Below are 115,343 nucleotides of genomic sequence, written 5' to 3' on the forward strand. Positions count from 1 at the left end.
CCGCCGTCTTGACCCACTGCTGCGCTGCGGTGCCGTTGCAGTCGTAGAGCTGCACCTTCGTGCCGTTGGCCGTGGCCGCCCCCGCCACGTCGAGGCACTTGCCGAGGCCGCGGATCGTGCCGTCGCTGCTCACGGTCCAGGTCTGCGCGGTGGTGCCGTTGCAGGTCCAGAGCTGGATCTTGGTGCCGTTGGCGGTGGCACCGGCGTTGATGTCGACGCACTTGCCGCCGTATCCGGTGATCGCCCCGGTGCCGCCGGTCGGCGGGGTGCCGGTGCCGGCCCAGGTGAAGGTGGCGGAGGTCTTGGTCGGGATCGTGTAGGTGAACGACTGCCCGCCCCAGTTGACCTTCAGCGACTGCGACGAACCCGTCGTGTTGTACGCGATGAGCGCCTTGCTGCCGTCGGGGTTGCGCCACGCCACGTTCTTGACGCTGCCGTTGGCGGTGGAGTCGATGCGGACCGCACCCGGCTTCACGAACTTGGTCAGGTGGCCCATCGTGTAGTACTCGATGGTCTTGTCGACCTGCCCGGCCCGGCTGCCGCCACGCTGCACGGTGACGAGCCCGGTGCAGGTGTTGCACCCCGCGCCGACGTAGGGCAGGTGGTTCTGGTCCAGCGCCAGCCCCCACTTGACCCAGGACTTGTCCCAGTTGCGGGTGTAGTCGATGAGGTTGTTCATGTCCTCGGTCTGCTGGTTGGCGATCCAGGTGCCGCCCGAGTGCTCGGTCATGTAGGCGTTGACCGACGGGTACTGGTTGTGGATCGTCGTCTGCAGGGCCACGTCGCCGCCGTAACCGTGCCAGGCGATGCCGCCGAAGAGCGGGTCGGCGCGCAGCGCGGCGTCGGCGAGCGGGACCGAGCCGAGGTCGGTGTAGTTGCCCCAGTTGTAGTCGAGCACCATCACCTTGGTGGTGATGCCCGCCGCCCGGAACGCCGGGAAGAGGTGGTTCTTGGTGAAGTTGAGCAGACCGGCGCCGTTCCAGTTCATCGATGCGTAACCGGTGGTGTCGGTGCCGCAGCAGGTCGGCTCGTTCTGCACGGTCACGTAGTCGACGCGCAGCCCGTTGGCCTGGTTCTGCTGGATGTACTTGACGAAGTACTGGGCGTACATCGGGTAGTACTCGGCCTTGAGCCAGCCGCGGTGGACGAAGTCGTTGTTGTCCTTCATCCAGGCGGGCGCGCTCCACGGCGAACCCATCACCTTGACGGCCGGGTTGAGGGCCCGGGCCTGCTTGGTGAGCGGGACGATGTCGGTGAGGTCGTGCGCGATGGAGAAGTTGTTGAGGTCGCAGCACGTGTCGTCGTAGCTGTAGTTGAAGCGGGCGAGGTCGGAGGCGCCCATCGGGTTGCGGACGAAGGCGAGCCCGATGCCGTTGACCGGGTCGAAGAGGTCGCGCATCACCTGGTCGCGAGTGGCCGCCGAGATGACTCCGCCGCTGTTGAGCAGCCAGGCCGAGCTGTCGGCGAAGGAGGCGCCGCCGCCCTCCCAGGTCTGGTAGGTGGTGCCCTCGTTGACGCTGATCGTCTGGTTGGCGGCGGCGCTGTTGGCGACGAAGTTGATCGGCGCCTGCTGCTGCAGGCCCCGGGTGACGGTCCGGCCACCGGCGTCGCTGGTGGTCGTGAGGTAGATGTTGACCTGCTCTCCGGCCGCGAAGGCGGCCGGGGTGGGACCGGCGATGAGCCCGGCTCCGGCGAGCACGAGTGCCGCCACAGCCGTTCTGGTCCTACCGTTGCGCATAGTGGATCTCCCTGCGTTGGGGGACAGCGGGCACTGACCGTCGTGTGGCCCTGCCCGGCAACGCATCGACGTCAGGGATTTGTTAACACGGTTTCCTGAAGCATGTCAACAGGTCGATTGCTGAAACGATCTTGAAACATGTCGCTAACTGCCCCTTGACAAGCAGCTCAGCCGATACTTAAATCACAGCACAAATTAAGTAGCAAAATCTTGCCCACGGAGGGTGGAGTTAATGCTCGGAAACGTGCACAAGATCGGCGCAACCGTGCTCGCGGCTGCGTTGGCCTTTGGCCTGGTCGCGTGCGGCGATGGTGATGACACGGCGACAGGTGGAAAGACCAAGGTCGTCATCGGTACGTTCGGTGAGTTCGGGTACCAGCCGCTCTACAAGGAGTACATGGCTGCGCACCCCAACATCGAAATCGTCGAGCGCATCACCAAGACCGAGGACCATCACAAGAACCTCGCGGCGCACCTCGCCACGAACACCGGCTCGGCCGACATCGAGGCGATCGAGGAGGGCTGGCTCGGCCAGTTCAAGTCGCAGCCCGACAAGTTCAACAACCTGCTCGACCTCGGCGCCAAGGACATCCAGGGCCAGTGGCCGGCCTGGAAGTGGCAGGCGTCGGTCGGCAAGAACGGCTCCCAGATCGGTCTCGGCACCGACGTCGGCGGCATGGCGATGTGCTACCGCACCGACCTCTTCGCCAAGGCCGGCCTGCCGACCAACCGCGACGAGGTCTCGGCGCTGTGGTCGAACTGGGACGGCTACATCACCGCGGGCAAGAAGTACGCCGCCGCGAAGATCAAGGACTCGTCCTTCACCGACGGCCCGGCCGTCATGTACCGCGCGATCCTCGGCCAGGCGGACGTCGGCCTCTACGACACCTCCGACAACATCGTGGTCGACTCCAACCCCGCTGTGCGCGCCGCCTTCGACAAGACGATCGAGGCGCTCAACGCCGGCCTCTCCGCGAAGATCGCCGCCTGGTCCCCGGACTGGAACGCCGGTTTCCAGAAGGGCCGCTTCGCCACGATCGCCTGCCCGTCGTGGATGATGGCCTACATCCAGACCCAGGCCGCGGATGCCGCGGGCAAGTGGGACATCGCCAAGATCCCCGGTGGTACGGGCAACTGGGGTGGCTCGTTCCTGACGATCCCCAAGCAGTCCAAGCACGCCAAGGAGGCGTACGAGCTGGCGGCCTGGCTGACCAGCCCGGCGCAGCAGGCGAAGGTCTTCCGCGACAAGGGCAACTTCCCGTCGACCTCGACGCTCTACAGCGACCCGGTCATCACGGACTTCGTCAACCCGTTCTTCAGCAACGCCCCGGTCGGAAAGATCTTCTCCGAGTCGGTCGCGACGATGAAGGCGCAGTACCTCGGCCCGAAGGCCGGCGACATCAACACCGCGATCATCAACGCGCTGACCCGTGTGGAGCAGGGCAAGCAGGCTCCTGACGCGGCATGGACCCAGGCGCTAGCAGAGGTAAAGAAGCTCTAGCCCCGCCAACTCCCGGTCTCGGCAGACTCTGTGACCCCTGCCGGGACCGGGCCCCTCTTCAGGAGACCTGAACGCCGTGAAATCCTGGTTGCACCGCCTCGATGTGAAGGCCTCTCCGTACCTTTACATCTCACCCTTCTTCATCCTCTTCGCCATCCTCGGCATCTTCCCGCTGCTCTACACCGCGTGGGTCTCGCTCCACGACTGGAGCCTCATCTCCGACACCCACACCTTCATCGGCATCCAGAACTACAAGGATCTGCTCGCGGACTCGTTCTTCTGGAACGCGCTGTGGAACACCCTGTCGATCTGGGTGATCTCGACCGTTCCGCAGCTCATCTTCGCGCTGATCCTGGCGCACGTGCTCAACAACCGCCTGCGCGGCCAGTCGCTCTGGCGTGCGGGCCTGATCCTGCCCAACATCACCAGTGTCGTCGCCGTCACGATCATCTTCGGCCAGCTCTTCGGCCGGGACTACGGTCTGATCAACTGGGTGCTGGGCATCGTCGGTGTCGGCCACATCGACTGGCAGTCGGGTACGGCGAGCTCGCACATCGCGATCTCGGTCATGATCATTTGGCGCTGGACGGGGTACAACGCCCTGATCTACCTCGCCGCGATGCAGGCGGTACCGGAATCGCTCCACGAAGCGGCAATCATCGATGGTGCCACTTCCATGCAGCGGCTCCGGAAGATCACGATCCCGTCGATCCGTCCGACGATCATCTTCACCGTCATCATCTCCAGCATCGGCGGCATGCAGGTGCTCGCCGAGCCGCTGCTCTTCGGCGGCGGCCTGACCGGTGGCTCGGACCGCCAGTTCCAGACACTCTCGCTCTACCTCTACGAGATCGGCTTCAGCCGGTTCGACTTCGGCTACGCATCCGCGACCGCCTGGCTCATGTTCCTGGTGATCACCTTCGTCGCCGCCGCCAACTTCTTCATCATCCGACGCATCCGGAGGGCTTGATGGCCACCGAACTTTCGGCCAGGCCGCTTACCGAGCAGCCGGCTGCCAGGAAGAAGCACCCCGTCCGGCCGATCTTCCGCCGGGACGGCAAGCCCGGCCTGCTGATGTACCTGACGCTGATCGCGTTCCTCTTCTTCTCGGCGTTCCCGTTCTACTGGAGCATCGTCGTCGGTTCGCGCGACAACTCGGCGCTCGGCGACGTGCCGCCGCCGTTGACGCCGGGCGGCAACCTCCTCGACAACATCCAGCGGGTCTTCGACACGGTCCCGTTCGGCCAGGCACTCATCAACTCGGCGATCGTGTCGACGGTGATCACCTTCAGCGTGATCCTCTTCTCCACCCTCGCCGGGTTCGCCTTCGCCAAGCTCAACTTCCGCGGCAAGCCGGGCCTCTTCGTCGCCGTCGTGGCGACGATGATGGTCCCGACCCAGCTCGGCATCATCCCGCTCTACATCCTGATGGCGAAGCTCAACATGCTCGGCACGATGTACGCGGTGATCGCGCCCAGCCTGGTCAGCGCCTTCGGGGTCTTCTTCATGACCCAGTACCTCTCGTCGGCGCTCCCGGGTGAGCTGCTCGAAGCCGGTCGCGTCGACGGCTGCAGCACGATCATGCTCTTCTGGCACGTGGTGCTCCCGGTCGCGCGGCCGGCCGCCGCCGTGCTGGGCATGCTCACCTTCATGACGGCCTGGAACGACTTCTTCTGGCCGCTCGTGGTGCTGACGCCCGAGGACCCGACCGTGCAGATCTCGCTCTCCAACCTGGCCAGCGGCTACATCACGGACTTCTCGCTGACCCTCACCGGTGCCGCTCTCGCGACGCTGCCGCTGATCATCGCGTTCGCGCTGCTGGGCAAGTACCTCATCCAAGGAATCATGCAGGGAGCGATCAAGGGATGACGCAGATCGACGAGCAGGCACTCGCGACCCGAGCCGCCTTCCCGGAGGGCTTTCGCTGGGGGGTCGCCACAGCGTCCTACCAGATCGAGGGCGCGAGTGCGGAGGACGGACGGACCCCGTCCATCTGGGACACCTTCGCCCGCACGCCGGGCAAGGTCTACCGGGGCCACACCGGGGACATCGCCTGCGATCACTACCACCGTTATCCCGAGGATGTCGCGATCATGCGCGATCTCGGCGTACAAACCTATCGGTTCTCCACGGCCTGGCCCCGCGTCAAGCCGGACGGGACCGGCCCGACCAACCAGCGAGGGCTTGACTTCTACGATCGATTGACCGACGCGCTGCTGGCGGCGGGCATCGATCCGATGGTGACGCTCTACCACTGGGACCTGCCGCAGGTGCTGGAGGACCGGGGCGGCTGGACCAACCGCGAGACGGCATACCACTTCGCCGACTACGCGGCCGCGGTCCACGCCCGCCTCGGTGACCGGGTGCGCACCTGGACCACGCTCAACGAGCCGTGGTGCTCGGCGTTCCTCGGCTACAGCTCGGGCGACCACGCGCCGGGGCGGACGGAGACCCCGGCCTCCTTCCGCGCCGCGCACCACCTGCTGCTCGGCCACGGCCTGGCGGTGCAGGCGCTGCGGGCCGGCGGGGCCCGCGAGGTCTCGATCACGGTCAACCTGACCCACGCGACCCCGCTGGACCCCTCGTCGAGCCACGACGTGGACGCGGCGACGATCGTGGACGGGCTGCACAACCGGATCTTCCTCGACCCGCTGCTGCGCGGGCGGTACCCGACCGACATGCTGGCCCTGACGGCCCGGTTCGCCGGGCTCGACCACATCAGGCCGGGCGACGACGCGATCATCGCGGCGCCGATCGACCTCCTGGGGGTCAACTACTACGTGCCGACGATCCTCGCGGCGAAGGTCGGCACGGCGCCGTCGACGCAGTTCCCGGGCACCGAGGGCGTCGTCTTCGTGCCGCAGGACCGGCCGACCACGGCGATGGACTGGCCGATCGACGCGAGCGGCCTGCGGGACCTGCTGCTGCGGCTGGGCCGGGACTACCCGGAGACGCCGCTCATGATCACTGAGAACGGCGCCGCCTTCTACGACGTCGTCGACGGTGACCGGGTCAACGACGCCGACCGCATCGACTTCCTGCGGTCGCACCTGCTCGCCGCCCATGAGGCCATCGCCGCCGGGGTCAACCTGCAGGGCTACCTGGCCTGGTCGCTGCTCGACAATTTCGAGTGGGCATACGGCTACGACAAGCGGTTCGGTCTGGTGCACGTCGACTACACCACGCAGCGGCGGATCCCCAAGGAGTCGGCGCACTGGTTCAAGGAGGTCATCGCGGCGAACGCGCTCGATACGTGAGAGGCTGGGTCCCATGGACTCCAGCGACCAGCAGGTATTCGTCATCGTCGGTGCATCACTCGCCGGTGCCAAGGCTGCGGAGACCCTCCGCGCCGAGGGATTCACCGGCCGGGTGGTGCTGATCGGCTCGGAGACCGAGCGGCCCTATGAAAGGCCGCCGCTCTCCAAGGGATACCTGCAGGGCGCCGAGCCGCGCGACAAGATCTACGTGCACGACCCCGACTGGTACGCCGAGCAGCAGGTCGAGCTGTGGCTCGGACGGACCGTCACCGGCATCGATCCGGCCGAGCACGCCGTCGTGGTCGACGGCACCGAGCGGCTGCACTACGACAAGCTCCTGCTCGCCACCGGCTCCCGGGCGCGTCGCCTCGACGTCCCGGGGGCCGAGGCGCAGGGCGTACTGTCGCTGCGCTCCGCCGAGGAGTCCGACGCGCTGCTCGCGGCCCTCAAGACGGGCGGTGAGGTGCTCATCGTCGGCGCGGGCTGGATCGGCCTGGAGGTCGCCGCAGCGGCCCGGTCGCACGGCTGCAACGTGACGGTCGTCGAGCTCGACTGGGCGCCGCTGCGCCGGGTGCTCGGCGACGAGATCGGGAAGATCATCCGCGACCTGCACGAGGCGAACGGCGTGGCGTTCCGCTTCGGCATCGGCGTGCGCTCCCTCGGCGACCTCGACGGGCACGTGCGCAGCGTCCTTCTCGACGACGGCACCGAGATCGCCGCCGACGTGGTCGTGGTCGGCGTCGGCATCCAGCCGGCCGCGGAGCTCGCGCTCGCGGCGGGCCTCGCCGTCGACAACGGCATCGTCGTGGACGCGTCGCTGCGAACGGCCGATCCGGACATCTACGCCTGCGGCGATGTCGCCTCGTCCTTCCGCCCGTCGATCGACCGCCACCTGCGGGTGGAGCACTGGTCCAACGCGCTCGACGGCGGTCCGGCCGCGGCGCGGTCGATGCTCGGGCAGGATGTCGCCTACGACCCGGTGCCCTACTTCTTCACCGACCAGTTCAACCTCGGCATGGAGTATGCCGGCTTCGCCGACCGGGACGACCGGCTCGTCTTCCGGGGTGAGCCGTCCATCGAGGAAGGCTTCATCGCGTTCTGGGTCTCGGGCACCGGCCGGGTCACGGCGGGGATGAACGTCAACGTCTGGGATGTCACCGACGACATCCAGGCCCTGGTCCGGGCCGGTTGGGCCGGGAACTGCGTCGACCTGGAGAAGCTCGCGGATCCGGCCGTCCCGCTGCGGGATCTGCTGCCCTGATCGCGGTCTTGCCGTGAATCGGACATAACGGCTGTCATCATGATCGGGTGAGCAGCCTCATCTGGCGGTACGTCGCGTTGATCATGGCCGCCGCCCTGATGGGGCCCCTCATCGCCGACCGGCTGCGGCGGTGGGTCGCGATCCCCACCGTCGTCGTCGAGATCGCGCTCGGCATCATCCTCGGCCCGGCGATCCTCGGCTGGGTGCACGACGGGGATGTCGTCGGCGCCCTCGCCGACCTCGGCGTCATGATGCTCTTCTTCCTCGCCGGATACGAGGTCGACTTCCGCCGGATCGCCGGTAAGCCGATCAAGCTCGCCACCGTGGGCTGGATCTGCTCCTTCGCGGTCGGCCTGCTCGTCGCCGGGATCGCCACCCGCGACCTCGGCGCGACGATGGTGGTGGCCGTCGCGGTCTCGACCACGGCACTCGGCACGATCCTGCCGATCGTCCGCGACGCCGGGCTCCTGCCGCAGCCGCTCGGCGCCCGGATCATGGCGGTCGGCGCGATCGGCGAATTCGCCCCGATGATCGCGATCGCGCTCTTCCTCAGCGGTGCCCGGCCGGGTCGGACGATCATCGCGCTCGTGCTCTTCGTGCTGCTCACGGTGGGTGCGGCGCTGTTGGCGATGCGCGAGCCCTCCGAGCGGCTGCGGCGGCTGCTCACCGCCACACTGGGGACGAGCGCGCAGTTCGCCGTACGCCTGTGCCTGCTCGCCGCCGTCGCCTTCGTCTGGATCGCGGTCGCGCTCAACCTCGATATGATCATGGGGGCCTTCGCGGCCGGCATCACGATGAAGCTGGTCCTCGCGACCATCAGCGAGCACGAGGCCGAGCAGGTCGAGTCGAAGCTCGACGGCATCGGGTTCGGGCTGCTCATCCCGATCTTCTTCGTGATGACCGGGGTCCGGTTCGACCTGCGCGCCCTGCTGGCGAGTCCGAAGGCGCTGCTCCTGCTGCCCCTGGTGCTGCTGCTGTTCCTGCTGGCCCGGGGCCTGGTGACATACGTCGTCCACCGCAACGACCAACCGGAGCCGCAGCGTCGGCAGCTCGCGCTCTTCGCGGCGGCACAGCTGCCGCTCGTCGTGGTCGCGACCGATCTCGGTGTCGAACGCGGCTTCATCGGTCCCGACATCGCGGCCTCGATGGTCGGCGCGGCGATGCTCTCGGTGGCGATCTACCCGCTCCTCGCCCTGCGCGTCCCCAGCCGCCCCGCTCCCGCACTCCCCTGAATTTTAATGCTGGACACGCCGCGAAAAGCGCAACAAAGGTCAGGATCAACTAGCCCCTGACCTTTGTTGCACTCGCACCGGCGTGTCCAGCATTAAAATTCAGGGGGGCGCTGGGGGCGGGGTGGGTCACAGTGGCACGGCTTGCGGTTGACAGCGCGGGGCGACGGTGTCGAGACTGGCGACCACAACTGTATGTGCACGGTGGTGGGGGAAGTCCGGTGTGATTCCGGCGCTGACCCGCAACGGTAAGTCCTCGACATCCTCGATGTCCTGGCGAGCCCGATTACCCACGGCCGTGCTGAGCCCCTACTGAAGCTCCCGTCGTGGTTCACGGGATGGGGCCCGGGTCGACCGCTCAACGCCGTGCCCTGACGGGTGGCGGGTGCGTCGGTGCCGGGGTCCGTTTCGCGCCCCGCACCGAAAGGCGTACCCCCTCATGCTGCGTCCATCCCTCCTCCCGCGCGGCGGCGCGCGGCTTGCCGCCGTCGCCGCTGTCGCGGTTCTGGCCTTTGCCGGTGCCGCTCCCGCGCAGGCCGCGCCGCCCACCACCGATCAGCCCGCAGCGGCGGCCGGCGGCTGGCTCGCCCGCCAGCTCGTCGACGGCGAGCGGTTCGAGTCCGACTTCGGCGGCGGTCTCGTCTACCCCGACCAGGGGCTCACCCTCGACGCCGTGCTCGCCTTCGCGGCGGCCGGGGTCGCCGGTGACAACGCGGACAAGGCCCTCGCCTGGCTCGCCGATGCCGACACGCTCGCGGGCTACATCGGCGACGGGACCGACGAGTCCTATGCCGGTGCGCACGCCAAGCTGATGCTCGCGGTGCAGGTCCAGGGCAAGAACCCGGCCTCCTTCGGCGGCGTCGACCTCGACTCCCGGCTGCGCGCGCTGATGGCCGCGTCGGGTCGGTTCGTCGACAAGTCGGCCTACGGCGACTACAGCAACGGCTTCAGCCAAGCCCTCGCCGTGCTCGCCCTCGACCGCACCGCCGCCGGTGTGCCCGCCGCCGCGGTGACCTACCTCGCCGGTACGCAGTGCGCCGACGGCGGTTTCCCGCTCTACCTGGAGCAGCCGACCTGTGCCTCCGATGTGGACTCGACCGGCATGGTCGTGCAGGCGCTGATCGCCGCGGGCGACTCCGCCAACGCCACCGAGGGCGTGGAGTGGCTGCTCACCAAGCAGAAGGCCGACGGCGGCTTCGGCGGCAGCGGCCCCACCTCGGGTGAGAACGCCAACAGCACCGGCCTCGCCGCGCAGGCCCTGCGGGTCGCGGGCCGCGCCACCGCCGCCAACAAGGCGGTCGCCTACCTCACGAAGCTCCAGGTCGGCTGCGCGGGCGCGGTCGCCGACCGGGGCGGGGTCGCCTACGACGGGACCGGGTTCGACGCCGCCAACGCCAACCGGGCCACCGCGCAGGCGATCCTGGGCCTTTCCGGGCACGGATTCGCCGAGCTCGACGGCGCGCAGGCCGCCGACGCCGCGCCGGTGCTGCTCTGCGCGACGGCATCCCCCTCGCCGTCCGCCTCCGTTCCCGCTTCGCCGTCGACGAGCGGCTCCGCGTCCCCCGTGCCGGGTGAGGGCGGCGGCCTGCCGGTCACCGGCCAGCCCGTCGCGCTGCTCATCTGGAGCGGTGCCGCACTGGTCGGCATCGGTGCGGTCGCCTTCGTGGTCGGTCGCCGCCGTCGTCGCCTGAGCGAACCGGCTGCATGATGAGGTCCCGGATCATCGCCGGGCTCGCGCTGAGTGTCGTGGCGGCCGGGCTGGCGGTGGCCGGTCCGGCCGCCCCGGCCCGGGCCGCCGCCTGCTCCGGCGCGACCGGGGTCACCGTCGTGGTCGACTTCGGCTCACTCGGCGGCGGGATCAAGACCGGCTGCGCGTCGGGAGACCCCGCGACGGGACTCGCGGCGCTGCGGGGCGCGGGCTTCACCACGACGGGTACGCAGAAGTGGGGCCCCGCCTTCGTCTGCCGCATCGACGGCAAGCCCGGCGCGGCGGACGAGCCCTGTGTGAACACGCCGCCCTCGAGCGCCTACTGGTCCTACTGGCACGCTGACCGGGGCGGATCGTGGTCCTACAGCAACCTCGGGGCCACCGCCTATGACCCGAAGGCGGGCACGGTGGAGGGCTGGGCATTCGGCAGCGGCGGCCGGCCCGGCATCTCGCCGCCCGCGAAACCGTCAGCGCCCAAGCCGTCGCCTTCGGCGAAGCCTGCTTCACCTCGGCCGGAGGTGTCGCCGGCTCGGCCTACGCCGGGTGCGACCGGCACGCCCGGGGGTGTCGCGGGGTCCTCGGCGGTTCCTTCGGCCAGCCCGGTGCCGGTGGCGGTGACGAGTTCGCCGGTGGGCGTAGCCACCGAGGTCGTCTCGCCCGTCGTGGCGGAGGTGGACGCGCAGCGTGGCGGCGGTTTCACCGGGGTCGCGGTCGCCGGAGTGATCATCGCGGTGCTCGCGGGGCTGGGCGTGTGGACGGCGCGGCGGCGACGGCTGGATGGATCCTGACCTTTGTTGCACTTTTCGCGGCGTGTCCAGCATTAAAGTTCAGGGGAGGGGCGCCGCCCGGGTGACGGGCGGCGCCGCTTGCGTCGCGGGATGGGTTACGGGGCGACGCTGGGGGCGGTTCCGGCGCCGAAGGCCCAGCCCTCGACCGTGCCCGGGGCGGGGTTGTAGCTGCCCGCGCCGCTGCCGCTGTAGGACCACGTGCCGCCGGGGGTGGCGTGCCAGTAGGACCAGTACGCCGTGGCGGGAGCGCCGTTGCACGGGTTGGGCAGGCTGTTGATCCGGCAGATGAAGCCCGGGAACCTGGGCACGAAGGCGTAGCTGAACCCGGCGCCGGTGAGGGCGGTCAGGCCGCTGGTCGGATCGCCGAGCGCGCAGGCGACCGTGGTGCCGCCGCCGAGCGAGCCGTTGTCGACGATCACGGTGACGCCGGTCGACCCGGAGCAGGCGGCGGCGTTGGCGGCCTGCGGTGAGGCCTCGCCGACGACGAGGCCGGTCGCGAGCAGGAGGCCGGCCGCGACGGTGGCGGCGAGACGGCGCAGCCGTCCGGGCGGGGTGAGGGCGGTGGTTGCGGGAGTCATGTGCTGGCGCCTTTCCGGGTGGTCCCGTCGGTCCGCATGACAGCAGACCGGAACCGGCGCGCACCTGTGGGTGCGGCCCGCGGCGCCGTCCCGCGGACCACGACGGGAGGGGGTGAATATGCACGTCGGCGGGCATTCGGGCTCGCCGCGATCGACGGATCGCGGACTCACCGTTGCGGGTCAGCGCCGGATTCACACCGGACTTCCCCCACCACCGTGCTCTTCAGTTGTCGCCGCGAGTGTTGTCGCAGCTACTCGACGCTGTCAAGCGGGCGGCGCGTTGTCAATACGGCAGCCGACAATGCGGTAATCCACACAGCACAGTCACCACGAACGGGTGGCTTCGGTTGGGCAGAGCGTGACATTCCGGTTGGTGGCTGCTGGGATCGAAATACATAGTGGAGAGGCTGACTGTTGATGCAACCTTTCGAACTTCCCCCGTTCTACCTGCCCTACCCTGCCCGGTTGAACCCGCACGTGCAGAGCGCCCGCGAGCACACGACGGCGTGGGCCCGCGAGATGGGGATGCTGGAGGGGTCCGGGATCTGGACCCAGGACGACCTCGACGCCCATGACTATGCGCTGCTCTGCGCATACACCCACCCGGACTGCTCGGCCGAGGAGCTCGATCTCGTCACCGACTGGTATGTCTGGGTCTTCTTCTTCGACGACCACTTCCTGGAGGAGTTCAAGCGCAGCCGCGACCAGGCGGGCGCGAAGGCCTACCTCGACCGGCTCGGCCAGTTCATGCCGGTGCACCCCACCGGCGACGTGCCCGAGCCGACCAACCCGGTCGAGAAGGGCCTCGCCGACCTGTGGGCGCGCACGACGCCGTCGATGTCGGTGGGCTGGCGCACCCGCTTCGTCGAGTGCACCGAGCACCTGCTCGAGGAGTCGCGCTGGGAACTCGCCAACATCAGCGAGGGCCGCGTCTCCAACCCGGTGGAGTACATCGAGATGCGGCGCAAGGTCGGCGGCGCGCCCTGGTCGGCCTGCCTCGTCGAGCACGCCGCCGGTGCCGAGGTGCCCGACGCCGTCGCCGCGAGCCGCCCCCTGCGCGTGCTGCGGGACTGCTTCGCCGACGCCGTCCACCTGCGCAACGACCTCTTCTCCTATCAGCGGGAGATCGAGGAGGAGGGCGAGCTCAGCAACGGCGTGCTCGTCTTCGAGAAGTTCCTCGGCTATGACACGCAGCGCTCCGCCGATGCCGTCAACGACCTGCTCACCTCGCGGCTGCAGCAGTTCGAGAACACCGTCTTCACCGAGCTGCCGCCGCTGTTCGAGGAGCACCGGCTCACGCCGCAGGAGCGGCTCGCGGTCGGCGCCTATGTCAAGGGCCTGCAGGACTGGCAGTCCGGCGGGCACGAGTGGCACATGCGGTCCAGCCGATACATGAACGGTGCGACCCGGGGATCCGAGCCCGAGCTCGGCGTCTTCCACCCAGGTCCGGTGGGGCTCGGCACGGCCGCCGCCCGGCTGGGGCTCACGCCGGAGATGCTCGGCGCCCGGGTGCGTACCTTCACCCACGTGCCCTTCCAGCGGGTCGGCCCGACCGCGCTGCCCGAGTTCTACATGCCCTACCAGCTGCGGCTCAACCCGCATCTCGACAGCGCGCGGAGCAGCTGCGTCGAGTGGTCGCACCGGATGGGCTTCCTCGCGCCGCAGCCGGGCCTCGCCGGCTCCGGTCTCTGGACCGAGAAGCAGCTGATCGGCTTCGACTTCCCGATCTGCTCGGCCGGGATCGACCCGGACGGCTCGGCCGCCGACATGGACCTCTCGTCGGGCTGGCTGACCTGGGGCACCTACGGTGACGACTACCTGCCGCAGATCTTCGGCCGGACCAAGGACCTGACCGGGGCTAAGGCCTTCAACGAGCGGCTCAACGCCTACATGCCGCTCGACTGCGGCGAGACACCGCTGCCGACCAATCCGGTCGAGAAGGGCCTCGCCGACCTGTGGCACCGCACCGCGTCGCCGATGACCGACGGCGCGCGGCAGGAGTTCCGCGCGACGGTGCAGGTCATGACGGCGAGCTGGATCTGGGAGCTCGCCAACGAGATCCAGCACCGGATCCCCGATCCCGTCGACTACATCGAGATGCGGCGCAAGACCTTCGGCTCCGACATGACGATGGCCCTCGCCCGGATCTCGCACGGCCAGGCGGTGCCGCCGGAGATCTATCGGACATCACCGATGCGAGCACTGGAGAACTCGGCCCAGGACTACGCCTGCCTGCTCAACGACATCTTCTCCTACCAGAAGGAGATCGAGTTCGAGGGCGAGCTGCACAACTGCGTACTGGTGGTGCAGAACTTCCTCAACTGCGACCGGGTCACGGCAGTCGCGATCGTCAACGACCTGATGACGTCGCGGCTGCAGCAGTTCGAGCACCTCGTCGCCGTGGAGCTGCCCGCGCTCTTCGACGACTACGGTCTGGACGCTCAGGCGCGCCAGGTCCTCGGCGCCTACGTCGTGGAGCTGCAGGACTGGATGGTCGCGATCGTCCACTGGCACCGGGTCACCCGGCGCTACCCGGAGTCGGAGCTGGGCCACACCTCGGCCGTGCGGCCGCAGCTCATCCGGCCCACCGGTCTGGGGACCTCGGCGGCGCGGATCCTGTCCCTGCGCGGAGCCTAGAGCCGGCCATCGGGGAGGGCTAGAGTCGGCGGGTGCGCATTCGCCGTCACGCTCTCGTCGCAGCAGCTCTGTGCCTCGCCCTCGCGGGCTGCGGATCCAGCGCCAACGATCCGCAGCCCGTCGCGGGCTCTCCTGCCGCGTCGGGGGAAGCGCTGCCCGCGGGCACCGACGAGCCGGTCGGGCTCTCCGCGACCCAGCTTCCGGCTCCGTCGCCGACCGCCGGGCCGCGCGCTCCGACCAAGACCTTCGCCATCGGTACGCGGAGCCTCAGCCTCTCCCGATCGGGGCGCTCCCTGCCGACCACGGTGTGGTACCCGGCGACGTCGAAGGGGTCCAACACCCCCGTGGCCGCCGGAGTCTTCCCGGTGCTCGTCTTCAGCCACGGCCTCAACGGGCTCCCGGAGTACTACCAGCAGCTCACCACCCGCTTCGCCGCCGCCGGGTTCGTCGTCGCGGCACCCGCCTACCCCTTCACCAAGAAGGGCGCGTCCCCGTTCAACGCCGGTGACATGGGCAACCAGCCCGCTGACGCGTCCTATGTGGTCACCAAGGTGCTCGAGCTCAACACCAGGTCGGGGGACCGGTTCGCCGGGCACCTCGACGGGTCCCACGTCGGCGCGGCCGGGCACTCGGCGGGTGGCTTCACCACGGCGGGGATGCTCGCGTCCGGGAAGCGGGACACCCGGATCAAGGCCGGGATCGTCATCGCGGGCGGTCCGATGGGCACCTTCAGCGGGCCGAGAACCCCGGTGCTCTTCGTGCACGGAGACAAGGACGGCACGGTCTCCTGGGCGACCGGGCACAACGCGTACGCCAAGCTGAGCTGGCCGAAGGCCTTCCTCACCGAGATCGGCCAGGGCCACGGCGAGTACCTCGGCCCCGGCGCGAAGGGCTTCGACCAGATGATGCGCACGATGCTCGACTTCCTGCGCTGGGCGCTCTACGGCGACACCACGGCTAAGGGGCGCCTCGCCAAGGGCGCCGTGACCTCGGGGGTCACGCGCTATGAGTCCAAGCTCTAGCGCCCGGGCGGTGCTCGGCGGGCTCGCGGCCGTGCACCTGTGGTGGGGGAGCTGGGCATATGTCGCGCCCGCGGACTTCTTCGCCCGGTTCCCCGGCTTCGGCCACCGCTGGACCGCGGCGTACCCGCCCTATAACGAGCACCTGATCGCGGACCTCGGCGCGACGTTCCTGACGCTCGGGGTGCTGCTCGCGATCGCGGCGGCCGTCGCCGATCGGCGGGTGACCCGGGTGGTGCTCACCGGGGTGGTGCTCTTCTCCGCGCTGCACCTCGTATTCCACTCGCGGCACGCCGGGCTGCTCGGCGGTTCGGAGTGGGTCCTCAGCCTGGTCACCCTGGTCCTCGGCGTCCTGGTCCCGGGCGCCCTGCTCGGCGTGACCTGGACTCGCCGTTTTAGCACCGACTCTTGAAGAGTTGCGGCGATCGTGGCCGCGGCATGCGGGTTCCCGCCGGTGGCGGAGCCCCCGAAAGCCGGTGGCGGACCCCCGAAGCCGGTGGCGGACCCCCGAAGCCGGTGGTGGACCCCCCAAAGCTGCAACTCTTGAAGAGTTGGTGTGATCTTGGGGCAAGGTGGGGATGAACCGCTCGTCGCGACGTGAAGCGATCTTGTCGGTAGAATCCGTGACGGCAATGCCGAGTGGTGTCTAGCTATAACGGCAGGTCAGACAGGACGTGAAGCGAAGTTGCGCGACTTGGGAGGTCGTTACCGGCTGCAACAGCAGATCGGCCAGGGTGGCATGGCCGCCGTCTGGCAGGCCTACGACACCGTGCTCGAGCGCGTGGTCGCGGTCAAGCTGCTGACGCCCGAGCACACCCAGGACGCCCACGCCTACGACCGGGCGCACAACGAGGCCCGCTACGCGGCGCGGATCGGGCACCCCAACGTCGCCGCCGTCTATGACTTCGGCACCTCCCGGCGGGCCGGTCTCGGTGCCGCCTACCTGGTGATGGAGCTGATCGAGGGGCCACGGCTCGTCGACTACCTGCGCCAGGGGCCGATGGACTGGCGGTTCGCGGTGAAGGTCTGCGCCGAGGTCGCCGCCGGTCTCGCCGCCGCGCACGGCCACGGCATCGTGCACCGCGACATCAAACCGGCGAACGTCGTCATCACCCCCGCCGGTGCGAAGATCCTCGACTTCGGGATCGCCGCCATGACCGGCACCCCCGATCGCAACGCCGACGGCAGCATGGTCGGCACGGCCGGCTACATGGCACCCGAGCGGGTCGAGGGCCACCACCCCGTCACCCCCGCCAGCGACATGTACGCGCTCGGCGTACTCCTGCACCAGTGCCTCGCCGCGGGCCGCCCCCCGCCGCCCGGACCCCTGCCGGAGCCCGACGCCCTGCACCTCTTCCCGGAGCTGCTGGTCCTGCCGACGGTGGAGGACCTCGCACCCCGGGTGGCGACGATCTGGGCGGGCTGCATGCGGGACGACCCGGTGCAGCGGCCCACCGCGGTCGCGGCCGCGCTGATCCTCTCGGTCTGCGTCGATGCCCAGGTCTACGTGCCGGTGGTGACGCCCTCCCGGCCGCCGACCTCGACCAGCTCGGGCTTCGTCGATTCCTTCGACGCGGAGACGATGGAGCATCGTCCGGACCTGACCGCGTTGCCCACCGAGGGCTGGCAGCGGCCGGAGTAACACCGACTCTTCAAGAGTTGCGGGGATCTTGCGGATCTCGGGGTGCTGCTCGGGTATCGCGCGCGGCGCCGATAGTTGGCAGACTGTGGCGATGCTGACGCTGGTGGAGGTCGCGGCGGAGCAGGGCAATGCCCTGCAACCGTTGCTGAAGATCGTGGGCATTGTGGGCGGCATCGCGGTGCTGATCGTCGCCATCCGCTACATCCTGGGCAAGAAGATCTGAATCTTGTGCGTTTCCGTCGCCAGAACGACGGAAACCGCACGGGGTTCACCGGTAGACCCGTGCCTGGAGGGTGAAGAGTTCGGCGTAGAGGCCGTTTCTCGCCATCAGCTGGTCGTGGGTGCCCTGTTCGGTGACGCGGCCGTCGGCGAGGACCACGATCAGGTCGGCCAGGCGCACCGTGGAGAAGCGGTGCGAGACGAAGAGGGTCACGGCACCTGACTCCCGGCGGGCGGCCCGGGCCGTCGTGGCGAACCGTTCGAAGAGCGCGTGCTCGGCCGCAGCGTCCAGGGCGGCGGCCGGCTCGTCGAGCGCCAGCAGCAGCGGGGTCGGCCGCATCAGCGCGCGGGCCAGGCCCAGCGACTGCCACTGCCCGCCCGAGAGTTCGGCACCATCGGCGTACGCCCGACCGAGCGCGCCGTCGAGCCCTCCCGGCACCCGGTCCCGTGTTTCCGTGGCGCGTGCCCGGACGAGCGCGTCGGTCAGCGCCGCGTCGTCGCCGATCCGCGGTAGGTCGCCCACCCCGACGTTGTCGCGCAGCCGCAGCTCCAGCTTGGCGAAGTCCTGGAAGAGCATGGCGATCCCGCCGTGCCAGGCGTCGGCGGCGAACGAGCGCAGATCGGTGCCGTCGACGGTGATCCGCCCGCCGGTCGGCTCGTAGAATCCACACAGGAGCTTCACGAGCGTGCTCTTGCCCGCGCCGTTCTCGCCGACGACCGCGACGATGCTGCCCGCCGGGATGCGCAGCGAGACCTCGTCGAGCACGGTCTCGTCGCCGTAGCCGAAGGTGACGTGCTCCAGCCTGATGCCCTTGCGCAGTCGGCGCGGTGCCTGCTTGCGGCCGGGCGGGGCGGGTGTGGCGCGCTCGCGCAGCATCGCCAGCCGCTCGACGGTGCGACCGGCGGCCTGCAGGATCGCGAGCAGGCCGAGCGCGCTCGCGACCTGCACGCTGATCTGCACGGCGAGGGTCACCACGAGGATGACGTCGCCGACGTTCGCGGTGCCCGCCACGGCTTGATCGATGACGAGCAGGATCGAGGTGCCGTAGGCGAGGGCGAAGAGGAGCTGGCCGCTCGCGCGGAGGGCGGCGGCTCGCCGATAGGCCCGCCAGATGGCGGCCGTCGCCTCGGACCAGGTCTCGGCCTGCCGGGCCATCAGGTGCCGGTCGGCGCCGAAGAGGCGGATCTCCTTGACGGCGTCGGCGTCGGCGGCGAGCTCCAGCAGGTGGCCGGTGAGCCGGGTCCGCTCGGCGTTGGCCTCCCTCGCCCGGTTGGCGAGGCCCTGGGCCCGTTTCGCGATGAGTACGGGTGGCACGGCCGCCAGCGGCAGCAGGACGAGCCAGGGGTTGACGAAGGCGAGGATCACCGTGGTGACCCCGGCCCGCAGGAGCAGCCCGGTCAGGTGCAGCACACCCTCCAGGGCGGGCCGGGTCTGCCCGACGTCCTGGCGGGTCAGGGCGAGGGTGTCGGCGAACTCGGGATCGTCGAGGTGGGCGAGGCCGGGGGTGCCGTTGGCGATCTGCAGCAGCTCATCCTCGAGCTTCGCGCCGCACTGCTCACCGAGCTCGAAGTAGTACAGGTGCGCGAAGTGCCCCATCATCAGCTCGAAGACGAGCAGCAGGGCGACTCCGGCGGCGAAGAGCGTCGCCGTCCCGGCCGCACCGGCGAGCGCGGAGTTGGTGAAGTCCCGCAGCAGCAGGCCGACGAAGGGCGTCGACAGGTAGCCGATGAAGAGCAGCCCGACCCCGATGACGAAGCGCCGCCGATCGGTACGCACCGCCAGCCGGACCAGGAACACGATCGCTGCGCCGAGGCTTCTCACGCGGCGACCTCCCCGACGGCGGCGAAGCGGCTCGCCTGGAGGTGGAACATCTCGGCGTACCGGCCGTCGGCGGCGAGGAGGCTGTCGTGGTCGCCGCGCTCGACGACGGTGCCGTGCTCCAGCACCACGATGTGGTCGGCGCGGCGCACCGTGGAGAAGCGGTGCGAGATGACGATGCTGGTCAGGCCCTCGGTTCGCGTGAGGAACTGGTCGTAGAACTCCACCTCCGCCCGCACGTCTAGCTGCGCGGTCGGCTCGTCGAGGATCAGCACGGACGCTCCTGAGTGGACGGCGTGGAGGGCTCGGGCGAGGGCGATGCGCTGCCACTGCCCGCCGGAGAGGTCCCGGCCGTCGGCGTACCGGGAGAAGAGGTTGGTTGTCAGGCCGCCGGGGAGTGAGTCGACGACGTCGCGCGCACCGGCGCGGTCTGCGGCCCGCAGCAGCGCGGCCTCGTCGGTGTCGCCGAGCCCGATGTTCTCGGCGGCGCTGAGCTCATAGCGGTTGAAGTCCTGGAAGATGACGGCGAGTCGGCGCTGCCACTGGCGGGGGTCGAGCTCGGCGAGGTCGGTGCCGCCCACGGTGATCCGGCCCCCGTCGGGGTCGTAGAAGCGGGCGAGCAGCTTGACCAGCGTGGTCTTGCCCGCCCCGTTGAGCCCGACGATCGCGGTCGACCGTCCGGCGGGCAGCTCCAGGTCGAGCGAGGTGAAGACCCGGTGCCCGCCGGGATAGCCGAACGCGACCCCCTCGAACCGGATCGCCCCGACCGGCCCGCCGCCGTCACGCCGTGCGGCGAAGCGTGGTGTCGAGGGCCTGAGGACGGGCCGGTCCGCCGCACCGCGTGGCGGGGGCGGCGGGGCGTCCGGCACGCCGGCCAGCGCGATGAAGTCGGTGAGTGCGGTATAGGAGCGGGTGCCGAACTGGGTCTGCACGTCGCACTCGGGGAAATAGACGCCGAACCGGATCGGGATGAGGACCGCCTGCACCGCGACGGCGAACTGCAGCAGGCTCAGCTCGCCCGCCGCAGTGCCCCTGGCGAGCTGTGCGAGGGCGAGGGCGGCCCCGAGGAGCCCCACGGTCGCGAAGCCCACGAACGGCCACATCAGCAGGCGCCGCCGACCCGCCCAGAACGGTTGCAGGTAGCCGTCGTTCTCCGCCCGGAGCCGGTCGCCGAGCCAGCCCCGCAGGCCGAGTACGCGGATCTCCTTCGCCGCGTCCGTGCCGGTGGCGAGGGTGCGGACGTAGTGCAGGCGGCGGCGGTTGGCGGTGAGCCCGTCCCACATGGCGCCGAAGCGGCCGAGCGAGCCGCGCTGGCCGAAGCGGATGACGATCGCGGTGGCACCGACCACGAGGGCGGTGAGCGGGTCCAGCACCACGGCGATGAGCAGGACGGCGCCGGCGAGCTGGACATACCGTGCGAGCAGGGCGAGGGTCGCCGCCGCCGCGTCACCGGGCGAGGCCGTGGTGCGGTCGAAGGCGGAGCGTATGTCGGCGAGCCTGTCCAGGACGCCGGGCTGCTCCAGTGTGGCGATCGGAGCATCGCGGAAGGAGGTCGCGAGCAGGAGCTGCACGCAGTGGCCGTCGATCCGCCGGGAGATCACCTCGGCGAGGGCGGTCTGGAAGGGGCCGAGGAGCTGCTGCAGCGCCAGCGATCCGACGGTGAGCGCCAGGGCGATCCCGATGCCCTCGGTCGCGGCGTGGGGCACCGTCGCCAGCAGCAGGCTCATCCACCAGATGACGGCGATCGGCAGCAGGCCGAAGACGACGTTGAGCAGCGCCGAGGCGGCGACCGTTGCGCGACCGGCGTGGGGGAGCAACGACAGGATGGGCAGCCACCGCCGCATGAGACCTCCTATTGACGAGCGCTCCCAGGGTCGCGGCGGCCGGGGCCGACATCAATCGACTTAATGGTTAAGAATATTTACAGCATTGCTAGCATCGAGGGACTCAGTATCATCGTTTCCGATGGGAGCGCTACCAGTGACAATGACGCAACGACGAGCCGATCTCACGGCCGTGGTGATGGCGCATCCCCGTCGCAGACAGGCGGCCCTGGACCTGTGCGCCCGCCATCCCGAGCTTGCGATGTCCGTTGTGGAGGATCCCGATCCGGCCGGTCCCCCCAACGCGCTGCGGGCCGCGCGGCTGGCCTGGCGTGCCGCGGCTCCGGGCGCCACCCACCTGCTCGTGGTGCAGGACGACATGCGGCTCACCGCCGACTTCGCCGATCGCTGCCGACTGGCCGCCGCCGCCCTGCCGGGCGAGATCCTCTGCTTCTTCAGCGAGTGGGGTTCGCGGACCTCGCATGCGGTGCGGCTCGCCACGATCGAGGGCGCCTCCTGGGTGCCGGTGCTGGACCCCTACATCCCGACCACCGCGGTCCTGCTCCCGGTCGCGGTGGCCGAGGGGCTCGCCGACTTCGCCGAGAGCGCCACCGGCCCGGACGACGTGCAGGTGCTGCGCTACGCGGCCGAGGCCGGCCTGACGCCGCTGGTGAGCGTGCCCAACCTCGCCGAGCACGAGATCTGCGAGAGCCTGATCGGCAACGACCTGCTGATGGGCCCGCGGCACGCGACCCTCTTCGCGGACGACGTGCCCGGTCCGACGGCGGCGGTCGACGCGACGGTGTCACGGCTGCGGGTCGTGCCGCACCTGGGGATGTTCGAGGGCATCGCGACCTGCCACGTCCGCCCGGGGCCGGATGCGCCCTGGCACGTGGTGAAGGCGCACGACTACCTCGCTCCCTCGGGGCTCGCCGTCGCGGACCTGCTGCGCCTCTACGCCGCCACCGTCGACGAGGTGGACGGCGCGCGGGCGATGCGGTCCGTCGTCGCCGACTCGATGCTGGTGCAGCTCTGGCTCACCGCCTTCCTCTACGGCGTGGTCGCGGCCGAGTGGATCACCGACGTCGATCGGCTGCCGGATGTCCTCGCCGCCCCGCTGGTCCGGGCCGGGCTGCGTACGCTGGCGCCGGGTGCGCTGCGCCGCTTCGTTCCCGCGCAGCTCACGCCGTTGCTGGGGGAGCTGACCGCGCCTCTCGTCACCGACGCGATGCGTCTGGGAGTCCTTCATGGACTACTGCATGGCGAAGCTCTCTGGAAACAATCCTTTCAGTAAGGACGAGCGTATGGTAATAGTTGACTGCCGATGGAGAGTGGAGTCTGGAGTGGCGGTGGGCGAATGGAGCTACAGGCACTGCTCTCGGAAGCTGGCCGGGTAAACCCCTACCAGCTGTATGCGCAGCTGCACAGTGCCGGTGCGGCGAGCCATCTCGATGTGTCGAAAGACGGCTACGACCTCGCCGTCTTCGGCTATGACGCCGTCAACCAGCTCCTGCGCGACGGCAGGTTCCGCCAGCTCGACGCCGACTACCTCGACGTGCACAGCCCGCGCTGGCGCGAGCACCCCGTGCTGCAGACGTTGCGCGACTCCATCTTCTTCACCGACGGGCCCGAGCACGCCAGGCTGCGCCGCCTCGTCGGGCAGCTCTTCACGGCCCGCCGGGTCGCGGTCATGGAGCCGGCGATCACCAAGCTGATCCACGACCGGCTCGACCGGATCGCGCAGCTCGGTGCCGACGGCGACACCGTCGACTTCATGGCCGAGTTCGCCTACGCCGTGCCCAGCTGCGTCATCGGCGACCTGCTCGGCGTGCCCGAGGCGGACCGGGGCTGGATGCGGCCGAGGGTGCTCGCGATCAGCGCCATCTTCGAGCTCGACGGGAGCACCTGGCCCAACATGACCAGGGCCGACGCGGCGACGCGGGAGCTGACCGCCTATTTCGCGGGACTCGTGGCGCAGCGGCGGCTCGACCCCCGCGACGACCTGATCAGCGACCTGGCCCGGCTGCAGGCCGAGACTCCCGGCGTCTTCAGCGATGCCGAGCTCATCGCCAACCTGATCACCCTCTTCAACGCGGGCTTCGTCACCACCACCCACCTCTTCGGCAACGGGCTCGCCATCCTCGCCGACCGGCCGGAGCTCCGCGACGAGCTGGTCGAGTCGCCCGAGCGGGCCCCCTCCTATGTGGAGGAGATTCTGCGGGTCGAGCCGCCGGCCCACTTCGTCGTGCGGTACGCGTCCAGCGCCGAGACCGTCGGCGGGCTCCCCTGTGACGAGGGCAGCACCATCCTCGTCATGCTCGGTGCCGCCAACCGCGACCCGAGCATCTATGCGGAGCCCGATGTCTTCGACCCGAGCCGGTTCGACGCGGGCGGCCCGGTCACGCCGATCCTCACCTTCGGCGCGGGCGGCCACTACTGCCTCGGTGCGGCGATGACCCGGCTCGAAGGCGCCATCGCCTTTCCGGCGATCTTCGAACGCTTCCCGGGGCTGCACCTCGCCACCGAGCCGCCGCCGCCGACCCAGCTCATGTTCCGTGGTCACGACGTGCTCCCGATCAGGCTGCGCTGAGATGGCAACCCGCCCCGATCATCACGAGAGCGCCCGCGAGGGCGCTCTCGTGCACTCCGCGTCCGAATCGCATTCCGCCGCAGAAACGACAGAGCGGGAGTTCCCGCTCTCCCTGCATCAGCGGCGGATGTGGTATCTCTGCACCGCCTACGAGGGCACCGCATCGCCGATCGTCTACCTCGCCAACCGCTTCACCGGGCCGCTCGACGTCGTCGCGATGGGGCTGGCGGTCGACGCCGTCGTCGCCCGGCACGGCGCGCTGCGGACCCGGTTCACGGTGACGCCGGACGGGCCGCGGCAGCTCGTCGCGGCCCCCGCCGGGCTGCCGACGGAGTTCGTCGACGTCTCGGCCGACGATGCTCCGCTGACCCGGGCGAACGAGCTCGTCGCCGAGCTGACCGGCGCCCTGCTCGATCTGGCCGGTGGCGGGCCGCTGGTGCGGTCCCGGCTCATCCGGATCGGTGCGGACGACCACGTCTGGTGCTTCGCCGTGCACCACATCCTCGCCGACGGCGCCTCGGCGGCGATCGCCGACGGCGAGGTGGCCGAGTTCTACCGCGCGGCGGTCACCGGCACGGCACCCCGGCTGCCCGCGGCGCCCATGGGCTATGGCGAGTTCGCGCTGTGGCAGGCCGGGGGCGGGGGTGGGGCGACCGACGACGACCTGCGCTACTGGCGCAAGCAGCTCGGTGGCGTACTCCCGCTGGAACTGCCGACCGACACGCCGCGACCGGCGGTCAAGAGCACGCGGACCGACCAGGTGGACCGGCCGCTCGACCTGGAGCTCACCACGGAGCTGGAGCGGTTCGCGCGAGCGGAGCGCAGCACGCTCTTCATGGTGCTGGTCACGGCGTTCGCGGTGGTGATCGGTGCTCGCAGCGGTCAGGACGACTTCTGCATCGGCGCGCCGGTCGCGGGCCGGACGCTGATCGAGGTCGAGGAGTCGGTCGGCCTGTTCAACAACACGCTCGCCCTGCGGGTCGACCTCTCGGGCGAGCCGTCTTTCCGGGTGCTGCTGGGCCGGTTGCGCGCCACCATCATCGACGCGCTCGGGCGGCAGAACGTCCCCTTCGGACAGATCGTCACGGAGCTGGGACTGCCGCACGACCCGAGTCGCACCCAGGTCTTTCAGACCATCTGCTCACTGCACACCGAGTCGGGACCGGGGACCGACATGCACGGACTGCGGGTCGAGCCCTTCGGGGTCGGCAAGCCGCAGACCATTCACGATCTCGTGCTCGACGCCTGGCGCGGCCCCACCGGGCTCGCCGCGTCGCTCCGGTACGACACCGGTCTCTTCGCACCCGCCACCATGGAAGCGCTGATCCGGGAGTACGAATCGACCCTTCGGGCGGCCCTCGCCGAGCCCGATAGGCGACTGACCCGCTAGAACGCCCCCTCAGCTGGTCGCCGGCCCCTCCCACGGGGTCACAGCGACGCCGTCAGCGACCAGTTGATGAGGTGCTCTGACCCCCAGATGCCGCGCCAGCAGCAGAATGAGGCCCCGATGAGCAGCCATATCGCTGTCTTCAACATCCCCGCGATCGGTCACATCTTCCCCACCCTCGGCGTCGTCGAGGAGCTGATCCGGCGTGGGCACCGCGTGACCTACCCGGTGATCCCCGAGCGTGCCGGCGTCGTCGGTGAGACGGGCGCCCGCACGGTGCCCTACAGCTCGCTGCGCCCCTCCGACCGGGACCCCAACTTCGCGCCGCCGGACCGCTCGGAGCACCTGGGCCGCAGCCTGCTCAACTTCCTCGCCGAGGCCGACGCGACGCTGCCGGAGCTCGCGGCGGCCTTCGACGGCGACCAGCCGGACCTGATCCTCTTCGACCGGCTCGCCTTCGCCGGGCGCGTCTACGCCGAGCAGCGGGGAATCCCGTCGATCCAGCTCTGGCCCATGATGATCTCGTCGAAGGAGTGGTCGATCGCGAACGTCGTGCCGATCGACCCGACGCACCACACCTTCGCGGAGTACAACACCAGGCTGGCGAAGTTCCTCGCGGACCAGGGGCTCACCATCACCGCCGACGAGTTCCTCGACCCGGCCGTGCGGCGCAACCTCGCGTTCTATCCCCGCGCCTTCCAGTACGACGGTGACAGGTACGGCGCCGCGTGGGAGTTCGTCGGCCCGTGCACCGGCGACCGGGCCGGCCGTTCGGGCTGGACGCCGCCCGCCAGCGGCCGTCCCGTCGCGCTGATCTCGCTCGGCACGCTCAACAACCGCCAGCCGGGCTTCTACCGCATGTGCTTCGAGGCCTTCGAGGGCTCGCCCTGGCACGTGGTGCTCCCGATCGGCCAGCGGATGGACCGGTCGGAGCTGGGGCCGATCCCGGCCAACTTCGAGGTCGCGGCGACGGTGCCGCAGGTCGACATCCTCGACCACGCGCAGGTCTTCGTCTCCCACGCCGGGATGGGCGGGGTGATGGAGGCGCTGGGTGCGGGCGTGCCGCAGGTGGCCCTCGCGGGCACGCTGGAGCAGGACATCAACGCGGGCCGCCTGGACCAGCTGAACATCGGTGTCCGGCTCTCCTTCGCTGATCTGACGGCGACCGTGCTGCGCGACACCGTGGAGCGGGTGGCGGTCGATCCGGTCATCGCGGAGTCCGTGGCACGTCTGCGTAAAGACGTGCTCACGGCTGGTGGTCCCGCCCGCGCCGCCGACATCATCGAGTCCTGCCTGCCGTAGCGCATTTAACTGTATCGAGGCTGGTCTGTGCAGTGTGGACCAGCCTCGATCACCTGCGGCACGGGCGGACGGGATCGTGCGCGGAAGCGCCGAACTGCTCGGCCGAACGGATGTGTTCCGCCATCGACGAATAGTGCAAATTAGATTGGCCGATCAACGGGGCAAGATCGCTGAGAAGTATGTAAGAAACTTTACTATTTCCTGCGATGGTTGTGCGTCGGCTTGTGATCAACACACGCCCCCTCTGGGCCGATGGAGGTTCATCTAGTGACCATTCTTACGAGACGGCGTGCCCTGGCCGGACTCAGCACCCTCGCGATCGCGGCGGCCACCCTGGTCGGCGCGACGAGCACCCCGGCCGTGGGCAACCTGCCCGCGCGCTGGGTCGGCACGTGGGGCACGGCCACCACCCTGGCGAGTCTCGGCAACACCGGAGGCTCCCTGACGGGCTTCAACAACCAGTCGATCCGTCAGATCGTGCGTACGTCGGTCGGTGGCGAGAAGGTCCGCATCCGGCTGACCAACGCGTACGGCAACCAGTTGCTGACGATTGGACACGCCACCGTCGGCAAGCCCGTCTCCCCGGGCTCGGCCGACCTGGTTCCCGGCAGCATCCGGGAGATCACCTTCGGCGGCAGCGAGTCCGCCACCGTCCTCAAGGGAGCCGACCTGGTCAGTGACCCGGTCGACCTCGCCGTCCCGGCGCTCTCCGAGCTCGCCGTGACGATCTACCTGCCGGTCGCGACCGGACCGACGTCGTGGCACTGGACGTCCCGGCAGAGCACGTTCATCTACGCCGGCGACAAGGCGGAGGATGCAACGGGTGCGGGTCAGACCGCCACCCTGCAGCACTTCTTCTTCCTCGCCGGTGTCGAGGTCGCCAGCCCCACCGCGCTCGGCACGGTCGTCGTCCTCGGTGACTCGATCAGTGACGGCTCGGGCGCGACGGTCAACGCCAACAAGCGCTGGCCCGACCTGCTGGCCGGCCGGATCGTCAACACCTGGCCCGCTCTGGGCGACCCCGGCGTGCTCAACGAGAGCCTCGCCGGCAACCGGGTCACCCGTGACGGCGCCGAGCTGCCCTTCCCGGCGCTCGGCACCAGCACGCTGGCCCGCCTCGACACCGACGCCTTCGGGCAGCCGGGTGTCCGCACGGTCATCGTGCAGGTCGGTATCAACGACATCCAGCTCTCCAGCGAGCCGACGGCGAACATCATCGCCGGTCTCCGCCAGCTCGCGATCCAGATCAAGGGTCACGGGGTGCGGGCGCTGGTCAGCACCCTCGGCCCGTTCGAGGGCTACCCGTCCTGGAACACGGACCGGGAGGCCTCCCGGCTCGCGGTCAACGAGTACCTGCGTACCACCGACGATTTTGACGGTCTGATCGATCTCGACAAGATCATTCGTGACCCGGCCGCCCCGAGCAAGGTGCTCCCGGCGTTCGACAGCGGTGACCACATCCACCCGAACGACGCGGGTGCCGCCGCGATCGCCAACGCCGTCTCGCTCTGGCTGCTCTGATCCGACGATGACGCCCCTCACCATCCCGGAGCTGCTCGCCGCGCGAGCGGCCGACCAGCCCGGGCACGTCGCCCTCCTCGCCGCCGACGGCACGGGGACGGGCGGCGGTGAGGGGCTCACCGCGGCGCAGTGGCAGTCCCGGTCCATCGAGATCGGGCACGGGCTGCTGCGCCACGGGATCCAGCCGGGCGACCGGGTCGGGCTCGTCTTCGGCGGGTCCGGCTGGCTCGACTACGCGATCGCGTTCACGGCGGTCACCGCCGTGGGCGCGGTCGCGGTCCCGCTCTCCGAGCGGCTCCCGCCGACCCGCATCCGCGAGGCCCTCGACCACTGCGGGGCCACCGCGACCATCGGGGCGGGCGGCCTCGATCTCGCGCAGCTCGCGGGCGGTCCCACGACCGATCTGGGGGTACGCCCGGCGCCGGACTCCCTCGCCCAGATCATCTACACCTCCGGCACGACCGGCACCCCCAAGGGCGTCGGCGCCACCCATGCCAACCTGACCTTCGGACTCGACCCGGTGCGCCGCCCCCTCGGGCACTCCAGGCACCTGCTGCACGCCTTCCCGATCGGCACCAACGCGGCGCAGTCGATGCTCTGCACCAGCCTCGTCGCCCGGCCGACCACGGTGGTCGCCTCCCGCTTCGATCCCGACGAGTTCGCCAAGCTCGCCGAGGCCCACGCCGTCGGCACGCTCTGCGTCGTACCCGCGATGGCGATCGCCCTGCTGGAGGCGGCGGTCTTCGACCGGCACGACCTCGGCAGCGTGGTGCTCGTCGCCTCGTCGGCCGCACCGCTGCCGCCCGCGATCGCCCGCGACCTCGCCGCCGCGCTGCCCGAGGCGACGATCGTCAACAACTACACCTCGACCGAGTCGGCACCCGCCTTCACCAGCATGGTCTTCGACCCGCAGCGCCCCGCCTCGGTGGGCCGCCCGGCCGGGGGTGCCCGGCTGCGCATCGGCCCGCCCGAGTCGCCCGTCGCGGCCGCCGACGAGGTGGGCGAGGTCTGGCTGCGCTCCGAGACGGCCACCCGCAGCTACTACGCCGACGCCAACGCGACGGCCGCCACCTTCCGGCAGGGCTGGGTGCGCATGGGCGACCTCGGCTACGTGGACGCCGACGGATACCTCTACCTCGTCGATCGCGCCGCGGACATCATCACCACCGGCGCGCACAAGGTCTCCACCCTCCGCGTCGAGGCGGCCCTGCACGAGCACCCCGCCGTCGTGGAGGCCGCCGTGCTCGGCCTGCCGCACCGGGTCATGGGCTCGACCGTCGCGGGCGCCGTGGTGCTGCGGGAGGGCGGTTCGCTCGACGACGTCCGGGCCTTCCTCGGTGCGCGGCTCGCCCCGCACGAGCTGCCGACCCGGCTGATCGCCCTGGATGTGCTGCCCCGCAACGACGGCGGCAAGGTCCGCAAGGCCGACCTGCGCGAACTCTTCACCCTCGCCGCAGCGCCGACACGCTCGGGCCCGCCGACCACGCCGACGGAGGTGGCCCTCGCCGGGCTCTGGCGCGAGCTGCTGCGCGGCCCGGCGCCCAGCCTCGACGACGACTTCTTCGCCCTCGGCGGCGACTCCCTCGGCGCCACCCGGCTCGCGTCGGCCGCCGCGGAGCGCTTCGAGGTCGAGGTCCCGGTCTCCCTCATCTTCGAAACCCCGTCCCTGGCAGGCCAGGCCGCCCGCCTCGCGGACCAGATCGCCGCCGCGCAGGCCGCTGCCGCGCTCCAAGACCGCCGCAACTCTTCAAGAGTTGGTCCTGAAGCGGACTCCGGCGCGGACGCGGATGGCACCGGCTCCTCAGCGGATGACACCAACTCTTCAAGAGTTGCGGCGATCTTGGGCGATGGTGCTTTCGCCGGGGGTGGGATTGCGCTCACGTCTACACAGGAGAGCATGCTGGCGTGGATGTGGGCGACCGGGGAGCCGCGGGACGTCGGGCCGATCAGCGTGGGCATCCGGGTACGCGACCAGCTCGATCCCGCGCTGCTGGAGCGAGCACTCAGCCTCGTCATCGCCCGGCACGACGCGCTGCGGACCGTCTTCACCCGGGTCGACGGGGTCACCACGGCACGGGTGCTCGACGAGTGCCCGCCGATCGTCACCGTCGTCGACGCCGACACCGATGAGCGCGCCGCCGAGCTGGTCCGCGCCGATCGGGAGGGGCTCTTCGACCTCGCGAGCGGTCCGCTGGTCCGGGCCGTGGTGGTGCGGATCGCCGATGACGATCACGTACTCGGGCTCGCCGTGCACCACCTCGTCTTCGACGGCGCCTCGATGGGGGTGCTGCTGGGGGAGGTGGGGATCGCCTACTCGGCCCTGCGTACGGGCACCCGGCCCCGGGAGCGGGCGGTGCGGTTGGCGTACCGGGAGTTCGTGGCGTGGACCCGCGAGAGCTGGGCGCGGACGCTGCCGCACTGGCGCACGACGCTGGCGGGCGCGCCCGCCTACCTGGAGCCCTTCCGGGGCCGGGCCGAGGTGGGCCGGATCCGGAGCGCGTCGCTGGAGTTCACCGTGGCGCCGGAGACGACCGAGGCGCTGCGCCGGGTCGCCACCGAGCACGCCGCGACCCCGTTCATGGTGATCGCCGCGTGCTGGTCGGCGGTCCTGTCGCACTGGACCGGCACCCACGACATCATGATCATGTCGCCGGTTCCCGGTCGCACCCGCCCGGGTACCGAATCGCTCATCGGCTGCCTGGTGCAGTCGCTGCTGCTGCGGGTCGACACCTCGGGTGACCCGACCTTCGCCGAGCTGCTGGCGCGGACCAGGTCGGCGGCGCTCGCGGCGCTCGACAACCAGCATTACCCGTTCGCCGAGTTCTATGACAAGCACCAGGGCGCGTCGTGGCTGCGGGTGGAGAGCTGGGCCGGGCCCGCGCACTTCCCCGGCCTCGTCTCGGAGTCGTTCGAGCTGCCCCGGGCGCTCGACGCCGACTGGCCGACGCCGGGCGGCGAGCCGGACCGCCAGGCGCCCGAGTTCGCGGTGGTGGAGCAGCCCGACGGCTCCCTCTCGGCGTGGCTGCTCTGGAACCACCACGCCTTCGCGCGGTCCACGATGGACGAGATGGCCGCCGACCTCAGCAGGTGCCTGGCGACCGCAGGTGCCGATCCGCACATCCGCACAGCACAACTGCTCAACCTGGAGTGAAAATGAGGGCATCGATCGCCCAGCACGGCATGTGGCTCACCGAGCGGCTCGGGCTCGCGGGCACGAGCTACCACATGCCGCTGCCGGTCCTCCTCGACGGACCGCTCGACCGGGACCGACTCGTCGACGCCTGCGAGGCGGTCATCGCCCGCCACGAGGTCCTCGGCAGCGCGTGCCGGGAGCTCGACGGCACCCTGCACCTGGTACCCGCGCCGCACCGGCCCGCCGTCGAGCTGGCGCAGGTCGACGACGTCGAGGCGTTCCTGCACGCGGAGTCGGTGCGCCCGTTCGACCTCGCCGAGGGGCCGCTGATCCGGTGCACCCTCGCCGCGCTCGCTCCCGACCGGCACCTGCTGCTGCTCGTCGCGCACCACCTCGTCTTCGACGGCGAGTCCAAGGAGGTCCTGCTCGGGCAGATCGCCGTTGCATACGGCGGTGCGGAGGCCTCCGTCGAGGACGGCTTCGCGGCCGCGATCACCGCGCAGACCGCGGCGATCGCGGAGCTGCTGCCGGCCGCTCGCGAGCACTGGTCGGGCTGGCGGGCGCCCGCCGAACCGTCGCTGCCCGGTGTGCGCCCGAGCGCCGGAGTCACCCCCGGCGGCATCGTCGACCTGCGGCTGCCCGGTCTGGGCCCGGCAGCGGCGACGCTCGGCGTCACCACCTTCGAACTCCTGCTCACCGGCGTGCTCACGCTCCTTCACCGGTACGCCCAGGCAGCCGCCCCCGCCGAGTCGCCCCGCACCGAGCCGCCGACCGTGGCGATCGAGCTCGGCACCCGTCCCCGCGACGCCCGCGACCTGATCGGCCTGTTCGTCAACGAGCTGCCCGTCACCGCGGCGCTCACCGGCGACCGCACCGGGGCGGAGGCGCTCGACATCGTCCGGGACCGGCTCCGCGAGACCTACCAGGTCCGCCCGGTGCCGCTGTCGCACGCGGTGACCGGGCTGACCCCGCGCGCCGCGCTGGCACCGGTCTCGCTGAGCTACCGGCGCCGCCGGGGTGGCGATCCGGAGTTCACGGGGCTGACGGCACGGCCCGACTGGTCCGCCTTCCACCACGCCGCCCGCAACACGCTGCACCTGCACGCGGTCGACGAGGGCGACGGCGACCTGCTGCTGCGCGCCCAGTTCAGCCCGGACGTGCTCGACGTGTCCGATGTGGAGCGGATCGGCGAGCACCTGCGCGCCCTGCTCGACGCGCTCGCCGCCTCGCCGGAGGCGCCGATCGGGGAGCTCACCTTCGTCGGGCGGGTCGAGCGCAAGCGCCTGCTCAGCACCTGGAACGACACCGAGCGCCCCGGGACCGGCCCGGCCACGCTCGCCGAGCTCGTCGCGGCGCAGGTGTCGGCGAACCCCGAGGCCGTCGCGGTCGTGGACGGGGACCGATCGCTCACCTACGCGGAGCTGGCGGCGGGTGCCGATGCCGTCGCGGCGGGGCTGCACCGGCACGGGATCGGTGCGGGCGACCTCGTCGCCGTCTGCGCGCCCCGGGACGCCTCGCTGCTGGTGGGGCTCCTCGGTGTGCTGCGCGCCGGTGCCGCCTATCTCCCGTTGGATCCCGACTACCCGGCTGCCCGGCTGGCCTTCCTCCTCGACGACGCGAGCCCGTCGGCGCTGGTGATCGACGGGTCCGTGACGGTGGTGGGGGAGCGGGTGGGCGTACCCACCGTGGTCGTCGGGAGCGTGAGCGGCGACGGCCCGGCGCCTGCCCTGGCGACCGAGCCCGACGACCTGGCCTATGTGATCTATACGTCCGGCTCGACCGGGCGGCCGAAGGGCGTCCAGGTCGAGCACGGCTCGGTGGTGAACCTGCTGGCGGCGATGCGCGAGACGATCGGTACGGGCCCGGGCGACCGCTGGCTCGCCGTCGCCTCGCACGCCTTCGACATGTCCGTGCCGGAGCTGTGGCTGCCGCTCGCGACCGGCGGGACCGTCGTGCTCGCCACCCGCGCCCAGGCGATGGACGGCGAGGCGCTGCTGAAGCTGGTCCGCGCGGCCGGGATCACCCACGCGCACCTGACGCCCTCGACGTGGCAGCGACTGCTCGACGCCGGCTACGACGAGCCCGGGATCGTCGCGGTCGCCGGAGCCGAGGCGCTGCCGCTGCCGCTGGCGCGGGAGATCCTGCGCCGCTCGGCCCGGCTGCTCAACCTCTACGGCCCGACCGAGACGACGGTCTGGTCCACGGCGGACGAGCTGGTGGAGCCGCTGACCGAGGTGACGATCGGGCGGCCGCTGGCGAACACGACCGCCCTCGTCCTCGACGCCGAGGGCATGCCCGTGCCGCAGGGGATCGTCGGCGAGCTGTGCCTCGGCGGAGCGGGCGTGGCCCGGGGATACCTCGGGCGGCCCGAGCTCACCGCGGCGCGGTTCGTCGAGACGCCGTGGGGGCGGCTCTACCGCACCGGCGACCGGGTGCGGCACCGCAACGACGGCCGGATCGAGTTCCTCGGCCGCGCCGACGACCAGGTCAAGGTACGCGGCTACCGGATCGAGCTGGGCGAGATCGAGGCGCGGCTCGTCGCGCACCCGGCGGTCACGGCGGCCGCGGTGACCGTGCGCGACGACGACCTCGTCGCGCTGGTCGTCGGGGCCGACGCGGTCGGGTCGCAGCTGCGCAAGCACGTCGCGGAGGCGCTGCCGCCCTACCTCGTGCCGTCGGCGTTCGTGCTGGTGGAGGCGTTGCCGCTCACCACCAACGGCAAGCTCGACCGGGCCGCGCTGGCGGGGCTCGCCGGTCGGCCGCTCGCGGCGGAGGACCCGGCCGAGCCCGCCGCCTACGAGGGACTGTCGCTGCAGGTCTACGAGATCTGGCGGGAGGTGCTGGGGCACGGCGAGATCGGGCCCGACGACGACCTCTTCGACCTCGGCGGGCACTCGCTGACGATCACGAAGATCTCGGCGCGGCTGCGGCAGCGACTCGGCATCGATCTGCCGCTGCACGTCTTCTTCGAACAGCCGACGATCAACGGGATCGTCGCTGCCGCAGCCCTGCTCTAGGAGAGGTTCAGCCAGAGTTCGTCGTACCCCCGCAGCATCAGCTGCCGGGGCGTCGCGGGCGGTTCGGCGATGCTGATCTCGTCGAACCGCTCGAAGAGCGCCTGGAGGCCGCGCTGGCCCTCCATCCGGGCCAGGGCAGCGCCCATGCAGTAGTGCGGGCCGCCGCCGAAGGCCAGCGTCGAGGTGTTGGGCCGGGTCGGGTCGAAGGTGTCCGGGTCCGGGAAGTGACCCGGGTCCCGGTTGGCGGCGGCGAGCAGCACCAGCACCCAGCTCCCGGCCGGGATCAGCGTGCCGCCGATCTCGACGTCGTTGACGGCCTGGCGCACGCTGAAGTGCGTCGGCACGTCGTAGCGCAGAATCTCCTCCACATAGGACGGCATGAGCGAGTAGTCCGCCCGCAGGCGGGCCAGCAGCTCCGGCCGCTCCAGCAGCATGCTCAGCCCGTTGCCGAGCAGGTGCGTCGTGGTGACGAAGCCGGCGTTGAAGACGACGACGAGGTTGGCGATCAGCTCCTCCGGCGAGAGCTGCCCGCTGTCGGCGTCGCTCGCCTGCACGAGCGCGCTGATCAGGTCGTCACGGGGCTCCTCCCGGCGCTTCGCGGCGAGCTCGGCGAAGTAGTCGGTGATCTCCACCGAGGCGGTGTTGGCGACCTCGACGTTGTGCTGCGTCGCGCCGCCGAGCTCCAGCAGCCGACCCAGCGCGTCGGCGCGAGGCCGGTACCACTCCCGATCCTCCTCCGGTACGCCGAGCAGCTCACCCAGGACGTTGGCTGGCAGGGGGAAGGCGTACTCCCGCATGAAGTCGACGCGCTCGCCGGACTTGACGGTCGCCTCGATCCGGTCCAGCAGCCCTTCGGCGATGCTGACGACCGCCGGGTCGAGGTTGGTGATCCGGCGGGGTGTGAAGGTCTGCCCGAACATCCGCCGCATGCGCGAATGCCGGGGTTCGTTGCTGAAGAACATCGAGTTCATGAAGACCGCTTCGGTGCGGTGCTCCGCCCAGGTGGGCACGAAATCGAGCCTGGTGCGATCGCTCACCCGGATGTCCGGGCTGCGCAGGAGCTGACTGACCGCCTCGTAGCCGTGCACGATGAACGTGTAGCGGCTCTCACCGGGTGTCACTGCGCAGACCGGACCGCGGGCATGCAGTTCGGCGTAGAACGCGTACGGGTTGCGCCGCACGGCGTCCGTGTGCAGGGTCGCGAGCGAGACCGTCTCGATGGTGCGACCTGCGGGGTTGAGCGTCATTTAGGAGTCCTTGTCACCTGCGTCCCACAAGAGCAGGTCGAGCGGGATGGCCTTCGCCATCGCTTCGTTACCCGCGTCGTTGGGGTGGATGTGGTCGCCGCTGTCCCATTCGGGGCGCAGCTTGGTTGGGTCGGCAGGGTTGCGCAGCGCCATGTCGAAATCAATGATGCCATCGAAATCAGTCGTTGTCCTGATGTAGGAGTTGACTGCCAGACGCACCGAGTCCAGCGAAGGCGTGTAGGTCACCACGCCCGGTGCGGACTCGAACCCGTTCCACGGGGAGAGCGTCGCCACCAGGACGCGGATGCCGTCGGCCTTGGCCAGAGCGGCGATCTGCTGCATCGCGGCGATGATCGTGTTGGCGTCGCGCTTGCCGAGCCAGATGTCATTGATGCCGAGCGCCAGGATCACGGTGTCCACACCGGGCTGAGCGACGACATCCGAGTAGAAGCGGGCGAATCCGTTGGCGCCGAGCTCGGGGAAGCCGAGGCCGGTGCCGTCGCCGGTGAGGCGGTTGCCGGTGAGCCCGGCGTTGAGGATGCCCGGTGCGTTGCCGCCCGGCGACTCCTTGTTGAGCCTGGTCGCGAGGTAGTTGGTCCAGCGGTGACTCGCATTGACGGTGGTCATGAACCCGTCGGTGATGGAGTCGCCGAGAACCACGATCGCGCCCTCGCCGGTGCGGTTGAAGACGTCGACGCCGGTGACGAAGTAGTAGTTGTTGCGCGTCTCCGGCAGGTTGGCGCCACTGGCGGAGCCCGACTGGTCGCCGGAGCCGATATACGCCGTCTGGCGGGCGTAGACGTGCCACGTAGAAGGTCCGGTCTCGACGGGGAGAAAGACGCTGACCGCCAGATCAGCGCCCCAGGGCACCTCCATGTCGACCGCGTCGCTGACCGCTGTGCCGCCCGGCGGGATCGTCACGGACTTCTGGCCGCTGAAGGTCGCGTCCTTCACGGATCCCGGCTTCAGATCGCCGGGTCCGGCGTCCGGCCACGGCAGGGCGACGGTCGCGTGGCCGATCGTGAGCGCCTGGGTGCCGTAACGGTTGGAGAATCTGACTCTGGCCTTCGTCCCGCCCACCGACGTCCGCACGATCATGCGGATCGTCTGGTCGGTGAAGCCGGTCTTCGACTTGCCCGCACCTGCCGGAGCCGGGGCCATCGCCCAGGACGCCACCCAGCTCTCCGGCGCGGGTGCCTCCCGATGGGCGTTTGCGGTCGCGACCAGAACGGTCGAGCCCACCGTCACGGCGGTGACGAGGGCGAGTAGAAGCTGTCGCTGCCGGGGGCTGCTCATCGTGACTTCCTCACAGTGTGTGAAGCATCTAGATCTCCAGTTACAGTGAAACGCAGTGTAGGACTACGCGCTCGGCGATGGCGAGTCCTCAAATCACCGCTAGCCGATTGAGAAATGCGCAGGTATGGTGCCCGGAGTCGCCGCTCGTGACGGGCAGGTCGACAACGGGGAGCATCGCATCGACCTTTACCTATAGAGGTGACTTCGCGTGACTGACCCCAACACGTCGGTGCGCAACTACGCACGCCGGGCACTCGACCTCTTCGCCTCCTACGGCGACGAGGAGGCACTGGTCGCCCCGGACGGCCGCCGGTTCACATACGCCGAGGTGCGCGCCGGTGTCGTCACGATGGCGTCGGCCCTGTGGGCCAACGGTGTGCGCCCCGGCACCGCGATCGGCGTGCTCGCGCGCAACCCCCCGGAATCCCTCTTCCTGCAGCTCGCCGCACACCTGATGGGGTGCCGGACCGCGTGGATCGCCAACAACGCGCCGCCGAGGTTCCGGGCCGGATTCCTGGCTCTGTCCCAGGTCGACGTCTTCGTCTACGACACGCAGACCGTGCCCGCGATGGGTGAGGGGCTCGCGGCGACCGCTCCCGGCGTACCGGTGCTGTGCTTCGGACCCGACGGGCTCGGTCCCGATCTCGCCGCCTTCCCGCGCGCCGACGAGCTGCCGTTCGACCCCGCCGAGGTCACGTTCGAGCCGTCGTCGCTCTTCCAGACCGGCGGCACCACCGGCAGCCCCAAACTCGTGCACCACCACCAGAAGTTCTTCTTCGCGCTGCAGGATCTCGCCGCCGCCTACATCGCCTCCGGCGAGCCGAGGCTGCGGCACCTGCTCATCGCGGGCACCTGGCACGTCAGCGCGCAGACCGCGGCCTTCATGACGCTCTTCGCCGGCGGCACGCTCTTCCTCCACGACGGGCTGGAGTACGAGCCCTTCCTGCGGACGATCGAGGGCGAGCGGATCAACAGCACGCTGCTCTCGCCGGGCTTCTTCTACGAACTGCTCGACCACCCGCTCCTCGCGCAGACCGACACCAGCAGCCTGCGTACCTTCTCGGTCGCGGGCAGCGCGGCGGCACCGGCCCGCCTGTCCCAGGCGATCGATAAGCTGGGCCCGGTGCTGCGGGTGGTCTACGGCATGAGCGAGTCGCCCTTCATCGCCGCCCTGCCCGATCTCAACGTGGACCCCGCGCACCCGGAGCGCCTCGCCTCCTGCGGCGTTCCCTACGGCGACATCCGCGTCGAGATCCGCGACGCCGACGGCAAGGTCGTCGAACCGGGCCAGGTCGGCGAGATCTGGATCGCCGGTTCGCTGCTGATGGCGGGCTACTGGGGCATGCCCGAGCTGACCGCCGAGACGATCGTCGACGGCTGGCTGCGGACCGGTGACGCGGGCAAGGTCGACGAGTACGGCTACCTCTACGTCGTCGACCGCTACAAGGACATGATCGTCACAGGGCTCAGCAGCACCAACGTCTTCTGCCGTCCGGTGGAGGACGTGATGGCCGCGCACCCCGAGGTCCGGGCCGCGGCCGTCATCGGTGTGCCGCACCCCGACATGGGCGAATCCATCTACGCGTACGTGGTGACCACACCGGGCGCCACCGTCACCGGTGCCGAGCTGCGGGCCATGGTCGCAGCGGAGTTCAACGACGTCTGGGCTCCCCGCGAGGTGGAGTTCATCGACGAGTTCCCGTACACAGACTCCGGCAAGGTCGACAAGCGCGCCCTGCGGGACCGTTACCTGGCGAGGGTCCGATGAGCACGATCGAGCTGACCGACGAGCAGCACCAGCCCCGGGGCCACCTCGCCGCCGAGGCGTTGGGCAGCCTCGCCACCCGCGCCTCGTTCCTGGTGGTGGCGTGGCTGCTGCTCACCGGCGACGCCACCGCCGTCGAGGTGGCGATCGTCGTCGCCGCGCAGGTGCTCGCCTACATCGTGGGCTCGGCCTTCGGCGTCTGGGTGGTCGGGCGGATCAACCCGGTCGCCGTCGCGGTCATCACCGACCTGCTCAGCGCCGCCGCGATGGCCGCCGCGGCCTTCGTCTACACCGATCTGCGCCTGCTCGGTGCGGCCGCAGCCGGTGTCGCCGTCCTGCGCGCGTTCAGCGACCGGGCCAAGAACGCCTACCGGGCCGGGCCCGCGCCGGTCTACGACGAGCACGCGGCACCGCCGCGCGTCTGGCTGAACCGGGTCTTCCTGCTCATCGTCGGCGCGGCGACGGGTGCCGGTGCCGCATGGCTGGGCCCATCCGGTGCCCTGTGGGCCACGTCGATGGCCTTCGCGGGCTCCGCTGCCGTGATGGTGTGGGCGACGACGGAACGCGCCTCGACGACCGTTGAGGGCGAGGCGACGACGCCGCAGCTGTGGCGCGACGGGCTGCTGCGCCGCCTCGCCGTCGTGCTCCTCATCAGCAACCTGCTCGCCCAGGGCCGCAGCCGTCGTGCTGCTCGTCGTCTGGATCCGGGAGCCGCTGCCGACCGAGGCGATCGGATACGCCGCCGGAGCCTTCATCCTCGGCTCGCTCTGCGGCGGGCTGGTGCTCAACTCCCTGGTCCGCCACCCCTCCGGCATCCTCGCCCTCATCGTCGGCTACCTCGTCGGCGGTGCGGTCGTCGCCGTGCGCGCCGGGATCCCGCCCACGCTGCTGCTGCTCATCGGTGTCGCGCTCCTCGCCGGGATCGCCTTCGCCTCGGTCACCCCGGCGATGGGGACGATGCTGTCGCAGCTCGTGCCGCCCGGCCTGCGGGCCCGGGTCGGCGCGGTCGGCGCCACCGTCGCCTACATCGGCATCCCGGTCGGCACCCTCGGTGCGGCGATCTTCCTGGAGCGCTACTCCAGCCTGCTGCTCGGCATCGGGGTCGGCGGCGGCCTGCTGGTGCTCGCGATGCTGGTGCCGATCTTCGCCTACCGCTCGTGGGGGCTGCTCAACGCCGAGGTGCCGTCGCCGGTCACCCTGCTCGGTGCGGCGAAGCTGCCCGCGCGCCTCACCGTCACGCTCGCCTACGCCAACGGCGAATGGCTCATCGAGGTACGCAAGGGCCGGGCCCTGCTCGGCAAGCGCCACCTGGTGAAGTCCGCCGAGGCGCTGAGCATGCTCTCCATGCTGGACGTGCCGGGTGTGCACGCCCGGGTCGAACAGGCCCTCACCGTCGACCAGAACGAGGCGACCCGTCAGGTCGAGCGGATGCGCAACGAGCTCGCCGACATGGAGGCGAAGCTCGCCGGGCTCAACGAGATGGTGGAGCTGACCGACTCCCGCAGCACTGCACCGCAGGTCGAGGAGCCCGCCCCCGAGGACTCCACCGGCCTGGCGACGAAGTCCGCCGCGTAAGCGGCTGGTTGAAAAGCCGCAACTCTTCAAGAGTTGTTGTTAAGGCCTGGCGGCCTGAAGCAACAACTCTTGAAGAGTTGCAGCTTTTTGGTGGGTCAGGCGGACCAGGACGGATCGCGGCCGAGGAAGCCCATCAAGCGCTGGTAGGGCGGTGCGTCCGCGGCGACCGCGACCCGCTCGCGGAACGGGCCCTTCGGTCCCCAGATCGCCGGCACGTCCGGCCACTTCGAACCCAGCTCCAGCGCGTGCAGGCACAGGTCGTCGTCGAGCCGGTCGTCGACCCCGATCGAGCGGGCCACATCCCAGCCGTGGCCGAGGAAGTCGACCGCGTGCATCCGCAGCGCGTCACCGGCGCTGAACATGCCGAAGCCGAAGACCTCCATCCGGCGCGACAGCAGCTCCGGTGTGTCGAGCGCGGTCCGCAAACCCTGTGCCGCCTCCCGATAGGTCCCGGCGGGGGAGTCGCCGAGCGTCGCGCCGTCCCAGACCTCGGGGTCGGTCGGCTCGCCGAGAGCCGCCGCGGTGAAGCCGCGATGATGGCCCACCATGTGCCGCAGCAGATCGCCGAGCGACCAGTCGGTGCAGGGGCTGGGGAGTGCCAGATGAGCAGGGGTGACAGCCGCCACGATGTGATCGATATTGTCGATCACCCGCCGGTCGAATTCTCGGGGGTCCATTCGACCACTCTAAGTAGTACTCACGTCTCTGTGCGGACGAATCTTGGTTGGATATCGTCGGCCCATCATGGATGACTACTCATCGTCTCGCGAGGCGCGCGACCCGTTCTGCCTACAGGCGGGCGAGGCTGCGGCGCTGCTGGCGGGCCACCCCTGGAAGCGTTTCGTCGTCATCGGCGACAGCGTCGCCTCGGGCATCGGCGACCGGGTCGACGGTTACTCACCGCTGCCCTGGTGCGATCGCATCGCCGCCGAGCTCGCGGCGAACAGCGATGACTTCATCTACCTCAATCTGGGCCGGCGCGAGCTCAAAGCAGCGGAGGTACGCGAACAGCAGCTCGACGACGCACTCCGCTTCGCACCGGACCTGGCGCTGGTGGTCTGCGGCGGCAACGACGCGCTGCCCTCGGCGTACAAGTCGGAGGTCGTCGACGCGGAGATCAGCGCGATGGTGACCGCGCTGCGCGAGGCCGGCGCGGATGTCATCACGATCGGGATGTTCAACGTCGCCTACGCGCCGGTGATCCGCGAGGCGGTCCGGCACCTGGTGAGCGCGCGGATGCTGCGGCTGTCGGACAGCACGGCCCAGCTCGGCGCCCGGCTCGGCACGATCCACGTCAACATGACCGGCCACCCCGCCCAGACCGACCCGGCGATGTACAGCGAGGACGGGCTCCACGGCAACCTGCGCAGCCACGCGATCTGCGCGGCGGAGACGATCAGGGGCCTCGGCGCGCACCTCGGCAACAGCTTCTCGGCCGGCGTTGCGGTCCGGGACCGGCTCGCGATGATGTGGGCGGCCCCCGTCCTGGCGAGCATCGCCGGGCGGATGGACGTGATGAACCTGCTGAGTGGGTGGGCGGCCGCCTGATCGCCCGGCAAATCAGTACTATGCCTGCATGACGCGGATGCTCGTGACCGGCGGGGCCGGCTTTATCGGTGCGAACTTTGTCCACCACACGGTCGAGAACCACCCGGAATATGAGGTCTGCGTCCTTGACGCCCTCACCTACGCCGGTGACCGGAACACGCTCTCCTCGGTCGCGGATCAGGTGGAGTTCGTGCACGGCGACATCTGCGACACCGAGGTGGTCGACCGCCTCGTGGAGCGCGCGGACGTGATCGTGCACTTCGCGGCGGAGTCGCACGTCGACAACTCCCTGCACAACCCCGAGCCGTTCATCCGCAGCAACATCATCGGCACGTTCACGCTGCTGGAGGCGCTGCGCAAGCACGGCGGCCGGTTCCACCACATCTCCACCGACGAGGTCTTCGGCGACCTGCCGCTGCAGGGCACGGAGAAGTTCACCGAAGAGACGCCCTATGACCCGTCGAGTCCCTATTCGGCGTCGAAGGCCGGTTCGGACATGCTCGTCCGGGCCTGGGCGCGGTCGTTCGGGGTGGCGGCGACGATCTCCAACTGCGCCAACAACTACGGCTCCTTCCAGCACGTCGAGAAGTTCATCCCCCGGCAGATCACCAACCTGCTCGGCGACGCGCGGCCCAAGCTCTACGGCGCGGGGGAGAACGTGCGCGAGTGGACCCACGTCGACGACCACAACGCGGCGGTGCACCTCATCCTGTCGCAGGGCAAGCTCGGCGAGACCTACCTGATCGGCTCCGGCGACGAGCGCAGCAACAAGGAGATCATGGAGCTGCTGCTGGGCCTGATGGGCCTGGAGCCCGACGCCTACGACCACGTCTCGGACCGGCCGGGTCACGACCTGCGCTACTCCAACGACTCGACGAAGATCCGCACCGAGCTCGGGTGGCAGCCGATCTACGGCGACCTGCGCGAGGGCCTCGCCGCGACGATCGAGTGGTACCGGGAGAACGGCTGGTGGTGGCAGCCGCAGAAGGCCGCCACCGAGGCCAAGTACCAGGTGCTCGGCCGCTAGGTCGGGGGTTGCCGGCGTCGGGTCGGCGCCGGTCCCCGGGGCGCGCCGGTTCGCGGCTCGCTGCCTTGGTCGCGGCATGTGTGCTGCTCGTGGTTGGAAGAGCTCGACGACGAGGAGCGCCGCCTGCGAGCAGCCCGGGAAGGGCGACCTGAGGCTGGCTGAGCGCTGCCCCGGTGCGTCGGTCCGTGCGGGTTCGTGCGGCTCGACATGGGCTGGTCCTGCTCCGGGCGCGTCGGTGTGCGCGGCCCTTCGACGTGTGACGGCGCGTCGGGGTTGTGCGAGATCGCGCGTGTCGGGTGGAGCTCGCCCCTGGAGATCACGTCATGTTCGGGGAAGCAGACGTGATCATGAACCAAGATCACGTCTGCTTCGGGGAAAGCGACGTAATCACCAGTGCGGGCCGCGACGCCGTCCGTCGAAGGCAGGGTGATCACACCGTTTTCCCTGAAGATGGTGTGATCAAGGCTCATGATCACACCATCTTCAGGGAAAACGGTGTGATCATGGCGAGCCCAGCCGGCGCTCAGCGGGCTGCCTTGACCACCTCTTGGATGGCGTTGATCAGCTGGCCGGACCCGGGCTGCAGCGCCATGTCCAGGTCGCGGGCGAACGGCAGTACCGCCCCGTCGGGCCTGGTCACGCGCTTGGGCGGCGTCGTCAGCCGCATCCCCTCGGCCGCCGTCGCGATCACCTCGGCACCCAGGCCGCAGAAGCGGTTGGAGTCGTCGATCACGACGAGCCGTCCCGTCTTCTCCAGGGACGCCGCGAGCCCGGCCCAGTCGAAGGGGTGCAGCGTACGCGGGTCGAACACCTCGACCGAGATCTGATCGGCGAGCAGCTCCGCCGCGTCCAGCGCGACCTGCACCAGGTGCCCGACCGCCACCACGGTGACGTCGTCGCCGGGGCGGTGCACCCGGCCGACCCCGAGCGGCACCGGCGCCAGCGAGGCGATGTCGACATCCTCGCGCAGGTGGAGCGCCCCGGCCGGTGCGAAGATCACCACCGGGTCGTCGTCGCGGATGGCGGTGACGAACAGACCGTAGGCGTCCGACGGCGTCGCCGGGACCACCGTCTTGACCCCGACGTGGGCGAAGAGGCTGTAGGGGTGGTCGGAGTGCTGCCCGGCCCACCCGGTCTTGGACCCGGAACCCGGCACGAAATAGGTCACCGGAATCCGGGTCTGCCCACCCGTCATCAGCGAGAACTTGTGCGCCTGGTTGGCGATCTGCTCGAAGACGAGGAAGAGCAGCGACGGGATCTGGAACTCGATCACCGGCCGCAGCCCGGCCATCGCCAGGCCGGTGGCGAAGCTGGTGAAGGCCTGCTCCGAGAGGGGCGTGTCGATGACCCGCTCCTCGCCGAACTTCGCCAGCAGCCCGGTCGTGACGTTGTTGACGCCGACCCGGATGTCCTCGCCGAGCACGAGGACCTGATCGTCGAGCCCCATCTCGTCGCGGAGCGCCCGCTGAAGTGCCTTGCCGTAGGAGAGAATCGCCATCAGGCCACCGCCAACCCTGTGCCGTCGCGACCGAGCGGTCCGGTCGCGTAGAGATAATCCATCGCCCGCGCGGGGTCCGGGGAAGCGCTCGATCGAGCGAAGTCCACCGCGTGTTCGAGCAGTTCCTCGATCTCGGCGTCGATCTCCGCGCGGGTGGCCGGGTCGAGCAGGGCGCCCTGGATCTCCATCGGGTCGCGCAGCCGTCCGGTCTCCATCTCCTCGACGGGGCGGTAGCGCACCCGGGCCTTGTGCTCCCAGGTGTGGTGCGCGTCGAAGCGGTAGGTCCGGCACTCCACGAACGACGGGCCGCCGCCGGAGCGCGCCAGCTCGACCGCGGTCCGGGTGGCGTCGAGGACGGCGTGTGCGTCCATGCCGTCCACGGTGATCGCGGGGATGCCGAAGGCGGTGGCCCGCTCGGTGATCGAACCGGCGATCGCGGCCTCGGTGGTGAGCGTGGTGGCGTACCCGTTGTTTTCGCAGATGAACAGCGTCGGGACGCGCCAGAGCGCGGCGAGGTTGAAGGCCTCCAGCAGCACGCCCTGGTTGACCGCGCCGTCGCCGAAGAAGCTCACGGAGACGGTGTCGTGCCCCTGGCGGCGCTTGGCCCAGGCCGCGCCGACGGCGATCGCGCCGCCCGCGCCGACGATGCCGTTGGCGCCGTAGATGCCGAGTCCGAAGTCGGCCGCGTGCATCGAGCCGCCGCGGCCCTGATTGAGACCGGTGACGCGGCCGCAGAGCTCGGCGAGCATCCGGACCGGGTCGGCGCCCTTGGCGAGCACGTGGCCGTGGCCCCGGTGGGTGCTGGTGATGATGTCGGTGTCGCGCAGCGCGGCGCAGACGCCCGCCGCGATCGCCTCCTGCCCGATGTAGGGGTGGATGCCGCCGACGATCTCACCGGTGTTGACCAGCTCGATCGCGCGCTCCTCGAAGCGCCGGATCAGCCGGATCGTCCGGTAGAGCGTTGCATCGATGCTCATGCCGCTCGTGCCTCCAAGACTCCGTCGCGGACCGCGGTGACCTCGAATCCGGCCTTGCCGAGCAGCTCGCCGTATTCGTCGGCCGTCCGGTCCCGGCCCTCCATCGTGACCAGCATCAGCAGGTCCACGAAGCCGGGCGTGAACTCCTCCAGCACGATCAGGCGCGCGCCGGTCGCCATCGCCGCGCGGCAGTTGCGCAGGATCTCGTGGGCGCGCTCGTCGGCCCAGTTGTGCAGCACGCGGGCAAGAACATAGACATCACCCCCGGCCGGTACGCCGTCGAAGAAGCTCCCCGCCACCACCTCGGCACGGTCGGCCACTCCGGCGGCGGTGAACCGCTCCGTGGCGAGCCGGCAGGCGTCGGGCAGCTCGACGAGCGTTCCCCGCAGCCCGGGGTGTTCGGTGAGCAGTGCTTCCAGCAGCACCCCGTTGCCGCCGCCGACGTCGATGACGTGCTCGGCGCCGCTCAGGTCGCACCCGGTCAGCGCCTCGGGCGGCCGCTGGTCGCCCATCGACTCGTTGAAGATCGCCGCGGCGTCGGGGTTGTCGTCGAGGTAGTCGTAGAACGGCTTGCCGAAGACGTGTTCGAAGGAGGGCCGGCCGTTCCGCATCGTGTGCATGATCTCGGCGAAGGCCCGGAACACCTCGTCGCCCTGCATGAGGGCGTTGAGCCGGACCGATCCCGGCACGTCGGCGCGGAGCAGCTCGCTGGTGGCGGTGAGGCCGAAGACACCGGGGGAGGGCTGGGCCACGAGCCCGGTCAGCGCGAGGGCTCGCAGCAGCCGGGTGAGCGCCTGCGGATCGGCGGCGCACTCGTCGGCCAGCTCGGTGGCCGGGCGGGGACCGTCGGCGAGCAGCTCGGGGATGCCGAGGCGGACCAGCGCGTAGATGCCCTGGGCGGTCCAGCTGCCGGCGAGGATGCCGAGGAGTCGCTTGCGGGCGGGGGGCTCGGCCATCGCGGCCCTTCCTGTGCGGGTGCGGCTCGCCGACCCGGTGCCTCTGCGGAGGTGAGGCACGGGTCGGCGAGCCGGGTTCAGGTGCGGTCAGTTGGCCTTGATCGCGTTGTGGATGCCGGTCCAGAGCTTCACCCGGGCGGCGAGCGCGAGGTTGACCGCGTCGGCCGCCTCGTGCCACTTGGCGTCGTCGTCACCGCAGAGGTCGGCGACCATCGCCATCGCCATCGGCGTGTGCTGCTCGCCGTCGACCTCGATGTGGCGGGCCAGGTAGTCGACGAAGGTGTCGAGCTTGCCGCCGTCCTGGTTGACCGTGATGACCTGCTGGAACATGTCCGGGATCAGGTCCTCGCGGCCGAACGCGAACGCGGCGGCCTGGCAGTGCACGGGCATCGTCTGGATGAAGTCGAAGGTGGTCCGCACGAACTCCGCCGAGACCTCGGGTACGCCGGCCTCGTCGAGCGCGTCGCTGACGGACTTGCGGGCGCGGATCAGCTCGATGAAGTTCTTGATGACGCTGTTGTCGGCACCGGCCTCGCCCATGCCGCCGACGTAGAGCTCGAAGTGGCTGATGAAACCGCCGTTGAGCTCGTCGGACTCCTCGACCAGCGTGATGTCGTTGATGAGCCGGCGCGACTCCGTCGAACCGCTCGGCACCCACGGCACCTCGACGCAGGTGAGGCTGCGCTGCAGCGACTTCAGCAGCGACATGAAGTCCCACACCGCGTAGACGTGGTGCTCCATGAAGGTGACGATCGCGGCGTGGTTGTCGAGTGCGGCGTAGAGCGGGTGCGTGATGACTCGCTCGCGCGATTCGCTGACCGCCTCTTCGAGCCGGGTGATGCCGGGGTGGGTCTTGCCCCAGTCATAGCGCGACATTGCGTTCTCCCTGTTTATGTGGTGGTGGATTGAGAGATCACGGCTGGGTGGTGGACCACAGCACGGGGCAGTACTCGGGATCGGCGTAGTCAGGGCGGCCGTCCGGGGTCCGGCGGACCAACTCGTCGTGGTTGTAGCCGACGATGGTGCCGTCGCTCAGGGCGAACGGGCGGTATTCGTTCCCGCCGTCCTGCAGGTGCAGGGAGATCGCCCGTCGGGGGTTGGAGCTGTGGTTGCCCGCGCTGCCGTGGTAGGTGCGGCAGTGGTGGAAGCTCATGTGCCCCTTGGGGATGATCATCGGGATCTTGGTGACCGTGGTGTTGTTGAAGTCCGCGTTGACGCGGAGCTTCTCCTCCAGGTCCTCCTTGTCGCGCTCCGCGAAGTGCCGGACGGTCGTGTCGTCGCTGGCGATCTCCTTCCAGCGGTGGCTCCCGTCGACCATCGTGATCGTGCCCATCTCCTCGCCGCAGTCGTGGAAGGGGATGAACGCGGTGAGCATGCGCTCGGAGGTCGACGACGACCAGTAGTGCCGGTCGAAGTGCCACGGCACGATGTTGGTCGGCTCCTCCGGGCGCGGCGGCTTGAGGATCAGCGTCGACTGGAAGATCCGGATCTCGTCGGCCTGGGCCAGCCGCGCGGCGACCGCGCCGAGCAGCGGCTTGCGCAGCAGGGCGGCGAGACCGTCGTGCTCGTAGTGCACGTAGTCGTTGTGGCGCTGCACGGGACCGTCCGACGGCTGCCAGTAGGCCAGGCGCCGCGGGCGTACCGGCAGGAGGCGGTCCCGCTCGCCGTCGTAATACCGCTCGCTCGCCGCGACCAGCTCATCCACCTCATCGTCGGTGAAGATCTTCTTCGACAGGTACCAGCCGTGTTCCGCGTAGAACTCGACATCCTCGTCGGTCGGCAGAAGATCCTTCTCATCATCGGTGAGCTTGAATGTTGAGGCTATATTTCCGAAGACAGTCACGCTCGTCCCTCCAGCGTTACAGGGGTGGTGGAATTCAGGCGGTGGCGTTGGCGAGTGCGGAGCGGCCCAGCTCGCGTTCCTTGGCTTCGTAGAGGGCCTTGATGTTGCTGGTGCCGAAGGTGAGCGCACCGTGCCGCTCGATCAGCTCGAGGAAGAGCGTCCGGCGGACGTGCATCGACTGGGTGAAGATCTGGTACATCTCGCCCCAGTGGTCGGTGTCCACGAGTACGCCGAGCTTGCGCAGATCGTCGATCGGCAGGTCGATGTCGGTGAGGCGCTGGGCCAGCGCGTCGTAGTAGGCCGGCGGGGTGCTGAGGAAGCCGACGCCCTTCTCGGCGAAGGTCCGCACCGCGGTCACGATGTCGCTGGTCCGGAACGCGATGTGCTGCACACCGGCGCCCGCGTGCCAGTCGAGGAAGTCGTCGATCTGGCCGGGGCGGCGGTTCGTGTCGGGCTCGATGAGGGTGAAGGTCACCTCGGTCGACGGGCTCTGGACCACCTTGGAGTCCATCCCCTGGCCGCCGACCTCGATGTACTCCTCGAAGATCTCGCTGAAGTCGAAGACCTCCTGGTAGTACTTCGACGTGGCGGCGATCTCACCGGCGGGTACGCAGATCGCGGCGTGGTCGATGACCTCCAGCAGTTCGCCCTCGCGCGGTGCGTCCGCGTCGGCGTTCATCAGGATGGCACCGGGGAGGAATTCGGACCGGGGGCCGTGCCGCTCCACCAGGTGGTGGGTGACATCGCCGAAACCGGAGACGGTCGCCATCACGACCCTGGTCTCGCCGTTGTCGAAGACGGCGGGCGGCGCGACGGAGGTGGCGCCCCGTCGCACGACCTCGGTGTAGGTCTCCGCGACGTCGTCCGTCGCGAGCGCGATGATCGCGACGCCGTCCCCGTGGCGTCCGACATAGATGGTCGCGGGGTGGTCGGCCACCAGCCCCGAGGTGAGCACTATCCGGATGTCGCCGTGGCGCAGCAGCAGTGAGCGCTGCCCCGGCAGGCCGGTCTGTGGACCGCCTTGCCCGGTGACGCGAAATCCAAATGCGTTGCACAGGAAGTACGCCGCTTGTCGGGCGTCACCGACGTAGAACTCAAGATGGTCAATCCCGAGAATGTTCATTTCAACCTGCCTCTTGGCGTGCGCGCTGAAGAGTGTGTGGCGCTACGTATTCGTCATGCTTGTTTCGCTATCGGATGTGGGGGCACAACTGATAGCGAGCCATCGACGGTTACGCGAGTCCAGGCGCGTTGATCGACGAATCCCCGTGAGTCCTTGCTGGTGGCGCTCTATATGCCACGGTGAGTGACGTCACCGCAAAAATTTAATTACTATCTATAGCCGATAATTCCAATGTTTACATGTTTCCATCTAGCATGGCTAACTTCCGGCTAGGTCTCCATCGGCGAAACGGCTGAGTCGAGACCTCGGATGGCCGATGATCAAACTCACATTGTGACCGCCAAATCCGAAAGAATTGGACAATGCAAGTTCAATCCGTCTCTTTCGCGGTTCCGCCTGAATAAGGTCGACATCGCAGGCCGGATCCGGGTCCACCAGGTTGTGCGTGTGCGGCAGGATGCCCCGCCCGACCGACATGATCGTCGCGGCCGCCTCCACCGCCCCGGAGGCGCCGAGCATGTGCCCGGTGATCCCCTTGTTGGAGCTCACCGCCGGGGTCCGATCGCCGAAGACCGAGCGGATCGCGAGCGACTCGGCCGCGTCCCCGAGCTTCGTGCTCGTGCCGTGGGCGTTGAGGTACTCGATCTCGCCCGGATCCACCCCCGCGTCGCGCAGCGCCAGCCGCATGCACTCCGCCGCCGCCGCGCCGTCGGGGCGAGGCGTCGTCGGGTGGTGCGCGTCGGTGGTGGCACCCCAGCCGTGCAGCGTGGCGTAAGCGGCGGCGCCCCGGGCGTCGGCGTGCTCCGCCGTCTCCAGGACCACCACGCCCGCGCCCTCGGCGAGCACGAGGCCGTTGCGGCGCAGGTCGAAGGGGCGGCTGGCGCCGGTCGGGTCGTCCGCCCAGCCCTTCGCCAGCGCCCTCGCGTTGCCGAAGGTGTCGCCGAGCGTCGGGAAGAGCGGTGCCTCGGCGCAGCCGCAGACGACCACGTCGGCCTCGCCGGAGCGCAGGATCCGCATCCCCTCGCCGATCGACTGGGCCCCGGCCGCGCAGGCGGTGCCGATCGAGGAGCTGTAGCCCCGGAAGCCGTACTTGATGGCGACCCGGGCCGTACCCATGTTCGGCAGCATGCCGGGCAGCAGGTAGGGGCTGACGCCCATCCGGCCCTTCTGCGTCCGCAGCACGACCTGGTTCTCGAAGGCGGCGAGACCGCCGGTGCCGGAGACGATCGTGGCGATCCGGTAGGGGTCGACGTTGACGCCGGCCTCGATCCCGGAGTCGGCGATCGCGTGTCCGGCGGCGACGAGCGCCATCACGATGTAGCGGTCGATGGTGCGGGCCTCCGGCCCCGGCATGACGCTCGCCGGGTCGATCGCCGGCCCCTGGCCCATGACCTCCAGCACGCCGTAGGCCGAGTGGTCCTCCGACGGCACGACGATGCCCGACTTGCCGTGGCAGATCGCGTCGAAGACCTCGGTCGGGCTCTGGCCGACGGAGGTGACCAGCCCGATTCCGGTGACGACGATGTCCGGCCGGTTCATCGCGAGCCCGCATCGGCGGCGGCGCGCTCGCGCAGCACCAGCTTGCGCACCTTGCCGGTGGCGCCGGTCGGGATGTCGCTGTCCGGCACGATCGTGATGTCGCGCAGCGTGTGCACGGCCTTCTCGCCGAGCGCCGCGCGGACCTCCGCTGAGCGGTCGGCGTCGGGGTCGGCATCGGGGCGCAGGATCAGCAGCACGTCCGTGACCACCTCGCCGTCGATCCGGCCGGAGACGACGGTGCAGTCCACGACATCGGGCAGGGTCGCGAGCACCCGCTCCTCGGTCCACGACGTGTGCAGCCACGCCCCGTTGCCGAGCTCGACGGAGTCCGCCGCCCGGTCCACGTGGTAGTAGTAGCCGTCGGTGTCGGTGTAGACGAGGTCGCCGGTGAGGTAGTAGCCCTTGAGCCGGGTGCGGAAGGTCGTCACCGAGTCGTTCCAGCAGCCCAGCATCAGCGTCGGCGACTTGAGGCCGAGGTGGCCGACCTGGCCGGGCGGGACCGGGTTGCCGTCCGGGTCGAGCACGGCGGTGTCGGCGAAGACGTGCGGCTTGCCGATGCAGCGCTGGTAGCGGTTGGAGTCCTTGGTGTGCGCGATGTGGAAGGCCGAGTGGCCCATCTCGGTCGAGCCGATCCCGTCGATGAAGGTCGACCCGGCCACCCGGACGACGCCCTCGCGGGTCACCGTGTTGTGGCTGCCGACGTTGACCAGCGGGCGGATGTGCGCCTCGTGCGCGCAGTCACCGGTGTTGAACCACAGCGCGACCGAGTCCATGTCGTGCTTGCTGAGGTCGAAGCGGGCCATGTCCGCCCAGGTCACGGCGAAGCCGAAGACACCGGTCGGGTGCCAGCTCTCGATCGCGGCGAGCACGTCCGGCCCGCGCTGCGAGGAGATGAAGACGAGCTCGGCGCGGTTGCAGAGCGCCTGGTTGACCGAGAGGATGCCGGCGGTGTGCGGGGCCGGCAGCGCGCAGAGGACCCGCTCGGTGCCCTGGGCCCGGGGTCCGGAGAGCCGGATCCGGCGGGTCGCCGCGAAGAGGCTGGTGTGCGAGTGGACGATCGCCTTCGGCATGCCCGTCGTCCCCGAGGAGTGGGTGATCGAGATCGGGTCGTCCGGGTGGTGGCGGTAGGTGGGCGGCGCGTCGGCCGGGTCGGCGAGGCCGATCTCGGTGACGTCGCCGAGGATCGGGGCACCGAGGTCGCGGCCCGCGAGCAGCTCCGCGTGGCGGGCGTCGACCACGACACCCGAGGTGCGCAGCCGCCGGATGTACTCCGCTGCCGTCTCGGCCGGGAGATTGCCGTTGAGCAGCGCCGGGATGGCACCGAGGCGGTTGAGCGCCATGAAGTTGAGGATCACGTCGGCGGCCGAGGTGGTCCACACCGCGATCGGGTCGCGCATGCGCACCCCGCGCTGGTGGTACCAGGCGGCGCGGGCGCGTACCCGCTCGTCGAGCCGGCCCAGGGTCAGCGGCTGCCAGGCCGGGTGGCCGTCCACGTCGGTGTCGAAGGTGAGGCCGAGACCGTCGGGGTCCTCCCCGTGCTCCAGCAGCCGGGTCACGACGTTGCCCGCACCGAGTTCCGGGTCCGCGGCGAGGATCGCTCTGATGTTGCGTGTGGTCACGGCTGCACTCCCTTGTCGCATACGAGCTGGGCGAGCGCATGATCGCGGTCGCCATCGAGATCGGATTGTTCGGCCACGATGACCAGCACCTCATCGGCGTCATCGTCGAGAATGAGCAGCTCGGCCACGGCGTAACCCTCGGCGAGCGCGTCGCCCGCGGGACTGAGGCAGACAACCGGCCCGGTCAGGCCCCAGCGTGCGGCGACATGGCCGGCGACGGCGTTGGGCACTGCCTGGAAGAAGAGCAGCGGTCCCAGCCGCGCTCCAGAATCGACACCCTGCGCGATGCTCACGTTCGTCGCGACGTCACCGGAAGCGGAAAGGATCACTATCCCGGTACGCCGCGCAGCGGCCCCGTCTTTACGCCGCGCGCCGTCCTCGGCGTCGCTGACGGTGCTGGGTGGCGTACCCGCCGGGGTGTTGCCGTGAACCAGGGGCGACCGGCCCGCGGCCGTGAGGCACCGCGCGGCCGCCTCCGCGACGAGCGGGCTGAAGCTGGAGGCGATGAAACCCGCGAGCGCGGGTGCGTCGGCACCGCTCGCCTCGGCCTGCGCGACCACCGTGAGCTGCACGGACGCCGGAAAAGCAGCCTGGCGCCGGCGGGGGATCTGCCGGAGGTCGGTCATCTCGGTCATGCCGCGCTCACCACCAGGGCGGTGTTGGCGCCGCCGAAGGCGACGTTGGTGCTGAGGATGTGGCGCGGCGCCGCGTGCCGGGGCCCGTCGAGGACGAGCGGCAGGTCGCACAGGGGATCGGCGCCGAGGTAACCGGCGTTGACGGGCAGCCGCCCGCTCGCCAGGGCCATCGCGCAGATGACGAGTTCGAGCAGCGGCGACGCCTCCAGCGGCTGGCCGTGCATCGACTTGGTGGAGCTCACCGGGGGGATCTCGCCGCCGAGCGCGCTGTGCAGGGCCCGGGTCTCGGCGGCGTCGCTCTGCGCCGACCCGGAGCCGTGCGCGTTGACATAGCCGAGCTCATCGGGGGTGATCCCGGCCCGGCTCAGCGCCGCGGTGATCGCGCGGGCGAGCCCGAGGCCCTCGGGGTGGGGCTGGCAGACGTGGAAGGCGTCGCCGGCCCGGGCCCAGCCGGAGATCCGGGCGAGCGGGACGGCGCCGCGGGCGGCGGCGGCCGAGGCGGACTCGAGGACGACGGCGGCGACACCGTCGCCGAGCAGCACACCCTTGCGCCCGGTGCTGAAGGGGCGGACCGCGCCGTCGACGGCGAGCGCCCGCCCGGCGTCGAAGACCGCGAACTGGTCGGGCTCGACGAGGTATCCGGCGGCGACGACGACCCGGTCGGCCGTGCCTCGGGAGATCATCGAGGCGGCGTCGGCGACCGCCGTGCTCGCGGCGACGCAGGCGCTGGTATATGCCCTGGTAATCGTTCCCAGGCCGCACGTGTCGGCGAGCGCCGCCGCGAAGGCGCCCGTCCGGTGGGCCGGGCGGTCGGCGGTGCGGGACGCGTCCGGGTCGCCGTGGGCGGCGAGCAGCAGCGGAGCCGCCGCCCGCTCGGCGGAGCTGAGCCCCGCCTGCTCGCACGCCGCACCGACGGCCGCGGCGAGCTCGTCGAAGAGCACGGGTGAGCCAGGCAGGAGCGCGCCGACGCCGACCCGGCGACCGGCGACGTCGAAGCGGGTGACGGGTGCGAACGCCGGTTGCCCGGCCAGCACCCCGGCGAACAGCGCATCGGCACCGTGGCCGAACGCGCTGGTCGCCGTCTGGCCGGTGAGGAGGACCGGCTCAGGTGAGTGCATCGCCGAGTACCTTCACCGCACCGTCGATGGTGGACATGCCCACGAGCGCGTCGTCGTCCAGATCGAGGCTGACGCCCTGGCGCTGCTCGACCTGGTGGATGAGCCACGCCAGCTCCAGCGAGTCGATCTTCTCGCGGACCTGCTCGGGGGTGCGGTCGCCGTAGGTCGCGAGCATCTCGATGACCTCGTCACGGCCCGGTGCCGGCATCGGTCAGGCCTGGCTCAGGGCGCGGCGCGCGACGATCGCGTCGGCGAGCTCGGCGATCGTCATGGCGGAGATCTCCTCGGCCTCCTCGTCGCCGAACTTCACGCCGTAGGTGTCCTCCACCCGGACGGCGAGCTCGGCGACGGCGAGGGATTCGAGCGCCACACCGGCAGAGCCCAGCGAGGTGTCGGCGTCGACGTCGTCCATCGGGTAGTTCATGTCTTCGATGGCGTCAAGGATGAACTGGCGAACCTCGGTGCTCATTTGATTGGCTTCCTTCCGTGGCGGAGGTGACGGTATGGCTCAGCGACGGCGGAAGCCGACGCGGACAGGGGCGGAATCTGCTGGTCGAGGCCGCTGCGGCGCAGCTCGGCTGCCCGGCGGGGGCGATCACGCTCGACCGTGAGGACGGTGGCCGGCCGGTGCTCGGCGGGGCCGCGACGGGCCTGCACGTCGCACTGGCGCACACCCGCGAGGGCGCGGCCGCCGTCGCGTGCAGCCTCGCCGGGCCGGTCGGCGTCGATGTCGAGCACCTGCGCGAGCTGCCCGTCGCCGGTCTCGCCGCCCGCTGGTTCGCGCCGGCGGAGTGCCACTGGCTGGCACAGCAGCCGCCCGAGGACCGGTCGGCCGCCTTCCTGCTGCTCTGGACCCAGAAGGAGGCGGTCGGCAAGGCCCTCGGCACCGGCCTGCGGGGCAGCGGGCTGCGCCGCGAGGTGCCGCGGCTCGCGGCCGACGCCGACGAGCCGCGCCCGCGCCCCGTGCCGGGGCACGCGCCGCTGCTCGTCACGGCCTGGTCGCACCGGCCGGGTCTGATCCTCGCGGTGGCCGGGCACGCCGAAGCCGTGGTCGTTCGTGATCTTGCTGGCTGAGCGGCGGGCCGTCATGGCGCGGGCTTCGGCTCGGCGGTACGCAGCACCGTCCGGTCCCGGACCAGCTTGCCCGTGGCGGTGCGGGGCAACTGCTCGACGATGTGGAGTTCGCGGGGGCGCTTGAAGGGCGCGAGGCGATGCGCCAGCTCGCCCTCTAGCGCGGCGGCGAGGTCGGCGTCCGGCACGATGGCGTAGGCCTCGATGCCGTTGTCGAAGACGACGACCGCGCCCTCGACACCCGGCAGCGCCGCGAGGGTGTGCTCGACCTCGGTCAGGTCGACCTTGAGGCCGCCGACGGAGACCTGCGAGTCGAGGCGCCCGAGCACCGTGACGAGCCCGGTCTCGGGGTCGACCCGGCCGGCGTCCTTGGTGTGCAGCCAGCCGTCGACGAAGCGGGTCGGGTCGCTGAGCCCGACATACGGCGAAGCGGGCATCGCCAGCAGCAGCTCGCCGTCCTGCTCCCGCACCGTGATGCCGGGGGCGGGCAGGATCGACGGGCGGTGCTCGCCGAAGAGGTCGGTGCCGATGACGCCGATCTCGGTCATCCCGTACATGTTGCCCAGCGGCACGTTGTAGCGGTCGGTGAAGCGCCGGCTCACCTCGGCGCGAACGAGCTCGCCGCCGGTCGTCATGCGCTTGAGCATCGGCAGGTGCCGGGCCTCGTTGACCGAGCCGAGCAGCTCGATGTGGAACGGCACACCGAGCAGCGTCGTCGGCGCGGCACCGGCGGCGACCGCCTTGAGGATCGCGTCGGCGGTGAGCCGCTCCGGCAGCACCAGCTCCACACCGGCGTGCAGGCTGTACATCAGGCCGCCGACGAGGCCGAGCACGTGCACCACCGACGCCATCAGCACGATCCGCTCACCGGGGAGCGAGATGCCGTCGATCTGCGTGTAGCGGTGGACCTCGGCGACGAGCGCATCCGCCGTCCGGCCGATCACCTTGGACGGCCCGGTCGAACCGGAGCTGAGCTGGAGCACCGCGTGGTCGGTCCCGGCCGGGCGGCCACCGGGGCGGGCCTGCGCGGCGTCGGTGATGTCATAGAAGGCGCGCAGGCCGCCGGGGAGCTTGTCGGCGGAGCGGACCACGACCTGCGGGGCGAGGCGGTCGAGTGCCCGGTCGGACTCGAAGGCCGTCAGCCGGTGGTCCAGGAGCGCGACCTGTGCGCCGATGCGCCAGGCGGCGAGCAGGTTGGCGACGTAGGCGAGCGACGGCGGGAGCTGCAGCACGACGGAACCGCCACGGCGCAGGCCAAGTCCCGCAAGGACTTCCTGCCGCTGCGCGACGTGCGCCCGCAGTGTCGCTCGGTCGATCGGGGTGCCGAAACTGAGGCAGATCTGGTCATCGGGGCCGGCTAGCAGTGTGTCGTCGACCCAATCTGGTCCGGCCGTTGTTGCCGTGCCCATCACTCACTCACCGTCGTTCAATCGGTACTGTCTGGTGTCTGGCCCCCGGTGATCCGGAGCGTACAAGCGAATAGAAATACTTGCAATCTTTGGTCAAGATCACTGCGCGGAACTGGGCAACTGTCTACATGGGTCTTGACGTGTGTCGATGCACTCGGAGAGTCACCGCGTGGCCACGCGCATCCGGCGTACCAAGACCACTTGGCGCACGTCGGATGCGCGAAAATGCGCGATAGCCGTTCATATATCGATTCCGGTCCTGGTGTCGGTCCCCGCTCTGCCGATAGGGTGCTGGCCAGCCACCGATGACCGATTGCCCCGTGGAGGGTCCCGTGCCGATGCACCCGCAGGTCAAGGCGCTACGCGAGCGCCGCGAACGCGACCGGGTAGCGCAGCTCTACACCCTGACGATCGAGGAGGCGCGCGCTGCGGACCTCGCCTCGATCCAGGCCGCCGCAGGCGACGAGGAACCCGTCGCCGAGGTGACCGATCGCGACATTCCCGGCCCGGGTGGTCCGCTGCCTATCCGTATATATCGACCGCGAGCGGGCACACTTCCCGTACTCGTCTATCTATTCGGTGGCGGCTGGACCTTGGGCACAGTGGACACATCGGACGCCGTATGCCGAAGGCTCGCCAATGCGACCGGTGCAATGGTCGTCGCGGTCGGCTATCGGCTCGCACCGGAGCACAAATTCCCGGCGCCGGTGCACGACTGCTTCGCCGCGCTCCAGTGGGTCGAGGCGAACGCGTTCGCGCTCGACGCCGACACCGAGCGCATCGCGATCGGCGGCGACAGTGCGGGCGGCAACCTCGCGGCCGCGGTCACGCTGCTCGCCCGCGACGCGGGTGGTCCCGCGCTCGTCGGCCAGGTCCTCGTCTACCCGACCACCGACTACCACTCGCAGACCGAGTCGCGGCGGGAGAGCCAGGATCCGTTCCTCTTCAACGCCACCTCGGTCGACTGGTACTGGAACCACTACCTCGCCGACCCCGCCGACGGCAGCGACCCGCTCGCGTCACCGCTGCAGGCGGCGGACCTCAGCGGCCTCCCTGCGGCTCTGGTGATCACCGCCGAGTACGACCCGCTGCGCGACGAGGGCGAGGCATACGCCCGGCGCCTCGCGGAGGCGGGTGTGCCGGTCGAGCTGAGCCGCTACGACGGCATGATCCACGGCTTCTTCTGCATGGCCGGCGACCTCGACGGCGGCCGCGACGCCCAGGCGCAGGCCGCCGACTTCCTCCGCATCCGCTTCGCCTAGCCCCGTTACGTTTCGCAGCAAAGCGTGGCCATTTCGCTTCGCGAAGCCACGCTTTGCTGCGAAACGTAGCCCGAGGGTCAGGAGCGGTCGCGGAGGAGGCTCGCCAGGCGGCGGACTCCCTCGCGGATCTCGTCGGGCGGCAGGTAGCTGCTCGCGAGCCGGATCTGGTGCGTCCCACCGCCGTCGCCGTAGAAGAAGCTCATCGGCGTCCACAGCACGCCGTATTCGTTCGCCGACGCCTCCAGCAACGACACATCGGCCGGGATCGGCGAGTCGACCACCAGGAAGAACCCGCCCGCCGGGGTGTTCCAGCTCCCGCCCGGCAGGTGCTCCTCCAACGCCGAGATGAGCGCGCGCATGTTGTCGCGGTAGAACGCGATCCGCTCGGTGTTCGCCGCGCGCAGGCTGAAGCCCGACTCCACGAGCATCCCGCCGATCACCGCCTGCGAGATCGGCGAGGTGTTCACCGTGACCATGCTCTTGATCGTGGAGAGCTCCTCGGCGAGCAGCGTGACCCGTCCGTCGGCGTCGACGACGCGCTGGTCGGCGACGAGGAAGCCGACCCGGGCACCCGGGAAGCACGACTTGGCGAACGAACCCAGGTAGATCACCCGCTGCCCGGTGTCGAGCGACTTGAGCCGGGGCCGGGGCCGGTCGTCGACGCCGAAGAGTCCGTAGGGATCGTCCTCCAGGATCAGCAGGTCCTCGGACTCGGCGACGGCGAGCAGCCCGTGCCGCGCGGCGAGGTCGAGGCAGAGCCCGGACGGGTTGGCGAAGTCGGGCACGAGGTAGAGCGCCCTCGGGGTCTTGCCCCGGGCCCGGCACCGGGCCGCGACCTCGGCGACCGCCTGCGGTTCGAGCCCGTCGGGACCCTCCTCGACACCGACCACCTCGATGCCGAGCACCCGGGCGGCGCCGGTGATCCCGACGTAGCACGGCGAGGCGGCGAGCAGCACGTCGTCGGGGCCCGCGCAGAGTCCACGCAGGACGATGATCATCGCTTCCTGGCATCCGGCGGTGACCGCGATCGAGGCGGCGGGTACGGCGATGCCCTCATCGGTGGCGAGCAGCTTCGCGATGAGGTCGTGGATGATGCCGTTGGTGCGGCCGTACTGCATCAGCGTGCGGCGGACCTGCGTCGGCGTGGCGCCCTGCTGCTCCAGGTGTTTGACATAGGTCGACAGGTGCCGGTTGACGTCGTCGACCTCGAAGAACCCCTCGTAGGGCCGCCCGGCGGCGAGCGAGATGGCGTCGGGGTAGCGCCCGGCGATCTCGTTGAGGAAGTTCATCGACGCGGCGACCGGGTCGGCGATCGAGGCGTGCAGGGACTCCTTGCGCAGTTCAACCATGGCGGGCAACTTTCATCTATGCCAGGACGGTCGGGTCGAGATCGGCGAGCTTCGGCCGGCCGGTGAGTGCCATCGTGTGCGAGAGCTCCTCGGTCAGCATCGACAGCAGGTGTGCCACGCCGTCGGAGCCGTCGACGGTCAGCGCCCAGAGTGCGGGGCGGCCGATCAGCACCGCGTCGGCACCGGAGGCGAGCGCGATGAGGATGTCGCGCCCACGGCGTACACCCCCGTCGAGCAGGACCGGGACGCGGCCCGCAACGGCCGCGACCACCTCGGGCAGCGCGCGCATCGCGGGAATGGCCCCGTCGAGCTGGCGGCCGCCGTGGTTGGAGACGATGATGCCGTCGACGCCGTGCGCGACGGCGAGCTCCGCGTCCTCGGCGGTGAGGATCCCCTTGAGCACCAGCGGGAGCGCGGTGGTGCTGCGCAGCCACGACAGATCGGCCCAGGTGATCGAGGTGTCGAAGGTGGCGGCGGCGTGGGTGGCGATCGCGGAGGTGCCGGGGGTGCTGATGTGCTTGCCCTCGGTGAGCGCGTCGTCGAGGTTGACCGCGCGCACCCCCGCGTCGATGGCGAAGCCGTTGCGCAGGTCGCGCAGGCGCTTGCCGATCACCGGTGCGTCCACGGTGAGCACGAGCGCCTGGTAGCCGGCGGTCTCCGCGCGAGCGACGAGCCGGCTCAGCGCCGAGCGCTGCCGCAGCCAGTAGAGCTGCAGCCAGAGCGGCCCGGTGGCCGCGGCCGCGATCTCCTCCAGCGTGCGGCTGGCGAAGATGCTGACCACGAAGAGCCCACCGGCCTGCCCGGCACCGCGCGCGGTCGCGACCTCGCCCTCAGGATGAAGCATCCGCTGGTACGCCGTGGGCGCGATCCCGATCGGGCTCGCCAGCGCGGCGCCGAAGACGCTGGTGGCGGTGCTTCTCTCGGAGACGTCGACGAGCACCCGGGGCCGCAGCGAGATCCGGTCGAAGGCGAGCCGATTGGCGTCGACCGTCAGCTCGTCGCCGCTGCCGCCCTCGATGAAGTCCCACAGTGGAGCGGGGAGCAGCCCGCGGGCCCGGCTGCGGTAGTCATCCGCGCAGACTATCGACACGGGTACACACGGTAACGATCTGATCGACGCGCGGCAATAGGGTGATCATCACTGATGATCGAAATTATTACGCATAGACGCATAATAATAACGCCAGATACGAATGCTTCACTGTGACGCTGCGAAGCGCTACTCTCCCCATATGTAAGGGCGGTGACCCCCGCTTGGAGTTACGGGGTTATCCGCCATGACCAGCCAAAGTGCGAGGGAGGTGTGCTATGGAGGTCGCCAAGGAGGTTGCCAAGGAGGTCGCTCGGCGTGAGGTCGAGGGAGCTGTCCTGGCTGTTCGCGAGATCGAGGGAGCTGTGCAGTAAGTAGCACAGTATCCGATTTAGACGGGGCGCAGACTGCAGCTGCGCCCCGTTTTGCTATGTGGTGACCGGAGTCGCCGATCACTGTGAGTAGCGACTCCGGCCGTGTCGTGTCGACGTCAGTGTGCCGGGATCACCGCCCGAAGATGTCGAACTCGTAGAGCGAATACCCGTAGGACGTGCCCCGCGTGACACCGGTCATCCGGACGTAGCGCGCGCTCACCGGAGCGAACGCGTCCACATCGGTGCCGCCGTCGCCGTTCGCCGTCGACCACACCGTGGTCCAGGTCGCGTTGTCGGTGGAGACCTCGATGCGGTAAGCGCGGCCGAACGCCGACTCCCAGTGCAGGATGACCCGGCCGACGGTCTGCGCCGAGCCGAGATCGACCTTGATCCACTGGTTGTCGCTGTAGCTGCTCGACCAGCGGGTCGAGCTGTTGGCGTCGACGGCCTTGGGCGGGGTGTTGCTGGTGAGGAACTGGGTGCTCGACGCCGTCGCCGTCTTGCCGTTGGCGAGGTTGACGAGGCTGTCGCCCCGGTGCGCCGGGAACTGCGCGACCTGCTGATAGGTCGGGCGGTTCTGCCAGCTGATCGGGTCCATCTCGATGCCGCCGAGCGCCGAGTGGATCACCGTGTCGGCGCACCACTGGTCACCGGCCGCGCAGTGGTCGTCACCCGGATAGGTCGTCGCCGCCGGGGTCGCGACCGCCTGGCTGAGCGTGGTGAGCAGGGTCGTCCGGCACGCGGCGAGGTTGCCGCCGCCGCAGTAGGTCTGCGCCAGCGGTGCCGCGACCGGCTGGCCGAGCACCGACCGGATGTCCTTGCTGAGATAACCCCACCAGCCGTGCTGGAACGCCGAGCCCTTGTGGCCCTGCGCCTCGTTGATCGAACCCCCGCCGCCGCCGCCCGGGCCCTGCTGACCGCCCGAGGGCGACTCGTTGATCGCCATCGCCTGCGTCAGCGAGGTGTAGAGCGCGTCACCGAGCGCGGGCTTGAACGTGCCGGAGATGAGCAGCGGCCACCACGCGTCGAAGGTCGCGATCGCGGTGGCGTCGCGGTAGGCGTGGCTGCCCGGTGCCGTCTCGATCCGGTGCCCGCCGGAGGCGAGCCAGGCCTGCAGTCCGGCGACCGCCGCCTGCTGGCCCGGGTCCGTCACCGGCTGGCTGTTGATCACCTGTAGCAGGGCGCCGAGGTTCTTCGTCACCCGCAGATCGGTGTTGGCCGCGTTCTCCATCACCTTTACCACGGCGGCGCGGTCCACCTTGGTGCCGCCCGCCGTCGCCGCCCGGATGCCGATGTCGAGCAGGTCCGCCCGGTGCACCGGACCGAAGCTGAAGTTGCCGTCCGCCGCGCTGTAATCGGCGGACTGCTTGTTGTTCCAGCTGACGTAGAAGTCCTGGTTGACCGATTGCGGATGAGCCGCGGCCGGGGTGTAGGCCGCGGTGTTGTCGTCCGGGTTCCAGCCGGCCCACTCGTGCGCGACGTCGCCCTGCATCGGCAGGTTGGGGTCGGCGGTCGCCTTGCGCACCGGGTTGAGACCCGAGTTGAAGTACGCCGCCTGCGTGTTGTTGACGTAGAACCAGTTGAAGGCGTAGCCGATGTTGTCGGCGGAGTTCATGAAGCCCGCCGCGTTGCCCATCTCGGCGGGATCGTTGAACATCTGGAACCCGATCGCCGAGTCGGCCTCGTGCCGGTAGGTGGAGCGCAGCGACGTGAAAGCCGTCGGTACGCCGCCCACGAGTCCCCGGTGCGAGACGAGGCCCAGCTTGGTCCGGTAGGTGATCAGGTCGTAGGAGCCGGCCGGGGTGTCGTCGGCGAGCGTCGGCGTCCACGCGTTGTGCTGCTGGAGCACGTCCATCGCCACGCAGGCGCCCCGGAAGAGGTAGCCGGTGGAGTTGATCGTGGGCGTACCGCCGCCGGGCACGCAGAGCGGGACGGAGTAGGTGTCGGTGATGTCCTGCCCCGCCGAGGTGGCGCTCCACGCGTAGTCGGTGCCGCGCCCGAGCTGGACATAGAGGTTGACCCCGGCGAAGGCGGCGCCCCGGGCGCTGATCCCGGGCCCCTGCAGCTCCTGCAGCATCAGCAGCTGTGGCGAGAAGTACGCCGTCTGCGGGCCGAAGACCGCGATCGGGTTGCCGGTGGTGGTGAGCGCGCCGGAGACGACGATCGCGTTGGACATGCCGCGCTGCCGCGTCGCCGGGGCGAGGCTCTGCTGCGACGCGACGGCCGAGCCGGTGCGGTTGGCGACGACGGGGACGGTCGTCGTCGTGCCCCGGTCGGGCAGGATCACGCCGGTCGCTCCGCCCGGTGCCTGGCCATAGGGGAAGCTCTGCCCGTTGTGCAGGGTGAGCACGCTCTCCGGGTCGTTCTGCTCGCGGAAGGCGCGCCAGACCTGGTCGCCGACGGTGGTGCCGTATTTCGCCTGCGCCTCGACGCGGACGAGCGCGGAGAGCATCTCGCCACCGCCGCCGCCGCCGAAGAGGCCGCCGACGACACCGGAGATCGCGACCACGTCGGTCACGGTGAACGGCACCGGGCCGCCCGCGCCGGTGATCGCGTCGAGGTGGCCGGTCAACACGTACTCACCGGGGCAGTTGATCGGGCTCGACCCCATGCAGTGCCCGATGTAGGCGTTGATCCCGGCGATGTACTGCGTGATGTCCGCGTAGAGCTGCGCACCCCGGGAGCCCTTGGCGGCGAGCGCGGTGACCTGCGCCTGGAGGTCCGCCTCGGTGTAGGGCGAGTTGCGCCACACGCTCTGCTCCAGCGCCTGGTTGCCCGGGGCACCACCGGCGAACCCGGTGAGCGTGCCCCGGCCGACGTGGCGGAGCAGGTCCATCAGGAAGAGCCGGTCCTGTGCTCCGGCGTAACCGGCGCCGAACATCGTGCCGCCGCGGGTGGTGCCGGTGATGTGCGGTGAGCCGGTCGCCTTGTCGCGCACGATCGTCACGTCCGAGCGGGGCTGCTCGGTGCTCTCGACCTGCGCCGCCGCCACGCCGAACCCGGCGTCGTTGAAGAACTGGCCGATCTGGTCGGTGCTCAGCCCGGTGTAGGAGTTGAGCAGGTTGGCGTAGTTGGCGAGCTGGTCGCTGGAGTGGCGGGGCTTCGTGCCGAACGCCTGCGACGCGAGGATCTCGGCGAGGGTGGCGTTGCCGTTCTCCCCGGGCGGCAGGATGTCGTTGCACTGTCCGAGGCAGTAGTCGTTGGTTGCCTGATAGGCACTGGCGGCGCTGGCCGGGACGGGGGCCAGCACCAGGGTGGCGGCGACGAGAACGATCGCCGGAACTGCCCTGAGCAGGTGTCTGGTCATGGGCTTCCCTTCGGGAGCGGGAGTATGTGAGTAGTACTCGCATACTAAGGGTGATCGATGTAATGCAATAGAGGTCAAAACCGACCGGCCGATGTGGTCAGTTGCCTGCAGACACCACAATGTGGGCAACTCGCGGTTACTCGGATGGGACCTGGATTGAAGAAGCGGTCATTCTTGAGCATCGCTGCCTGGGCGTTCGCCGGCCTGGTGGTAGCCACACTGGTCACGGGGTACCTCGGGCTCCGAGAGTTCGTGCACGACGAGTCCTCGCCCACCGCCATCGACGGGCACTTCTTCGACCTCGTCTATTACGACCTGCAACTCTTCGTCCTCGGCGCCGATCCGCTCCAGAACAACTCCGCCGAGCTGCCACTGCTGCTCCAGATCGCGCGCTTCCTGGCGCCCGCGGTCACGATCTACGCCTTGATCGGCACCGTCCTGCTGATCTTCGCCAAGCGGATGAGGGCCTACATCCGCCGCCACCGCAACGGCCATGTCGTCGTGGTGGGCGGTACGCAGATCGCGGAGACGATCCTGGCCAACCTCCTCGCGGCGAGGAAGGCCGCCCGTGGCGCGCCGTGGCGGGCGTCCCGCAGGCGCATGGGGAAGGCGGAGGTCAAAGCGGCGAGGAGGCCTGTCGCGCACGACGTGGACGGGACCGCGGAGAGCCTCATCGCAGCCGGAATCGCCGGCGCGAGCGTCGTCTACGCGGCCGTCGACGAGACCGCCGACGGTGCCGCCAACGTGGCGGTGGCACTGGCGGCCCGCTCCGTTCCCCGCAAGGAGCCGCGACTGCTGTTTCCCCGGCGGGTACGCAAACTGCGCGTCTACGCCCACGTCGGTGACCCGAAGCTGCGTGTCGCGTTGCGCGCCCGCCGCCTCGGTCTGCGCGACGACGAGTACCTGCACCTGGACTTCTTCAACGTGGAGGAGCTCGCCGCCGAGCGACTGCTGAAGGAGGACGGCCCGAAGATCGGTGACGCCACGCACGTGCTCATCGCCGGTCTGGGCGTCTTTGGCCAGGCGGTGCTGGTCGAGCTGGCCCGGCAGCGCCGACTCCACGCGCCGGCCGGGGCGCCGCTGCTCGAGGTCACCCTGATCGAGAAGCCGGCCAGGCCGGGCGTCGGCCCGACGGAGGCCGACCACCTCGTCCGCTCGCTCCGCGAGCGCAATCCGGCGATCGATGCCACCTGCGTCCTGCAGCTGCTCCCCGAGGTTCCGGCTGACGTGCCCGCGGGCGGCCAACCCTGCCCGGACCGGGTCTACGTCTGTTATGAGGACGAGAATCTCGCGCTCAAGACGGCGCTCTCGCAGACCTACCTGTGGCACACGCATCCGCAGGCCCTCGTGGTGCGGCTCAACCGGATGGCTCGGCACAGTGAGGCGTTCCAGACCCAGGCCGAGAAGAACCAGAAGCAGCGCTGGCGGCTGCTCGATGATCTCGACGGAAGGCTGCGGTTGATTGGCGTTGCGGATCTAGGCTGTCAGCCGTGAGCATCCATGAGGACATCGTCGGGCTGATAGCCAGGACTATCCATGACAACTATTACGCCATCCAGCTCAGCCGGGGGGAGACCGGGCCGGCCGTCGTCCCGTGGGATCAGCTGACCCAGGACAAGCGGGACGCGAACCTCGCTCAGGCCGGTGACATCGGCCGCAAGCTGTCTCTGATCAAGGCGACCGTCGCGCCGCTGGTCGGTCCCGTCGAGCCGTTCGACTTCACGTCCGCCGAACTCGTGCAGCTCGCCGAGGTCGAGCACGATCGCTGGGTGGCCGAACGCAAGAGCCAGGGGTTCCGCTACGGACCCGTCCGCGACGACGCCAAGAAGATCCACAACTCGATGAAGCCTTACGCCGAGTTGAGCCCGGCCGAACAGCAGAAGGACATCGACGCCATCAGCGGCATCCCGAAGCTGCTGGCCGACGTCGGTCTGCGGATAGTCCGGCTGTAACCGAACGGCGGCGCGACGATCACCCCGCCCCACCCGTGGCCGGGTCGGATCGGCGTGATCGGATCCGCTCCTGGAACCAGGCATAGCTCGCCTTCGGCGTCCGCACCTGGGTCTCGTAGTCCACGTGGACGAGGCCGAAGCGCGGCGCGTAGCCCCGCGCCCACTCGAAGTTGTCCCACATGGACCAGTAGAAGTAGCCGTTGACCTCGACGCCGTCGGCTGTGGCCTGCTCGATGGCGGCGAGGTGCGACGCGATGAAGTCGATCCGCTCGGTGTCCTCCAGCGTGCTGCCGTCGTCGGTGAAGCCGTTCTCCGTGACATAGATCGGCGGCAGGTTGGGGAAGCGGCTGCGCAGCCCGGTGAGGGTGGCGTGCAGCCCGATCGGCTCGATCGGCCAGCCCAGCCAGGTCTTCGGCAGGTGCTCGGGCGTGTCGCTGACGACGCCGATCTGATAGGCGGTGCGGTCGCCGCCGCGCTCGATCGGCGCGTCCCGCACGTGGATGCGGTAGTAGTAGTTGACCCCGAGGAAGTCGATCGGCGCCGAGATCGCGTCGAGGTCGCCGTCGCGCAGGAACGAGAAGTCGGTGATGTCGCCGAAGAGCTCCGCGGCCTGCTCGGGGTAGACGCCGCCGAGCACCGGGTCGGTGAAGAGCCGGTTGACCAGCAGATCCTGCCGCTGTGCGGCGGCGGCGTCGGCCGGGCTGTCGGTCACCGGCACGGCGGGGGACATGTTGAGCGTGATGCCGACCTCGGCGGTGCTCGCGGCGCGCAGCGCCCGCACGGCGAGACCGTGACCGAGCATCAGGTGGTGGGCGGCGGCGAGGGCGCCGTGGCCCTCCCGGGCGCCGGGCGCGTGGCGGCCCTCGGCGTAGCTCGTGATCGCCGAGCAGTAGGGCTCGTTGAAGGTGATCCACTTGGGCTCGGCGTCACCGAGCGCGCGGGCCAGGATCCCGGCGTAATCGGCGAAGCGGTGCGAGGTGTCGCGGGACCGCCAGCCGCCGAGGTCCTCGAGCGCCTGCGGCAGGTCCCAGTGGTAGAGCGTGATGAAGGGGGTGATGCCCCGGTCGCGCAGGCCGTCCACGAGGCGTCGGTAGAAGTCGATGCCCTCCTGGTTGGCCGCGCCGCTGCCGGTGGGCTGGATGCGGGGCCAGGCGACGGAGAAGCGGTAGGCGTCGACGCCCAGATCGGCGAGGGCGTCGAGGTCCTCGGTGAGCCGGTGGTAGTGGTCGCAGGCGACGTCGCCGGTCTCACCGTTGGTGGTGCGCCCGGGCGTGTGGCTGAACGTGTCCCAGATGGACGGTCCGCGGCCGCCCTCGGCGACGGCGCCCTCGATTTGGTAAGCAGACGTCGCGACGCCCCAGGTGAAACCCTTCACGACGTGAAGTTTAGGCACACCGCTTGCGGTGCGCTATCTTTGGCCGCTGGGAAACCGCATCAAAACGCTTATGCGCTAGCGAATTATACCAAAGGGGAGCTGGATTGTCCACCGACGAGATCGCGCACGAGCAGGCCTACGTCACCGTCCTCTACCACCACCTCGACGAGCTGCGCAGGCACGCGGCGGACCGGCTCGCGGACACTCTCGCGGCGAGCGGCGGCACGATGCAGGCCCGATCCGAGCGCGAAGCGTCCACCGCCCTCTACACCCGTCAGATCGCCCAGGCCGATGCCGCCGAGGCGGGACTCTGCTTCGGCCGCCTCGACCTCATCGACGGAGACCACTTCTACATCGGCCGCCTCGGCATCTTCGACGAGGCCCGCGAACCACTGCTGATCGACTGGCGGGCACCCGCGTCGCGCGCCTTCTACCTCGCCACGGCGCTCGCACCCGAGGGCGTCCTGCGGCGGCGGCACATCCGCACCAGCGGGCGCGCGGTCACCGGGCTCAACGACGAGGTGCTCGACCTCGCCAGCGCCCGGGCCGACGGGCTCGTCGGCGAGGCGGCGCTGCTCGCGGCGCTCAACGCCGGGCGGACCGGCGGGATGAAGGACATCGTCGAGACGATCCAGGCCGAGCAGGACCGGATCATCCGGGCCGGTCACGACGGGGTCCTCGTCGTCCAGGGCGGCCCCGGCACCGGCAAGACCGCGGTCGCGCTGCACCGGGCCGCCTACCTGCTCTATGCCAATCGCAGCGAGCTCGCGCAGCGTGGCGTACTCATCGTCGGCCCCAACCCGACCTTCCTGCACTACATCGGGGAGGTGCTGCCGGGTCTCGGCGAGACGAGCGCGCTCCTGTCGACCATCGGCGACCTCTTCCCCGGGGTCAGGGCACACGCGGCCGAGTCGCCGCTCCCGGCCGCGGTCAAGGGACGCGCCGCGATGGCCGAGGTCATAGCCGCGGGGGTACGCGACCGGCAGGAGCTCCCCGGCGACGAGCCCCTGGAGATCGTGATCGACGACACCCACCCCGGCTTCGGCTACCAGTCCGAGACGCTGCTCCTGGACCGGGAGACCTGCGGCCGGGCCCGGGAGGCGGCCCGCAAGTCCAACCGCCTGCACAACCTGGCCCGGCCGACCTTCGTCGCGGAGATCATCAGTGCCCTCGCCCGGCAGGCGGCCGACCGTCTCGGCGCCGACCCCTACGGCGGTCCCAACCTGCTGGAGCCGAGTGACGTCGCCGACATCCGGCGCGAACTCAGCACCGACCGGGGGGTCGCGCGTGCCATCGAGTCCCTGTGGCCGGCGCTCACCCCGCAGCGCTTCCTCACCGACCTCTACGCCTCGGCCGAGCGGCTCGCGGCGGCGGCGCCGGACTTCACCGAGGAGGAGCGGGCGGCGCTGGAGCGGGATCCGGGTGCTCCGTTCACCCCGGCCGACGTGCCCCTGCTCGACGAGGCGGCCGAGCTGCTCGGCGTCAACGACCGGGCCGAGCAGGAGGCGGCCGAGCGGCGTCGCCGAGCCCAGATCGCCTTCGCCGAGGGCGCCCTGGAGATCGCGCTGGGATCGAAGAGCTTCGAGTTCGAGGATCAGGAGTCGGAGGTGCTCAGCGCGCACGACCTCGTCGATGCCGGCCGGCTCGCCGCCCGCCACGAGCTGCGCAACCGCATCAGCGTCGCCGAGCGGGCGGCCGCCGACCGGACCTGGATGTTCGGCCACGTCATCGTCGACGAGGCGCAGGAGCTCTCCGCGATGGCGTGGCGGATGCTGATGCGGCGCTGCCCGAGCCGCTCGATGACGCTCGTCGGGGACGTGGCGCAGACCGGTGACGCGGCGGGCACCACGTCCTGGGATGCGGTCCTCTCCCCGTACGTCGCGGATCGCTGGCGGCTGGCCCACCTCACCGTCAACTACCGCACCCCGGCCGAGATCATGGCGGTCGTCGGCGAGGTGCTGGCGGGTATCGAGCCGCCCGTCGAGGCACCCAGTTCGGTACGCGAATCGGGTGTCCAGCCGTGGCACACACCCTTCGCGGATCCGTCCGAGATCGCGGTGCTCGCCGCCGCCTCGGTCCCGGCCGAGGGGTCGCTCGCGGTGATCAGCTCGGCGGCGTTCCTGCCCGAGGTGCTCGACCACGTCGCCGGCTCCGACCGGGTCTCGGTGCTGGGTGTCGCCGATGCGAAGGGCCTGGAGTTCGACGTCGTACTCGTCGTCGACCCGCAGGGCATCCTCGACGAGTCACCCCGCGGCCGCAGCGACCTCTACGTCGCTCTGACCCGGGCCACCCAGCAGCTGGGAGTCCTGCACCCCGGCCCGCTCCCCAAGATGCTCGCCGCCCTCACCCCCCTGGACGCCTGACCCGAGATCGCAAGATCGCAAGATCGCCGCAACTCTTCAAGAGTTGGTCCTAAACCCCGTTAGGACCAACTCTTGAAGAGTTGCGGCGATCTTGCGTTGTGATCGACATCGGGTGTCGGACCCGGGTGGGACGATGCGGGGATGGTGACGATCGATCAGGTCAGGGCTGTCGCCCGGCCGCTACCGCGCAGCTCGGAGCACCTGATCCGCGACTATGTGAAGTTCCGCGTGGGCTCCATCGTCTATCTCTCCGTCTCGCCCGACGAGACGACCATGGGGTTCGGTTTCCCCAAGGAGCAGCGGACGGCGCTCGTCGAGGCGGAGCCGGCGAAGTTCTTCCTGCCGGTCACGAGCGACCTGCGCTTCAACTGGGTGCGGGCCTGGCTCTCGGCTCTCGACGAGCCGGAGCTACGCGAGCTGATCATCGATTCCTGGCGAATGGTGGTGCCGAAGAAGGTCTCAGCGGCCTATCGTGACCTCGACGAGCGCTGAGAGCGCCGTCGGAAGGGATCGGCTGTGTCGACTGCGATCGACGCGATCAAGGAGCACGCCCGCGGTGCTCTCTCCTTTGTGGAGCATGCGCCGGGATGCCGCTTCGTCGCCGAGGACGTCGAGACCGACTCCACCCTGGTCTACGCGTTCGAGACCGTCACCTTCGAGCTGCACCTGGACTGGCGGGAGCGGCTGGCGTTCCTGCTCGTCGGGCGCAACATCGGCGGTGAGCGCCCGCCGGGGTCCTATCTTCACGAGGGCAGGATCGTCCGCGTCCACCTGCACCAGGTGCTGAGCAAGCTGGCTCCGGAGGGGCGATCCGCCGTGCTCCGACTCACCAACGGTCTGAGCGCGGTCCCCTCGAAGCCCTGGCCGGAGAGCCTGACTCGGCAGATCACCCTTTACGCGGAGGCACTGCACGGCTCGCTCGACCGGCTGCTCGCCGAGGGTGCGCTGGTCTTCCCCGACCAGGTGAGCATCAACCGAACGTGACCGCCGCCGTCACCGCCCGCGGCGACAGGAAGCTCAGCAGGCCCGCAGCCTCCTGCTCCAGCGCCGCTGTGTCTGATGTGGAGAGTCGACCGAAGGGGTGGAGCGTCAGCGTCGCTGCGCCCTTGACCTCGGTGTGCGTCCAGGTCCCCGCGGTGAAGCCGTCGATCAGGAAGAAGCGGGGGATCGGGCCGTGCGGGTCGGCCCTCAGTGTGGCGACCGCCTCCGGTGTGGCGACCCGGGTCCGATCGGCGTGCGAGAGCAGCAGGTTGTCGAAGTCGTAGAGCAGCCGGGGCGGTGCCGGAGCGTCCGGCTCGGGCCGGACGGCGTCGGGCAGGTCGAAGAGCTCGACGCCGTGCTCGTCGCGGAAGGTCGGCAGCTCCCCGCGCAGCGGCTCGATCACCTCGCCGAGCCGGGTCAGCCCCGACCAGGTCTGCATGTCCTTGACCGAGGCGGGTCCGAAAGCCGCCAGGTAGCGCAGCAGCATCCGGCTGAGCGGAAGCGGCTCGGCGGGCGGTGAGCCGAGCCAGGACTCGGTCGTCGTGTGCTTCGCCTGCCCGCTGCGCCCCCACACCCCGCGCGGCGGCACCTGGACCAGCGCCAGGAAGGTCCGGATCGTCTGGGCGAGCGCGGCCTCGTCCTCGCCCGGCCACTGCCTGCCCAGCTCCTTGCCGAGCTCGGTGAAGCTGCGCGGTTGCTCGTCGACGAGCACGCGGCCGGCCGCGACGACGGCGTCGAGGTCGACACCGGGCAGCCGCTTGCCCCAGTTGGTATGGAAGCCGCGCGTCGAGACCTGCTGGACGAGCGGGCGCAGGTTCCAGGCGTCGCGCGCGGAGACGAGGTGGATCGTGGAGCGCATCACCGCGATCCGCACGAGCCGCCGATCGGTGAGCAGGGCGCCGACCGCGACCGGGTCGAGATCGGGCAGGCGGGACCACAAACCGACATACCACGTGTGCGGGGTCTGCGCCTGCAGGCCGATCAGGTGCTCGACGGCGTCGACGACGGGCAGCTCGCTGCGCTCCAGCAGGAGTTGGCGCGCGAGCGTGGCGCGATTGAGTGAGCGCCGGTCCAGAGTCCCCATGCCCGCGAGGCTACCGGCCACCACCGACGTCCCCGGATAGCACCAACTCTTCAAGAGTTGCGGTGATCTTGGGTGTCTCAGGACGGCCGCTCCCTCAGCGGGCCCGGTGCGGCGGGTGCATGATGACCGGATGACGGTTGACGATGCGGTGAACCAGGCATGGCAGGCCCTCGGCGGCGGCGCTCACCCCGCCGAGCCGCACTTCGATCCCGCGAGCATCCTGCCCGCCCGGCTCCCGGTCGGTGATCTCGCCAACGCCACGGTCGCCGCCTGCGCCCTCGCCGCCGCCGAGCTCGCCGCCGCCCGGGGCCGGCAGCTCACCGGCCCGATCCTCATCGATCCGGCGCGGGTCGCCACCGCCTTCGTCGGCGAACGCCATCTGCGGGTCGACGGCCGCGCCTTCGAGAGCTTCGCGCCGGAGTCCGCCTTCTTCGCCGCCGCGGACGGCTGGGTCCGCACCCACGCCAACTACCCCCACCACGCCGAACGCCTGCGCTCGGTGCTCGGCGCCGATGTCGCCGCGGCGATCGCCGCGCTCCCGGCCGCGGAGGTCGAGGAGCGGGTCACGGCGGCGGGCGGCCTCGCGGTCGCGGTCCGCCGCCCGGAGGAGTGGGCAGCCCACGAGCAGGGCAAGGCCGTCGCCGACCTCCCGCTGGTCGCGTGGCGGCAGAACCCCTCGCCGGTACGCCCACCAGCGCCCCTCCCGTCCGGCCACCTGCTCCCGGCGACCGGACTGCGGGTGCTGGACCTGACCCGGGTCATCGCGGGCCCGGTCGCCACGCGTGCGCTGGCGCAGTTCGGCGCCGAGGTCCTGCGGATCGACTCACCCGATCTGCCGGAGGCGACCGCGAGCCACCTAGACACCGGCATCGGCAAGCGGTCGACCCTGCTGGACCTGGGCCGGGCGCACGACCGGGCCGAGTTCGAGGAGCTGCTCGCCTCGGCGGATGTCGTCGTCACGGGATACCGGCCCGGGTCGCTCGACCGGTTCGGCCTCGACCCCGACGCGCTGCTGGAACGGCGGCCCGGTCTCGTCGTGGGCCGCCTCTCGGCGTGGGGCACGACGGGCCCGTGGGCCGGTCGGCGGGGCTTCGACAGCCTCGTCCAGGCGGCGAGCGGGATCGCCGTGATCGAGGGCGACGACGGCAGGCCGGGGGTGCTGCCCGCACAGGCCCTCGATCACGGGACCGGATATCTGCTGGCGGCGGCGGTGCTGCGGGCGATCGCCGCTCAGCTCGACGGTGGCGGGGGGTACGTGGTGGAGCTGGCTCTCGCGCGTACCGCCGGATGGTTGACGGGGTTGCCGACCGCGGCGGGTGGGGCTGCCGCGGAGCTGGCACCGAGCCTGGGTGAGGTGGGCGGGGTGACCTGTGCGCAACCGGCGGTGGTGCTGCCCGGCGGCCTCGCGACCTGGCGTGCGCCGGCCCGGCCGTGGGGCGGCGACCCGCCCGCCTGGGACCAGATCTGACCGGCGATGGCCGACTCGGCCGTTCGGCCATTCGCGGGAGACTGAACGGCTGGGCCTGTCGCTCGTTTCGGTGGCGACGTGAAAAATCGTTGGCACTCATTGATAATCGTCAGTTGATTGGCGGCCGCGACCACGAGCGCGGCCGGTCGACGGTTATGTCACAGAGCAACAAAATCCTGTGAATATTCCGCCCGAATGGTCCAGATCTGGAGGCCTTTAGCCGGGTTAGTCATTGACTGGGGTCAACACGGTGGCAACACGAGTGATTTAGAGTGTTGGCACCGTGAGCGGTACCCCTGTCGCGCACGCAGCCTGCATCTGGCCTCGGCCGGGTCGTGAGGAGTTGTTCGAAGATGCCCACTGCCACCTCACGTCGACCGGCCGACGGTCGTGAAGCCGGGCGTCGGAGCACTCATGAGCTGCGCCCCGAGGGTGCCAAGGGCAAGAAGAAGCGCAAGTCGAAGGTGCGCTCGCCGCTCTGGGCCAAGCTGCTGACCATCTTCGGCGCCATCACGCTCGTCGCCGGGTTCGGCGGGGTGGTCATGGCCAAGTCCTACATCGGGCAGCTCACCGACAGCATCGAGACCGGCCAGGTCCTCGACGCCGACTCGCTGAAGAACGACGCGCCCGACGCGGCCTCCGCCCTCAAGGGCCCGATCGACCTGCTGCTGCTCGGCCTCGACACCCGTGAGGGCTGGGCACCCAACACCTCCCGCGCCGACACGATCATCGTGCTGCACATCCCGGCGAGCCACGACCAGGCCTACCTGATGTCGATCCCGCGCGACGCCTACATGGACATCCCGTCCTACACGAAGGCCGGCTGGCACGGCGGCAAGGACAAGGCCAACGCCGCGTTCTTCCTCGGCTCGCAGAAGAACCAGGGCTGGAAGGGCGGCGCCGCGCTCACCGCCTCGATGGTCAACAAGGCGACGGGCCTCAAGTTCAACGGCGTCGTCGTCATCGACTTCAACGGCTTCAAGCGGATCATCGACGCCCTCGGCACGGTCTACATGTGCGTCGACCACGAGACCGTCTCCGACCACTACATCGTCGAGAACGGCAAGCCCGTCTACGCCAAGGGCAAGCCGACCGGCGTCTTCTACAAGAACAGCTACAAGCACAAGGTCGGCTGCCGCGACATGCCGGGCTGGGAGGCGCTCGACTTCTCCCGCCAGCGCAAGGGCGGTGCCAACGGTGACTACGACCGCCAGCGCCACCAGCAGCAGCTCATCAAGGCGATGGCGAAGAAGGCCTCCAGCGCCGGCATCATCTCCAACCCGGCCAAGGTCGGCGCGCTGATCAGCGCTGCGGGCAGTGCGCTGAAGATGGACACCGGCAACGTGGCGGTCGACGACTTCATCTTCGCGCTGAAGTCGATCGCCGGTGCCGACCTGCTGATGCTGAAGTCCAACGGCGGCACCTACAACAGCGCCGACGTCAACGGCATGAGCGCCGAGATGCTCAGCGGCAACACGCTGGAGATGTTCGAGGCCGCCAAGAACGACCAGCTCGGGCAGTTCATCCTGGCGCACCCGGAGTTCCTCAACCGCGAGAAGTAACCAGCTATAGGACTTCGCGGATGCGCTCGTCGAGGATGATCCGTCCGGCCGCCTCGATAAGCGCCAGGTGCGAGAAGGCCTGCGGGAAGTTGCCCAGGTGCCGGCCGTTCGCCACGTCGAACTCCTCGGCGAACAGCCCCAGCGGTGACGCGATCCGCAGCAGCTTCTCCATCAGGTCGCGGGCGCGCTGCCGCTCCCTTATGATCGCCAGCCCGGAGACGAGCCAGAACGAGCAGATGAGGAACGACCCCTCGCGCCCGGTGAGCCCGTCGTCGGTCTCCTCGGTGCGGTAACGCAGCACGAAGCCGTTGTCGGTCAGCCCGTCGGCGATCGCCAGGACGGTGTTGCGCAGCACCTCGTGCCCGCCGGGCAGGAACCCGAACGTGCCCGCGAGCAGCGTCGACGCGTCCAGCGCGTCGGTGCCGTAGTGCTGGCGGAGCACGCCCGCCGGGGAGACACCGTTGGCCATGATGTCGTCGCGGATCTCCTGCGCCGCATCACGCCAGGCCAGCGCCAGCTCCCGGTCGCCGCGCAGGTCCGCGAGCTGGCTGGCCCGGTCGAGCGCCACCCACCCCATCAGCTTCGACGAGACGTAGTGCTGCGGTGCGCCGCGCGCCTCCCAGATCCCCTGGTCGGGCTCGCGCCACACCTTCGCCGCGCACTGCGACTGCGACTCGACGATCGGCCACAGCCGCCTCGGCAGGCGCTGGCTGCGGCGGCTGTGCAGCAGGATCGAGTCGAGCACCGCGCCGAAGACGTCGTTCTGCCGCTGGTCGAAGGCGCCGTTGCCGATGCGTACGGGTCGGGCGCCGGCATATCCCGACAGGTCCTCCCGGGTGCTCTCGGTCAGGTCCAGTCGCCCGTCGATGCCGTACATGATCTGCAGCGAGCCGTCCTCGGTGGTGGGGATGTCGGCGATGAACTGCATGAACTCGTCGGCCTCCCAGTCCAGGTTGAGCCAGTGCAGCGCCTGCATCGTGAAGGTGGCGTCGCGCATCCAGGTGTAGCGGTAGTCCCAGTTGCGCTCGCCGCCCGGCGTCTCCGGCAGCGATGTCGTCAGCGCCGCGACGGTCGCGCCGGTCGGGATGTAGGTGAGGCCCTTGATCGTCAGCGCCGACCGCTGCAGGGCATCCCGCCAGCGGTGATCCGGGATCCGGGCGTTCGCGAGCCACCCGCGCCAGAAGCCCGCGGTCGAGTCGAGCAGGGCGTTCGCGGCCGCCGCGTCGGCGGGCTCGGCGGTCCGGTCGTCGTTCCAGGAGAGGACGCAGAACGCCCGGTCGCCCCGCTCGAGGACGTGCCGTCCGCGTACCCGGCTGCCCTCGATGCCGAGCCGCATGTCCGATCGCAGCCGGATCGTCTGCCCGGCACCCGTGCCGACCGCGCAGTGCTCGTCGTCGAGGTGCCACTGCGCCGGGGTCCGGCCGTAATCGAAGGCCGGTTCGCAGACGACCTCCACCTGCACCCGGCCGTCGAGGCACTCCACGGTCCGCACCAGCAGGTGATCGGCGTCCTCGTCGGCGGGCGGTCGGGTATGCGGGGTCACCGTGTCCTCGCCCTTGTGTGGGCCCATGGTGAGGGCGTCGCGGACGAGGAGCCAGCCGGTCGGCGTACGCCAGGTGGTCTCCAGCACGTGCGTTCCCGGCTCGTATCGCCGCGCGACGGGATGGTTGACCCCGTAGGGTCCGATCCGGAAATTCCCCGCCTGCCGATCGAGCAGGCTCCCGAAGATGCTGGCGGAGTCGAAGGCGGGCACGCAGAGCCAGTCCACGGATCCGTCCGAGGCGATCAGCGCCCCCGTGTGGCAGTTGGACAGGAACGCGTAGTCCGCGATCGCCGGAAACGGCGAAGGCGCCGCCGAACTGATCCCCCCACCCTCACCCCAACCCCCACCCATGCCCTCGCCCCAACCCCCACCCATGCCCCCAACGCTAGGCCGAAATTCGCGTTGATCAAGGGAAGACTCGCCATCTCGGGTGCCCGATATGCGGCGAGTCTTCCCTTGATCAACGCGAATTTTGGGGGTGCGGCGGCGGGGACGGGCGGCCGAGGTGGACCAGGGTGTGCCAGAGCTGCTTGAGGTATTGGCGGACCTCGGGCGGGGTTCCGGTCCTTGTCCATCGGGCGGGATCGTCGCGGAGGGTGGCCGCGGCCCGGCCGACGGTCTCGGCGTCGATGAATCCGGCGCCGAACTCGGCGGCGACGATCGCCGCGAGCGGCGGGATCGCCGATCCCCGGAAGCCGGCGGGCACTTCGGGTGCGGTGAGCTGGAAGCCAGCGTGCCACTCCACCCCGATCCCGGCGTCCCGGGCGATCGCGGCCAGCAGTTCCCCGGTCCCGGTGCCGCGGAACGACGGGTCCAGCACGAGCGCCTCCGCGTCGGCGGCGAGGTCGACCACCCCGTGCACCTGCGCCTCGATGTAGTCGTCCAGCGACCGCCCCACCCCTCGGCTCGTCCCCGGCAGCCCGCGCAGCAGGGCAAACCCGTCGGTCCCGGCCAGGCCGAGTGCGGTCCCGCTCTCCACCAATCCGGCGAGTACGCCGTGAAAGCTCCCGATCGTGCCCCAGTCCGGCGGATCGAGGTGGCTGTCGCCGAAGCTGAACGTGCACCGCTCCAGCACGGCCGGGCGCAGCCGCACGTGGCAGGAGCCGAACCGCGGGGACGCCCCGTCGGCGTGGTCGGCGAGGTTGAGCCCGCCGTAGACGGGCCGCTCGGCGGGGGTGAAAGCACCGCGGTGGTAGGCGCCGCCGAAGATGCGCTCCTCCCAGCGGTCCCGATCCCCGCCGGGGAAAGCCGTCAGCCCGCCGTTGGAGTGGCCCGTCTCGAACTGGCTGCGGTAGCGCCCGTCACGCGCCATCGACTCCGCCACGGTCAGGCCGCCGGTGACGTGGCGGTCGGGGTGGAAGTTGAGGGTGACGCGGCCGTGTGCGCGTACCCCCGCGATGAGCTCTTCGAGGTCGCAGACCTCGCCGATGCGCGCGAGCGCCTCCGCCCGGCGCGCGTCGGCGGACCGGCGAACGTGGTCGAGCGCGGCGAGCTGAGCGGCTGTCAGGACCGGCGGCATAGGGAAGATCGTCGCAACTCTTGAAGAGTTGGTCCTAACGGTTTTAGGACCAACTCTTCAAGAGTTGCGGCGGACGATCCCGGCTACTTGACCTTCTTGGTGTTGTGGGCGACGGAGTCGGCATATTCGGGGTGCTTGCCGATCCACTCCGCGATATAGGGGCAGATCGGCACCACGGTGCGGCCCCGGGTGCGGGCGTCGTCCATGACGAAGCGGGCGAGCTGCCCGGCGACGCCCTGGCCCTGGTGCGACGGCTCGGTCTGGGTGTGGGTGTAGACGATGATGTTGCCGGTCAACTGGTAGGTCACGAATCCGGCCAACTCGCCCTCGGCGTCACGCGCCTCGAAGCGCTCCTTCTCGGCCACATCGCTGATAGTGATCTCCACTCGGCCATCCAACCACGCTGCCTACTCCTCGACCACGATGACCACTTTGCCGCGCCCGTGGCCCGACTCGACGGCCCGGTGCGCTTCGACGACGTCGGCGAAGGCGTAGGGGCGTACCGGGAGGATGATCTTCCCGGCGGCGGCGAGCGCGATGACCTCGGCGAGCCGAGTGGGGGAGCGTCCGGCCCGGACCACCCGGATGCCGTGCTCGGCGGCGAGCCGGTCGTCGACGATCGTGCCGATCCGCTGCCGGTCGGCGACGAGGTGGGTCGAGGCCTCGATCGCCTCGCCGCCGATCGCGTCGAGCGCCACGGTCACCCCGCCGGGCGCGGCGGCCCGCACCCGCTCGACCAGCCCGTCACCGTAGGCGACCGGGATTGCACCGATCGACCGCAGGTAGTCGTGGTTGGCCGGGCTCGCGGTCCCGATCACGGTCGCTCCCGCGAGCACGCCGAGCTGCACCGCGATCGTGCCGACCGAGCCCGCGGCGGCGTGCACCAGCAGCGTGTCGCCCTCGGTCACACCGAGCTCCAGCAGGGCGCCGCTCGCGGTCTGCGCCGCCGCGACGAACGCCGCCGCCTGCGCGAAGCTCAGCTCCGGCGGCTTCGCCACGACATTCCCGGCCGGTACGACCACGTGCTGCGCCTGCGCCGCCAACATCGTCGAGCCGAGCACCTCGTCACCCACCGCGAGCGAGGTGACGCCCGGCCCCAGCAGGTCGATCACGCCCGCGTACTCCTGCCCGATGGTCTGCGGAAACGTCACCGGCACGAACCCGGCCATCCGCCCGCTACGCACCCCCACGTCGAAGGGCTGCACCCCGGCAGCCCGAACCCGGACCCGGACCTCCCCCACCCCCGGCAGGGGATCGGCCCGCTCGTCAAGCCGAAGCACCTCAGCCGCCCCGTACCGGTCAAACACCACAGCCACAGTCATGCCAACGACCCTCCCCCCTCAACCGCCGTTGAGGTCAACCCGCCCCCGAAAAAATTCGCGTTGATCAAGGGAAGACTCGCCGCAGATCGGACACCCGAGATGGTGAGTCTTCCCTTGATCAACGCGAATATATGGGGCGGAAGGCAAGGCGGTTGCGGATTAGCATCGGCACGTATCTGCGGGCATGAGTCCGTCCCCGTGGTGATGGGCGGCGGTGTGCCGTCCGGTGGCTAGGGAGGGGTCGAGACCGATGGCCGACAACAAGGCCGATACGCAGTGGTATTCGCTGGAGGAGCCGTTCGACGCCGAGTGGACGGCGCCCCGGCTCGACATCGACACGCTGGGGCTCATCAAGCTCGGGGTCAAGATGATCCCGTCCGCGGACGGGACGCCCGCCCTCTACCGCCGGGACTGCCTGCTGGCGGACGGCGAGGCGGTGCGCGCCGCGCCGCAGGCGATCGATGAGATCAATGCCTGCCTCGCCCAGCGCGGCTGGCATGTCGAGATCCCGGCGGACGCGATCGAGGCCGACCTGGTCCCGCTCTACCTCTCCGGCGACGGCCATACCCCGGTCGATCCCCTGGACGCGAGGAAGCTGCTGGCGCTCGCCGACGGACTGAGCGACTCGACGGTCGTCGTGGTCGCGTCGCTGGTGCTGGACCGGCTCCTCTTCGTCGGCACCCCGGCGAAGGACGGGTTCAGCGTCTCCGGCGTGTTCGCCGGCGCCGCGCGGCAGGCGGTGGCCGTGATCGGCGGCCCACCGGCACGACGCCCGATCGACGCGCTGCCGGGCGGCCGCCGACCGGTGGTCGCGGTGCTCGACTCCGGTGTCGGCCCGCACCCGTGGCTCGACGGCGACGGCCCGGATCCATTCTGGACGGACGCCGCCGACCTGGGCTGGGTGCCGAAGGCACCGGCGCGTGCCCTGGTCGATCCGGTCACCGGCAACGACGACCCGCACGACGGCGTGATCGACAGCCACGCCGGGCACGGCACCTTCATCGCGGGCCTGATCCGCCAGGCCGCACCGGACGCCCGGGTGCTGAGCATGCGCCTCATGCGCGGTGCCGGGATGCTGGAGGAGCACCTGGTGATCTCCGCGCTGGAGTGGCTGCTGAGCCGCTGCCGGGCCGCCGCCACCGATCCGTCGCTCTTCGTGGACGTGATCAACCTGTCGTTCGGCTACTACGCCGAGGCGCCCACCAACTCCGTGCGCACCGCACGGTTGCGCTACTACCTCGGTGAGCTGGGCGATCTCGGTGTCCGCGTGGTCGCCGCCGCGGGCAATCACGCCAACCAGTCGATCGTCTATCCGGCGGTCTTCGCCGACCAGCAGTTCTCCGGCAAGGCGCCGAAGACCCAGATGGTCAGCGTCGGCGCGCTCAACCCGGACGGTTCGCAGGCAGCGTACTCCAACTACGGCAGGTGGGTGCAGCACACGCAGGTCGGCACGGCGCTGATCAGCACGATGCCGGTCTTCGGGCGGGCACCGGCGAGCGACGGCGCGACACCATATGAACCCAACCACCTCACCAGCGGCTTCGCCCGGTGGAGCGGCACGTCGTTCGCCACCGGCGTACTCTCCGGATTGATCGCGGCCGCGCTCACCGACGACCCGACGCTGCACCTGATCGAGCCGGAGATCGCGCACGAGCGGGCCCGGCGGGCGCTCGACGCCGCCGACGGGCGATGACCGCCGACACCGCTCCGTCGCCCGCCGCGGGTACGCGTGCCGACCGCCCGGCTCGTCTCGCGCGCTGCCTGGAACGCGCGCGCGGCGGCGAGCTGGGCGCGCTCGACGAGGTGGTACGCGAGCTGACGCCCCTGCTGTGGCACGTCGCCCGCGCCCAGGGCCTGGAGGCGGGCGACGCCGCCGACGTGGTGCAGACGACGTGGCTGGAGCTGCTGCGGCGGCTGCACGAGATCCGGTCGCCGCAGGCGCTGACCGCGTGGCTGATCAGCGCCACCCGGCGCGAGGCGTGGCACGTCAACCGGCGCCGCCGACGCCTCGCCGAGCCCGACACCGAGCTGCTCGACAGCGTCGCCGATCCGATCGCCGACCTCAGCGAACGGGTCGTCGACGACGAGCAGCACCGGGTGCTGTGGCGGCAGTTCCAGCAGCTCTCGCAGCGCTGCCGGGAGCTGCTGCGGATCGTGGCGCTGGTGGACCGGCCGGATTACGCGGTCGTCTCCGAGGCGCTGTCGATGCCGCACGGCAGCATCGGTCCGACCCGAGGGCGGTGCCTGGCGAAGCTGCGGGAGCTGCTGCTCGCCGATCCGGTCTGGAGCGGACGATGAGCGAACCCGAGGGCTTCGACGACCTCGACGGCCGGATCCTCGACGGCGTACGCGACCTGCACGACCTCCTCGATCCGCCACCACCGGACCTGGCCGACCGGGTGCTCTTCGCCATGGCGCTCGCCAACCTCGACGCCGAGGTGGCCCGCCTGCAGGAGGACCAGCTCATCGGTTCGGGCGCCCGGGGGACGGAGCGCACCCGCACGATCAGCTTCGACGCCGAGACCCTCACCATCATGGTGACGCTGGTGGAGATGCCCGACGGGCTGCTGCGCATCGACGGCTGGCTCGGCCCCGCCGCGCCCTGGCGGGTGGAGCTGCGCCTCAGCGATGCCGCCGGGGCGAAGTCCTCGCTGGTCGTGACGGCCGACGAGGGAGGCAGGTTCGTCTTCCCGACCGTCGCGCACGGTCTGGCCCAGCTCGTCGTGCACCGGGACGCGGGTGAGGCGCGGACCGATGTCGTCACCCCCGCCGTGCTGCTGTGACCCGAGCCGAGGCCCTCTACGCGGCCGGCCGGGCGGCCAACACCGACATGCGGCCGGTACTCGCCGCCCGTCGGCTGCGAGCGGCCCTGCGGGCACTGGGCGAAGCCCCGGCGGTGGCGGTCTCGGGCGAGACCGGCCCGGCCGACCTGCTGCGCGGGCGGATCCTGGTGACCCTGGCGCTCGCCGAATCCGAGCAGGGTCGCATCGAGACCGGGCTGCGGTTGCTCGGCGAGGCGGAGGCCTTCCTGCCGCCAGGGGAGCGCGGCGTGCTGCACGGGCAGCGCGGGATGCTGCTACGCCGGACCGGCCGGGACGATCTGGCGCTGGAGGAGTACGCGGCGGCCCTCGCCGTGCTGACCGAGCGCGGCGAGTCCGAGGGGATGGCCCGGGTGCTGCTCAACCGGGCGGTGCTGCACATGGCGGCGGTGCGGTCGGGGCTCGCCCGGGCGGATCTGCGCCGGTGCCTGGAGCTCGCCACCCGGCACGGGCTCGGCCACCTCGCGGTGAAGGCGCGGCACAACCTCGGCTACCTCGACTACCTCGCCGGGGACATCCCGTCGGCGTTGCGCCGCTACGCCTCGGCCGCCCGGGACTACACCGAGCTGATCCCGGGGATGCTGCCCGTACTCTCCCTGGACCGGGCCCGGGCACTGCTCGCGGCGGGGCTCTTCGTCGAGGCGGACCGGGAGCTCGCGACCGCATTGGCGCAGCTCGGAGCCCAGCGTCTCAGCCAGGACCACGCCGAGGCGCACCTGGCTCGGGCCGAGGCGTCGCTGCTGGCGGGCCGTCCCGCGGCGGCGCGCACCTGGGCGCGGCGGGCGCACGCGCTCTTCCGGCGCCGCGACAATCCCCGGTGGGCGGCGCGCGCCCTGCTGGTGGTGCTGCGTGCCGACCACGCCACCGGCGCCCGTCCGGCGGCGGTCGCCCAGCGGGCCCGCACGATCGAGGCGCTGATGCGCGGGCTCGGGCTGCCCGAGGACGCCCGGGTGGCGGGGCTGCTCGGCGCGCGGGCGCTGGTCGCGAGCGGCGAGGTCGATCGGGCGGCCCGTGCGGTCGCCGCCGGCGCACCGGGCCGGGCGGACCGGCTCGACACCCGGCTGCTGTGGCGGCTGGCGAGCGCGGAGGTCGCCGCCTCGGCGGGGCGCCGCCGCGAATCGTCCCGGCACCTCGTCGCCGGTCTGCACACGCTGCAGCGGTACCGCAGCCAGCTCGGCAATCTCGACCTGCAGACCGGTGCGGCGGTGCACGGCCGGGATCTCGCCCGCCGCGGGCTCAGTGCCGCTCTCGCCACCGGCTCGGTGGGGGAGATCTTCCGCTGGGCCGAGCGGGTCCGCGCGCAGGCGCTCCTGACTCCCCAGGTACGCCCACCGCAGGACCCCGAGGCCGCCGCCGCGCTGGAGGAGCTGCGCGGCGTACGGGTGGCGATGCGCCAGGCCGAGCTGTCCGGGCGCCCGGCGCGAGCGCTGCGCCTGCGCGGGGAGGCGTTGCAGCGGACCATCCGCGAGCACGCCTGGTTCGCGGCCGGCACCCGTGGCCAGGCCCGGCAGGTGCTGCTGGCGCAGATCCGGGCGGAGCTGGGAGAGGCAGCGATGGTGCTCTACCTCCCCGACGGCCCTGACCTGCGCGCACTCGTACTCGCCGGCGGCCGGGCCAAGGTGGTCCGGCTGGGCCGGATCGCCGACGCGGAGGAGGCGCTGCTGCGTCTGCGGGCCGACCTCGACGCGCAGGCCGGGCGGGCGATGCCGGAGCGCCTCTCGACGGCAGTCCGGGCCGCGACCAGGCGCAACGCGGCGATGCTCGGCGCGCTGGTCCTCGATCCGCTGCTGGACCTCGTCGGCGACCGGGACATCGTGGTGGTGCCGACCGGCATCCTCGTCACCGTGCCGTGGTCGGTGCTCCCGGCTGCGGCAGGGCGGCCGGTGACGGTGGCTCCGTCGGCGAGCACCTGGAGCGCGGCGCGGTCACGGCTGCTGGGGCGGGTGGAGCCGAGCACCCGCACCCTGCTCGTCGCGGGGCCGGGCAACGATCGCGGCGTCCCCGAGGTGGCGGCCATCGCTGAGCTGCGCGCGAAGGCGACCGTCCTCATCGGATCGGCGGCGACCCCGGCGGCGACGCTGGCGGCCTTCGCCGAGGCGGACCTCGCGCACGTCGCCGCGCACGGGCACCATCACACCGACAATGCCCTCTTCTCCGGCCTGGAGCTGGAGGGCGGGCCGCTGATGGGTTATGACCTGCAGCATCTTCCGAACACCCCGGCGATGGTCGTGCTCTCCTCGTGCGATCTGGGCCTGCACGACGTGCGGCCCGGCGACGAGACGCTGGGGATGGCGACGGCGCTGCTCAGCGCGGGTGCCAGCACGGTGGTGGCGAGCGTGGGCCGGGTCGCGGACGAGGCGGCGATGTCGGTGATGACCGCCTACCACCGAGCCCTCGGCGACGGCCTGCCACCTGCGGCGGCGCTGGCGGTCGCGACCCCGGCCGACTCGCTCGCCGGCTTCATCTGCTTCGGCGCGGGCTAGTCCGGCGCGGGCTGCTTCGGCGCGGGTTGCTCCGCCGAGGCCGGAGGGCTGGATCCCGCTGTGCGGCAAGGCCGTTCGGGCTATCGCCGCCAGATATTTCATGTTTTATATTCATATCCATGCGCCGCATGCTCCCACTCCTCGCAGCCCTGGCCGTCGTCCTCGGCTTCGGCTCGCCGGCCGCCGCCCACGGCCAACTCGCCTTCTCCGAACCCGCCCACCAGACCACCGTCAAGACTCCGCTCGAACGGCTCGCCCTCTACTTCACCGAGAAGCCCGCCTCCAACGCCTATTTCACGCTCACCGCGCCCACCGGTCAGCGGGTCGACAAGGGCTGGTCGCACGGCGAGCCCCGGCGGTTGGATAAGCCGGTGGAGGAGCTGATCCTGCGCGACGGGAAGTGGGAGCCGATGGTCTACAACGCCGGGTTCCCGGCGATGCTGACCGCGTCGCACTGGCCGGTCAAGGGCGTCTACACCATCAGGTACATCTCCCTCGCCTCCGACGGCGACAAGGTCACCGGCGAGATCCGCTTCGACTATCAGGGGCCGATCAGCAAGGCGCCCGACGGCTGGCAGCCACCCACGAACGAGCCGGACCCGGCCCTGGTCGGCGGTCAGACCGTCAACGCCACCGCGACCGGCGGCACGACCGCGACGGCCACGCCGGTCGTCGCGCTCCCGGCCGAGGAGCAGGGCACCAGCCCGTGGATCTATGTCCTGGTCGGGCTCGTCGCGCTGGTCGGCGGGTTCTTCCTGCTCCGCCGGGTACGCCGAACGTAACCTCGTCTGAGGCTACGAGCTTCTGATGAAAGTGTCCATATCTTTCGCTGGAATAATCAAAAGTCGCCGGCCGGTGCCCTCCGGTCGGCGACCCGCGTCGTCAGCAGCGTTCCTGGAGATAGAGCAGCACCGCGCCACCGTCCCCGGTGAACTCGTAACCCATGTAGTCGATCGACCCGATCACCTGGTCCGGTCCACCCGGACCGGCGTAGGACCGGCGCACGGCATCCCACACCGCCGCCCGCTCGTGCCCGGGCACAGGGCGGGGCTGCAGCCCGTCCCTGAGGACGACGACGACATCGGAGCGGTGCAACAATCGCCGCACCACCCGCAAGTCGATGCGCCGACGCCGTAGCACCCAGCGGTGTCCGTCGGAGTCGACGTACTCGCCGGTCATGGTCGGGTCGGCCGGTGCGGGGTGCGGCTCGTAGGGATTGAGCCACTCGCCGAGCCGCCCCGGCCAGGTCGCCTCGGCCATGTCGGCCGCGACGAGCAGATCGCGCCAGTCCAGTTTGGCCAGCGCCAGTGCCTCCTCCAGCCGGTCGAGCCGGCCGTCGGCCAGGATGATCACCGCACCGAGAATCCGCTCCTCGTCCTGCCGGGAGCGCGCTATCAGGTTGCCGAGCGTCTGGAGTCGTTCCAGCACAGCGCCGGTGTGGTGGGGGAAGTCGGTCCGGATTCGATGCATGAGTCTGACGGAGATCTCCGGCACCCCTCCAGTCTGCCATGCACCGGACGGCATAAATTCACACGCATCGCTAGCCACTATCCACGCATGATCTCGCTGCTTCCGGGAACAACTCGATCACGCGTTCCACCCCACCCCACCCCGGGCCACGCCCCCACGACCGCAGCAACTCTTCAAGAGTTGTTCCTACGGCGCCCGGCCCGGCCACGCTTTGCAGCAAAGCGTGGCCTCCGGCGGCGGAATGGGCACGCTTTGCTGCAAAGCGTGACCCGGGCGTCGGGCCCCTTAGGACCAACTCTTCAAGAGTTGCGGTGATCTTGGGGTGCACCCACGCGGCGCGCATCGTCGCGGGGCGCCGTGGACTCCGTCAGAGTGGTGACCAGGCCCCGCAGGCCGGGCCAGGTCCAGGCGCCCATCAGGCTGATCTGGAGCCAGTTGCGATCCCGCAGGTAGCCGCTCTGATAGGCGAGCAGGTAACCCGCCGCCTCCATCCGTGCGCCGATCACGGCGGCGTCCAGCGTCGGCGGCAGCGCCATCGTGCAGATCCCCGGCGCCGCCTCGTCGATCGGGGTCATCGCGGGCAGGCCCATCCGGTCCAGCCGGGCGTGCAGCCAGCGGGCGGCGCGGGCGAGGCGGGAGTACCGGTCCGGCCAGTCGGGGCGGCCGAGGGCGGTGTCGAGCGCGCGGACCAGGTTGGACGACTGGGTGAAGGCGATGCCGTCGGCCTCCGCATAGGTGCCGAGGTCGAGGTAGCGGGGGATCCGGCCGGGTGCGGAACGCGGCACCTCCTGGGAGAAGACGATCGACAGTCCCGGGTAGGCGCCGAGGGCCTTGCCGCTCGCCCCGCTGGCGAGGTAGGCCGACGAGAGGTCGACGGGGAGCGTACCCATCGAGCTGATGGCGTCGACGCAGAGCTTGACGCCCGCCGCGGCGCAGACGGCCGCGAGCCGGGGGAGATCGGTGAGCCGGCCGGTGGAGGTCTCGCAGTGCACCGCCCAGAGCCAGCCGCCCGGCGGCAGCTTCGCGAGCGCCTGCGAGAGCTCCAACCAGGGTGTCGGCGCACCCCACGCGGTGGCGAGGACGGTGTGGTCCAGGCCCATCCGGGCCGCGTGGTCGGCGAGGCGCTCGCCGAACTCGCCGCCGGTGAGCACGACGCCGGGCCGGCCGAGCAGCTTGAGCTGGGCGGCGATGGCGTCGTTGGCGAGGGTGCCGGAGCCGAGCAGAAGCTGCGCGTGCTCGGCCCCGACGAATCCCGCGAGCCGTTTGTGCAGGTCGCGAACGAGATCGAGGTACTGCGGCGAGCGGTGGTAGTCCGGCGGCCGGCTGAATGCGGCGGTGACCTCGGGCGCGACGGCGACGGGTCCGGGCAGGAAGTTCTGCGGCGGGCCGCCCGTCCCGCCGACGCCGGACCAGCTGGTGCGGCGGGCGTCCTCGATCGTGAGGTACATCGGCTGGTAGTGGGCGCCGGGCTCGCCGGTGAGCGGGCCGAAGGGGACGAAGCCCATCCGGCGGTACATCTCCAGCGCCCGCGTCGTCCCGGAGATCACCGCGAGGTCGCAGCCCTGGTCGGCGAAGTGCGTGGCGATCATCATCAGCAGGCGGCCCAGGATCGCGCTGCTGCGGTGGCGGGGATCGACGGCGAGCAGGCGGATCTCGACCGGGGTGCGGTCCCGGGGCAGGTGCCGGTCGAGCTCGCGTACCTTGCTGTCGAGTGAGAAAGGCCTGGTGGAACGCCCGGCGACCATCCCGATCACCTCGTCGCCGTCGAGGCAGATGGCATAGGTGTTCTCAGCGTGGAAGCGGTCGACGAGCAGTCCGTCGGGGGCCGGCCGGTGCTGCGGGATCTCGTCCACGAAGGTGCGGTGGTTGAGCCGGTGGATCGCTTCATGCTCTGCCGATGAGTCGGCGATCTTGTATGTCAGCGTCGGCATCTCGGCAAGATAGCCCTGCAACACCGTCACCACCAAGCCCCGGCCGATCTCCACCAACTCCTGCGTGCGGGTCACGTCGATGCACGCCGACGGTCGCGACCGCGAATACCACGGTGGGTACGCCCACCAGCGCGATCCATTCCCCCGCGCTGATGCGGGGGCCGCTAGTTGCGGATCGCGTTGACCAGTGCGGGGTGTGCGGTCACCCATGCGTCGAGCCGGTCCGCTCGCAGCGCGGCGAAGTACCCGGCCTGGACACTGCCGGTCAGGGCCTCGCCGATGTAGCGGCCGCCGGGAAACAGGCCGTAGCCGGGCAGGCCCACCAGCGTGATCCCGGCCGGGCTGACGTTGCGCAGGGCGTAGACGAACTCGGTCGGCTGTCGCCCGCGACCGTCCACGATGAGCGTGCTGCCGAGCGCCGTCACGATCCGGTCCAGGGCGGCCGGGTCGGTGAGCAGGTTCGTCGCGGCGGCCTTGACCAGCATCGCCTTGATGAGCTGGCGCTGGTGCCGTTGCCGCGCATAGTCGCTGCCCGCGGTGTAGCGCTGGCGCGCGTAGTCCAGCGCCTGCCAGCCGACGAGGTGCGCCTGCCCCTTGGCATAGGTCACCCGGGGACCGGAGTAGCCGTGCTCGCAGCGGCCGCACGCCTTGCGGTGCTTGCCGTCGGGCTGGATGTGGATCGAGACGACCTTCTGGTCGATGTAGAGGTCGACACCGCCGAGGGCGTCGATCAGCTTGCGGTACCCGTTGAAGGTGATCAGGGCGCCCGCATCGAAGCGGGCGATGCCGGTGTAGCGGCTCACCGCCGTCGCCACCAACTGGAAGCCCTGGCGCGGATCGGCCCGGTTGCTGCCGGGGACCCGGGAGCCGTAGCTCATCGCGTGGGTGAGCTTCGAGCGCTCGCCGCCGAACCGGGCCGGTGCGAATGCCGGGATCTCGACCACCAGGTCGCGGGGGAGCGAGGTGAGGTACGCGCTGGTCAGGTCCTTCGCGACGTGCAGGATCATCACGGCGTCGGCGTGCGGCACCCAGCCGGGCTGGCTCTCGCGGGTGTCGATCCCGACAATGAGGATGTTGAGCGGCCCGGTGATGTCGGCACCGGCCGGGGGCGACGGGCTCGGTGACATGCTGGGCGACGCGGACGGCGATTCGCCGGGCCCGAAGAGATCGGCCTGCGGGATGGCGCCGTCCACCCGGTCCCGGACCAGGTTGATCGCGACCACGGAACCCGCGGCCAGCACCAGCAGGACACCGATCACCACAGCGATCCACCGGAATCGACGCGTCATGGGGGCCTCCCGCCGTCGGAGTTCAGCCTACCGACGGACGTCGATGCGCGCTCGGTTCGCTACGCGATGTTCACCTTCACTCGGCGGCGAAGGCGTGCACCCTGCCCAGGAGGGTGCGATAGCGCTCCTGCCGTACGCCGGGGAGGAAGTCCTCGGTCCACGGCTTGCGCTTCCCGGCGAAGTGCATGATCCGCATGTCCCACACCGCCGCGGGGTCCTGCTCGTTGAGCGCGGGCTCCATCCTGTGGCTGTGCATGTGGTTCCAGTAGTGCGGCAGCCGCACCCAGCGCCCGTAGGCGGCGAGGTTGAGCGCGTCCTGGTCGGGGAAGCGCAGGTTGCCGTCGTGCTCGGCGAGGTAGGCGAGGCACTGCTCGGTGATCCGCTGGCGCCGCCAGACCGGCAGGTTGATCAGCAGTACGCCGGAGTTGAAGTACGGCGCCTGCGGGTCGTGCCGCTCATCCACACCGGGCATTCCGCCGTAGGACTCGAAGGTGCCGCTGAAGGCGTCGCGGACGGCGGCGAGCGGCACCTCGTCGTCCATCGGCACCTCCCACAGGGGACTCAGATCGCTCCACACCTGGATGTCGGCGTCGAGGTAGAGCAGCCGCTGCGCGCCGTCGCCGATCAGCTCGGGCAGGAGCAGCCGCAGGTACATCCCCGGGGTGATGTATGTGAGCTCCTGGTGTTTGGAGCTCGGCAGCGAGCGGAACTCGTCGCCGGCGGTGAGCAGGCGCAGCCGGGCCCGGCCCGCGAGCTGTCGTTCCAGGGAGCGCTCCCGCCTCTTCGCGGCCTCTTCGCTGGTGAGGAGCCACATCGTGAGGTCGTCGCGGTGCGGGTGGGTCTCCAGCACCGTTTCGATCGCCACCTGCGCGTGGTCGGCGTAGGTCTCGTCGAAGGCGAAAGCGATATCCATGCCGTGCTATATAGCAAATGTTGCATGGAAAGTGGCGTCCTGAGTCCAATTCTTAACCTAAATAGTTCAGTACTTGCGGATCATGCAGAACACGTTAACCTTCCCGTAACGCGGGACGCGTATGGAAGCGCTCCCACGGCACGCCTAGACTCCGGACACTGATACTCATCACTGTCCAGGGAGTTCGTCGTGCCCGAAACGATCCCGTCCCGCCGCCGATGGCTCACCGCCCTCTGTGGACTCACCCTCGCTGCCGCCGCCCTCGCCGTCCCCGGTGGTGCCGCAGCCGCAGTCCTTCCCTATCAGGACCCGTCGCTGCCGGTCGCCACCCGCGTCGCCGACCTGCTCGGCCGGATGAGCCTCGACGAGAAGCTGGGCCAGATGACCCAGGCCGAGCGCGCCTCCGTCACCACCGCCGAGCTGACCTCCTACCGCGTCGGCTCCGTGCTCTCCGGCGGCGGCTCCGCTCCGTCGTCGAACAACGCCGCCTCCTGGGCCGACATGGTCGACGGGTTCCAGAACGCGGCGCTCGCCACCCCGCTCGGCATCCCGATGATCTACGGGGTGGACGCCGTCCACGGGCACAACAACGTGGTCGGCGCGACGATCTTCCCGCACAACATCGGGCTCGGCGCCACCCGCAACCCGGCCCTGGTGCAGAGCATCGGCCGGGCGGTCGCCGAGGAGGTCACCGGTACGGGCATCCAGTGGAACTTCGCACCCTGCCTCTGCGTCGCCCGCAACGACCGCTGGGGGCGTACCTACGAATCCTTCGGCGAGAAGCCCGAACTCGCCTCCTCGATGACGACGATCGTCACCGGCCTGCAGGGCAGCACCCTCGGTGGCGCACCCGCCTCGGTGCTCGCCACCGCGAAGCACTTCATCGGCGACGGCGGCACCACGGGCGGCGTCGACCAGGGGAACACGCAGATCAGCGAGGCCGAACTGCGAGCGATCCACCTGCCGCCGTTCCAGGCCGCCGTGCAACGGGGCGTCGGCTCGGTGATGATCTCCTACAGCAGCTGGAACGGGTCCAAGCTGCACGGCAACCAGTTCCTCATCAATACCGTCCTCAAGGGCGAGCTGGGCTTCACCGGGTTCGTCGTCTCCGACTGGAACGGCGTCGACCAGATCGACGGCGCCACCGGACTGTCCGGCACCGATGTGCGTACCGCCATCAACGCCGGCATCGACATGGTGATGGCTCCGACCAGCTGGAAGACCTACATCTCGCTGCTGCGCACCGAGGTGCAGGCGGGCCGGGTCACCCAGGCCCGCATCGACGACGCCGTCAAGCGCATCCTCACCAAGAAGTTCGAGCTCGGCCTCTTCGAGCACCCGCTCGCCGACCGGTCCTACGCCTCGACCGTCGGCAGCGCGGCGCACCGGAACCTCGCCCGCAGCGCGGTCGCCCAGTCCCAGGTGCTGCTGAAGAACTCCGGCAACCTGCTGCCGCTGGCGAAGACCGGCGGCAAGATCTTCGTCGCCGGCAAGAGCGCCGACAACATCGGCTACCAGTCCGGCGGGTGGACCGTCACCTGGCAGGGCGGTTCCGGTGCCACCACGCCCGGCACCACGATCCTGCAGGGCATCCGCAGCACGGTCGGCTCCGGCGCCACCGTCACCTACAGCGCCAACGGGTCCGGGATCGACAGCTCCTATCGCGTCGCGATCGCCGTGGTGGGGGAGACCCCCTACGCCGAGGGGCAGGGCGACCGGACCGGCGCGATGGGGCTGGACAGCACCGATCTCACCACGATCAGCACGTTGCGCGCGGCTGGCGTACCCGTCGTGGTGGTCCTGGTCTCCGGACGGCCGCTCGACATCAGCGGACAGCTCGCCAACTGGGCCGCGCTCGTCGCGGCCTGGCTGCCCGGAACCGAGGGGCAGGGCGTGGCCGACGTGCTCTTCGGCGATGTCGCGCCGACCGGTAAGACGCCGATGACCTGGCCCAACAGCGCGAGCCAGCAGCCCATCAACGACGGCGACGGGCAGGCGAGCCTCTTCCCCTACGGCTTCGGGCTCGGTTACGGCGCCGTCGACACGTCGCCGCCGACCGCACCCGGCACGCCCGTCGCCTCGGGCATCACCTCGTCGGGCGCGACGCTCACCTGGGCCGCGTCGACCGACAATGTCGGCGTCACCGGTTATGACGTGCTCAACGCCGCCAATATCGTCGTCACCACGGCGAGCGGCACCTCCGTCACGCTCACCGGGCTCTCGCCCGCGACGCAGTACACGCTGCGGGCCCGCGCCCGCGACGCGGCCGGCAACCAGTCCAGCCCGTCGTCCGCCGTCACCTTCACCACCCTGTCGAGTGTGGACACAAGCCCACCCACCACGCCGGGTACGCCGACCGCGACCGCCATCACCGCGACGGGCGCCACCCTCACCTGGACCCCGTCCACGGACAACGTCGGCGTCACCGGGTACGACGTGCTCAACGCCGCCAACGCCGTCGTCACCACCGTGAGCGGCCCGACGGCGACCCTGACCGGCCTGTCGCCGTCGACGCAGTACACGCTGCGTGCCCGCGCCCGCGACGCGGCCGGGAACCAGTCGTCGGCGTCCGGCGCGGTCACCTTCACCACGAGCGGCACCGGCGGTGGTGCGACGTGCCGGGTGACCTACGTGCCCAACACCTGGGGCGGTGGCGGTTTCGGGGCCAACGTCACGATCGCCAACACCGGCACGACCACGATCAACGGCTGGACGCTCGCCTTCACCTGGCCCGGCAGCCAGCAGATCAGCGCGGGCTGGTCGGCGACGTGGACCCAGTCCGGCGCCAACGTCACGGCCACCAACCTGAGCTGGAACGCCACCCTGGCTCCCGGCGCGTCGACGGGCCTGGGTTTCAACGCCACCTACACCGCGACGAACCCGTCCCCCACGACATTCACCCTCAACGGCACCCTCTGCGCCGTCGCGTAACCGCCCCAATTCCCGTTGATCAAGGGAAGACTCGCCGCATATCGGACCCTCGACATGGTGAGTCTTCCCTTGATCAACGCGAATATTCGGGGCTTACGGGCTTGATCACCCCGGGTGGGGGCGGACGGGGCGGGTGGGGCAGGATTGGTCGGCGTGAGCGACAACCTGACCGAGCAATTGATCGTGCAGCTTCCGACGGGACGCAGTGACGACGACCTTGAACTGCGCTACCAGCTCGAAGAGGCGATCGACGCCGCGCTGACCGAGGAGGACCTCGGCGAGCTCGACGGCGGCGACATCGGCACCGGCACGATGAATGTCTTCGCCTACGTCCGGCCCGAGCAGTGGCAGGAGGCGCTCGCGGTGGTCCGCGGCGTCCTCTCCGAGCTCGAACTCACCGAGCACGCCCTCATCGCCCGCCGCAACACGATGGACGAGGACGCCGAGCCCGAGATCGTCTGGCCCGAGGGGTCCGAGCGCGACTTCGCCTACTGAGGCGGCTCTTTCTCGCGACGTGCGGACAATCTCGATCGCGCTGGACGCAGGTATCGTCGGCCCTTAATGTGCCCTCATGACTTTGCTGGGACACGGCCGCTACTGCGATGAGATCGTGGCGCAGACCGAGCTGCTCCGCACCCTGATCCGCGGCGCCGACCTCGCCGTCGAGGTGCCGACCTGTCCAGGATGGACACTGGAGACGCTGGTGCGGCACATCGGCGGCAACCTCCGGACCGTCGAGACCGCCGTGCGGACCGGCGAGGCGGTCGACAGCCCCGCCGAGCAGGTCGCCGAGCTGACCGGCCCGGCGAGCCACGACCCGGCCGCGATCGAGGCCTGGTTCGCCGAGGGCGCCGCCCGCTATGTCGAGTCGATGCGCAAGGCCGGTCCGGACGTGCAGGCTCAGGTCTGGGGCATTCCCTGGACAACCCTCCCCTGGGTACGCCGTGGGCTGCACGACATCGTCATCCACCGACTCGACGCGTCGATCGCGCTGGGCGTCGACTACAAGCTCGACCTCGACCTCGCCGCCGACTCCATCGACGAGCTGCTGGAGCTCTTCACCGGCCTGCAGGCGATGGGCGCGATCCCGAAGCTCGCCGACCTGCGCGGCCTGGGGGAGTCCCTGCTGCTGGTCGCGACCGACACGGGCCAGTCGTGGCACATCGACTGCGGCGCCGAGGGCTTCACCTGGCGCCAAGGCGAGGGAAGGGCGACGGTCACCCTCGCGGGCAACCTCCTGGACGTGCTGGCGGTCTTCTACCGCCGCCAGCCGGTCACCAGCCCTCGAGTCCAGGTCACCGGCGACACCGCCCTGCTCGACTTCTGGCTGGACCGAGTCTCCCTCACCTGACCGCCCCCCACGCCGCGCAAGCCCCTAATTCGCGTTGATCAAGGGAAGACTCACCATGTCGAGGGTCCGATATGCGGCGAGTCTTCCCTTGATCAACGCGAATTTTTGGGGGTCAGGCGGTGCGGAGGGTGAGGACCGTTATCTCGCTGGGGGCGAAGACGCGTAGCGGGGGACCCCAGAAGCCGGTGCCTCGGCTCGTGTAGAGCTGCGTGCGCTCACCGTGGCGGCTCAGGCCCTGGACCGAGGGCTGGTCGAGCTTCACCAGGAAGTTGAAGGGCCAGATCTGGCCGCCGTGGGTGTGGCCGGAGATCTGCAGGTCGACTCCGGCCGCTGCCGCCTCGCGGACCTGCTTGGGCTGATGGGCGACGAGCAGCACGGGCAGGGACGCGTCGGTGCCGGCGAGCGCGCCGTCGAGGTTGGGGCGGTGGCCGGGGAGTCCGGAACCGGCGGCGGTCGCGTCGTCGATGCCCGCGACGATCAGCCGGTCACCGCCGCGCTCCACCACGACGTGGCGGTTGTGCAGCAGGTCCCAGCCGAGCTCGCCCATCCGGTCGAGCCAGCCCTGTGCCTCGCTGTAGTACTCGTGGTTGCCGGTGACGTAGACCCGGGCCATCTTCGCCCGGATCGTGCCGAGGGGCGCCGACTGCTCGCGCCGCTTGTCCGCGGTGCCGTCGGCGATGTCGCCGGCGTGGACGACGATGTCGGGGTCGAGCTTGTTTACGGCCGCGGCGACCCCGGCCGACCAGCGAGCGCGGTTGATCGGGCCGTAGTGGGTGTCGGTCAGCACGACGACCCTGGTCCCGTCGAGCCCGGCGCCGAGCCGGGGCAGGGTCACCTCGACGTGGCGCAGGCGCGGCACCCGCATCGCCTCGACGGCGCCCCAGATGATGAGCGGGACCGCGACGGCGACGATGGCGACGGCCACGATCCGGGAGCGGACCGGGTTGTCGACCCCGGCGACGATGAGCCCGAGCCGGAGCACGTTGCTGAGCAGGGTCCAGGTGAACAGCACCCAGACCACGCCGAGCATCGTGTCGGCGATCCGAGCCGCCCAGTCGGCGCCGCCGCCGCGATGGCCGAGGTACATCAGGACGGGGAAGGCGATGACGGCCACGGCGAAGACGGCGGTGCCGATGGCGAAGACGGGGGCGGGCCAGTCGGTCGAGGCCGAGACCAGCGCCCACCAGGGCAGGCCGAAGAGGGCGGCGAGCACGAGGAGGACCACCCCGCCGAAGATGAACGGGCGAAGCACCTGCCCCACGCTCCGGCCGGTGTTGATGGGGAGCGATTCGCTGTCTGACATCCGTAGTGCCCCTCGATCGCGGTGGTGGTGCACCGATAATAACGAACCGACGGTCTTTTAACAAAAGGACAGCGGTCTGTTATCGGCAACAGTACTCCGGGATCACGGGTGCCTACGCGGTACGGAAGACGGCCGCCTCGGCGAGGGCGATCAGGCCGGTACGGGCACCGGCGTCGATCGGCAGCGCGGCGAGGTGGGAGAGCGCTTCGGCGTACCGCCGCTGGATCATCGTCTCGACCGCTGGATCATCGTCTCGACGGCCGTGACGGCCCCCGTGTCGGTGATGGCGGCGCGGAGCGTGCGCGCACCGGACTCGTCGAGGCCGGGGCTGCCGTAGAGGTCCCGGATGCGGGTGGACTGCGTGGCGCGGGCGCGCCGGCGGGCGATCGCGATCAGCATCGTCGGCTTGCCCGCGCGCAGGTCGTCCAGGTCCGGCTTGCCGGTGTCGGTGGGTGTGCCGAAGACGCCGAGCAGGTCGTCGCGGAGCTGGAAGGCCGCGCCCAGCGGATCGCCGAAGCCCGCCAAACCGGTGATGAGCCGCCGATCGGCCCCGGCGAGCGCCGCACCGATCTGCAGCGGCCGGGTCACGGTGTAACGGGCGGTCTTGTACTTGATGATCTCCTCGCAGCTCGCCGTCGTGCCGTCGGCGGCGGTGATGTCGAGGAACTGGCCCAGGATGATCTCGTTGCGCATCAGGACCAGCCAGGGCAGCGCCGCGGCGAGCTCCCCGGCGGGCAGCCCGGACTCGTGGAACATCTGCTCCGACCACATCGCGCAGAGGTCACCCGCGAGGATGGCGAGGCTGCCGCCCATCCGCTCGGCGGCCGCCTCGGACTCGTGGGCGTACAGGCGGGCGAGGGAGCGGTGCATGGTGGGTTCACCCCGGCGCAGGTCGCTGGCGTCCATGATGTCGTCGTGGATCAGCGCGAAGCTGTGGAACAGCTCCAGTGACGCCGCCGCGCAGATCAGTCCGGGCTCGGGCGTCCGACTGGTCGCGGACCAGCCCCAGTAGCAGAACGACGGGCGCAACCGCTTGCCGCCCGCGAGGATGAAACGGCGAATGAGCTGCGGCAGCGGTCCCGGCACGGTGTCGGGCCAGTCGGCGGCGCGGGCGTCGAGAAAGGCGGCGAGCGCGTCGTCGAACTGCCCGCGGAGACCGGTGGATGCGCGCAGCGTCGAGTTCGACATGCCTATGACGAAACGCTGCGGCCTGTCGTGGTCGCAAGGGGGCGTGCCGTGGCGCGGAACGCCCACCCCGGTGGTCTCCCACCGAGGTGGGCGGAAGGCCGGGGAGGATGCATACGGTTGACCAGGTCCGCAACCCCAGACGGGAGGGCCTGACCATGGATTTCCACCGTGATCCCACCGGCCTCGTTGCGCGTACGGTGCGGGTGCTGGAGGAACTCGCCTGCAACGGCCGCCCGATGACCCTCTCCGAGCTGACCCGCGCCGCTCTCGTACCGAAGTCCAGCATGCACCGCATCCTGACGATGCTGTTGGAGACGGAGGCGGTGGTCCGCCGAGGCGAGCTTTACCACCTCGCCCGGGAGTTCGCCGAGACCATCCATCACGGACAGCGGGGCGAGTTCACCATCCTGCGCCGAGCGGTCGCGCCCCACCTCGTCGACCTGCACCGCCGCAGCGGTGGCCAGGTCACCAGCCTCGCGGTCCTCGACGGGGACGAGGTTGTCGTCCTGGACAGCATCTTCACCCACGAGCACCACGCCGCACTGCGACAGCAGCCCTACCGGATGCCGGCCCGGACCACCGCGGCCGGTCAGGTGCTGCTCGCGATGGGGCCGGACGGCGAGCAGCGGGTGGAGCTGGAGGATGCCCCGTTGGCCAGGGTCCGCCGGGACGGGCTCGCGGTCTGTCGACGGGAGGTCGCGGAGGAGTTCGCCGGGGTCGCCGTCCCGATCATCGGTCCCCGGGGCGACGTGATCGCCGCGCTCTCGCTCGGCGGCCGCCAGGATCTCATCACCGGCTGGCACCTCGGGAGGCTCCTGCGCCAGATCGCCTACGCCGCGTCCCTCGCCGTCCGCGGCATCGGCACCGGCACTCGGGATCGGCAACGTCCGGCGGCCTGACCTGGGGGTGTCGCCGGATCCCCCCGCTGCCCCGGTCCCGCGAGGCGGCGTCCGGCCGAGGGGGCTTGGCAGCGAGGGCTCCCGCCCCTATATTTGCATTCTCAGTGCAAATACATTTCGGGAGCCGTCCGTGACCGAGTCCATCCCTGATCGACTCTCCGCCCTGGTCAGCGCGTTCCTCGCCGACCACGACCCGCGCGGGGACCGCCTCGAGTTCCTGCGTGCCCGCTTCGACGCCGGGCTCTCCTGGCTGCACTTCCCCGAGGGCCACGGCGGCCTCGGCGTCTCCCGGGTGTTCCAGCCCGCCGTCGACGCCGCCTTCGCCGCGGCCGGTGCGCCCGACAACCGGCCCCGCAAGATCTCCGTCGGCCTCGGCATGGCGGCACCGACCCTGCTGCACCACGGCAACGAAGCCCAGCGGCAGCGGTTCCTCCGTCCCCTGTGGACGGGCGAGGAGGTCTGGTGCCAGCTCTTCAGCGAGCCCGGTGCCGGCTCCGACCTGGCCGGGCTCGCCTGCCGGGCGGTCCGCGACGGCGACGGCTGGGTCGTCGACGGGCAGAAGGTCTGGACGTCGCAGGCCTTCGGCTCGCGGTGGGGCATCCTGCTCGCCCGCACCGATCCAACCGTGCCCAAGCATCGCGGGCTCACCTTCTTCGCCTGCGACATGCACGCCCCGGGTGTCGAGGTCCGGCCGCTGCGGCAGCTCACCGGCGAGACCGAGTTCAACGAGGTCTTCCTCACCGGTGTGCGGCTCGGCGACGACCTGCGTCTCGGCGAGGTCGGCGACGGCTGGGCGGTCGCCCGCACCACCCTGATGAACGAGCGCGTCAGCATCGGCGGCGGCGCGATCCCGCGCGAGGGCGGCCTGATCGGGGTGCTCGCCAAGACCTGGCGCACCCGCCCCGATCTGCGTACGCCGGGCGCCCACGACGCGCTGCTGCGCGCCTGGGTGCGAGCCGAGGCGATCCGGCTCACCGGACAGCGGGTGCGCCAGCAGCTCGCCGCGGGGGAGCCGGGGCCGGAAGGGTCGGCGGTGAAGCTCTCCTACGCCGCGGTCGCGCAGGAGATCACCGGCCTCGAACTGGAAATCCTCGGTGAGCAGGGGCTCCGGCACGACGACTGGACCCTGCGCATGCCGGGCGCGGTGGAGTTCCTCGACCGCTCGCCCACGCACCGCTACCTGCGGGCCAAGGGCAACTCCATCGAGGGCGGCACCTCGGAGATCCTGCGCAACATCGTGGCCGAGCGCGTTCTCGGCCTGCCCGCCGAACCCCGTCGCGACCTCGACCTCGCCTGGAAGGACCTCGCCAAGTGACCAGCACCGACCTGCTCTACTCCGATGTGGACGTCGAGCTGCGGGCGGGCCTGCGGGCGATGCTCGGTGCCCGCAGCGCCTGGCCGGACGTGCTGCGGCGCACCGAGACCGCCGAGACGGCCGACCCCGCGCTCTGGCACACCCTGGCGACGGAGATGGAGCTCGCCGGGCTCGCCGTCCCCGAGGAGTTCGGCGGTGCCGCAGCGGGCTTCCACCAGACCGCCGTCGTGCTGGAGGAGCTGGGCCGGGCCGTGGCGCCGGTGCCCTATCTCAGCAGCGCGGTGATCGCCACGGCCGCCCTGCTCGCCAGCCGGGACGCCGAGCTGCTCGCCGTCGTCGCGAGCGGGGAGAAGCAGGCGGCACTCGCCGTGCCGTTCTCGTCGGGACCGGCTGCCCCGCCGCACACGGTGCATGCCGACGGTTCCGTGCTCACCGGCACGGTCCGGGCGGTCGCGGGTGGGCTCACGGCGGACGTGCTGCTCGTACCCACGGCTGGTGGGCTCTTCGCGGTGAGCGCGGCCGAGGCCGTGCGCGAGCCGGTCGTCTCGCTGGACCAGACCCGGCCGCTCGCGGATCTGAGCTTCTCCGGCGCCTACGGGCGGCTGCTCGCGCGGGGCGACGCGGCCGCCGAGGTGGTGGTGACCGCGCTCGTCACCGGTGCCGCGCTGCTCGCATCGGAGCAGGTCGGCGTCGCGCAGTGGTGTCTGGACACGACGGTGGAGTATGTCCGCGAGCGGCACCAGTTCGGCCGGCCCATCGGCTCGTTCCAGGCGGTCAAGCACCGTCTCGCCGATGTCTGGGTCGAGGTCGCCCAGGCTCGGGCGGTCGCTCGGCACGCGGCGGTGTGCGCCGGTGCGGGCGGCTGGGAGGCGGTGGTCGCGGCCTCGTTGGCCCAGGCCTACTGCGGGCCGGTCGCGGTGCTGGCGGCGGAGACGTGCGTGCAGCTCCATGGTGGAGTCGGCTTCACCTGGGAGCACCCGGCGCACCTGTATCTCAAGCGGGCCAAGAGTTCGGCGATCGGCCTCGGCACGGCCGACCGGCACCGCGCGGCGCTGGCCGCGATGGTCGACCTGCCCCCGGCCTGAGTGCCGTCGGGTCGGTGCCTCGCCGACGACCCGGATCGCTTCGCGATCCACGATCGCCGCACCTCTTGAAGAGTTGGTGTCATCGCCGAGGTCGCGCGTGTGCAGGGAAGGCGCCGTTTGGCACCAACTCTTCAAGAGTTGGTGCCAAACGGCGGGCGTTTCGGCCGGAAGCGGGTGCGCGTTACGAGGCCGTAACAAGGCATTGACGTAGCGCTCATTAAATATACACTCCCAGTGTAATAACAATGACGGTGAAGGGAGCGCGGGTGAACCAGCAATCGGGTCTGGCGCTCGACGGGATCGGAGTGCGCTTCGGCGGCCTGGTCGCGCTCGACGGCGTGACGCTGCGCTGCCCGCCCGGCCGCATCCTCGGTGTCATCGGGCCCAACGGCGCGGGCAAGACCACGCTCTTCAACGTGGTCTGCGGCTTCGTCCGGCCGACCAGCGGCACCATCACCCTCGACGGTCGCCCGCTGCGCCCCAGACCGCATCGGCTCGCCGCGCTCGGCATCGGCCGCACCCTCCAGGGCGTCGGACTCTTCGCCGGGCTCAGCGTGGTGGAGAACGTGATGATCGGCGCGAGCCACACGGCACGGGCCGGGTTCGCCTCGGCGCTGCTCGGGCTGCCGCGCAGCGACCGCGACGAGCGCCGCATCCGTGACGCCGCGATGGAGCTGCTCGCCGAGCTCGGCATCGCCGAGCACGCCGACGCCTCGCCCGGCACCCTGCCCTATGCCCTGCGCAAGAAGGTCTCCATCGCCCGGGCGCTGGCGGCGAAGCCCCGGCTGCTCCTGCTCGACGAGCCGGCCGGCGGCCTCGGCGCCGACGAGATCTCCGAGCTCCAGCAGCTCGTCGCGGGACTCCCCGCCCGCGACGGCGGCGAGACCTCGGTGATGCTCGTCGAGCACCACATGGACTTCGTCATGTCGCTCTGCGACGAGGTGGTGGTGCTCGACTTCGGCCGGGTCATCGCCACCGGATCGCCGCAGCAGGTCCGCGATGACCCGGCCGTCGCGGAGGCCTACCTCGGTGCCGTCGTCGAATCGGGGGACCAGGCATGAGCGAGCTGCTCCTTGCGGTCAGCGGGCTCGTCGCCGGCTACGGCGCCGCACCGGTGCTGCACGAGGTCGACCTCGCCGTCGAGGCCGGGACCATCGTCGCCGTCCTCGGGGCCAACGGTGCGGGCAAGTCCACGCTGTTGCGTACCATCTCGGGGCTCGTCCGACCCGCGGCCGGGACGATCAGCTTCGACGGCGCCGACCTGCGCGGGGTCGCCGTCGAGCAGGTCGTCCGGCGAGGGCTGGCACACGTGCCCGAGGGGCGCGGCATCGTCGAGGAGCTGACGGTCGAGGAGAACCTGCGGCTCGGCGGCCTCTGGCGGGCCCGCGACGCACGCCGTGACGTCGAGGAGATCTACGAGCTCTTCGCCCCGCTCGCCGGTCGCCGCCGCAGTGCCGGTCACCAGCTCTCCGGCGGGGAGCGCCAACTCCTCGCCATCGGCCGGGCCCTGATGGCCAAGCCGCGCCTGCTTCTGCTCGACGAGCCGTCGCTCGGCCTCGCTCCACGGATCACCGCGCAGATCATGGCGCTGCTACGCCACCTGCGCGACGACACGGGCCTCGCGGTGCTGCTCGTCGAGCAGAACGTACGCAGTGCGCTCTCCGTCGCCGATCGAGGTGTCGTCATCTCCCTCGGCAAGGTCGTCGCCGACGCGGATGCCGCGGCACTCCGCGACGACGCGGACCTTCGCCATGCCTACCTCGGATTCTGAGCGGAGTGACTGACGTGGATCGCTGGCTCTTCCTCACCGTCGACGGGCTCTCCCGGGGCGCCGTCTACGCCGCCTTCGCGCTCGCGCTGGTGCTGATCTGGCGCGGGGCACGCATCGTCAACTTCGCCCAGGGTGCGATGGCGGTCGCGACGACCTACGCCGCATACTCCGTCACCGCCGCCACCGGGTCCTACTGGCTCGGGTTCGCCACCGCCCTCGTCGGCGGGCTGCTGCTCGGGGCCGCCGTCGAACGCACGGTGATGCGGTTCGTCGCGCACACCGCCCCGCTCAACGCCGTCATCGTCGCGCTCGGGCTGGTGCTGCTGCTGCAGGCGGTGCTCGGGATGGTCTACGGCAACGAGTTCCGGCCGATCGAGACGCCCTTCACCCGGGACGCGATCGTCGTGGGCGGGGTGTCCCTGGTCAGCCGTTACGACCTGTTCGTCTTCGGTGCGGTCGTGGTGCTCGTCGCGGTGCTGGCGGCGCTGTTCACGCGTACCGAGATGGGGCTTCGCATGCGAGCCGCAGCCTTCGCTCCGGAGGTCTCGCGACTGCTGGGGGTCAAAGTCGCGGGCATGCTCACGCTCGGCTGGGCGCTCGCCGCGGCCGTGGGGGCCCTCGCCGGGATGCTCGTCATCCCGACCGAGCTGGGCCTGCACCCCAACGCGATGGACCTCGTCTTCGTCTCGTCCTTCACCGCAGCCGTCGTCGGCGGGCTCGACAGCCCGCCCGGCGCGGTCGTCGGCGGCCTCGCCGTCGGGCTGGTGCTGTCCTACGTCAGCGGTTACCTCGGCAGCGACCTCACGCCGATCGCCGCGCTGGCACTGCTCCTCGCGGTGCTGCTCATCCGCCCGGGCGGGCTCTTCTCCGGCATCGCGACGAGGCAGGTATGACCATGCCGATCCGTTCCACGCTTCTGCGCCACCTCCTCTACACCCTCGCCGGTGCCGGTGTGCTCCTCGCCGTCACGTCCACACTGGAGCCGTTCCGCAGCTTCCAGCTCGCGACCGTCGCCGCCTACTTCTGCGCCACCGCCGGGCTGACCGTCCTCACCGGACTCAACGGCCAGCTCTCGCTGGGGCACGGCGCGCTGATGGCGGTCGGCGCCTACACGGTGGCGATCGCGCAGAACATGCTGAGCGACGAAGGCTTCAGCGGCGGTTGGCTGCTGCCGGTCTCGTTGCTCGCCGCCGTGCTGACGACCGTGATCGCGGGGCTCGTCATCGGGCTCGCCGCCGCTCGGCTGCGCGGGCCCTACCTCGCCGGCGTGACCCTCGCCGTCGCGGTGACGATCCCGGCGCTGACGACCGCGTTCGACGAGGTCTTCAACAGCGACCAGGGGCTCTCGGTCTATCTGGACCCGCCGCCTGCGAGCCTCGGCCTCACCTTCCCGCTCGAACGCTGGCAGGCCTGGATCGCGCTCGGCACGGCGCTGATCGTGGCGCTGCTCCTCGCCAACCTCGTGCACAGCCGTTACGGCCGCACCCTGCGGGCCGTGCGGGACAACGAGGTCGCGGCGCGGCTCGCCGGGATCAACGTGGCGCGGACGCAGGTCTCGGCCTTCGTCGTCAGCGCCGCCTGCGCCGGGCTCGGCGGCGGCCTGCTCGCGGTCGTCACGCAGAGCGTCTCGCCCGGCGCCTACTCGCTCACGCTGTCGCTGTTCCTGCTGATGGCGGTGGTCGTGGGTGGGCTCGGCAGCCTCACCGGCGCGGTCTGGGGGGCCCTGCTGCTGGTGGTGCTGCCGGACCTCACCCACACCCTCACCGAGGGCCTCTCGCCGTCGGCCGCCCAGCGGCTGGAGGGCAACCTCTCGCTCGCCGTCTTCGGGCTCACCCTCATCGTCGTCATGATCGCCGCTCCCGGCGGCATCCAGGGTCTTTTCCGCAAGCTCACCGGGGCTCGGTCCTGAGCCCCGGGAGAAGTGCACCGTAACCCCCTCCCGCAGATCCACGGACCGATGAAAGGTCGGTGCTAGACATGTATCGCTCGGCACGGCGTGGGCTCGCCCTCGCTGCTTCCCTGACCCTGCTGGTCGCCATCGCCGCATGCAGCAGTGACGGCGACACCCCCGGCACGTCAGCTCCCGTTCCCGGCGTCACCGACACCGAGATCGTCGTCGGTACGCATCAGCCGCTCACCGGCCCCGCGTCCGGCGGCTACTCCAAGATCTCGCCCGCGACGAAGGCGTACTTCGACTACGTCAACGCGGCCGGCGGCGTCAACGGCCGGAAGATCACCTACAAGGTGATGGACGACGGCTACAACCCGGCCACCACGCAGACCGCCGTGCGCCAGCTCGTGCTGCAGGACAAGGTCTTCGCGATCCTCAACGGCCTCGGTACGCCGACCCACACCGGCGTACTGGACTTCCTCAAGACCAACCGGGTCCCGGACCTCTTCGTCGCCTCCGGCAGCCGCAGCTGGGACCAGCCCGACAAGTACCCGGGCACCTTCGGCTTCCAGCCCGACTACACGGTCGAGGGCAAGATCCTCGCCAACCACGTGAAGGCGAACTTCGCCGGGCAGAAGACCTGCTTCTTCGGCCAGAACGACGACTTCGGCCGGGACAGCCTCGCCGGTGTCACGAAGATCCTCGGTGCGGACGGTGTCGCCGCCAAGCAGGAGTACGTCGTCACCAACACCAACATCGGCCCGCAGATCGGCGCACTCAAGGCGGCCGGTTGCCAGGTTGTCATCCTCGCCACGGTGCCCGGCTTCACCGCGCTCTCGCTGGGCACGGCCGCTCGCCTCGCCTTCCGTCCGCAGTGGATCGTCTCCAGCGTCGGCGGTGACTACACCACGCTCGCCAAGACCCTCGGCGACGCCGGTAAGCCGCTGCTGGAGGGCCTGACCGGCGCCAACTACCTGCCCGCCGCCTCCGACACGGGCAACCCGTGGATCCAGCTCTTCCAGAAGATCAACAAGGAGCACAACGGGGACGCGCCGTTCGACGGCAACATCATCTACGGCATGTCCGTCGGCTACCTCTTCGTCCAGGCGCTCCTCGCCGCGGGCAAGGACCTCACCCGCGAGGGCATCATCGCCGCGGTCGAGAAGGGCGGCTTCAAGGGCCCCGGCCTGGCACCCTTCCTCTTCGCCAAGGGCGACCACTCCGGTTACGGCGGCATGCGCATGATGAAGGTGACGGCGGGCGTCCAGTCGTACTTCGGCCCCACCTTCAAGACCGACGAGGCAGAGGCTCCGGTAACGGAGTACGCCGACCCCGCGGTCACGCCCCCCACGTCGGGTGTCCCCACCGCCTGACCGCCAATTTCGCGTTGATCAAGGGAAGACTCGCCGCAATTCGGACACCCCGGATGGTGAGTCTTCCCTTGATCAACGGCAATTAGGGGGTGGCGTTTAGACTTCGGCGCGGGGTCGGGCAGAGGGCGAGGGCAGCGGGATGACCGAGGTGGATTCGCCTGCGCGGGTGGACGGGCGCACGGCGCGGGCCGAGCGGACCCGGGCCGCGATCGTCGAGGCGCACCTCGGGCTGATCGTCGAGGGCGACCTCCGGCCGACGGGGGAGAAGATCGCCGCGCGGGCCGGCACCTCGCTGCGCGCGCTCTGGACCAACTTCAAGGACATGGAGGCGCTCTTCGCCGCCTCCGGCGAGCGCCTCTTCCAGCAGCTCGCCGCCGAGCACCGGCCGATCGACAGCGCGCTGCCGCTGCCGCGCCGCGTCGAGGAGTTCTGCGACCAGCGGGCGCGCATGCTGGAGATCCTCGCCCCGGCCGCCCGCGCCGCGCGTCTGCGCGAGCCGTTCTCGGCTCAGCTCCGCGAGAACAAAACCAAAATGATCGCCTCGGTACGCGCGGAGATAGAACTCCTCTTCGCCCGCGAGCTGGAGCTGGACCCGATCGAGCGGGAGCAGCTCCTGCAGGCGCTCTCGGTCGCGAGCACCTGGGCGTCGTGGTCGATGCTCCGTGACGAGCTGGCCCTGCCGATCGCCGAGGCCCGGGCCGTCATGAGCCGCACGGTCACCGCCCTCCTGTTGGCGGCCATCGCCGGCGGCCTCCGCTAACGACTGCCGCGCTGCGCGTGTTCACCTCAGCCGAGGTGCTCGCGTCACAGCCAAGATCGCCGCAACTCTTGAAGAGTTGGTGTTAAGGGGCGCTGAGGCGGGCCAGCTCCTCGGCCGTGAGGCGCAGGGCTCCGGCGGCGACGTTCTCGGTGAGGTGGTCGGGGTTGCCGGTGCCGGGGATCGCCAGCACATGCGGTCCCTGGTGCAGGGTCCAAGCGAGGCGTACCTGTGCGGGTGTCGCACCGTGCGCCCGTGCCACCGCGAGCACCGCCGCGGTCTCCGCCACCCCGCCGGTCTCGCGGCCCGTACTCGTCACGGCGAAGAACGGTACGAACGCGATGCCCCGAACTCCGAGGTCCCGAACGAACTCGTCGTTGTGGCGACCCAGGTCGATGCCGTACGCGTTCTGTACGCACACCACCGGTGCGATCGCCAATGCCTGCTCGAGGTGCTCGGGTCGGGCGTTGGAGATGCCGAGGTGGCGGATCATGCCCGCGTCGCGCAGTTCGGCGAGCGCGCCGAAGTGCTCGGCGATCGAGTCGACCCCGTGCAGCCTCAGGTTGACGACGTCCATGTGGTCCCGGCCGAGCTGGCGGAGGTTCTCCTCGACCTGCCCGCGGAGCTGATCCGGCCGGGCCAGTCCCACCCACGCGCCGGACGCGTCCCGGCTCGGACCCACCTTCGTCGTGATGACGAGCCCCTCCCGGTAGGGCGCCAGCGCCGTGTTGATCAGCTCGTTCGCGGAGCGCAGCCGGGAGAAGTAGAAGGCCGCCGTGTCGATGTGGTCGACGCCGAGCTCGATCGCGCGACGCAGGACGGCGATGGATCGGTCGCGGTTGCTCGGCACCCCGAGGTCGAAGGCGGCGCTGCCGGTGAGGCGCATCGAGCCGAAGCCGATCCGGTTGACGGTCAGGTCCCCGAGCGTCCAGGTCCCGGCCGAGCCCGCGGTGATCTCATCAGTTGGCATTGAGCGACTCTAGCTCCGGACCTTGAATGGTTTGTGCTGCCAGGGCAGCGGAAACCATTCAAGGTCCAGAAGGACCCAGCCCTTTAGGACCAACTCTTCAAGAGTTGCGACGATCTTGGCCGCGCCGCGCCGCGAGGGCACGCTTTGCTGCAAAACGTGGCTTAGAAGACGACGACGGAGCGGGCGCCCTCGCCTCGGGACAGGCGGGCGAAAGCCTCGGGGGCCTCGTCCAAGGTGATCCGGTGGCTGATCAGCGGGCGCAGGTCGAGGTCGCCGTCGAGAACGGACTGCGCGAGTACGGGTAGGTCGCGATCGGGATCCGACGAGCCGTAAACCGACGACCGCAACGTCCGGGCCGAGTGGAAGATGTCGAGCGCGCCGAGGGTGACCAGGTCGTCGCGCTTGCCGATGCCGAGGACCGTGACGCTGCCACCGCGCCGGGTGCCCTTCCACGCGGCCGTGATGCTCGCCGACCGGCCGACGCACTCGAAGGCGTGGTCGACACCCCGGCCGCCGGTCGCGGTGCGGATCGCCTTGACCAGCGTGTCTCCGGCGAGCAGGAAGTCGGTGGCGCCCGCCGCGAGAGCGAGGTCGCGCTTCGCCTCGGTGACGTCGACGGCGATGACCTGCGCGGCTCCGGCGGCCCGGGCGGCGATGACGACGGAGAGCCCGACCCCGCCGAGCCCGATGACCGCGACCGTGTCGCCCTCGGCCACGCCGGCGGTGTTGCGTACGGCACCGACGCCCGTCAGGACCGCGCAGCCCAGCAGTGCGGCCTGCTCGGCGGGTACCTCGGCGGGGAACGGCACCACGGCGCTCTCCCCGACGACGACCTCCTCGGCGAGCGAGCCCAGCCCGAGCGTCACGTTGACCGGCACACCGTCGCGGGTGGACCCGCCCGGGTAGGACGGGGTCCCCGACGTCTCGCAGATCCACGGCTCGCCGTTGTCGCAGAACCAGCACTCGCGGCAGGCGGGCGACCAGTTGAGGATCACGTGATCACCGATGTGGACTGACCGGACGGCGGAGCCGGTCTCGACCACGACGCCGGCCGCCTCATGGCCGAGGACCAGCGGGAACTGCGGGCTCAGCGTGCCGTTGACCATGGAGAGGTCGGTGTGGCAGACCCCGGCCGCGAGGATGCGGACGCGTACCTGGTGCGGTCCGGTCTCGGGCAGCGTGATCTCCTCGATGCCGGGCGGGGTGTCCCGGTCGCGGGCGACGAAGGCCCGCACCGTGCGGCTCATCGCTGGATCGCCTTGATCTGCATGAACTCCTCCAGACCGAAGTGCCCCAGCTCGCGGCCGAGCCCGGACTGCTTGTAGCCGCCGAACGGGGCGAGGGGGTTGAAGGCGCCGCCGTTGATGTCGACGGCACCCGTACGCAAGCGCTTGGCGACGGCCGTGGCCCGGTCGGGATCGCCGGACCAGACACCGCCGGCGAGGCCGTAGCGGGAGTTGTTGGCGATCTGGACCGCGTGGTCGTCGTCGTCGAAGGCGAGCACGCTCAGCACCGGTCCGAAGATCTCCTCCTGGGCCACGGTGCTGTCGGGAGAAACGTCGGCGAGCAGGGTGGGCGCGACGAAGTAGCCCGACGGCGGGACCTCGGCATCGAGGCCGCCGACGACGGCGCGGGCGCCTTCGGCGAGGCCGGTGTCGATGAAACCGCGCACCCGGTCCCGCTGACCCGCCGAGACGAGCGGGCCGACGCGGGTGGCCGGGTCGAAGGGGTCGCCCATCGTGTAGCCCGTCATCGCCGCCGCCGCCAGCGAGACCGCCTCGTCGTAGTGGTCGCGGTGGACCAGCATCCGGGTCCAGGCGGTGCAGGTCTGGCCGGAGTTGAGCAGGGCGTTGCCGACGCCGACCTTCACCGCCTGCGCGAGATCGGCGTCGGGGAGGATCACGTTGGCGGATTTGCCGCCGAGCTCCAGGGCTACCCGGGCGATGCGGTCGGCGGCCAGGTGCGAGATGAGCGCTCCGGTCGCGGTGGAGCCGGTGAAGGAGACCATGTCGACGCCGGGGTGGGCGGCGATGGCGGCACCCACGTCGGGGCCGGTGCCGCTGACGAGGTTGACGACGCCGGGGGGCAGGCCGGCGGCGGCGACGGCGTCGAAGAGGACGTACGCCACGAGCGGCGTCAGCTCGCTGGGCTTGAGCACGACCGTGCAGCCCGCCGCCAACGCCGGGGCCACCTTGGCGACGACCTGGTGCAGGGGGTAGTTCCACGGGGTGATGGCGCCGACGACGCCGACCGGCTCGCGTACCACCTCGGTGTTCTTGATCGAGAGCGCTGCGGGCGGTGCTGCGGCGAGTTCGACGCAGCTCGCCAGGACCGTGAGCGGCAGGCCGGCCTGGACCCGCGTGGCGAGCTTCATCGGGGTGCCGAGTTCGAGGGCGACCGTGGTCGCGATCAGCTCGGCGCGGGCCGTGAGCTCCTCGTGCAGCCTCGCGAGGTGCGCCGAGCGCTCGGCGGGGGAGAGCACCGCCCACCCGGGCCATGCCGCGCGGGCTGCGGAGACGGCGGCGTCGACATCGTGCGCGTCACCGGCCGGGACGTGGGCGAGCGCCTGCTCGGTGAAGGGGTCCTCGACGGCGATGGTGCCGGTGCCGTGCGGGGCCGTCCAGGTGCCGCCGATGAAGTGCGCGGAGCGGTCGTCGATGCCGGGGCGGGTCGCTGCCATGCAAGCACCTCACGGAGAAGAAACTATCAGTGGAAGTTTTACCGTAGTCGGGTCAGCGAGGTTCCGGCAAGGGCGGCAGCGGGCCGATGATCCGCTCGTACTCCTCGGACAGGCCGGCGATGAGGGCCGTGAGGCCGAGGGTGAAGGCGCCCTCGTCGACGCTCTTGCGGTGCTCGACGAGCAGGTGGGCCTGGCCGAGATGGGGGTAGTGCTGCGCGTAGACCTCGGGATCGCCGACGAAGCCCTGCGCGAACGAGCCGAGCGCCGATCCGATCACGAGATAGCGCATGAGCGCCCCGATGTGGGTGGCGCGCGCCGGTGGCCAGCCCGCGTCGACGAGCCCGCCGTAGACCGCGTCGGCCATCGCGAGCGCCGCCGGCCGCCGCCCCGGGCCCTGGGCCAGAAACGGCACGATGTGCGGGTGTTCCCGCAGCGCATCGCGGTAGGAGCGGCCCCACAGCTGGATCGCGATCCGCCAGTCGTGCCGCCCGAAGAAGGAGGTGTCGACGAGCCCGATGATCGCGTCGGCGACGCCGTCGAGCAGCTCGTCCTTGGTCGCGAAGTGGTTGTAGAGGGACGGGCCGCGCACGCCCAGCTCGGTGGCGAGGCGGCGGGTGGAGAAGGCGGCGAGGCCGTCGGCGTCGATGAGCGCGGTCGCGGTCTCGATGATCCGCTCGCGGCTGAGCAGCGCCTGGCGGGGCCGTGCCATGGCTTCCTCCTCTCGATCCGTCGTGCTCGCGGCGCCGGTGCCACGTTTTGCAGCACAGCGTGGCCTCCTCGCGCATCCAGGCCACGCTGTGCTGCAAAACGTGACAGGTGACCGGCGCGCGGTGAAACTCTGCCACACGTAGGGCTGGACGCGATAAAACTAACAGCGCTAGTTTATCCGGATGGACCTGACCCTCTCCCCGGAGCAGCTCGCCGTGCGGCAGCTCGCCGCCGAGTTCACCGATCGCGAGATCATCCCGCACGCGGCGGCCTGGGACCGGCGCGAATCGGTCGACCTCGGCATCGTCAAGAAGCTCGGTGACCTGGGCTTCCTCGGCCTCACCATCCCCGAGGACCGGGGCGGGTCCGGCGGCGACCACCTCAGCTACTGCCTCGTCATGGAGGAGCTGGGCCGGGGCGACTCGTCCGTGCGCGGCATCGTCTCGGTCTCGCTCGGCCTCGTCGCCAAGTCGATCGCCGCCTTCGGCACCGGCGAGCAGCAGGAGGAGTGGCTGCCCCGGCTCTGCTCCGGCGACGCGATCGGCTGCTTCGCCCTCACCGAGCCCGGCACCGGCTCCGACGCGGGCGAGCTCACCACCCGCGCGGTCCGCGACGGCGACGACTGGGTCATCGACGGCGCGAAGGTCTTCATCACCAACGGCACCTGGGCCGACGTCGCCCTGGTCTTCGCCCGCACCGGCGCCGACCAGCCCGGACGCAAGGGCATCAGTGCCTTCCTGGTGCCGACCGACACACCCGGCTTCGGCCGCACCGAGATCCACGGCAAGCTCGGCCTGCGCGGTCAGGCCACGGCCGAGATGAGCTTCAGCGGGTGTCGCGTACCCGCCGCCGCCCTGCTCGGCGCCGAGGGGCAGGGCTTCCGGATCGCGATGGCCGCCCTCGCCAAGGGCCGGATGTCGCTCGCCGCGGGCTGTGTCGGGGTGGCCCGGGGCTGCCTGGAGGCGTCCGTGGCCTATGCCGGGGAGCGGGTGCAGTTCCGCAAGCCCATCGCCGGGCACCAGCTCGTGCAGCAGCTCCTCGCCGAGATGGCGGTCGACGCCGACGCGGCCCGGCTGCTCGTCTGGCGCGTCGCCGACCTGATCGACCGGCACGAGCCCTTCGAGACCGAGGCCTCCATGGCGAAGCTCTTCGCCAGCGAGGCCGCCGTCCGCTGCGCCAACAACGCGCTCCAGGTCTTCGGCGGTTACGGGTATATCGATGAATACCCCGTCGCCAAGTACCTCCGTGACGCCCGGGTCACAACCCTTTACGAGGGCACCAGCCAGATCCAGCAGCTCATCATCGGCCGCGCGCTGACCGGAATCAGCGCCTTCTAGCCCATCCGTCCACCATGGAGGCTCCCACCATGACTTCGCTCTCCCTCGCCAGCGTGCTCGCCGAGGCCGCCCGGCGCTACCCCGACAAGGTCGCGGTCGTCGACGGCGCCCAGCGCGTCACCTATGCCGAGCTCTGGCGGCAGGCGCTCACCTACGCGGCGGGCCTGCGGGAACTGGGCGTCCGGCCCGGTGACACCGTCGCCCTCGTCGTGCCCAACGTCGTGGAGTTCCCCCGCGCCTATTACGGCGCGCTCGCCGCCGGTGCCGTCGTCGTCCCCGTGCACCTGCTGCTCAACGCGGAGGAGATGGCCTATGTGCTCCGGGACAGCCACACCAACCTGCTGATCTGCCACACCGCGCTGCTCGGGGTCGGCGCTCCCGCCGCAGCCGCCGCCGGGGTGCCGATCGCCACCGTGGGACCGGCCGCGCTGGCGCCCGAGGGCTTCGAGGGGCGGCGGCTGGAGGAGGTCGGTGCGCCGCCGCTGCCGACCTTCGTGTCGCGGGAGGCCGAGGAGATCGCGGTCGTCTTCTACACCAGCGGCACCACCGGCGAGCCCAAGGGCGCGCTGCTCACGCACCTCAACCTCGTCATGAACGCCACCGTCAACGTCTTCGACGCCAACGACGCCAAGCCCACCGACATCGTGCTCGGGTGCCTGCCGCTGTTCCACACCTACGGCCAGACCGTCGGCATGAACGGCACCTTCCGGCTCGGCGCCACGCTGGTGCTGCTGGCCCGCTTCACCGGTGCCGCAGCCCTGGACCTCATGGTCGCGGAGGGCGTGAACGTCTTCCACGGCGTACCGACGATGTACATCGGGCTGCTGGAGGCCGCGGCGGGCCGCGCTGAGCTGCCGCAATTGCGGATCTGCATCTCCGGCGGAGCTTCGCTGCCGGTCGCGGTGCTCGAGCGCTTCAACGCCGCGTTCCGCACGACCATCTTCGAGGGGTACGGGTTGAGCGAGACCTCCCCGACCGCGACGACCAACCAACCCCAGTTCGGGCAGCGTGCGGGCACCATCGGACACCCGATCTGGGGCGTCGAGGTGGAGATCGCCCGCGCCGAGATCGAGGACCGCATCGAGCTCCTCCCCGTCGGCGAGCTGGGCGAACTCGTCATCCGCGGCCACAACGTCTTCGCCGGATACCTCGACCGGCCCGAGGCGACCGCCCAGGTGATGGTCGACGGCTGGTTCCGCTCCGGCGACCTCGGACAGAAGGACGCCGACGGCTTCATCACCATCGTCGACCGCAAGAAGGACCTGATCATCCGGGGTGGCTTCAACATCTATCCCCGGGAGGTCGAGGAGGTGCTGGCCCGGCATCCGTCGATCGCGCAGGTGGCCGTGGTCGGCGTACCGGATGAGATCTTCGGTGAGGAGATCTGCGCCGTGGTCGTGGTCGCAGCCGGTGCCGCGCTCACCGAGGACGAGCTTGTGACCTGGTGCAAGGAGCACCTGGGTCGGCACAAGTACCCCCGGCAGGTGCGCTTCGCCGAGGAGCTGCCGCTGGGCCCCAGTCTCAAGGTGCTCAAGCGGGAGCTCCGCCGACGCATCATCGAGGAGGGGTAGGGGTACTTTATCGATCATGCGTACCCTCACCACCTCCGACAGCCGCATCCTCGCCGTGGAGGAGTGGGGTGTTCCGGGCGGGCTGCCGGTGCTCTACCTGCACGGCAGCCCGATGAGCCGGTTGGCGCGCTACCCCGACGAGAGCGTCTTCACCGCGCTGGGCATCCAGCTCATCACCTATGACCGGCCGGGATTCGGGCACTCCACGCCCCAGCCCGGCCGGTCCGTCGTGGACGCCGCCGCCGATGTCGAGGCGATCGCCGACGCACTGGGGATCGAGCGGTTCCCGGTCTTCGGCGTCTCCGGCGGCGGCCCGCACGCGCTGGCGGTCGCGGCGCTGCTCGGCGACCGGATCAGCCGGGTCGCGACCCTCGCCAGCCTCGCCCCCCGCGACGCGGCCGGGCTCGACTGGACCGACGGCATGATGGAGACCAACCAGCAGAGCGCCTGGGTGGCACTGCTCGGGCGGGCCGCCGTGGAGCAGCACCTCTCCAGCGCGGGCACCGCCTCCCGGCCGCAGCTTCCGGAGAACGACCAGGCGGTGCTCGCCCGGCCCGAGGTGGGGGAGATGCTCGCGGACGCGTTCGCCGAGGCGGTGCGGCCCGGGCTCGACGGGTGGGTCGACGACGTGGTCGCGCTCTTCGGGGTCGGCTGGGGCTTCGACCCGGCGACGATCTCGGTGCCGACGCGGCTCTGGCACGGCCAGGACGACTCGGTGGTGCCGCCGTCGCACTCGCGCTGGTTGGCTGAGCGCATCCCCGGAGCCGAACTGGTCCTCGCCGAGGGCGACGGCCATGCCGGTCACTTCGACGCCACCCCCGCCACCCTGTCCTGGCTCCTGTCGACTCCCGCTTAGCCGCAACTCTTGAAGAGTTGGTCCTCAACGGGGCTCGGTGATCACACCGTCTTCCCCGAAGATGGCCTGATCATGCACCTTGATCACGCCGTCTTCCCTGAAGATGGTGTGATCACCAGGCGCGGCGGCGCCGCCGCGACAACACCAACTCTTCACGAGTTGCGGCGATCTTGGCGCTGGCCCTGTCGGCTGGTGGCTGCTGCGACGGCGAAAGGTGACGCCCTGAGCGGGTGACACCCGATCGAGTGTCGGCTATCGACTGCCCCTCGCGGCGGACATAGCTTGCCCTCATGGCTACCGTTATCCAGCAGCGCAAGCTTGACAAGGCGTTCAACCACCTGGACGCGGATCGCAGCGGCTATGTCGAGGAGCAGGACCTGACCGACCTCGGTCTGCGCCTGCTCGCCAATTTCGGGGTGACCCACGAGGACCCCAAGGCACGCAGGATCGCCGACGGTTTCAGCACCTTCTGGGTGGCGCTCGCCGAGGCGCTCGACGCCGACGGGGACCGGCGGCTGAGCCCGCAGGAGTACGCCGACGGCATGATCGACGCGTTCGCGCAGGGTGACGGCGCTTTCGACCGGCATTTCCGCCCCGGCGCGATCGCGGTTCTGGAGCTCGCCGACACCGACGACGACGGTTTCGTGAACCCGGCGGAGTTCGCGGTGATGCAGCGGGCCTTCGGCACCCCTGAGGACGAGATCGGGTTCGCCTTCGACCAGCTCGACACCGATCGCGACGGCAGGCTCTCCGTGGACGAGATGATCGTCGCGGTCGAGCAGTTCTACATCGGCGCCGATGAGAACGCGGTCGGCAACTGGTTCTTCGGCCGCTACTGAGACGCGTTCTTTAGGACCAACTCTTGAAGAGTTGGTCCTAAAGAACGCGGTCAGCCGTTTCGGCCGCGACGGGCCCGGAGGTAGTCGGCGACGACGTAGCGGCCGAGGTCCTCGGTGGACGGGGTGAAGACCCGACCTCCGCTGCGCCGGGCGATCGCGTCGATGAAGCGCCGCAGGCCCGGGTCCTCGCCGAGCATGAAGAGGTTGAGCGATGCGCCGAAGCGGGTGAGCTGGTCCACCTCGACGACGGTCGCCTCGATCGTCTCGCGCAGCGGCGGCCAGTTGAAGGTCGGGCCGTAGGGACCGAGGTGCGCGGTGGGCTCGCCGTCGGTGACGACGAGCACGACCGGTTCGGACCCCGAGTGCCGGTGCAGGTGCCGGGAGGCGAGCTTCAGGGCGTGCTGCAGGTTGGTGCCCTGCTGGAAGTCGGGCTCCACGGCGGCGAGCTCGGTCTGCGACATCGCCGACGCGGCGAGGCCGAAGCCGATGATCTGCAGCGAGTCCTGCGGGAACCGGGTGGCGATGAGGTGCGACAGGGCGAGCGCGGTCTGCTTCATCGGACCCCACCGCCCCTCCGCGATCATCGAGTAGGACAGGTCCACGCAGAGCGCCACCGCCGCCGACGAGCGGCGTTCGGTCTCCACCACCTCGAAGTCCTCGACCGCCAGGGCCACCGGGGTGCCCGAACCCGAACGCAGGACCGCCCT

The 115,343-nt window shown here is 70.5% G+C and carries 96 protein-coding genes and 2 riboswitches (2 of these 98 running past the window's edge); of the genes, 54 read left to right on the forward strand and 42 right to left on the reverse strand.

Features of this window, described 5'->3' with window-relative positions; genetic code table 11:
- Positions 1-1,738: the 5' portion of a ricin-type beta-trefoil lectin domain protein gene (locus tag F4553_RS29465; protein WP_184842373.1), read on the reverse strand. It extends 131 nt beyond the left edge of the window; 1,738 of the gene's 1,869 nt are visible here — the first part of the coding sequence; its start codon is at positions 1,736-1,738; its stop codon lies off the left edge, out of view.
- 232 nt (positions 1,739-1,970) lie between these two features.
- On the opposite strand from F4553_RS29465, the gene F4553_RS29470 reads away from it, so the two are divergent.
- From F4553_RS29470 to F4553_RS29505, 8 genes are all read left to right on the forward strand, one after another.
- Positions 1,971-3,239, forward strand: a complete 1,269-nt coding sequence (locus F4553_RS29470; protein WP_184842376.1) for an ABC transporter substrate-binding protein — start codon at positions 1,971-1,973, stop codon at positions 3,237-3,239.
- Between the two features lie 76 nt (positions 3,240-3,315).
- A complete protein-coding gene (locus F4553_RS29475; protein WP_312875432.1) occupies positions 3,316-4,209 on the forward strand; it encodes a carbohydrate ABC transporter permease in 894 nt (297 codons plus the stop codon).
- 104 nt (positions 4,210-4,313) lie between these two features.
- Positions 4,314-5,108, forward strand: a complete 795-nt coding sequence (locus tag F4553_RS29480; RefSeq protein ID WP_221470769.1) for a carbohydrate ABC transporter permease — start codon at positions 4,314-4,316, stop codon at positions 5,106-5,108.
- Entirely contained in the window at positions 5,105-6,496 is a 1,392-nt protein-coding gene (locus tag F4553_RS29485) for a GH1 family beta-glucosidase (protein WP_184842382.1), read from the forward strand. Before F4553_RS29480 ends, F4553_RS29485 begins: the two co-directional genes overlap by 4 nt.
- A gap of 13 nt (positions 6,497-6,509) precedes the next feature.
- Positions 6,510-7,757, forward strand: a complete 1,248-nt coding sequence (locus tag F4553_RS29490; protein ID WP_184842385.1) for an NAD(P)/FAD-dependent oxidoreductase — start codon at positions 6,510-6,512, stop codon at positions 7,755-7,757.
- A gap of 47 nt (positions 7,758-7,804) precedes the next feature.
- Positions 7,805-8,989, forward strand: coding sequence for a cation:proton antiporter (locus tag F4553_RS29495; protein ID WP_221470530.1), 1,185 nt, complete (start codon positions 7,805-7,807; stop codon positions 8,987-8,989).
- 147 nt (positions 8,990-9,136) lie between these two features.
- Positions 9,137-9,298, forward strand: a riboswitch (cobalamin riboswitch).
- Between the two features lie 127 nt (positions 9,299-9,425).
- On the forward strand, positions 9,426-10,694 hold the full coding sequence (locus tag F4553_RS29500; protein WP_184842387.1) for an LPXTG cell wall anchor domain-containing protein: 1,269 nt from the start codon (positions 9,426-9,428) through the stop codon (positions 10,692-10,694).
- On the forward strand, positions 10,694-11,482 hold the full coding sequence (locus F4553_RS29505) for an SCO2322-related protein (protein ID WP_246467513.1): 789 nt from the start codon (positions 10,694-10,696) through the stop codon (positions 11,480-11,482). Before F4553_RS29500 ends, F4553_RS29505 begins: the two co-directional genes overlap by 1 nt.
- Before the next feature lie 95 nt (positions 11,483-11,577).
- Here F4553_RS29505 and F4553_RS29510 read toward each other — a convergent pair whose 3' ends face one another.
- Complete coding sequence (locus F4553_RS29510; protein WP_184842393.1) at positions 11,578-12,060, reverse strand: SCO2322-related protein; 483 nt, start codon at positions 12,058-12,060, stop codon at positions 11,578-11,580.
- A gap of 110 nt (positions 12,061-12,170) precedes the next feature.
- Positions 12,171-12,291: riboswitch (cobalamin riboswitch) on the reverse strand.
- A 186-nt stretch (positions 12,292-12,477) separates the two neighbouring features.
- Here F4553_RS29510 and F4553_RS29515 point away from each other — a divergent pair.
- The 5 genes from F4553_RS29515 to F4553_RS41970 all read left to right on the forward strand — a co-directional run bounded on the left by F4553_RS29515 (position 12,478) and on the right by F4553_RS41970 (position 17,581).
- Positions 12,478-14,697, forward strand: a complete 2,220-nt coding sequence (locus tag F4553_RS29515) for a family 2 encapsulin nanocompartment cargo protein terpene cyclase (protein WP_221470531.1) — start codon at positions 12,478-12,480, stop codon at positions 14,695-14,697.
- A 32-nt stretch (positions 14,698-14,729) separates the two neighbouring features.
- Positions 14,730-15,719 (forward strand): alpha/beta hydrolase family protein, encoded by a 990-nt coding sequence (locus tag F4553_RS29520; protein WP_184842399.1) that lies wholly within the window; start codon positions 14,730-14,732, stop codon positions 15,717-15,719.
- On the forward strand, positions 15,703-16,128 hold the full coding sequence (locus F4553_RS29525; protein WP_184842402.1) for a hypothetical protein: 426 nt from the start codon (positions 15,703-15,705) through the stop codon (positions 16,126-16,128). Before F4553_RS29520 ends, F4553_RS29525 begins: the two co-directional genes overlap by 17 nt.
- Before the next feature lie 282 nt (positions 16,129-16,410).
- Positions 16,411-17,358, forward strand: coding sequence for a serine/threonine-protein kinase (locus F4553_RS29530; RefSeq protein ID WP_184842405.1), 948 nt, complete (start codon positions 16,411-16,413; stop codon positions 17,356-17,358).
- 91 nt (positions 17,359-17,449) lie between these two features.
- Entirely contained in the window at positions 17,450-17,581 is a 132-nt protein-coding gene (locus F4553_RS41970; RefSeq protein WP_281395421.1) for a hypothetical protein, read from the forward strand.
- Positions 17,582-17,626: 45 nt separating this feature from the next.
- On the opposite strand, the gene F4553_RS42580 is transcribed toward F4553_RS41970, so the two are convergent.
- Positions 17,627-19,399, reverse strand: a complete 1,773-nt coding sequence (locus tag F4553_RS42580) for an ABC transporter ATP-binding protein (protein WP_184842408.1) — start codon at positions 19,397-19,399, stop codon at positions 17,627-17,629.
- Positions 19,396-21,240 carry an ABC transporter ATP-binding protein gene (locus tag F4553_RS29540; RefSeq protein ID WP_184842411.1) on the reverse strand — a complete coding sequence of 615 codons (1,845 nt, stop codon included), beginning with the start codon at positions 21,238-21,240 and terminating at the stop codon, positions 19,396-19,398. The genes F4553_RS42580 and F4553_RS29540 overlap by 4 nt, the downstream gene beginning before the upstream one ends.
- Positions 21,241-21,481: 241 nt before the next feature.
- Between F4553_RS29540 and F4553_RS29545 the strand changes: the two genes are divergently transcribed.
- The 7 genes from F4553_RS29545 (at position 21,482) to F4553_RS29575 (ending at position 34,169) form a co-directional block, all read left to right on the forward strand.
- Positions 21,482-22,513 carry a hypothetical protein gene (locus F4553_RS29545; RefSeq protein ID WP_184842415.1) on the forward strand — a complete coding sequence of 344 codons (1,032 nt, stop codon included), beginning with the start codon at positions 21,482-21,484 and terminating at the stop codon, positions 22,511-22,513.
- A 63-nt stretch (positions 22,514-22,576) separates the two neighbouring features.
- Positions 22,577-23,809 (forward strand): cytochrome P450, encoded by a 1,233-nt coding sequence (locus tag F4553_RS29550; RefSeq protein WP_184842418.1) that lies wholly within the window; start codon positions 22,577-22,579, stop codon positions 23,807-23,809.
- Position 23,810: 1 nt separating this feature from the next.
- A complete protein-coding gene (locus F4553_RS29555) occupies positions 23,811-25,199 on the forward strand; it encodes a condensation domain-containing protein (RefSeq protein ID WP_184842421.1) in 1,389 nt (462 codons plus the stop codon).
- A 117-nt stretch (positions 25,200-25,316) separates the two neighbouring features.
- Positions 25,317-26,498 carry a macrolide family glycosyltransferase gene (locus F4553_RS29560; protein WP_184842424.1) on the forward strand — a complete coding sequence of 394 codons (1,182 nt, stop codon included), beginning with the start codon at positions 25,317-25,319 and terminating at the stop codon, positions 26,496-26,498.
- 252 nt (positions 26,499-26,750) lie between these two features.
- Positions 26,751-28,019, forward strand: coding sequence for a GDSL-type esterase/lipase family protein (locus F4553_RS29565; protein ID WP_184842427.1), 1,269 nt, complete (start codon positions 26,751-26,753; stop codon positions 28,017-28,019).
- A gap of 7 nt (positions 28,020-28,026) precedes the next feature.
- On the forward strand, positions 28,027-31,170 hold the full coding sequence (locus F4553_RS29570; RefSeq protein ID WP_184842430.1) for a condensation domain-containing protein: 3,144 nt from the start codon (positions 28,027-28,029) through the stop codon (positions 31,168-31,170).
- A gap of 2 nt (positions 31,171-31,172) precedes the next feature.
- The gene (locus F4553_RS29575; RefSeq protein ID WP_184842433.1) at positions 31,173-34,169 is read left to right on the forward strand and encodes a non-ribosomal peptide synthetase; all 2,997 of its coding nucleotides are present in this window, start codon (positions 31,173-31,175) and stop codon (positions 34,167-34,169) included.
- Here the strand turns inward: F4553_RS29575 and F4553_RS29580 are convergent.
- A complete protein-coding gene (locus tag F4553_RS29580) occupies positions 34,166-35,416 on the reverse strand; it encodes a cytochrome P450 (RefSeq protein ID WP_184842436.1) in 1,251 nt (416 codons plus the stop codon). The genes F4553_RS29575 and F4553_RS29580 overlap by 4 nt on opposite strands.
- The gene (locus F4553_RS29585) at positions 35,417-36,712 is read right to left on the reverse strand and encodes a GDSL-type esterase/lipase family protein (protein WP_184842439.1); all 1,296 of its coding nucleotides are present in this window, start codon (positions 36,710-36,712) and stop codon (positions 35,417-35,419) included. It lies immediately after the preceding gene.
- 208 nt (positions 36,713-36,920) lie between these two features.
- On the opposite strand from F4553_RS29585, the gene F4553_RS29590 reads away from it, so the two are divergent.
- On the forward strand, positions 36,921-38,480 hold the full coding sequence (locus F4553_RS29590) for an AMP-binding protein (protein ID WP_312875434.1): 1,560 nt from the start codon (positions 36,921-36,923) through the stop codon (positions 38,478-38,480).
- Here F4553_RS29590 and F4553_RS29595 read toward each other — a convergent pair.
- Both F4553_RS29595 and F4553_RS29600 read right to left on the reverse strand, forming a co-directional pair.
- Positions 38,459-38,881 (reverse strand): hypothetical protein, encoded by a 423-nt coding sequence (locus tag F4553_RS29595; RefSeq protein ID WP_184842441.1) that lies wholly within the window; start codon positions 38,879-38,881, stop codon positions 38,459-38,461. The genes F4553_RS29590 and F4553_RS29595 overlap by 22 nt on opposite strands.
- A complete protein-coding gene (locus tag F4553_RS29600; RefSeq protein WP_184842444.1) occupies positions 38,869-39,129 on the reverse strand; it encodes a hypothetical protein in 261 nt (86 codons plus the stop codon). The genes F4553_RS29595 and F4553_RS29600 overlap by 13 nt, the downstream gene beginning before the upstream one ends.
- Before the next feature lie 32 nt (positions 39,130-39,161).
- Here F4553_RS29600 and F4553_RS29605 point away from each other — a divergent pair, with 32 nt between their 5' ends.
- A complete protein-coding gene (locus tag F4553_RS29605; RefSeq protein WP_184842447.1) occupies positions 39,162-40,052 on the forward strand; it encodes an MFS transporter in 891 nt (296 codons plus the stop codon).
- Positions 40,053-40,147: 95 nt separating this feature from the next.
- Here F4553_RS29605 and F4553_RS29610 read toward each other — a convergent pair whose 3' ends face one another.
- Complete coding sequence (locus F4553_RS29610; RefSeq protein WP_184842450.1) at positions 40,148-40,729, reverse strand: TIGR03086 family metal-binding protein; 582 nt, start codon at positions 40,727-40,729, stop codon at positions 40,148-40,150.
- Between the two features lie 67 nt (positions 40,730-40,796).
- Between F4553_RS29610 and F4553_RS29615 the strand changes: the two genes are divergently transcribed.
- Both F4553_RS29615 and rfbB read left to right on the forward strand, forming a co-directional pair.
- A complete protein-coding gene (locus tag F4553_RS29615) occupies positions 40,797-41,600 on the forward strand; it encodes an SGNH/GDSL hydrolase family protein (RefSeq protein WP_184842453.1) in 804 nt (267 codons plus the stop codon).
- A 37-nt stretch (positions 41,601-41,637) separates the two neighbouring features.
- Positions 41,638-42,627 (forward strand): dTDP-glucose 4,6-dehydratase, encoded by a 990-nt coding sequence (gene rfbB / locus F4553_RS29620; protein WP_184847081.1) that lies wholly within the window; start codon positions 41,638-41,640, stop codon positions 42,625-42,627.
- A 523-nt stretch (positions 42,628-43,150) separates the two neighbouring features.
- Here the strand turns inward: rfbB and F4553_RS29625 are convergent.
- The 12 genes from F4553_RS29625 to F4553_RS29680 form a co-directional block, all read right to left on the reverse strand.
- Positions 43,151-44,125, reverse strand: coding sequence for an alpha-ketoacid dehydrogenase subunit beta (locus tag F4553_RS29625; RefSeq protein WP_184842456.1), 975 nt, complete (start codon positions 44,123-44,125; stop codon positions 43,151-43,153).
- On the reverse strand, positions 44,125-45,102 hold the full coding sequence (locus F4553_RS29630) for a thiamine pyrophosphate-dependent dehydrogenase E1 component subunit alpha (RefSeq protein ID WP_184842459.1): 978 nt from the start codon (positions 45,100-45,102) through the stop codon (positions 44,125-44,127). Before F4553_RS29630 ends, F4553_RS29625 begins: the two co-directional genes overlap by 1 nt.
- On the reverse strand, positions 45,099-46,058 hold the full coding sequence (locus tag F4553_RS29635; RefSeq protein ID WP_184842462.1) for a methyltransferase: 960 nt from the start codon (positions 46,056-46,058) through the stop codon (positions 45,099-45,101). The genes F4553_RS29630 and F4553_RS29635 overlap by 4 nt, the downstream gene beginning before the upstream one ends.
- An 87-nt stretch (positions 46,059-46,145) precedes the next feature.
- Positions 46,146-46,934: a DUF3050 domain-containing protein gene (locus tag F4553_RS29640; RefSeq protein ID WP_184842465.1), complete on the reverse strand. Its 789-nt coding sequence runs from the start codon at positions 46,932-46,934 to the stop codon at positions 46,146-46,148.
- 37 nt (positions 46,935-46,971) lie between these two features.
- Positions 46,972-47,901: a phytanoyl-CoA dioxygenase family protein gene (locus F4553_RS29645; RefSeq protein WP_312875435.1), complete on the reverse strand. Its 930-nt coding sequence runs from the start codon at positions 47,899-47,901 to the stop codon at positions 46,972-46,974.
- 34 nt (positions 47,902-47,935) lie between these two features.
- Positions 47,936-49,024: a 4-hydroxyphenylpyruvate dioxygenase gene (gene hppD / locus F4553_RS29650; protein ID WP_184842468.1), complete on the reverse strand. Its 1,089-nt coding sequence runs from the start codon at positions 49,022-49,024 to the stop codon at positions 47,936-47,938.
- Between the two features lie 258 nt (positions 49,025-49,282).
- The gene (locus tag F4553_RS29655) at positions 49,283-50,563 is read right to left on the reverse strand and encodes a beta-ketoacyl-[acyl-carrier-protein] synthase family protein (RefSeq protein WP_184842471.1); all 1,281 of its coding nucleotides are present in this window, start codon (positions 50,561-50,563) and stop codon (positions 49,283-49,285) included.
- A complete protein-coding gene (locus F4553_RS29660) occupies positions 50,560-52,182 on the reverse strand; it encodes a class I adenylate-forming enzyme family protein (RefSeq protein ID WP_184842474.1) in 1,623 nt (540 codons plus the stop codon). The genes F4553_RS29655 and F4553_RS29660 overlap by 4 nt, the downstream gene beginning before the upstream one ends.
- On the reverse strand, positions 52,179-52,817 hold the full coding sequence (locus tag F4553_RS29665; RefSeq protein WP_246467514.1) for a beta-ketoacyl synthase chain length factor: 639 nt from the start codon (positions 52,815-52,817) through the stop codon (positions 52,179-52,181). Before F4553_RS29665 ends, F4553_RS29660 begins: the two co-directional genes overlap by 4 nt.
- Entirely contained in the window at positions 52,814-53,935 is a 1,122-nt protein-coding gene (locus F4553_RS29670) for a beta-ketoacyl-[acyl-carrier-protein] synthase family protein (RefSeq protein WP_184842477.1), read from the reverse strand. The genes F4553_RS29665 and F4553_RS29670 overlap by 4 nt, the downstream gene beginning before the upstream one ends.
- Complete coding sequence (locus F4553_RS29675; protein WP_184842480.1) at positions 53,922-54,143, reverse strand: SANT/Myb-like DNA-binding domain-containing protein; 222 nt, start codon at positions 54,141-54,143, stop codon at positions 53,922-53,924. The genes F4553_RS29670 and F4553_RS29675 overlap by 14 nt, the downstream gene beginning before the upstream one ends.
- 3 nt (positions 54,144-54,146) lie before the next feature.
- Positions 54,147-54,404: an acyl carrier protein gene (locus F4553_RS29680; RefSeq protein ID WP_184842483.1), complete on the reverse strand. Its 258-nt coding sequence runs from the start codon at positions 54,402-54,404 to the stop codon at positions 54,147-54,149.
- Positions 54,405-54,430: 26 nt separating this feature from the next.
- On the opposite strand from F4553_RS29680, the gene F4553_RS29685 reads away from it, so the two are divergent.
- Complete coding sequence (locus F4553_RS29685) at positions 54,431-55,009, forward strand: 4'-phosphopantetheinyl transferase family protein (protein ID WP_312875436.1); 579 nt, start codon at positions 54,431-54,433, stop codon at positions 55,007-55,009.
- A gap of 11 nt (positions 55,010-55,020) precedes the next feature.
- Here F4553_RS29685 and F4553_RS29690 read toward each other — a convergent pair whose 3' ends face one another.
- A complete protein-coding gene (locus F4553_RS29690; RefSeq protein ID WP_184842490.1) occupies positions 55,021-56,415 on the reverse strand; it encodes a class I adenylate-forming enzyme family protein in 1,395 nt (464 codons plus the stop codon).
- 305 nt (positions 56,416-56,720) lie between these two features.
- Between F4553_RS29690 and lipP1 the strand changes: the two genes are divergently transcribed.
- A complete protein-coding gene (lipP1, locus tag F4553_RS29695) occupies positions 56,721-57,677 on the forward strand; it encodes a LipP1 family hormone-sensitive lipase (RefSeq protein ID WP_184842493.1) in 957 nt (318 codons plus the stop codon).
- Positions 57,678-57,754: 77 nt separating this feature from the next.
- Here the strand turns inward: lipP1 and F4553_RS29700 are convergent, their stop codons facing one another.
- From F4553_RS29700 to F4553_RS29710, 3 genes are all read right to left on the reverse strand, one after another.
- The gene (locus F4553_RS29700; RefSeq protein ID WP_184842496.1) at positions 57,755-59,026 is read right to left on the reverse strand and encodes an aminotransferase-like domain-containing protein; all 1,272 of its coding nucleotides are present in this window, start codon (positions 59,024-59,026) and stop codon (positions 57,755-57,757) included.
- Between the two features lie 16 nt (positions 59,027-59,042).
- Positions 59,043-60,110, reverse strand: a complete 1,068-nt coding sequence (locus F4553_RS29705) for an alpha-hydroxy acid oxidase (protein ID WP_184847086.1) — start codon at positions 60,108-60,110, stop codon at positions 59,043-59,045.
- Positions 60,111-60,560: 450 nt separating this feature from the next.
- The gene (locus F4553_RS29710; protein ID WP_184842499.1) at positions 60,561-63,737 is read right to left on the reverse strand and encodes a penicillin acylase family protein; all 3,177 of its coding nucleotides are present in this window, start codon (positions 63,735-63,737) and stop codon (positions 60,561-60,563) included.
- A gap of 174 nt (positions 63,738-63,911) precedes the next feature.
- On the opposite strand from F4553_RS29710, the gene F4553_RS29715 reads away from it, so the two are divergent.
- Both F4553_RS29715 and F4553_RS42585 read left to right on the forward strand, forming a co-directional pair.
- Complete coding sequence (locus F4553_RS29715) at positions 63,912-65,231, forward strand: hypothetical protein (protein WP_184842503.1); 1,320 nt, start codon at positions 63,912-63,914, stop codon at positions 65,229-65,231.
- Positions 65,228-65,689, forward strand: coding sequence for a RyR domain-containing protein (locus tag F4553_RS42585; protein WP_184842506.1), 462 nt, complete (start codon positions 65,228-65,230; stop codon positions 65,687-65,689). The genes F4553_RS29715 and F4553_RS42585 overlap by 4 nt, the downstream gene beginning before the upstream one ends.
- Positions 65,690-65,708: 19 nt before the next feature.
- Here F4553_RS42585 and F4553_RS29725 read toward each other — a convergent pair whose 3' ends face one another.
- Entirely contained in the window at positions 65,709-67,064 is a 1,356-nt protein-coding gene (locus F4553_RS29725) for a GH1 family beta-glucosidase (RefSeq protein ID WP_312875438.1), read from the reverse strand.
- A gap of 104 nt (positions 67,065-67,168) precedes the next feature.
- Between F4553_RS29725 and F4553_RS29730 the strand changes: the two genes are divergently transcribed.
- The 3 genes from F4553_RS29730 to F4553_RS29740 all read left to right on the forward strand — a co-directional run bounded on the left by F4553_RS29730 (position 67,169) and on the right by F4553_RS29740 (position 70,411).
- The gene (locus F4553_RS29730) at positions 67,169-69,427 is read left to right on the forward strand and encodes a HelD family protein (RefSeq protein WP_184842512.1); all 2,259 of its coding nucleotides are present in this window, start codon (positions 67,169-67,171) and stop codon (positions 69,425-69,427) included.
- A gap of 141 nt (positions 69,428-69,568) precedes the next feature.
- Positions 69,569-69,919 carry an MmcQ/YjbR family DNA-binding protein gene (locus F4553_RS29735; RefSeq protein ID WP_184842514.1) on the forward strand — a complete coding sequence of 117 codons (351 nt, stop codon included), beginning with the start codon at positions 69,569-69,571 and terminating at the stop codon, positions 69,917-69,919.
- 24 nt (positions 69,920-69,943) lie between these two features.
- Positions 69,944-70,411 carry a hypothetical protein gene (locus tag F4553_RS29740; protein WP_184842520.1) on the forward strand — a complete coding sequence of 156 codons (468 nt, stop codon included), beginning with the start codon at positions 69,944-69,946 and terminating at the stop codon, positions 70,409-70,411.
- On the opposite strand, the gene F4553_RS29745 is transcribed toward F4553_RS29740, so the two are convergent.
- Positions 70,398-71,492: a winged helix DNA-binding domain-containing protein gene (locus F4553_RS29745; protein ID WP_184842523.1), complete on the reverse strand. Its 1,095-nt coding sequence runs from the start codon at positions 71,490-71,492 to the stop codon at positions 70,398-70,400. The two genes, F4553_RS29740 and F4553_RS29745, sit on opposite strands and share 14 nt — an antisense overlap.
- 130 nt (positions 71,493-71,622) lie before the next feature.
- Between F4553_RS29745 and F4553_RS29750 the strand changes: the two genes are divergently transcribed.
- A complete protein-coding gene (locus F4553_RS29750; protein WP_184842526.1) occupies positions 71,623-72,960 on the forward strand; it encodes a CoA transferase in 1,338 nt (445 codons plus the stop codon).
- Between the two features lie 353 nt (positions 72,961-73,313).
- Positions 73,314-74,522: an LCP family protein gene (locus F4553_RS29755; RefSeq protein WP_246467515.1), complete on the forward strand. Its 1,209-nt coding sequence runs from the start codon at positions 73,314-73,316 to the stop codon at positions 74,520-74,522.
- A 4-nt stretch (positions 74,523-74,526) separates the two neighbouring features.
- Here F4553_RS29755 and F4553_RS29760 read toward each other — a convergent pair whose 3' ends face one another.
- From F4553_RS29760 to F4553_RS29775, 4 genes are all read right to left on the reverse strand, one after another.
- Positions 74,527-76,440 carry a glycoside hydrolase family 15 protein gene (locus F4553_RS29760; RefSeq protein ID WP_246467516.1) on the reverse strand — a complete coding sequence of 638 codons (1,914 nt, stop codon included), beginning with the start codon at positions 76,438-76,440 and terminating at the stop codon, positions 74,527-74,529.
- 85 nt (positions 76,441-76,525) lie between these two features.
- A complete protein-coding gene (locus F4553_RS29765) occupies positions 76,526-77,584 on the reverse strand; it encodes a DUF3626 domain-containing protein (protein ID WP_184842529.1) in 1,059 nt (352 codons plus the stop codon).
- Between the two features lie 83 nt (positions 77,585-77,667).
- Positions 77,668-77,970 (reverse strand): GNAT family N-acetyltransferase, encoded by a 303-nt coding sequence (locus F4553_RS29770; RefSeq protein WP_184842531.1) that lies wholly within the window; start codon positions 77,968-77,970, stop codon positions 77,668-77,670.
- A gap of 21 nt (positions 77,971-77,991) precedes the next feature.
- Entirely contained in the window at positions 77,992-78,906 is a 915-nt protein-coding gene (locus F4553_RS29775; RefSeq protein WP_184842534.1) for an NADP-dependent oxidoreductase, read from the reverse strand.
- A gap of 250 nt (positions 78,907-79,156) precedes the next feature.
- Here F4553_RS29775 and F4553_RS29780 point away from each other — a divergent pair, with 250 nt between their 5' ends.
- From F4553_RS29780 to F4553_RS29800, 5 genes are all read left to right on the forward strand, one after another.
- Positions 79,157-80,599 carry a S8 family peptidase gene (locus F4553_RS29780; protein WP_184842536.1) on the forward strand — a complete coding sequence of 481 codons (1,443 nt, stop codon included), beginning with the start codon at positions 79,157-79,159 and terminating at the stop codon, positions 80,597-80,599.
- Positions 80,596-81,204 (forward strand): RNA polymerase sigma factor, encoded by a 609-nt coding sequence (locus tag F4553_RS29785; RefSeq protein ID WP_184842539.1) that lies wholly within the window; start codon positions 80,596-80,598, stop codon positions 81,202-81,204. The genes F4553_RS29780 and F4553_RS29785 overlap by 4 nt, the downstream gene beginning before the upstream one ends.
- The gene (locus F4553_RS29790; RefSeq protein ID WP_184842542.1) at positions 81,201-81,689 is read left to right on the forward strand and encodes a carboxypeptidase regulatory-like domain-containing protein; all 489 of its coding nucleotides are present in this window, start codon (positions 81,201-81,203) and stop codon (positions 81,687-81,689) included. Before F4553_RS29785 ends, F4553_RS29790 begins: the two co-directional genes overlap by 4 nt.
- Positions 81,686-84,208 (forward strand): CHAT domain-containing protein, encoded by a 2,523-nt coding sequence (locus F4553_RS42590; RefSeq protein ID WP_184842545.1) that lies wholly within the window; start codon positions 81,686-81,688, stop codon positions 84,206-84,208. The genes F4553_RS29790 and F4553_RS42590 overlap by 4 nt, the downstream gene beginning before the upstream one ends.
- A 119-nt stretch (positions 84,209-84,327) precedes the next feature.
- Complete coding sequence (locus tag F4553_RS29800; RefSeq protein ID WP_184842548.1) at positions 84,328-84,990, forward strand: copper resistance CopC family protein; 663 nt, start codon at positions 84,328-84,330, stop codon at positions 84,988-84,990.
- A 100-nt stretch (positions 84,991-85,090) separates the two neighbouring features.
- Here F4553_RS29800 and F4553_RS29805 read toward each other — a convergent pair whose 3' ends face one another.
- The 4 genes from F4553_RS29805 to F4553_RS29820 all read right to left on the reverse strand — a co-directional run bounded on the left by F4553_RS29805 (position 85,091) and on the right by F4553_RS29820 (position 89,811).
- A complete protein-coding gene (locus F4553_RS29805) occupies positions 85,091-85,678 on the reverse strand; it encodes a hypothetical protein (protein WP_184842551.1) in 588 nt (195 codons plus the stop codon).
- A gap of 299 nt (positions 85,679-85,977) precedes the next feature.
- Positions 85,978-87,609 (reverse strand): GNAT family N-acetyltransferase, encoded by a 1,632-nt coding sequence (locus F4553_RS29810; protein WP_221470535.1) that lies wholly within the window; start codon positions 87,607-87,609, stop codon positions 85,978-85,980.
- A 164-nt stretch (positions 87,610-87,773) separates the two neighbouring features.
- Complete coding sequence (locus F4553_RS29815) at positions 87,774-88,898, reverse strand: LCP family protein (protein ID WP_184842555.1); 1,125 nt, start codon at positions 88,896-88,898, stop codon at positions 87,774-87,776.
- Between the two features lie 76 nt (positions 88,899-88,974).
- Positions 88,975-89,811, reverse strand: coding sequence for a glycosyltransferase family 8 protein (locus F4553_RS29820; protein WP_184842557.1), 837 nt, complete (start codon positions 89,809-89,811; stop codon positions 88,975-88,977).
- A gap of 189 nt (positions 89,812-90,000) precedes the next feature.
- On the opposite strand from F4553_RS29820, the gene F4553_RS29825 reads away from it, so the two are divergent.
- From F4553_RS29825 to F4553_RS29835, 3 genes are all read left to right on the forward strand, one after another.
- Complete coding sequence (locus F4553_RS29825; RefSeq protein WP_184842560.1) at positions 90,001-92,742, forward strand: glycoside hydrolase family 3 N-terminal domain-containing protein; 2,742 nt, start codon at positions 90,001-90,003, stop codon at positions 92,740-92,742.
- A gap of 153 nt (positions 92,743-92,895) precedes the next feature.
- The gene (locus tag F4553_RS29830) at positions 92,896-93,237 is read left to right on the forward strand and encodes a hypothetical protein (protein WP_184842563.1); all 342 of its coding nucleotides are present in this window, start codon (positions 92,896-92,898) and stop codon (positions 93,235-93,237) included.
- 76 nt (positions 93,238-93,313) lie between these two features.
- Positions 93,314-94,093 carry a maleylpyruvate isomerase family mycothiol-dependent enzyme gene (locus F4553_RS29835; RefSeq protein ID WP_184842566.1) on the forward strand — a complete coding sequence of 260 codons (780 nt, stop codon included), beginning with the start codon at positions 93,314-93,316 and terminating at the stop codon, positions 94,091-94,093.
- A gap of 112 nt (positions 94,094-94,205) precedes the next feature.
- Here the strand turns inward: F4553_RS29835 and F4553_RS29840 are convergent, their stop codons facing one another.
- Positions 94,206-95,396: a metallophosphoesterase gene (locus F4553_RS29840; protein ID WP_184842569.1), complete on the reverse strand. Its 1,191-nt coding sequence runs from the start codon at positions 95,394-95,396 to the stop codon at positions 94,206-94,208.
- Between the two features lie 225 nt (positions 95,397-95,621).
- Positions 95,622-96,584, reverse strand: a complete 963-nt coding sequence (locus F4553_RS29845) for a polyprenyl synthetase family protein (RefSeq protein WP_184842572.1) — start codon at positions 96,582-96,584, stop codon at positions 95,622-95,624.
- Positions 96,585-96,739: 155 nt separating this feature from the next.
- On the opposite strand from F4553_RS29845, the gene F4553_RS29850 reads away from it, so the two are divergent.
- From F4553_RS29850 to F4553_RS29890, 9 genes are all read left to right on the forward strand, one after another.
- Complete coding sequence (locus tag F4553_RS29850; RefSeq protein ID WP_184842575.1) at positions 96,740-97,483, forward strand: IclR family transcriptional regulator; 744 nt, start codon at positions 96,740-96,742, stop codon at positions 97,481-97,483.
- Positions 97,484-97,613: 130 nt separating this feature from the next.
- A complete protein-coding gene (locus F4553_RS29855; RefSeq protein WP_312875440.1) occupies positions 97,614-98,798 on the forward strand; it encodes an acyl-CoA dehydrogenase family protein in 1,185 nt (394 codons plus the stop codon).
- The gene (locus F4553_RS29860) at positions 98,795-99,883 is read left to right on the forward strand and encodes an acyl-CoA dehydrogenase family protein (RefSeq protein ID WP_184842578.1); all 1,089 of its coding nucleotides are present in this window, start codon (positions 98,795-98,797) and stop codon (positions 99,881-99,883) included. Before F4553_RS29855 ends, F4553_RS29860 begins: the two co-directional genes overlap by 4 nt.
- Before the next feature lie 266 nt (positions 99,884-100,149).
- Complete coding sequence (locus F4553_RS29865) at positions 100,150-100,944, forward strand: ABC transporter ATP-binding protein (RefSeq protein WP_312875441.1); 795 nt, start codon at positions 100,150-100,152, stop codon at positions 100,942-100,944.
- Positions 100,941-101,654 (forward strand): ABC transporter ATP-binding protein, encoded by a 714-nt coding sequence (locus F4553_RS29870; RefSeq protein ID WP_184842583.1) that lies wholly within the window; start codon positions 100,941-100,943, stop codon positions 101,652-101,654. Before F4553_RS29865 ends, F4553_RS29870 begins: the two co-directional genes overlap by 4 nt.
- A 14-nt stretch (positions 101,655-101,668) precedes the next feature.
- The gene (locus F4553_RS29875) at positions 101,669-102,547 is read left to right on the forward strand and encodes a branched-chain amino acid ABC transporter permease (RefSeq protein WP_184847094.1); all 879 of its coding nucleotides are present in this window, start codon (positions 101,669-101,671) and stop codon (positions 102,545-102,547) included.
- Entirely contained in the window at positions 102,544-103,563 is a 1,020-nt protein-coding gene (locus F4553_RS29880) for a branched-chain amino acid ABC transporter permease (protein WP_184842586.1), read from the forward strand. Before F4553_RS29875 ends, F4553_RS29880 begins: the two co-directional genes overlap by 4 nt.
- 68 nt (positions 103,564-103,631) lie before the next feature.
- The gene (locus tag F4553_RS29885) at positions 103,632-104,918 is read left to right on the forward strand and encodes an ABC transporter substrate-binding protein (RefSeq protein WP_184842588.1); all 1,287 of its coding nucleotides are present in this window, start codon (positions 103,632-103,634) and stop codon (positions 104,916-104,918) included.
- Positions 104,919-105,057: 139 nt separating this feature from the next.
- A complete protein-coding gene (locus F4553_RS29890; protein WP_184842591.1) occupies positions 105,058-105,678 on the forward strand; it encodes a TetR/AcrR family transcriptional regulator in 621 nt (206 codons plus the stop codon).
- 82 nt (positions 105,679-105,760) lie between these two features.
- On the opposite strand, the gene F4553_RS29895 is transcribed toward F4553_RS29890, so the two are convergent.
- The 4 genes from F4553_RS29895 to F4553_RS29910 all read right to left on the reverse strand — a co-directional run bounded on the left by F4553_RS29895 (position 105,761) and on the right by F4553_RS29910 (position 110,034).
- Entirely contained in the window at positions 105,761-106,645 is an 885-nt protein-coding gene (locus F4553_RS29895) for an aldo/keto reductase (protein ID WP_184842594.1), read from the reverse strand.
- 161 nt (positions 106,646-106,806) lie between these two features.
- A complete protein-coding gene (locus F4553_RS29900; protein WP_184842597.1) occupies positions 106,807-107,892 on the reverse strand; it encodes an alcohol dehydrogenase catalytic domain-containing protein in 1,086 nt (361 codons plus the stop codon).
- Positions 107,889-109,325: an aldehyde dehydrogenase family protein gene (locus tag F4553_RS29905; protein WP_184842599.1), complete on the reverse strand. Its 1,437-nt coding sequence runs from the start codon at positions 109,323-109,325 to the stop codon at positions 107,889-107,891. Before F4553_RS29905 ends, F4553_RS29900 begins: the two co-directional genes overlap by 4 nt.
- Positions 109,326-109,377: 52 nt before the next feature.
- Positions 109,378-110,034 (reverse strand): TetR/AcrR family transcriptional regulator, encoded by a 657-nt coding sequence (locus F4553_RS29910; protein ID WP_184842602.1) that lies wholly within the window; start codon positions 110,032-110,034, stop codon positions 109,378-109,380.
- 181 nt (positions 110,035-110,215) lie between these two features.
- Here F4553_RS29910 and F4553_RS29915 point away from each other — a divergent pair, with 181 nt between their 5' ends.
- The 4 genes from F4553_RS29915 (at position 110,216) to F4553_RS29930 (ending at position 114,636) form a co-directional block, all read left to right on the forward strand.
- Positions 110,216-111,370 (forward strand): acyl-CoA dehydrogenase family protein, encoded by a 1,155-nt coding sequence (locus F4553_RS29915; RefSeq protein ID WP_184842605.1) that lies wholly within the window; start codon positions 110,216-110,218, stop codon positions 111,368-111,370.
- Positions 111,371-111,399: 29 nt separating this feature from the next.
- The gene (locus F4553_RS29920) at positions 111,400-112,941 is read left to right on the forward strand and encodes a long-chain-fatty-acid--CoA ligase (RefSeq protein WP_184842608.1); all 1,542 of its coding nucleotides are present in this window, start codon (positions 111,400-111,402) and stop codon (positions 112,939-112,941) included.
- 16 nt (positions 112,942-112,957) lie between these two features.
- Complete coding sequence (locus F4553_RS29925; RefSeq protein WP_184842611.1) at positions 112,958-113,797, forward strand: alpha/beta fold hydrolase; 840 nt, start codon at positions 112,958-112,960, stop codon at positions 113,795-113,797.
- 290 nt (positions 113,798-114,087) lie between these two features.
- Positions 114,088-114,636: an EF-hand domain-containing protein gene (locus F4553_RS29930; RefSeq protein ID WP_184842614.1), complete on the forward strand. Its 549-nt coding sequence runs from the start codon at positions 114,088-114,090 to the stop codon at positions 114,634-114,636.
- A 50-nt stretch (positions 114,637-114,686) separates the two neighbouring features.
- Here F4553_RS29930 and F4553_RS29935 read toward each other — a convergent pair whose 3' ends face one another.
- Positions 114,687-115,343, reverse strand: the end of a protein-coding gene (locus tag F4553_RS29935; protein WP_184842617.1) for a vWA domain-containing protein. Its footprint extends 1,290 nt past the window's final position; only the last 657 of its 1,947 coding nucleotides appear in the window; its start codon lies beyond the right edge, outside the window — the gene reads right to left on this strand; it ends in the stop codon at positions 114,687-114,689.

This window comes from Allocatelliglobosispora scoriae (genome assembly GCF_014204945.1).
GTDB lineage: Bacteria > Actinomycetota > Actinomycetes > Mycobacteriales > Micromonosporaceae > Allocatelliglobosispora > Allocatelliglobosispora scoriae.

Bases quoted from the DNA above. Each gene is read 5' to 3' on its own strand.
- F4553_RS29510 (WP_184842393.1), bottom strand. From the start codon at position 12,060: ATGACTCCCGCAACCACCGCCCTCACCCCGCCCGGACGGCTGCGCCGT.
- F4553_RS29600 (WP_184842444.1), bottom strand. From the start codon at position 39,129: ATGAGGAGCACGACGGCGAGGCGGCGCAGCAGCCCGTCGCGCCACAGC.
- F4553_RS29870 (WP_184842583.1), top strand. From the start codon at position 100,941: ATGAGCGAGCTGCTCCTTGCGGTCAGCGGGCTCGTCGCCGGCTACGGC.
- F4553_RS29635 (WP_184842462.1), bottom strand. From the start codon at position 46,058: ATGGCCGAGCCCCCCGCCCGCAAGCGACTCCTCGGCATCCTCGCCGGC.
- F4553_RS29880 (WP_184842586.1), top strand. From the start codon at position 102,544: ATGACCATGCCGATCCGTTCCACGCTTCTGCGCCACCTCCTCTACACC.
- F4553_RS29925 (WP_184842611.1), top strand. From the start codon at position 112,958: ATGCGTACCCTCACCACCTCCGACAGCCGCATCCTCGCCGTGGAGGAG.
- F4553_RS29780 (WP_184842536.1), top strand. From the start codon at position 79,157: ATGGCCGACAACAAGGCCGATACGCAGTGGTATTCGCTGGAGGAGCCG.
- F4553_RS29710 (WP_184842499.1), bottom strand. From the start codon at position 63,737: ATGACCAGACACCTGCTCAGGGCAGTTCCGGCGATCGTTCTCGTCGCC.
- F4553_RS29850 (WP_184842575.1), top strand. From the start codon at position 96,740: ATGGATTTCCACCGTGATCCCACCGGCCTCGTTGCGCGTACGGTGCGG.
- F4553_RS29755 (WP_246467515.1), top strand. From the start codon at position 73,314: ATGCCCACTGCCACCTCACGTCGACCGGCCGACGGTCGTGAAGCCGGG.
- F4553_RS29920 (WP_184842608.1), top strand. From the start codon at position 111,400: ATGACTTCGCTCTCCCTCGCCAGCGTGCTCGCCGAGGCCGCCCGGCGC.
- F4553_RS29630 (WP_184842459.1), bottom strand. From the start codon at position 45,102: ATGAGCATCGATGCAACGCTCTACCGGACGATCCGGCTGATCCGGCGC.
- F4553_RS29810 (WP_221470535.1), bottom strand. From the start codon at position 87,609: ATGCCGACGCTGACATACAAGATCGCCGACTCATCGGCAGAGCATGAA.
- F4553_RS29735 (WP_184842514.1), top strand. From the start codon at position 69,569: ATGGTGACGATCGATCAGGTCAGGGCTGTCGCCCGGCCGCTACCGCGC.
- F4553_RS29930 (WP_184842614.1), top strand. From the start codon at position 114,088: ATGGCTACCGTTATCCAGCAGCGCAAGCTTGACAAGGCGTTCAACCAC.
- lipP1 (WP_184842493.1), top strand. From the start codon at position 56,721: ATGACCGATTGCCCCGTGGAGGGTCCCGTGCCGATGCACCCGCAGGTC.
- F4553_RS29680 (WP_184842483.1), bottom strand. From the start codon at position 54,404: ATGAGCACCGAGGTTCGCCAGTTCATCCTTGACGCCATCGAAGACATG.
- F4553_RS29760 (WP_246467516.1), bottom strand. From the start codon at position 76,440: ATGGGTGGGGGTTGGGGCGAGGGCATGGGTGGGGGTTGGGGTGAGGGT.
- F4553_RS29480 (WP_221470769.1), top strand. From the start codon at position 4,314: ATGTACCTGACGCTGATCGCGTTCCTCTTCTTCTCGGCGTTCCCGTTC.
- F4553_RS29820 (WP_184842557.1), bottom strand. From the start codon at position 89,811: ATGGATATCGCTTTCGCCTTCGACGAGACCTACGCCGACCACGCGCAG.
- F4553_RS29585 (WP_184842439.1), bottom strand. From the start codon at position 36,712: ATGAGCAGCCCCCGGCAGCGACAGCTTCTACTCGCCCTCGTCACCGCC.
- F4553_RS29915 (WP_184842605.1), top strand. From the start codon at position 110,216: ATGGACCTGACCCTCTCCCCGGAGCAGCTCGCCGTGCGGCAGCTCGCC.
- F4553_RS29690 (WP_184842490.1), bottom strand. From the start codon at position 56,415: ATGGGCACGGCAACAACGGCCGGACCAGATTGGGTCGACGACACACTG.
- hppD (WP_184842468.1), bottom strand. From the start codon at position 49,024: ATGAACATTCTCGGGATTGACCATCTTGAGTTCTACGTCGGTGACGCC.
- F4553_RS29515 (WP_221470531.1), top strand. From the start codon at position 12,478: ATGCAACCTTTCGAACTTCCCCCGTTCTACCTGCCCTACCCTGCCCGG.
- F4553_RS29885 (WP_184842588.1), top strand. From the start codon at position 103,632: ATGTATCGCTCGGCACGGCGTGGGCTCGCCCTCGCTGCTTCCCTGACC.
- F4553_RS29700 (WP_184842496.1), bottom strand. From the start codon at position 59,026: ATGGTTGAACTGCGCAAGGAGTCCCTGCACGCCTCGATCGCCGACCCG.
- F4553_RS29815 (WP_184842555.1), bottom strand. From the start codon at position 88,898: ATGACGCGTCGATTCCGGTGGATCGCTGTGGTGATCGGTGTCCTGCTG.
- F4553_RS29670 (WP_184842477.1), bottom strand. From the start codon at position 53,935: ATGCACTCACCTGAGCCGGTCCTCCTCACCGGCCAGACGGCGACCAGC.
- F4553_RS29905 (WP_184842599.1), bottom strand. From the start codon at position 109,325: ATGGCAGCGACCCGCCCCGGCATCGACGACCGCTCCGCGCACTTCATC.
- F4553_RS29575 (WP_184842433.1), top strand. From the start codon at position 31,173: ATGAGGGCATCGATCGCCCAGCACGGCATGTGGCTCACCGAGCGGCTC.
- F4553_RS29580 (WP_184842436.1), bottom strand. From the start codon at position 35,416: ATGACGCTCAACCCCGCAGGTCGCACCATCGAGACGGTCTCGCTCGCG.
- F4553_RS29625 (WP_184842456.1), bottom strand. From the start codon at position 44,125: ATGGCGATTCTCTCCTACGGCAAGGCACTTCAGCGGGCGCTCCGCGAC.
- F4553_RS29555 (WP_184842421.1), top strand. From the start codon at position 23,811: ATGGCAACCCGCCCCGATCATCACGAGAGCGCCCGCGAGGGCGCTCTC.
- F4553_RS29610 (WP_184842450.1), bottom strand. From the start codon at position 40,729: ATGGACCCCCGAGAATTCGACCGGCGGGTGATCGACAATATCGATCAC.
- F4553_RS29900 (WP_184842597.1), bottom strand. From the start codon at position 107,892: ATGAGCCGCACGGTGCGGGCCTTCGTCGCCCGCGACCGGGACACCCCG.
- rfbB (WP_184847081.1), top strand. From the start codon at position 41,638: ATGCTCGTGACCGGCGGGGCCGGCTTTATCGGTGCGAACTTTGTCCAC.
- F4553_RS29845 (WP_184842572.1), bottom strand. From the start codon at position 96,584: ATGTCGAACTCGACGCTGCGCGCATCCACCGGTCTCCGCGGGCAGTTC.
- F4553_RS29500 (WP_184842387.1), top strand. From the start codon at position 9,426: ATGCTGCGTCCATCCCTCCTCCCGCGCGGCGGCGCGCGGCTTGCCGCC.
- F4553_RS29570 (WP_184842430.1), top strand. From the start codon at position 28,027: ATGACGCCCCTCACCATCCCGGAGCTGCTCGCCGCGCGAGCGGCCGAC.
- F4553_RS29640 (WP_184842465.1), bottom strand. From the start codon at position 46,934: ATGTCGCGCTATGACTGGGGCAAGACCCACCCCGGCATCACCCGGCTC.
- F4553_RS29750 (WP_184842526.1), top strand. From the start codon at position 71,623: ATGACGGTTGACGATGCGGTGAACCAGGCATGGCAGGCCCTCGGCGGC.
- F4553_RS29775 (WP_184842534.1), bottom strand. From the start codon at position 78,906: ATGACTGTGGCTGTGGTGTTTGACCGGTACGGGGCGGCTGAGGTGCTT.
- F4553_RS29525 (WP_184842402.1), top strand. From the start codon at position 15,703: ATGAGTCCAAGCTCTAGCGCCCGGGCGGTGCTCGGCGGGCTCGCGGCC.
- F4553_RS29505 (WP_246467513.1), top strand. From the start codon at position 10,694: ATGAGGTCCCGGATCATCGCCGGGCTCGCGCTGAGTGTCGTGGCGGCC.
- F4553_RS29675 (WP_184842480.1), bottom strand. From the start codon at position 54,143: ATGCCGGCACCGGGCCGTGACGAGGTCATCGAGATGCTCGCGACCTAC.
- F4553_RS29805 (WP_184842551.1), bottom strand. From the start codon at position 85,678: ATGCATCGAATCCGGACCGACTTCCCCCACCACACCGGCGCTGTGCTG.
- F4553_RS29485 (WP_184842382.1), top strand. From the start codon at position 5,105: ATGACGCAGATCGACGAGCAGGCACTCGCGACCCGAGCCGCCTTCCCG.
- F4553_RS29765 (WP_184842529.1), bottom strand. From the start codon at position 77,584: ATGCCGCCGGTCCTGACAGCCGCTCAGCTCGCCGCGCTCGACCACGTT.
- F4553_RS29790 (WP_184842542.1), top strand. From the start codon at position 81,201: ATGAGCGAACCCGAGGGCTTCGACGACCTCGACGGCCGGATCCTCGAC.
- F4553_RS29540 (WP_184842411.1), bottom strand. From the start codon at position 21,240: ATGCGGCGGTGGCTGCCCATCCTGTCGTTGCTCCCCCACGCCGGTCGC.
- F4553_RS29910 (WP_184842602.1), bottom strand. From the start codon at position 110,034: ATGGCACGGCCCCGCCAGGCGCTGCTCAGCCGCGAGCGGATCATCGAG.
- F4553_RS29470 (WP_184842376.1), top strand. From the start codon at position 1,971: ATGCTCGGAAACGTGCACAAGATCGGCGCAACCGTGCTCGCGGCTGCG.
- F4553_RS29745 (WP_184842523.1), bottom strand. From the start codon at position 71,492: ATGGGGACTCTGGACCGGCGCTCACTCAATCGCGCCACGCTCGCGCGC.
- F4553_RS29665 (WP_246467514.1), bottom strand. From the start codon at position 52,817: ATGACCGAGATGACCGACCTCCGGCAGATCCCCCGCCGGCGCCAGGCT.
- F4553_RS29785 (WP_184842539.1), top strand. From the start codon at position 80,596: ATGACCGCCGACACCGCTCCGTCGCCCGCCGCGGGTACGCGTGCCGAC.
- F4553_RS41970 (WP_281395421.1), top strand. From the start codon at position 17,450: ATGCTGACGCTGGTGGAGGTCGCGGCGGAGCAGGGCAATGCCCTGCAA.
- F4553_RS29565 (WP_184842427.1), top strand. From the start codon at position 26,751: ATGGAGGTTCATCTAGTGACCATTCTTACGAGACGGCGTGCCCTGGCC.
- F4553_RS29840 (WP_184842569.1), bottom strand. From the start codon at position 95,396: ATGTCAGACAGCGAATCGCTCCCCATCAACACCGGCCGGAGCGTGGGG.
- F4553_RS29800 (WP_184842548.1), top strand. From the start codon at position 84,328: ATGCGCCGCATGCTCCCACTCCTCGCAGCCCTGGCCGTCGTCCTCGGC.
- F4553_RS29560 (WP_184842424.1), top strand. From the start codon at position 25,317: ATGAGCAGCCATATCGCTGTCTTCAACATCCCCGCGATCGGTCACATC.
- F4553_RS29615 (WP_184842453.1), top strand. From the start codon at position 40,797: ATGGATGACTACTCATCGTCTCGCGAGGCGCGCGACCCGTTCTGCCTA.
- F4553_RS29835 (WP_184842566.1), top strand. From the start codon at position 93,314: ATGACTTTGCTGGGACACGGCCGCTACTGCGATGAGATCGTGGCGCAG.
- F4553_RS29890 (WP_184842591.1), top strand. From the start codon at position 105,058: ATGACCGAGGTGGATTCGCCTGCGCGGGTGGACGGGCGCACGGCGCGG.
- F4553_RS29490 (WP_184842385.1), top strand. From the start codon at position 6,510: ATGGACTCCAGCGACCAGCAGGTATTCGTCATCGTCGGTGCATCACTC.
- F4553_RS29550 (WP_184842418.1), top strand. From the start codon at position 22,577: ATGGAGCTACAGGCACTGCTCTCGGAAGCTGGCCGGGTAAACCCCTAC.
- F4553_RS29655 (WP_184842471.1), bottom strand. From the start codon at position 50,563: ATGAACCGGCCGGACATCGTCGTCACCGGAATCGGGCTGGTCACCTCC.
- F4553_RS29895 (WP_184842594.1), bottom strand. From the start codon at position 106,645: ATGCCAACTGATGAGATCACCGCGGGCTCGGCCGGGACCTGGACGCTC.
- F4553_RS29545 (WP_184842415.1), top strand. From the start codon at position 21,482: ATGTCCGTTGTGGAGGATCCCGATCCGGCCGGTCCCCCCAACGCGCTG.